The 107,901-nt window shown below is 41.7% G+C and carries 103 protein-coding genes, 2 tRNA genes and 2 pseudogenes; 50 read left to right on the top strand and 57 right to left on the bottom strand.

The window, feature by feature from the left end; genetic code table 11:
* Positions 1-234: 234 nt before the first annotated feature.
* Positions 235-1,131: a hypothetical protein gene (locus AC5JL8_RS02635; protein ID WP_495878216.1), complete on the top strand. Its 897-nt coding sequence runs from the start codon at positions 235-237 to the stop codon at positions 1,129-1,131.
* 148 nt (positions 1,132-1,279) lie between these two features.
* On the opposite strand, the gene AC5JL8_RS02630 is transcribed toward AC5JL8_RS02635, so the two are convergent.
* Together AC5JL8_RS02630 and nadA are read right to left on the bottom strand one after the other, a co-directional pair.
* A complete protein-coding gene (locus AC5JL8_RS02630) occupies positions 1,280-1,555 on the bottom strand; it encodes a GIY-YIG nuclease family protein (protein WP_495878215.1) in 276 nt (91 codons plus the stop codon).
* 307 nt (positions 1,556-1,862) lie between these two features.
* Positions 1,863-2,837 carry a quinolinate synthase NadA gene (gene nadA / locus AC5JL8_RS02625; protein WP_495878214.1) on the bottom strand — a complete coding sequence of 325 codons (975 nt, stop codon included), beginning with the start codon at positions 2,835-2,837 and terminating at the stop codon, positions 1,863-1,865.
* Between the two features lie 171 nt (positions 2,838-3,008).
* Between nadA and AC5JL8_RS02620 the strand changes: the two genes are divergently transcribed.
* Together AC5JL8_RS02620 and AC5JL8_RS02615 are read left to right on the top strand one after the other, a co-directional pair.
* The gene (locus tag AC5JL8_RS02620) at positions 3,009-3,938 is read left to right on the top strand and encodes a TIGR04168 family protein (protein WP_495878213.1); all 930 of its coding nucleotides are present in this window, start codon (positions 3,009-3,011) and stop codon (positions 3,936-3,938) included.
* Positions 3,939-4,027: 89 nt separating this feature from the next.
* Positions 4,028-4,112 (top strand) — tRNA-Ser (locus AC5JL8_RS02615).
* An 11-nt stretch (positions 4,113-4,123) separates the two neighbouring features.
* Here AC5JL8_RS02615 and AC5JL8_RS02610 read toward each other — a convergent pair.
* The 5 genes from AC5JL8_RS02610 to AC5JL8_RS02590 form a co-directional block, all read right to left on the bottom strand.
* Positions 4,124-5,149 carry a tRNA guanosine transglycosylase family protein gene (locus AC5JL8_RS02610; RefSeq protein WP_495878212.1) on the bottom strand — a complete coding sequence of 342 codons (1,026 nt, stop codon included), beginning with the start codon at positions 5,147-5,149 and terminating at the stop codon, positions 4,124-4,126.
* A gap of 5 nt (positions 5,150-5,154) precedes the next feature.
* Positions 5,155-6,648: an ATP-binding protein gene (locus AC5JL8_RS02605; protein WP_495878211.1), complete on the bottom strand. Its 1,494-nt coding sequence runs from the start codon at positions 6,646-6,648 to the stop codon at positions 5,155-5,157.
* 106 nt (positions 6,649-6,754) lie between these two features.
* Positions 6,755-7,570: an HNH endonuclease gene (locus AC5JL8_RS02600; protein WP_495878210.1), complete on the bottom strand. Its 816-nt coding sequence runs from the start codon at positions 7,568-7,570 to the stop codon at positions 6,755-6,757.
* Between the two features lie 27 nt (positions 7,571-7,597).
* Positions 7,598-9,097, bottom strand: a complete 1,500-nt coding sequence (locus AC5JL8_RS02595) for a DNA double-strand break repair nuclease NurA (protein ID WP_495878209.1) — start codon at positions 9,095-9,097, stop codon at positions 7,598-7,600.
* Positions 9,094-9,849 carry a DUF6884 domain-containing protein gene (locus tag AC5JL8_RS02590; protein WP_495878208.1) on the bottom strand — a complete coding sequence of 252 codons (756 nt, stop codon included), beginning with the start codon at positions 9,847-9,849 and terminating at the stop codon, positions 9,094-9,096. The genes AC5JL8_RS02595 and AC5JL8_RS02590 overlap by 4 nt, the downstream gene beginning before the upstream one ends.
* A gap of 171 nt (positions 9,850-10,020) precedes the next feature.
* Here AC5JL8_RS02590 and AC5JL8_RS02585 point away from each other — a divergent pair, with 171 nt between their 5' ends.
* Positions 10,021-10,182 (top strand): hypothetical protein, encoded by a 162-nt coding sequence (locus AC5JL8_RS02585; protein WP_495878207.1) that lies wholly within the window; start codon positions 10,021-10,023, stop codon positions 10,180-10,182.
* Between the two features lie 104 nt (positions 10,183-10,286).
* On the opposite strand, the gene AC5JL8_RS02580 is transcribed toward AC5JL8_RS02585, so the two are convergent.
* On the bottom strand, positions 10,287-10,499 hold the full coding sequence (locus tag AC5JL8_RS02580) for a helix-turn-helix domain-containing protein (RefSeq protein ID WP_045872408.1): 213 nt from the start codon (positions 10,497-10,499) through the stop codon (positions 10,287-10,289).
* Positions 10,500-10,696: 197 nt separating this feature from the next.
* Between AC5JL8_RS02580 and AC5JL8_RS02575 the strand changes: the two genes are divergently transcribed.
* The 4 genes from AC5JL8_RS02575 to AC5JL8_RS02560 all read left to right on the top strand — a co-directional run bounded on the left by AC5JL8_RS02575 (position 10,697) and on the right by AC5JL8_RS02560 (position 12,990).
* Entirely contained in the window at positions 10,697-11,185 is a 489-nt protein-coding gene (locus tag AC5JL8_RS02575) for a hypothetical protein (protein WP_495878206.1), read from the top strand.
* 80 nt (positions 11,186-11,265) lie between these two features.
* Positions 11,266-12,075, top strand: coding sequence for a pentapeptide repeat-containing protein (locus tag AC5JL8_RS02570; RefSeq protein WP_495878205.1), 810 nt, complete (start codon positions 11,266-11,268; stop codon positions 12,073-12,075).
* Between the two features lie 2 nt (positions 12,076-12,077).
* A complete protein-coding gene (locus AC5JL8_RS02565) occupies positions 12,078-12,707 on the top strand; it encodes a nucleotidyltransferase domain-containing protein (RefSeq protein ID WP_495878204.1) in 630 nt (209 codons plus the stop codon).
* Positions 12,700-12,990, top strand: a complete 291-nt coding sequence (locus AC5JL8_RS02560) for a hypothetical protein (protein ID WP_495878203.1) — start codon at positions 12,700-12,702, stop codon at positions 12,988-12,990. The genes AC5JL8_RS02565 and AC5JL8_RS02560 overlap by 8 nt, the downstream gene beginning before the upstream one ends.
* 194 nt (positions 12,991-13,184) lie before the next feature.
* On the opposite strand, the gene AC5JL8_RS02555 is transcribed toward AC5JL8_RS02560, so the two are convergent.
* On the bottom strand, positions 13,185-14,087 hold the full coding sequence (locus tag AC5JL8_RS02555) for a S1 RNA-binding domain-containing protein (RefSeq protein ID WP_495878202.1): 903 nt from the start codon (positions 14,085-14,087) through the stop codon (positions 13,185-13,187).
* 203 nt (positions 14,088-14,290) lie between these two features.
* On the bottom strand, positions 14,291-15,031 hold the full coding sequence (locus AC5JL8_RS02550; protein WP_495878201.1) for a dienelactone hydrolase family protein: 741 nt from the start codon (positions 15,029-15,031) through the stop codon (positions 14,291-14,293).
* Positions 15,032-15,230: 199 nt separating this feature from the next.
* On the opposite strand from AC5JL8_RS02550, the gene AC5JL8_RS02545 reads away from it, so the two are divergent.
* A complete protein-coding gene (locus AC5JL8_RS02545; RefSeq protein WP_495878200.1) occupies positions 15,231-16,214 on the top strand; it encodes a GntR family transcriptional regulator in 984 nt (327 codons plus the stop codon).
* Between the two features lie 42 nt (positions 16,215-16,256).
* Here AC5JL8_RS02545 and AC5JL8_RS02540 read toward each other — a convergent pair whose 3' ends face one another.
* The 5 genes from AC5JL8_RS02540 to tig form a co-directional block, all read right to left on the bottom strand.
* Positions 16,257-17,174: an alpha/beta fold hydrolase gene (locus AC5JL8_RS02540; RefSeq protein ID WP_495878199.1), complete on the bottom strand. Its 918-nt coding sequence runs from the start codon at positions 17,172-17,174 to the stop codon at positions 16,257-16,259.
* 79 nt (positions 17,175-17,253) lie between these two features.
* Positions 17,254-18,597 carry an ATP-dependent protease ATP-binding subunit ClpX gene (gene clpX, locus AC5JL8_RS02535; RefSeq protein ID WP_495878198.1) on the bottom strand — a complete coding sequence of 448 codons (1,344 nt, stop codon included), beginning with the start codon at positions 18,595-18,597 and terminating at the stop codon, positions 17,254-17,256.
* Positions 18,598-18,606: 9 nt separating this feature from the next.
* Entirely contained in the window at positions 18,607-19,305 is a 699-nt protein-coding gene (clpP, locus tag AC5JL8_RS02530; protein WP_495878197.1) for an ATP-dependent Clp endopeptidase proteolytic subunit ClpP, read from the bottom strand.
* 236 nt (positions 19,306-19,541) lie between these two features.
* Positions 19,542-19,697 (bottom strand): hypothetical protein, encoded by a 156-nt coding sequence (locus tag AC5JL8_RS02525; protein ID WP_495878196.1) that lies wholly within the window; start codon positions 19,695-19,697, stop codon positions 19,542-19,544.
* A gap of 128 nt (positions 19,698-19,825) precedes the next feature.
* Positions 19,826-21,268, bottom strand: a complete 1,443-nt coding sequence (gene tig / locus AC5JL8_RS02520; protein ID WP_495878195.1) for a trigger factor — start codon at positions 21,266-21,268, stop codon at positions 19,826-19,828.
* Between the two features lie 823 nt (positions 21,269-22,091).
* Between tig and AC5JL8_RS02515 the strand changes: the two genes are divergently transcribed.
* The 4 genes from AC5JL8_RS02515 (at position 22,092) to AC5JL8_RS02500 (ending at position 26,893) form a co-directional block, all read left to right on the top strand.
* Positions 22,092-23,144, top strand: a complete 1,053-nt coding sequence (locus tag AC5JL8_RS02515; protein ID WP_495878194.1) for an aspartate-semialdehyde dehydrogenase — start codon at positions 22,092-22,094, stop codon at positions 23,142-23,144.
* 150 nt (positions 23,145-23,294) lie between these two features.
* Positions 23,295-24,179 (top strand): 4-hydroxy-tetrahydrodipicolinate synthase, encoded by an 885-nt coding sequence (dapA, locus tag AC5JL8_RS02510; RefSeq protein WP_495878193.1) that lies wholly within the window; start codon positions 23,295-23,297, stop codon positions 24,177-24,179.
* A 289-nt stretch (positions 24,180-24,468) separates the two neighbouring features.
* Entirely contained in the window at positions 24,469-26,241 is a 1,773-nt protein-coding gene (locus tag AC5JL8_RS02505; RefSeq protein WP_495878192.1) for a ribonuclease J, read from the top strand.
* A 301-nt stretch (positions 26,242-26,542) separates the two neighbouring features.
* On the top strand, positions 26,543-26,893 hold the full coding sequence (locus AC5JL8_RS02500) for a hypothetical protein (RefSeq protein WP_495878191.1): 351 nt from the start codon (positions 26,543-26,545) through the stop codon (positions 26,891-26,893).
* Between the two features lie 230 nt (positions 26,894-27,123).
* On the opposite strand, the gene AC5JL8_RS02495 is transcribed toward AC5JL8_RS02500, so the two are convergent.
* Entirely contained in the window at positions 27,124-28,320 is a 1,197-nt protein-coding gene (locus AC5JL8_RS02495; protein ID WP_495878190.1) for an anion transporter, read from the bottom strand.
* A 498-nt stretch (positions 28,321-28,818) separates the two neighbouring features.
* Here AC5JL8_RS02495 and AC5JL8_RS02490 point away from each other — a divergent pair, with 498 nt between their 5' ends.
* Positions 28,819-29,196, top strand: a complete 378-nt coding sequence (locus AC5JL8_RS02490) for a Mo-dependent nitrogenase C-terminal domain-containing protein (protein ID WP_495878189.1) — start codon at positions 28,819-28,821, stop codon at positions 29,194-29,196.
* A gap of 90 nt (positions 29,197-29,286) precedes the next feature.
* On the opposite strand, the gene AC5JL8_RS02485 is transcribed toward AC5JL8_RS02490, so the two are convergent.
* Positions 29,287-31,281: a caspase family protein gene (locus AC5JL8_RS02485; RefSeq protein WP_495878188.1), complete on the bottom strand. Its 1,995-nt coding sequence runs from the start codon at positions 31,279-31,281 to the stop codon at positions 29,287-29,289.
* A gap of 186 nt (positions 31,282-31,467) precedes the next feature.
* Between AC5JL8_RS02485 and AC5JL8_RS02480 the strand changes: the two genes are divergently transcribed.
* Positions 31,468-31,947 (top strand): hypothetical protein, encoded by a 480-nt coding sequence (locus AC5JL8_RS02480; protein WP_495878187.1) that lies wholly within the window; start codon positions 31,468-31,470, stop codon positions 31,945-31,947.
* A gap of 86 nt (positions 31,948-32,033) precedes the next feature.
* Here the strand turns inward: AC5JL8_RS02480 and AC5JL8_RS02475 are convergent, their stop codons facing one another.
* Complete coding sequence (locus tag AC5JL8_RS02475; protein ID WP_495878186.1) at positions 32,034-32,324, bottom strand: hypothetical protein; 291 nt, start codon at positions 32,322-32,324, stop codon at positions 32,034-32,036.
* Here AC5JL8_RS02475 and rpmF point away from each other — a divergent pair.
* Complete coding sequence (gene rpmF / locus AC5JL8_RS02470) at positions 32,323-32,499, top strand: 50S ribosomal protein L32 (protein WP_495878185.1); 177 nt, start codon at positions 32,323-32,325, stop codon at positions 32,497-32,499. The genes AC5JL8_RS02475 and rpmF overlap by 2 nt on opposite strands.
* A gap of 326 nt (positions 32,500-32,825) precedes the next feature.
* Entirely contained in the window at positions 32,826-33,422 is a 597-nt protein-coding gene (locus AC5JL8_RS02465) for a sulfite oxidase-like oxidoreductase (protein ID WP_495878184.1), read from the top strand.
* A 65-nt stretch (positions 33,423-33,487) separates the two neighbouring features.
* Here the strand turns inward: AC5JL8_RS02465 and AC5JL8_RS02460 are convergent, their stop codons facing one another.
* From AC5JL8_RS02460 to AC5JL8_RS02450, 3 genes are all read right to left on the bottom strand, one after another.
* Positions 33,488-34,870, bottom strand: coding sequence for an aldehyde dehydrogenase (locus AC5JL8_RS02460; RefSeq protein WP_495878183.1), 1,383 nt, complete (start codon positions 34,868-34,870; stop codon positions 33,488-33,490).
* A gap of 138 nt (positions 34,871-35,008) precedes the next feature.
* Positions 35,009-36,151 carry a hybrid sensor histidine kinase/response regulator gene (locus AC5JL8_RS02455; protein ID WP_495878182.1) on the bottom strand — a complete coding sequence of 381 codons (1,143 nt, stop codon included), beginning with the start codon at positions 36,149-36,151 and terminating at the stop codon, positions 35,009-35,011.
* 372 nt (positions 36,152-36,523) lie between these two features.
* Positions 36,524-36,757, bottom strand: coding sequence for a hypothetical protein (locus AC5JL8_RS02450; RefSeq protein WP_495878181.1), 234 nt, complete (start codon positions 36,755-36,757; stop codon positions 36,524-36,526).
* Between AC5JL8_RS02450 and AC5JL8_RS02445 the strand changes: the two are divergent.
* A pseudogene (locus AC5JL8_RS02445) lies at positions 36,743-37,234 on the top strand (ISKra4 family transposase); the annotation flags it as partial. The gene AC5JL8_RS02450 and the pseudogene AC5JL8_RS02445 overlap by 15 nt on opposite strands.
* On the opposite strand, the gene AC5JL8_RS02440 reads toward AC5JL8_RS02445, so the two are convergent.
* The 3 genes from AC5JL8_RS02440 to ureC all read right to left on the bottom strand — a co-directional run bounded on the left by AC5JL8_RS02440 (position 37,218) and on the right by ureC (position 40,281).
* Positions 37,218-37,451: a RelB antitoxin-like protein gene (locus AC5JL8_RS02440; protein ID WP_495878180.1), complete on the bottom strand. Its 234-nt coding sequence runs from the start codon at positions 37,449-37,451 to the stop codon at positions 37,218-37,220. The pseudogene AC5JL8_RS02445 and the gene AC5JL8_RS02440 sit on opposite strands and share 17 nt — an antisense overlap.
* A gap of 145 nt (positions 37,452-37,596) precedes the next feature.
* Complete coding sequence (locus AC5JL8_RS02435) at positions 37,597-38,562, bottom strand: RpnC/YadD family protein (RefSeq protein WP_495878179.1); 966 nt, start codon at positions 38,560-38,562, stop codon at positions 37,597-37,599.
* Between the two features lie 3 nt (positions 38,563-38,565).
* Positions 38,566-40,281 (bottom strand): urease subunit alpha, encoded by a 1,716-nt coding sequence (gene ureC / locus AC5JL8_RS02430; protein WP_495878178.1) that lies wholly within the window; start codon positions 40,279-40,281, stop codon positions 38,566-38,568.
* Positions 40,282-40,360: 79 nt separating this feature from the next.
* On the opposite strand from ureC, the gene AC5JL8_RS02425 reads away from it, so the two are divergent.
* Both AC5JL8_RS02425 and AC5JL8_RS02420 read left to right on the top strand, forming a co-directional pair.
* The gene (locus tag AC5JL8_RS02425; RefSeq protein ID WP_495878224.1) at positions 40,361-40,738 is read left to right on the top strand and encodes a GxxExxY protein; all 378 of its coding nucleotides are present in this window, start codon (positions 40,361-40,363) and stop codon (positions 40,736-40,738) included.
* Between the two features lie 636 nt (positions 40,739-41,374).
* Entirely contained in the window at positions 41,375-41,587 is a 213-nt protein-coding gene (locus AC5JL8_RS02420; protein WP_495878177.1) for a hypothetical protein, read from the top strand.
* Between the two features lie 51 nt (positions 41,588-41,638).
* On the opposite strand, the gene AC5JL8_RS02415 is transcribed toward AC5JL8_RS02420, so the two are convergent.
* The 4 genes from AC5JL8_RS02415 to AC5JL8_RS02400 form a co-directional block, all read right to left on the bottom strand.
* Positions 41,639-41,944 (bottom strand): urease subunit beta, encoded by a 306-nt coding sequence (locus tag AC5JL8_RS02415; RefSeq protein ID WP_495878176.1) that lies wholly within the window; start codon positions 41,942-41,944, stop codon positions 41,639-41,641.
* Positions 41,945-41,962: 18 nt separating this feature from the next.
* The gene (gene ureA / locus AC5JL8_RS02410) at positions 41,963-42,265 is read right to left on the bottom strand and encodes an urease subunit gamma (RefSeq protein ID WP_495878175.1); all 303 of its coding nucleotides are present in this window, start codon (positions 42,263-42,265) and stop codon (positions 41,963-41,965) included.
* A 39-nt stretch (positions 42,266-42,304) separates the two neighbouring features.
* Complete coding sequence (locus AC5JL8_RS02405; RefSeq protein ID WP_495878174.1) at positions 42,305-43,144, bottom strand: urease accessory protein UreD; 840 nt, start codon at positions 43,142-43,144, stop codon at positions 42,305-42,307.
* 145 nt (positions 43,145-43,289) lie between these two features.
* Complete coding sequence (locus tag AC5JL8_RS02400; RefSeq protein ID WP_495878173.1) at positions 43,290-44,072, bottom strand: class I SAM-dependent methyltransferase; 783 nt, start codon at positions 44,070-44,072, stop codon at positions 43,290-43,292.
* 130 nt (positions 44,073-44,202) lie between these two features.
* Here AC5JL8_RS02400 and AC5JL8_RS02395 point away from each other — a divergent pair, with 130 nt between their 5' ends.
* Positions 44,203-44,379 (top strand): type II toxin-antitoxin system HicB family antitoxin, encoded by a 177-nt coding sequence (locus AC5JL8_RS02395; protein ID WP_495878172.1) that lies wholly within the window; start codon positions 44,203-44,205, stop codon positions 44,377-44,379.
* A gap of 27 nt (positions 44,380-44,406) precedes the next feature.
* Here AC5JL8_RS02395 and AC5JL8_RS02390 read toward each other — a convergent pair whose 3' ends face one another.
* The 5 genes from AC5JL8_RS02390 to groES form a co-directional block, all read right to left on the bottom strand.
* A complete protein-coding gene (locus AC5JL8_RS02390) occupies positions 44,407-44,541 on the bottom strand; it encodes a DUF4351 domain-containing protein (RefSeq protein ID WP_495878223.1) in 135 nt (44 codons plus the stop codon).
* A 181-nt stretch (positions 44,542-44,722) separates the two neighbouring features.
* On the bottom strand, positions 44,723-47,389 hold the full coding sequence (locus AC5JL8_RS02385) for a ParA family protein (RefSeq protein ID WP_495878171.1): 2,667 nt from the start codon (positions 47,387-47,389) through the stop codon (positions 44,723-44,725).
* Between the two features lie 12 nt (positions 47,390-47,401).
* A complete protein-coding gene (locus AC5JL8_RS02380; RefSeq protein WP_495878170.1) occupies positions 47,402-47,836 on the bottom strand; it encodes a hypothetical protein in 435 nt (144 codons plus the stop codon).
* A gap of 167 nt (positions 47,837-48,003) precedes the next feature.
* Complete coding sequence (groL, locus tag AC5JL8_RS02375) at positions 48,004-49,641, bottom strand: chaperonin GroEL (RefSeq protein ID WP_495878169.1); 1,638 nt, start codon at positions 49,639-49,641, stop codon at positions 48,004-48,006.
* A 114-nt stretch (positions 49,642-49,755) separates the two neighbouring features.
* Entirely contained in the window at positions 49,756-50,067 is a 312-nt protein-coding gene (gene groES, locus AC5JL8_RS02370) for a co-chaperone GroES (protein ID WP_495878168.1), read from the bottom strand.
* A gap of 333 nt (positions 50,068-50,400) precedes the next feature.
* On the opposite strand from groES, the gene AC5JL8_RS02365 reads away from it, so the two are divergent.
* Together AC5JL8_RS02365 and AC5JL8_RS02360 are read left to right on the top strand one after the other, a co-directional pair.
* A complete protein-coding gene (locus AC5JL8_RS02365) occupies positions 50,401-50,781 on the top strand; it encodes a (2Fe-2S) ferredoxin domain-containing protein (RefSeq protein ID WP_495878167.1) in 381 nt (126 codons plus the stop codon).
* 420 nt (positions 50,782-51,201) lie between these two features.
* The gene (locus tag AC5JL8_RS02360; RefSeq protein WP_012407592.1) at positions 51,202-51,879 is read left to right on the top strand and encodes a response regulator transcription factor; all 678 of its coding nucleotides are present in this window, start codon (positions 51,202-51,204) and stop codon (positions 51,877-51,879) included.
* 660 nt (positions 51,880-52,539) lie between these two features.
* Here AC5JL8_RS02360 and AC5JL8_RS02355 read toward each other — a convergent pair.
* The 8 genes from AC5JL8_RS02355 to AC5JL8_RS02320 all read right to left on the bottom strand — a co-directional run bounded on the left by AC5JL8_RS02355 (position 52,540) and on the right by AC5JL8_RS02320 (position 64,165).
* Positions 52,540-53,916: an ATP-binding protein gene (locus tag AC5JL8_RS02355; protein ID WP_495878166.1), complete on the bottom strand. Its 1,377-nt coding sequence runs from the start codon at positions 53,914-53,916 to the stop codon at positions 52,540-52,542.
* Between the two features lie 465 nt (positions 53,917-54,381).
* Positions 54,382-55,407, bottom strand: coding sequence for a chemotaxis response regulator protein-glutamate methylesterase (locus tag AC5JL8_RS02350; RefSeq protein ID WP_495878165.1), 1,026 nt, complete (start codon positions 55,405-55,407; stop codon positions 54,382-54,384).
* A gap of 3 nt (positions 55,408-55,410) precedes the next feature.
* Complete coding sequence (locus tag AC5JL8_RS02345; RefSeq protein ID WP_495878164.1) at positions 55,411-57,792, bottom strand: response regulator; 2,382 nt, start codon at positions 57,790-57,792, stop codon at positions 55,411-55,413.
* Positions 57,789-58,529, bottom strand: coding sequence for a chemotaxis protein CheW (locus tag AC5JL8_RS02340; protein WP_495878163.1), 741 nt, complete (start codon positions 58,527-58,529; stop codon positions 57,789-57,791). Before AC5JL8_RS02340 ends, AC5JL8_RS02345 begins: the two co-directional genes overlap by 4 nt.
* A 9-nt stretch (positions 58,530-58,538) precedes the next feature.
* Entirely contained in the window at positions 58,539-60,320 is a 1,782-nt protein-coding gene (locus tag AC5JL8_RS02335) for a methyl-accepting chemotaxis protein (RefSeq protein WP_495878162.1), read from the bottom strand.
* 72 nt (positions 60,321-60,392) lie between these two features.
* On the bottom strand, positions 60,393-62,069 hold the full coding sequence (locus tag AC5JL8_RS02330; RefSeq protein WP_495878161.1) for a methyl-accepting chemotaxis protein: 1,677 nt from the start codon (positions 62,067-62,069) through the stop codon (positions 60,393-60,395).
* A gap of 310 nt (positions 62,070-62,379) precedes the next feature.
* Complete coding sequence (locus tag AC5JL8_RS02325; RefSeq protein WP_495878160.1) at positions 62,380-63,618, bottom strand: CheR family methyltransferase; 1,239 nt, start codon at positions 63,616-63,618, stop codon at positions 62,380-62,382.
* A 55-nt stretch (positions 63,619-63,673) separates the two neighbouring features.
* Entirely contained in the window at positions 63,674-64,165 is a 492-nt protein-coding gene (locus AC5JL8_RS02320; RefSeq protein WP_495878159.1) for a chemotaxis protein CheW, read from the bottom strand.
* Between the two features lie 198 nt (positions 64,166-64,363).
* Between AC5JL8_RS02320 and AC5JL8_RS02315 the strand changes: the two genes are divergently transcribed.
* The gene (locus AC5JL8_RS02315; RefSeq protein WP_495878158.1) at positions 64,364-64,843 is read left to right on the top strand and encodes a hypothetical protein; all 480 of its coding nucleotides are present in this window, start codon (positions 64,364-64,366) and stop codon (positions 64,841-64,843) included.
* A gap of 97 nt (positions 64,844-64,940) precedes the next feature.
* On the opposite strand, the gene asnS is transcribed toward AC5JL8_RS02315, so the two are convergent.
* Together asnS and AC5JL8_RS02305 are read right to left on the bottom strand one after the other, a co-directional pair.
* A complete protein-coding gene (asnS, locus tag AC5JL8_RS02310; protein WP_495878157.1) occupies positions 64,941-66,332 on the bottom strand; it encodes an asparagine--tRNA ligase in 1,392 nt (463 codons plus the stop codon).
* 2 nt (positions 66,333-66,334) lie between these two features.
* Positions 66,335-66,697, bottom strand: a complete 363-nt coding sequence (locus AC5JL8_RS02305) for a sll0565 family protein (RefSeq protein WP_495878156.1) — start codon at positions 66,695-66,697, stop codon at positions 66,335-66,337.
* Positions 66,698-66,841: 144 nt separating this feature from the next.
* Here AC5JL8_RS02305 and AC5JL8_RS02300 point away from each other — a divergent pair, with 144 nt between their 5' ends.
* Complete coding sequence (locus AC5JL8_RS02300) at positions 66,842-67,138, top strand: DUF6439 family protein (protein WP_495878155.1); 297 nt, start codon at positions 66,842-66,844, stop codon at positions 67,136-67,138.
* 108 nt (positions 67,139-67,246) lie between these two features.
* Here the strand turns inward: AC5JL8_RS02300 and AC5JL8_RS02295 are convergent, their stop codons facing one another.
* The gene (locus AC5JL8_RS02295; RefSeq protein ID WP_495878154.1) at positions 67,247-67,720 is read right to left on the bottom strand and encodes an ATP-binding protein; all 474 of its coding nucleotides are present in this window, start codon (positions 67,718-67,720) and stop codon (positions 67,247-67,249) included.
* Positions 67,721-68,107: 387 nt separating this feature from the next.
* Positions 68,108-69,514: a 23S rRNA (uracil(1939)-C(5))-methyltransferase RlmD gene (gene rlmD, locus AC5JL8_RS02290; protein WP_495878153.1), complete on the bottom strand. Its 1,407-nt coding sequence runs from the start codon at positions 69,512-69,514 to the stop codon at positions 68,108-68,110.
* 137 nt (positions 69,515-69,651) lie between these two features.
* Here rlmD and AC5JL8_RS02285 point away from each other — a divergent pair, with 137 nt between their 5' ends.
* The 8 genes from AC5JL8_RS02285 to AC5JL8_RS02250 all read left to right on the top strand — a co-directional run bounded on the left by AC5JL8_RS02285 (position 69,652) and on the right by AC5JL8_RS02250 (position 78,218).
* On the top strand, positions 69,652-70,137 hold the full coding sequence (locus tag AC5JL8_RS02285) for an allophycocyanin (protein ID WP_495878152.1): 486 nt from the start codon (positions 69,652-69,654) through the stop codon (positions 70,135-70,137).
* An 811-nt stretch (positions 70,138-70,948) separates the two neighbouring features.
* Positions 70,949-71,605, top strand: a complete 657-nt coding sequence (locus AC5JL8_RS02280; protein WP_495878151.1) for a hypothetical protein — start codon at positions 70,949-70,951, stop codon at positions 71,603-71,605.
* A gap of 342 nt (positions 71,606-71,947) precedes the next feature.
* Positions 71,948-72,685 (top strand): chromophore lyase CpcT/CpeT, encoded by a 738-nt coding sequence (locus tag AC5JL8_RS02275; protein WP_495878150.1) that lies wholly within the window; start codon positions 71,948-71,950, stop codon positions 72,683-72,685.
* A 107-nt stretch (positions 72,686-72,792) separates the two neighbouring features.
* On the top strand, positions 72,793-73,104 hold the full coding sequence (locus AC5JL8_RS02270; protein ID WP_495878149.1) for a hypothetical protein: 312 nt from the start codon (positions 72,793-72,795) through the stop codon (positions 73,102-73,104).
* On the top strand, positions 73,091-73,483 hold the full coding sequence (locus AC5JL8_RS02265; protein WP_495878148.1) for a type II toxin-antitoxin system death-on-curing family toxin: 393 nt from the start codon (positions 73,091-73,093) through the stop codon (positions 73,481-73,483). Before AC5JL8_RS02270 ends, AC5JL8_RS02265 begins: the two co-directional genes overlap by 14 nt.
* Positions 73,484-73,524: 41 nt before the next feature.
* Positions 73,525-75,894 (top strand): phosphoribosylformylglycinamidine synthase subunit PurL, encoded by a 2,370-nt coding sequence (gene purL / locus AC5JL8_RS02260; protein ID WP_495878147.1) that lies wholly within the window; start codon positions 73,525-73,527, stop codon positions 75,892-75,894.
* A 150-nt stretch (positions 75,895-76,044) separates the two neighbouring features.
* Positions 76,045-77,544, top strand: a complete 1,500-nt coding sequence (purF, locus tag AC5JL8_RS02255; protein ID WP_495878146.1) for an amidophosphoribosyltransferase — start codon at positions 76,045-76,047, stop codon at positions 77,542-77,544.
* 107 nt (positions 77,545-77,651) lie between these two features.
* Positions 77,652-78,218, top strand: coding sequence for a Uma2 family endonuclease (locus AC5JL8_RS02250; RefSeq protein ID WP_495878145.1), 567 nt, complete (start codon positions 77,652-77,654; stop codon positions 78,216-78,218).
* Here the strand turns inward: AC5JL8_RS02250 and AC5JL8_RS02245 are convergent.
* From AC5JL8_RS02245 to AC5JL8_RS02235, 3 genes are all read right to left on the bottom strand, one after another.
* Positions 78,215-78,496, bottom strand: a complete 282-nt coding sequence (locus tag AC5JL8_RS02245; protein ID WP_495878144.1) for a hypothetical protein — start codon at positions 78,494-78,496, stop codon at positions 78,215-78,217. The genes AC5JL8_RS02250 and AC5JL8_RS02245 overlap by 4 nt on opposite strands.
* A gap of 205 nt (positions 78,497-78,701) precedes the next feature.
* Complete coding sequence (locus AC5JL8_RS02240) at positions 78,702-79,748, bottom strand: ABC transporter permease (protein ID WP_495878143.1); 1,047 nt, start codon at positions 79,746-79,748, stop codon at positions 78,702-78,704.
* Positions 79,749-79,804: 56 nt separating this feature from the next.
* Positions 79,805-80,323 carry an adenine phosphoribosyltransferase gene (locus tag AC5JL8_RS02235; RefSeq protein WP_495878222.1) on the bottom strand — a complete coding sequence of 173 codons (519 nt, stop codon included), beginning with the start codon at positions 80,321-80,323 and terminating at the stop codon, positions 79,805-79,807.
* 582 nt (positions 80,324-80,905) lie between these two features.
* Here AC5JL8_RS02235 and AC5JL8_RS02230 point away from each other — a divergent pair.
* Complete coding sequence (locus AC5JL8_RS02230; RefSeq protein ID WP_495878142.1) at positions 80,906-81,532, top strand: DUF3038 domain-containing protein; 627 nt, start codon at positions 80,906-80,908, stop codon at positions 81,530-81,532.
* Positions 81,529-83,013 carry a DUF4335 domain-containing protein gene (locus AC5JL8_RS02225; RefSeq protein WP_495878141.1) on the top strand — a complete coding sequence of 495 codons (1,485 nt, stop codon included), beginning with the start codon at positions 81,529-81,531 and terminating at the stop codon, positions 83,011-83,013. The genes AC5JL8_RS02230 and AC5JL8_RS02225 overlap by 4 nt, the downstream gene beginning before the upstream one ends.
* Positions 83,014-83,134: 121 nt before the next feature.
* Here AC5JL8_RS02225 and AC5JL8_RS02220 read toward each other — a convergent pair whose 3' ends face one another.
* Complete coding sequence (locus AC5JL8_RS02220; protein ID WP_495878140.1) at positions 83,135-85,402, bottom strand: transglycosylase domain-containing protein; 2,268 nt, start codon at positions 85,400-85,402, stop codon at positions 83,135-83,137.
* A 434-nt stretch (positions 85,403-85,836) separates the two neighbouring features.
* Here AC5JL8_RS02220 and AC5JL8_RS02215 point away from each other — a divergent pair, with 434 nt between their 5' ends.
* Positions 85,837-86,445 carry a hypothetical protein gene (locus AC5JL8_RS02215; protein WP_495878139.1) on the top strand — a complete coding sequence of 203 codons (609 nt, stop codon included), beginning with the start codon at positions 85,837-85,839 and terminating at the stop codon, positions 86,443-86,445.
* A gap of 352 nt (positions 86,446-86,797) precedes the next feature.
* Here AC5JL8_RS02215 and lspA read toward each other — a convergent pair whose 3' ends face one another.
* Positions 86,798-87,274, bottom strand: coding sequence for a signal peptidase II (gene lspA / locus AC5JL8_RS02210; protein WP_495878138.1), 477 nt, complete (start codon positions 87,272-87,274; stop codon positions 86,798-86,800).
* 98 nt (positions 87,275-87,372) lie between these two features.
* Positions 87,373-87,963 (bottom strand): biotin transporter BioY, encoded by a 591-nt coding sequence (locus tag AC5JL8_RS02205; protein ID WP_495878137.1) that lies wholly within the window; start codon positions 87,961-87,963, stop codon positions 87,373-87,375.
* Between the two features lie 674 nt (positions 87,964-88,637).
* On the opposite strand from AC5JL8_RS02205, the gene pstS reads away from it, so the two are divergent.
* From pstS to pepE, 5 genes are all read left to right on the top strand, one after another.
* Entirely contained in the window at positions 88,638-89,813 is a 1,176-nt protein-coding gene (gene pstS, locus AC5JL8_RS02200) for a phosphate ABC transporter substrate-binding protein PstS (RefSeq protein ID WP_495878136.1), read from the top strand.
* Between the two features lie 207 nt (positions 89,814-90,020).
* Complete coding sequence (gene pstC / locus AC5JL8_RS02195) at positions 90,021-90,971, top strand: phosphate ABC transporter permease subunit PstC (protein ID WP_495878135.1); 951 nt, start codon at positions 90,021-90,023, stop codon at positions 90,969-90,971.
* Between the two features lie 19 nt (positions 90,972-90,990).
* Positions 90,991-91,872 carry a phosphate ABC transporter permease PstA gene (gene pstA, locus AC5JL8_RS02190; RefSeq protein WP_495878134.1) on the top strand — a complete coding sequence of 294 codons (882 nt, stop codon included), beginning with the start codon at positions 90,991-90,993 and terminating at the stop codon, positions 91,870-91,872.
* Between the two features lie 55 nt (positions 91,873-91,927).
* A complete protein-coding gene (pstB, locus tag AC5JL8_RS02185; protein ID WP_495878133.1) occupies positions 91,928-92,734 on the top strand; it encodes a phosphate ABC transporter ATP-binding protein PstB in 807 nt (268 codons plus the stop codon).
* Positions 92,735-92,942: 208 nt separating this feature from the next.
* Positions 92,943-93,653 carry a dipeptidase PepE gene (pepE, locus tag AC5JL8_RS02180; RefSeq protein ID WP_495878132.1) on the top strand — a complete coding sequence of 237 codons (711 nt, stop codon included), beginning with the start codon at positions 92,943-92,945 and terminating at the stop codon, positions 93,651-93,653.
* A gap of 241 nt (positions 93,654-93,894) precedes the next feature.
* On the opposite strand, the gene AC5JL8_RS02175 is transcribed toward pepE, so the two are convergent.
* A tRNA-OTHER gene (locus AC5JL8_RS02175) sits at positions 93,895-94,004 on the bottom strand.
* Positions 94,005-94,712: 708 nt separating this feature from the next.
* Between AC5JL8_RS02175 and AC5JL8_RS02170 the strand changes: the two genes are divergently transcribed.
* On the top strand, positions 94,713-96,842 hold the full coding sequence (locus AC5JL8_RS02170; RefSeq protein WP_495878131.1) for an endonuclease: 2,130 nt from the start codon (positions 94,713-94,715) through the stop codon (positions 96,840-96,842).
* Between the two features lie 5 nt (positions 96,843-96,847).
* Positions 96,848-97,885 (top strand): DUF3616 domain-containing protein, encoded by a 1,038-nt coding sequence (locus tag AC5JL8_RS02165; protein ID WP_495878130.1) that lies wholly within the window; start codon positions 96,848-96,850, stop codon positions 97,883-97,885.
* Between the two features lie 667 nt (positions 97,886-98,552).
* Here AC5JL8_RS02165 and AC5JL8_RS02160 read toward each other — a convergent pair.
* Positions 98,553-98,729 carry a ribbon-helix-helix domain-containing protein gene (locus AC5JL8_RS02160; protein ID WP_495878129.1) on the bottom strand — a complete coding sequence of 59 codons (177 nt, stop codon included), beginning with the start codon at positions 98,727-98,729 and terminating at the stop codon, positions 98,553-98,555.
* Positions 98,730-98,901: 172 nt separating this feature from the next.
* Here AC5JL8_RS02160 and AC5JL8_RS02155 point away from each other — a divergent pair, with 172 nt between their 5' ends.
* From AC5JL8_RS02155 to AC5JL8_RS02135, 5 genes are all read left to right on the top strand, one after another.
* The gene (locus AC5JL8_RS02155) at positions 98,902-99,417 is read left to right on the top strand and encodes a hypothetical protein (RefSeq protein ID WP_495878128.1); all 516 of its coding nucleotides are present in this window, start codon (positions 98,902-98,904) and stop codon (positions 99,415-99,417) included.
* Positions 99,414-99,722, top strand: a complete 309-nt coding sequence (locus AC5JL8_RS02150; protein WP_495878127.1) for a helix-turn-helix domain-containing protein — start codon at positions 99,414-99,416, stop codon at positions 99,720-99,722. The genes AC5JL8_RS02155 and AC5JL8_RS02150 overlap by 4 nt, the downstream gene beginning before the upstream one ends.
* A gap of 104 nt (positions 99,723-99,826) precedes the next feature.
* The gene (locus AC5JL8_RS02145; protein ID WP_495878126.1) at positions 99,827-100,027 is read left to right on the top strand and encodes a hypothetical protein; all 201 of its coding nucleotides are present in this window, start codon (positions 99,827-99,829) and stop codon (positions 100,025-100,027) included.
* A gap of 33 nt (positions 100,028-100,060) precedes the next feature.
* Complete coding sequence (locus AC5JL8_RS02140; protein ID WP_495878125.1) at positions 100,061-100,681, top strand: hypothetical protein; 621 nt, start codon at positions 100,061-100,063, stop codon at positions 100,679-100,681.
* An 83-nt stretch (positions 100,682-100,764) separates the two neighbouring features.
* Positions 100,765-101,151, top strand: coding sequence for an HNH endonuclease (locus AC5JL8_RS02135; protein WP_495878124.1), 387 nt, complete (start codon positions 100,765-100,767; stop codon positions 101,149-101,151).
* Positions 101,152-101,351: 200 nt separating this feature from the next.
* On the opposite strand, the gene AC5JL8_RS02130 is transcribed toward AC5JL8_RS02135, so the two are convergent.
* The 4 genes and pseudogenes from AC5JL8_RS02130 to AC5JL8_RS02115 all read right to left on the bottom strand — a co-directional run bounded on the left by AC5JL8_RS02130 (position 101,352) and on the right by AC5JL8_RS02115 (position 104,150).
* The gene (locus AC5JL8_RS02130; protein WP_495878123.1) at positions 101,352-101,822 is read right to left on the bottom strand and encodes a HEAT repeat domain-containing protein; all 471 of its coding nucleotides are present in this window, start codon (positions 101,820-101,822) and stop codon (positions 101,352-101,354) included.
* Between the two features lie 43 nt (positions 101,823-101,865).
* Positions 101,866-102,660: pseudogene (locus AC5JL8_RS02125) on the bottom strand (IS5 family transposase).
* A 91-nt stretch (positions 102,661-102,751) separates the two neighbouring features.
* Entirely contained in the window at positions 102,752-103,015 is a 264-nt protein-coding gene (locus tag AC5JL8_RS02120; RefSeq protein ID WP_495878122.1) for a hypothetical protein, read from the bottom strand.
* 205 nt (positions 103,016-103,220) lie between these two features.
* Positions 103,221-104,150, bottom strand: a complete 930-nt coding sequence (locus AC5JL8_RS02115) for a caspase family protein (RefSeq protein WP_495878121.1) — start codon at positions 104,148-104,150, stop codon at positions 103,221-103,223.
* A gap of 52 nt (positions 104,151-104,202) precedes the next feature.
* Here AC5JL8_RS02115 and AC5JL8_RS02110 point away from each other — a divergent pair, with 52 nt between their 5' ends.
* Together AC5JL8_RS02110 and AC5JL8_RS02105 are read left to right on the top strand one after the other, a co-directional pair.
* Positions 104,203-105,663 carry a hypothetical protein gene (locus tag AC5JL8_RS02110; RefSeq protein ID WP_495878120.1) on the top strand — a complete coding sequence of 487 codons (1,461 nt, stop codon included), beginning with the start codon at positions 104,203-104,205 and terminating at the stop codon, positions 105,661-105,663.
* Positions 105,664-105,790: 127 nt separating this feature from the next.
* Positions 105,791-107,901, top strand: a 2,111-nt coding sequence (locus tag AC5JL8_RS02105) for an NB-ARC domain-containing protein (protein ID WP_495878119.1), incomplete at its 3' end; no start/stop codon positions are given.

Genomic DNA, 107,901 nt, shown 5'->3' with positions numbered 1-107,901 from the left:
CGATAGTTTAGGGGTAGCCCTACGCAAAAATAGCTCGATGCCAGGTTTGTTATTTATACAACAAAAGCCTCCTCTCGTTTATGAAAGGGGGCTTTTTTGTTGTAATTTTATTTGCTAACTTTGTATTTTTACTCATAAAATCGAAAATAAGGCAAAGTTTTATAGGACAGAAGCCTAAATAAATTAACTAGTCCGTTAAAGAATTAGGGTTGCAAAGCTATCACTAAAACACAAATGGCAGATCGGATAAACGATATCGCTTGGCAAGCTCACCAAGGTAGCGTTGCCGCAATTATTCAAGTGTTGAATGAAAAACTAGTCGAGTCTGGTGTCAGAACCAGAGCCATTTTTGCCGATGGCGTCTTACAACTTCTCTGTGAGGCGGCTACAGTAGAGCAACTTGAGCAATCTACTCTAGTACAAAAAATTCGGCAAATTCTCGAATCGATTACACCTCGTAACATTCGACGCGTTAACATCAACAGTCGAATTGTTCGGGAACAGCAATTGCTTTGGTTGACGGAAATTTATCGTGACCGCGAAAATCAATTACTATGGTCAGAGGAAATTACATTACCTAAAACGAATACTCTTAAGCAGCTAATTCAAGATTTTCAAGATTTCCAAGAGTCGAAAACGGAACTAGGACATACAAGCTTACCTAAGCCTAAATCGTCTCAGTATGTAATATTTACTAGAAAAAATAGGATTAATAGTAAAAACAAACACAAATATTCCTTCCAAGCAAGGATAATCAAAGCGTCTGGTCTATGCTTACCTTTACTATTGTTAAGTTGGGGTGTTTATACTTGGTTAGACGGTAAACAGGAAACCTCTACTTCACGAGAACTTTCTACATCTTTAGCTATTAAATCGCAAGCTTCACGCTCTACCGCATCTAAAGACCCATTTGCAGATGCAGTGCGTATTGCTAATCAAGCTTCTGCATCTGGTAAAACAGCCTCAACTTTAGATCAGTGGTCAGTGCTAGCTGCTAGGTGGCAACAGGCTTCAGATTTGATGAGTCAGGTACCACCAAACCATAGCCGCTATTTGGAAGCTCAAACTCGGATTCAACTATACAAAAAATTTAGTGAAGCGGCTCAAATACAAGCTAAGAAAAGTCCATGATGAAATTAGACACAAATGGGGAAATCTACCTCCCCATTTCTCAAAATCGAACCGCAGAGGGCACAGAGAAGCGGCATAACTTAAAATTAATTTAAGATTACTGTAGCGCGACAACCTATTAGAAAAAGATGGCGATCACGCTACGTATTTATTGATTGTACTCAGGTTGAATGATCTGTTTCCATTTCTCGGCTCGCTGGTTCATCAGTGATGGCTCATCCGCAGTCACTTCAATAATTCCAGAAATAAAAGCTTCTTCTCCAAGCTGCTGATAGTCATCAATGAACTGTTGGTGTTTATTACCAAATGAACCCCTTTGAAGTTCTCGCTTATTTGCCTCAAAACGGGATCCAATATCTGTACTATAGCCTATATATCTACATCCATTGATTTTGTTAGTCATTATATATACACCACTTTTCATGACTAATTCTTATATTTCTTTATAATCCTAAATATCGTCATTATAAGCGATGTAAAATATTTATCTCAACCCTAATTATCATCAAGTCCCTAAACAGATTGGTTTTTCGTTACTCTCTGCGTCTTTGCGCGGCAGTCGCTTCAAGTCGGGGAACTCGCCCAACGCGCTGCCTTGCCTTTGCGTAAGATTTAAAAATATATTTATTTACCAGACAATTCCTGTAAAAAAGTAAAATTCGACATCTCTAAACCAATAAAATTTTGTAGAGACGCGCAATTTTGCGTCTCCACAAATTATCAAAAACTACCTAAACACTCATTTCTAACATCCGTTGCATTGGACGCAAAGCTGCTAAGCGTATCTCCTCAGACATGGTGATTTCAGGAGTACGATTTTTCATCGCCCAATACACTTTTTCTAAGGTATTTAACCGCATAAATGGACATTCGTTGCAATTACAGTTATTAATTGGTGGCGCAGGAATAAACCGCTTTTGAGGAGCTAGTTTTTGCATTTGGTGAATGATGCCTGGCTCTGTAGCCACAATAAATTCCTGAGCAGAACTGTTTTGACAATATTTGAGTAAAGCTGCTGTAGAACCGATATAGTTAGCGTGGCGCAATATGCTAGTTTCGCATTCTGGGTGTGCGATCGCCTCTGCTTCTGGATGGGCAATTTTTAACTGGACAATTTTCTTCTCTGAAAAGGTTTCATGCACAATACAGCTACCGTCCCACAGCACCAAATCTCGTCCGGTTTGTTCCATGACGTAGCGCCCCAAATTGCGATCTGGAGCAAAAATAATTGGCTGGACTTTCGGTATTTGCTGCACAATCTTCACAGCATTGGAACTGGTGCAGATAATATCGCTCATGGCTTTAATATCGGCAGAGCAGTTGATATAAGAAACCACTAGATGATCTGGATGGGCTGCTTTAAAAGCTGCAAACGCCTCCGCTGGACAACTATCTGCTAAGGAACAACCAGCATTCAAATCTGGTAACAATACCAATTTGTCAGGATTGAGTATCTTTGCTGTCTCTGCCATGAAGTGAACACCAGCAAAGACGATCGCATCTGCATTCGTATTAGCTGCGGCTTTTGCTAGTTGTAATGAATCCCCAATAAAGTCTGCAATATCCTGGATATCTGGTTCTTGATAGTAATGCGCTAATATCACCGCGTTGAGTTCTTTTTTCAGGCTCTCAATAGCGGTAAATAAATCCAGTGGTAGTACACCCGGATGGGTGGTTTCTCGTTGAGCAAGTGCAGTGTTAAACACAGTTAGGGGTTGCTTAAAGTTGCAAATATTTGTCCTGTGGATTCAATTATAGTAGTTTTTACCAAAAAATATAGTGGTTTTTACCAAAAATCATAGAAGCTTGATGTTGCCAATTTGTGTCCAAATCCCCCTGAGTTGCCTATCCTAAAAGTAGACGGCAAGGACAGTGGCATGACCAGTGAGATAACACAATCAACAAACCTCAAAATAGCTGTAGTTGGCGATGTTCACGACCAATGGGAAGTAGAAGATGGTATAGCACTCAAGCATTTGGGTGTGGACTTAGTGCTGTTTGTGGGGGATTTTGGCAATGAGTCGGTGGAAGTGGTAAGAGCGATCGCTTCTGTTGATATTCCCAAAGCAGCCGTGATGGGCAACCACGATGCCTGGTATACTGCCACAGAATGGGGGCGGAAAAAGTGTCCCTACGACCGCACCAAGGAAGACTGGGTACAGGAACAGCTCGATTTATTGGGGCCAGCTCATGTCGGTTACAACAAGCTGGATTTTCCCCAGTGGAATTTAACTGTAGTTGGCGGTCGTCCTTTTAGTTGGGGTGGATCAGAGTGGAGATTTGCTGACATCTGCAAAGAACGTTACGGTGTAACAGATTTTGAAGAATCAGCAACCAAAATTATGGCTGCGGTCAAAACTGCTGCCTACGACACAATTATTTTTCTCGGTCACAATGGGCCTAGTGGATTAGGCGATCGCCCAGAAGATCCTTGTGGCAAAGACTGGCTCCCCATTGGCGGCGATTTTGGCGATCCAGATTTTGGCGAAGCGATTTCCCAGGCTCTCAACGCTGGTAAAACCATTCCTCTGGTGACGTTTGGACATATGCACCATAGCCTACGGCACACTAAGAAAGAGCTACGTAAGCCTGTGCTGAGAAGCCCAGAAGGGACAATTTACTTGAATGCGGCTAGCGTACCCAGGATAGTTGAAATTCAAGGCAACAAGCAGCGTAATTTTTCTCTAGTTTCCCTAGAGGCGGGTGTGGTGTCGCAAGTCTCCCTAGTTTGGGTAGGCAAAGATTACCAGCTAGTGTCAGAGGAAATTTTTTACGAGCGATCGCGTCCAGTAGTGCAATCTGCATAGATGATGAGATATAGTATTATCTGTCAGCTTTAGTGCTAACTTAGGAAAGCGTTTGCATAGCAGGTAGGCAAAAAGCTAGACAGTTTACTGGAGAGGTGGCAGAGTGGTCGATTGCGTCCGACTTGAAATCGGATGAGGCTAAAACCTCCGGGAGTTCGAATCTCCCCCTCTCCGTTTTCATTGACTCACAGCGATATTTTCACTAGTTGCTCAATTAGAGGACGATAGGTAGTATTGTCTAAGTGTCCCTTATACCAATCTTTATAAGTTTTTTTATTCAAGTGTTCTTTAATAAGTTCCGCTTCGTTTAATAGTATCCATAGATTATGGGTTGCTCGATTCCAAAAGCCAAAACTACCACTTGCTTTTAATCCATCTAAACCGTACTTATAGCAAGCTGGACAAGGACATTCCTTTAGGATTTCTTCTTCTTGTTGACTTACTCTGCGACCTCTCCATTTTCCCAAGTCAGCTATGATTCTTTCTCCTGTTCCAGGTAACTGAATCATGCCACGAGCAGCTCGATTTCGCCAACCGCTTGAATCTACCGAATCTATACCTAACAAAGCAGCTAAATGAATAGTTGCTGTACCGCCAATACCGAATATATGAAGTTTTTGGTGTTTAAATTCTTCACGGACATGATGGATGCTCTCTAGAATTTTTTTATAAGGCATTGCCTTGGTAGCACGTAACAAATTCGGTACAATACCACCCAAAGCAATATAAGGTTTTGCTAATAATGTTTCGTGTTTTTTTATTTCATCTACATAATCTTCTAAAAAATTACTCACATGAATAACTGGAATATAAGAGCCATATTGGTAATTTAGAGCCATTTCCATTGTGCGGAAAAAACACTTTTCTTGCTCTTCTCGTGACATTTTGGGTATGGGAATAAAGTCTTGAGGAATAGGAAACCAGTCAGGTTTAGCTTTTTCTACAAATTCCTCATAATTTTTAACTGGTGTTTCTCCCTCACGGCTGATGAAGTAAAAAGCACCATTATCAAGATATAACTTCACTTCTTTGGGAATACCTAAAGACTCATGTATTCCCTTTTCCATAGCCTCACGTCTACGTTTAGGGCTGGCATGAAAATCTGCATAGGAAACCATTATTGCCTGTAATTGGGGAAGATAATAATCAGAAGTTTTATCCCATATACATGGCTTTATACCCCTTAAACTTATGCCAGCAACAATTTTCAAAGAATTTATCTCCGTGTTTGTTTAGGAGTTTTCTTAGATATTTCAGCATATGCTTCCTCTAAATAATCAAAAGCATCCTTTTCTTCTCTCTCACCTTTTGATTCAGGTTCTTTTATTTTTACAAGAACAGGAAAGCTAGTGAGTTGTCCAGAAAGAATTGCTTCGCCAACTTCTAAATCAGGAAGCATTTTTGCTTCTTCTTCACCTAAACTTTCAATTACCTTTCGGACAAAATTTTGGTCAGCAGGGTTCACCATACGCATAATAATGTATGAGTTGCACATGGCAAGGGTTGTCTCATCAAGCCTTGAGGGACGCTGGCTAATTAAAATTAAACCAACACCAAACTTTCTTCCCTCCTGAGCAATTTGTCTGGTAACGTTAATAGCACGTTGCTGTGCTGGTGTATTTGCTTTACCTGGAGCGAAATTATGTGCTTCCTCAAGTAGTAGAAGAGCAGGCAATTTTAAGTCATCTCTTACCCTTGCTTCAAAAATGTTATCAGCGATAATGCTGTAAATTGTTGCTTGGAATTCTTCTGTATATCCAGCTAGAGACACAACACTAATTTGATTATATTTAACTAATTCTTTGCGGTCAGTCGGTAATGATTTAGCGCCACTGCGAGCAACTTTTTGATTTGTATGTTCCATACGTTGTAAAGCGGCGGCTGCTGCATTGGTACGTTTCTTGATTCCTTCAAGCGTTGCTATATCGCGCTTAGAATAACCAGTGAATCCATTCCAACCCCATTCTTCTAGTTGCTTTTTATCTTCTTCAGCATCACTATCACGCAGTACAGCTTCACCAGCCTCAGCCATCTGAGCAATTAACCACAGATTTGGTTGCACTCCAAATTTCTTCAAATCCGGTTTATTAATGCGTTGAGACAACCAATTTATTCGTTGATTCATCTCATCTGTTTTGTCTTTAATATAAAAAGACTTAGCAGCTTGAAATACATCAGCAAAACGGGTAAGCATAGTAGGTGTTAGTTCGTACCCTAGATTACTGACAATTTGAGCTACTGTTTCACTATCTTCTTCAAAAATAGGAAACTGAGCATAGTAGCGATTTACTCTTCCTTCTAAGGCTGGCACATCTGCTAAACCTGTATAATCTCCATGTGGATCAAAGATTACAATCGGATATTTTTTCTGTGCCAATTGCTCAATAACTCGTCGTGCTGTAACACTTTTACCAGCACCTGTCATGGCTAAAATAGCTAGATGACGAGTAACTATCGCATGACCATCTACTGTTACATTCACCTCTGGACGGTTAGAAAGAGTAGCAATATCTAAAGCACGGTTTTGCTTTTGTTGCAATTCGCCAAGGACAATACGGGCAATATCTGGTGAGTTAGGGCGGTATGCACTGGAAGCAGGCTGAGGCGGATAACGAAGTTTGTTGAGCTTTCCACCGCCGCTACCATCCAACGGTTCAGCACCTAATACTTGACACACCGCAGTTACCATTTCCCGACTGAGGGAAAGCACTGTAAGCTAATCGTCATTTAAATTGCACCATTTTCATGGTAATAAAAGCTGCAAACCCTCTCCCCTGCTCCCTGCCCCCTGCTCCCCTGCGGTCTCAATGTGCAAATTAAATGCTTAACAGCTTATCAAATGGATTAGTACGAGTAGCAGCTAGTTCATGCCCAGCTTCAGTTGGAAAAAGGGGATTGATTCGTTCAATACTTTGAACTTTAGCCCAAACACGGATTTTTTCTAAATTTGTCTTCTTTGCTGATTGCACTAGTTCAGCATCGACGGCAATAATATCTTGTTCTCGGATAGCTTCGGGTGTTACTGCTAATCTGAACTCGCGGCTGGTGCTTTCACCCACCAACGTACCAACATACTGTTTCATTTTGTAACGAATTTCCAATAATCCAAATGGTTCCAAATATTTTATTAGTTCAGGATCGTTACTTGCATATGCGCTCAAAAGCTTTTCTGCACTTTCTATAGGAAGTGTAATACTTACTTTTGTGCTACCTTCCTCGATAGAAGTTATTTGAACATTTTGTGGTGCAATTTTGAGCAATCCTGCGATTGCATGAGGTAAAAGTGTTTGCAACCTCTCATCAAAATCCGATAGTTTCAATTTGATGATTAATTCAATTTCGGTTACTGACTCAGACGTAATTTGTTCTTTGTCAAAACGTCGCATGACCCAAGGTTTCTGCTTGTACTCTCTTAAAGCTTTTTCTCCCCACTCTTCTTTATCTGCTCTTTCATGACAGTTAGCACACAAAAAAATTAAATCTTCTGCTTTATGTTCTCTCGATTTATGCCAAGGTATTATGTGCGCTCGCTCTAATGGACATCCTTCACCACAGACAGCACATCGATGACCACTTTCGATTAATATTTTCCTTTTAATATCAGTAGGTATTGCTGGTCTGCTTTCAGGCATTATTAATCACCATTATTCTTGATCTATTTAGTTAGAAGGACGAAATAGCCAATCTCGTTTGGTCATATAAATTGACTGAACTATAAGGCGACGCATCTGAGCATCACTAACCTGACCACTTTGCAAGCTAATACCCAAGTGATATTTGATTAGTTTGCTATAGGCATCAGTTAGCCAGCTTGGAATTTTAGCATACTTATCAGCAATATCTAATCCTACTGGAAAACCGTATCCAGGTAGTAAACTAGCGTATAAGTATGCTCGTCGTGCAGCTTCTATAATTTGGCTTTTACCTAATTTATCAAATACTTCTACTCTGAATGGTTCGGTAGTTTCTGAAACTTTGACATAACAACCAAGAACTTTTGGAAAACCAATTTTATTAGGTGGTTTTAGACAAGTCCAATCTACGTCACTTGTATAAGACTCTCCTGGTAGTGCAATCTTACCTTTAGTAAGTCCTGCATACTTATTTTTAATTTCCCAAGGTTCTGAAAACTGGCCTGGCTCTAATAACATAGATAGTAGAAGAGAGTCTGTATAACCGAGTTTGTCTAAAAGTGCTTTTGGTGATTTTATATCTTTACGTCCATATAATTCATTAAAGTAATTTTGATTTCCTTTTTGTCGTAAACTTTGAAATATTCTCTCTAGTAAAATAAATTCACTAAACTCTCGTAATTCACCACGTTCAACCACACCAGCAATAATAATATTTGGCTTTCTTTTCTGCGCTTCCTTAATTAATTGTCGATATAGAAAGGCAATCCATGATAATGGTTCAAACAGTCTCCTCTCTATCCATTCATCAGAACGATCAGGAGCTATTTTAGGGTAAATTTCAATTTCTGCTTCCCGTAAAAATTCTTCCTTTAACTGTTCCGCTAATCCAGGTTCTTCTGCATATTGATGGAGAAATATATCAATATCTTTTTCAGTAAAAGGAGTATGTCCTGCATAACCACTCATCATATAAACTAGGGGGCCATGAAACATAAGAACTCGTAAGTCAGGTGTTCGTTTTACTGCTGACAAACCACCCAAAAGCTCAGATGTAATTCGGATAATATCTGGAAAATCTTTACGTTCCTTACTGCCACCCTCCAAATCACCTAAAATAATAGGGTAATAACCAAAATGTTCCCGTTCTGTAACACTACGTTCTCCAGTCTTCACACGATAAGAACCAACACGCAGCAAGACAGGAACGGGACTAGACATTTGAACTTGGCCCAAACCGCCATCAATAAAAGTTACAACCTCACCCTGAACATCTTCCCAATTTAAGTCATTAATTGCTTGAACACTTAATATTTGATCTGGCCGCTCTCCCCGTGCAGCTTGGCGCATTGCTCCACGTAAGTGTGTAATAAATTTTGCTGTGTTCTTAAAATAGTTATCACGGAGACTGTCTGCAACGAGCAAAGCATTCTCAGACAGCTTGATCATGATGTGAGGCTGACGCTGTAAATCTTCTAGCAGTTTTTCCTCTGCTAAACTCTGATATTGATCATCTTGTGAATTCATAAACAACTAACCTCAACACCTAGCTGGACTAGCATTCGCCTAGCCTCACTTGAATGAAAAGAACTGACAGGTAATCCCGTCAGGTAGCTTACTAACCACTTAGGAGATACCCGTTGTCCATCAACTAGTAAATACCATGACTGATAAGAGGCTGGATTACCCTTTCCCTCTGTTAAAGCCTGACGAGCTGCATCAAGTACCTGTGCAGGTGTCATTTCAACTTCTACTCCTCTAAGACAAGCTTTGCCGCGAAGGGTATTGGTTGAATGATTTTGATTTAGCTCAGAAGGCTTGCCATATAGCCAGGTGTGCAGCTTAACGAGTTTTTTTCCTAAAGAACCTGTAGCAATTTGCACATTTGAGCTTGATTGAATAACTGTATCGTATCCTTCTAATGCTTTGAAATAATCACGGCCCACACATATGCAAATTTCTGGGTAAAGTCTGGCATTAAGAATATGCTGTAATTTATCAATTACCTCTGGCTGCAACTGTTGAGATCGCTGTTTTGTCATTCGGCGATCATAGTACGGAATAGGATAATCTTGAAAAATTAGTCCAAACTCGGCTGAGAGAATATATGTATCTGGCGGATTTGACGGTTTTTGTTGCAAAAAGCGACGTAGCAGATGAAAAATAGGCCCATCATACCGTGCGATCGCAGGCATTAATCCCTCATTTGAAAGCTTGCGCTGGGAGCAAGCAACAATAAGCAAATATCGACCTTCAGAATGCACCTTTTGAATATACACCAGTCCGCTTTTGGTTGTCAGATATAATACTTGCTTAAATCTACATAAACCGATTTTCTAAATAGTTATTAATATTTTGTGTCATCCAATTGATAGTTTGAGATCGCCTACTCTCTCCCCTCTTTAACATCGTGCTACAATCACCAATAAATTTTACTGGTAAGTCAACCTATGGCTACCCTTTATGATTTACATATACCTGATGAGTTGTATGCACAAATAGAGCAGTTAGCCAAAGCTAACAACATCCCAATTGAGGCTCAAATTATCGCTTTGTTGAAGGCAGAAGTGCAAAAATCTATTGGTTTAATTAGAGAAAATTCTCACAATTAACCATAATCTAACGATCATTCTGTGTCTCTTCAACTACAATGATCATTATCCTATGCAAAAATGCTGAGGAACTTTGCACCCTTGCTGAAAAAATCAACCTTCACCTATTCCTGCACAACCTCAACCAATTCCTCAATCATCACATCAAAAGTTCTGGCTAACTTCTGAATCGCGGTAAAATCTACAGTTGCTAGTCCAGGCGATCGCGCATAGGTTCTGAGAGTGCTATAGACAACACCAGAACGGTCAGATACCTCTTTTAGCGTCCAGCCTTTCTCCGCAGCAAATTCTCGAATCTTTAGCCTAACCATTCCCATAATTTGCTTGACAAATGACTTATATGAGTCGTTCAATAATTATATCCTATAATAAAAATCGCCCTCTGGCCTGGAAAACTAAAGGGCGATTTGCATTTGTTTTTCACACATATCTCGTTAAAGGAGATGTTGTCTCTTTCAACGGTAAGCATTCCATTTAAACGGAAGGCATTCCTTTTAAACAGAAATTTAACTTTATGTTATCACCACTCAAGCCAAAAGCGCTTGTCATCCGTGAATCGAAAATAGTTTACAAATCAGCAATCGTTCACCCACTGGCGCGATTTGTCACAGAAGAGGCAATCTGCTTAATATTCCAAATCACCTTTGAAGATATATATACTGTGGAATGCTGGCGTTACATGGTTTATGTCCACGGTAAAGGTGTGAGTAAATTTGTCAGTTATGCTGATTTTCCGCCAATTTTGGGTGTACAACCACCTAATAAGTCAGATTTTGTAAAATGGCGCAAGCGCTGGCGCAAGCAAAATGAACCTCATCAGAACAAGCAAGCACCCCAGTGGTGGGCAGAATTTTTCGCTTATAAATTCTTGCAAGCTCACTCTGATGATATGTTACATAGTTGGGAAGAACTAGTTGAGTTAATTCAATTTGCTTTTAATCCAGAAAAGTTAGAAGAACTCCGAAATAGCTATCATCAGGAACAATTGCTTTTGATTAGCTAAGATATTGAGGGCGTTTGCATATTAGGTCATCTAGAGGAGCCAGCGCTGCGTTATAACAATACTTAGTCAGAGAAACCCCAATGCTGTCTGATAGCAAAAGAGTTCACCAGGTAGATAAAAAGTTCGAGACTGACGTTTCTAATGAAAAGTTCGTAAACCAACTTTTCATTCGTCTTGTTGCATTGGACAAGCAGTTTACTAAAGTTGATTTCAAGTATTCAATCTTTGACACCTGTTATCTTCGGAAGTGCAAATTTGATTCGTGCGACTTCACTGGATGTCGTTTTGTCGGAACTAATTTATTCGAGGCGAAGTTTTCTAACTGTGAATTTAGATATGCCATTTTTGAGAAAACACTGATTGACAACTATATTTTGGAGCAAGAATGCCCTGAGGAAGAAAATCTCAAGATGAGATTTGCACGGTCACTCCGCATAAATTACCAGTCAATTGGAGATGCAGAATCTGCAAATAAAGCAATGAGTGTAGAACTTCAGGCTACTGAAGAACACTTATATAAGTCATGGAATGCTAATTCCACCTATTACAGGAACAAATATAAGGGATGGAATAGGTTGAAAGCATTTACGCAATGGGTTCAATTCAAATTGCTTGACTTTATTTGGGGTAACGGTGAAAGTGCTTGGAAGCTTTTACGAGCAGTCCTGATTATATTTGCGCTAATGACTTTAATTGATGTTTTGGCATTTAGAAATACTGAGAGTATTGATAGCTATATACAATCATTTTTTGATGCACCCCAAATTTTTCTAGGAACTCTTTCTCCATCAAATTATCCGAGTCCATATCTTACTGCGATCTTATTTATTAGGTTAGTTGCATTTGGATTTTTCATGTCAATTATCATCAAACGGTTTAATCGTCGTTAAATATGCATATTTACGCATTCGGTTCTATATGCCGTGGTGATATATCTCTAGGCTCAGACATTGATCTGCTAGCGATTGTGGAAAGTTACGAATCCCGTATCGACCCAGATAAATTCTCGATCTATTCTTACAAGAGAATTCAAGAAATTTGGCAGGAAGGTAATCCTTTTGCATGGCATCTATCGCTTGAGTCACGGCTTCTTTTTTCATCAGATAAACTTGACTATTTGAAAGTATTGGAAAGCCCAGAAAAATATAAAAACTGTGTTCAAGACTGTGAAAAGTTCTTTTTGCTGTTTCGTGAAGCTCACGCTTCAATAATTACAGGTAGCAATAGTAGAGTATTTGATTTGTCTACTGTGTTTCTAAGTATCAGAAATATCGCAACCTGCTTCTCTCTAGGTGTCATGGAGCAACCAGACTTCTCTAGGAACTCTGCACTTTGCTTGGGAGTTAATAGTATCCCAATTGCATTAGATTCATACTATGTCTTAGAAAGAGCCAGAATATTATGCACAAGAGGGTATGGAAAAACCATAACAGATGATGAAATTGTTACTACAATCCGAAGACTGAATGAAGTACACGAGTGGATGCATAAATTGGTAGAAAAGGCTAAAAAATATGAATAAGTTTAATAATCGCATCGCAGCTCAAAGGCAGATTCTTCAGATAGTGAACCGTAGGCAATGGGGTAAGGAAGAGCTATTAGGGCTTTCAAGAAAGGCAATTGAGAGGTGGGTTTCTGTAAACCAGATTAATCCTGAATCTCGTTTGGTAGAGCTTATTACTACTGCTTCTGCAAAACTTTTTTTTCTCGCTAACAAGAGCCAAGAGCAGATTTCTGAGGAATATAAGATGATTTCCAGAGACATCGCGGATATTTCCAGAAAAATTGAGATGGAAATGGGCTAACAAATTTTACAGAGGCGGAATTGATGAACACAATAGTAGGAAAATAAACAAATAATCGAATTCACGAAAGAATATGGCAAGTTGATTTCGCGTAACGGCTTATCTAATACAAAGACGCTTTCTTCCCGGCCAAAGGGTTGTAAGGAAAGCGTCTCATGAGTGAAAATTGATTGTGTCAGTAATAAAAGCGATCGCTATTCAGCAGATTTTTGACTAGCGCGATTAGCACGAGCCTCAGCAGAAGCCATCACCTCATCCATATTTTCTAGAACTTCTCCAGGGAAATTTTCCAAAACTCTTGTGGAAAGTGCAACCCGGCCTTTAGCTTCATCTAAGTCAATAATCACAGCTTTGATTGGCTGACCAATTTGAAATACTTTATCCAGAGACTCAATGAATTTTTGGCTTACTTGCTTAATGTGAAGCAAAGCACTCATCCCATCTAAATCTACAAATACACCAAAAGGTTTAATGCCAGTAACTTTACCTTCCACTAGTTGACCTAGTTCTAACAAGCTGAAGTTACTAGAACGAGTCGCCAAACGCTGGGAAAGTATAAGTTTATTGGTGTTGCGATTAACTTCTAAAAAGCCGACAGTCAGAGTCTGACCTTTAAGTGCTTCTAAGTTATCACGCTCAATCAAGTGCGATCGCGGAATGAATCCTCGCAAAGATTGAATTTCAACAGTGATACCACCTTTATTTACCCCTGTAACTCGCACTGGTACAGTCTGGGAATTTTCTTGCATTTGCGCCAGCCGTTCCCAGATGTGCTGGATTTCTAACTGCTTGCGAGAAAGAGTTACTTGACCCTCTGCATCCTGCTCTCGGATAATCAAAAACTCCAGTTCCTCTTGCATCGGTAGTACCTCTGACAAATCGGTAACTGCTCTCAAAGAAGCCTCATCACGGGGAATAAAAGCCGACGACTTACCACCAATATCGACATAAGCCCCATCATGGTCAAGTTGGAACACTTTGCCGTGTACGACCTGTCCTTTTTGAAACTGGTAGTCGTGTTTTTCCAGTGCTTTGGCAAAATCGTCCATTGTAAATGACGAATTGGCTGTTTGAGAACGTTTCGATTCGGAATTCATGACTTTTGAAGATAAATTGTTATTTGAGCTGATGCCACTGGAGTTTTGACAAGACTGCTCGTCTTATATCCCATTTTGTTCGTTTAGGCGGAGTCTAGGTAGGGTCAAGTGTCCGAAGTCCAGAGTAAATAATTTTGGCTCTTGACTCTTGACTTATAACTAAGGACAACCTTAACGAACAGTATGCAACCGCTGCGTAGGTTTCAGGCCAGTTGACCAAAAAGTTGTTTCACCTGCTCCCAAGCATCGGCTGCAACTTTAGGATTATAGCTGGCGCGACGGTCACAGAAAAATCCGTGGTCAGCTCCATCGTAGCGAAACACACGATGCGGAATTTTGTATTTTTCTAACTCTGCCTCAATTTCATCTACCTGTTCGGCAGGAATGCTTGCATCTTCCATCCCAAAGAACGCGTAAAGCGTACCTTTAATTTCGCTAGTCCCAGTAACAGTAGGATTACCGCCCCCTGGAGTGCGGGTAGTAATTCCAGCACCATAGAAGGAAGCAGTAGCTTTGATATCTGGTAAGGTGGCAGCAAGATATGCTATATGACCACCAAAGCAGAAGCCTATACAGCCGAAGCTATCTTTTTTGACATTGGGGAGGGTTTTCAGGTAATTAATTGCGGCTTGAATATCGCTCAATAATTCTGATGCTTTTGTTTGCATTGCATAGTTTCTGCCAATTTCGATATCTTCTGGAGTGTAACCAGTTTCAAAGCCAGGAGCTTGGCGTTGAAAAAGTGCAGGTGCGATCGCTACATAACCGAGCCTAGCAATCCGTTCTGTAACATCCCGAATATGCTCGTTGACACCAAAAATCTCTTGCAATACTACAATTGCTGGGTAAGAGCCTGATTCTTGTGGCTGTGCTAAGTAAGCTACGATTGAGAAATTATCTTGCGAAATTTCAACCATTTTGGTGTCGATTGCTCGCTCTGTCATAATTATTTTTACCAGTGGTGTGTGATTATTTGATATAACTATGCCAGTATCTCAAAGCTTATTCCGATCTAATTATCAATTAGCAAAAATGAGTACATTAGAAATTTCCCCTAGAGAAATTTTATGTATAAATAAAACATTTAACAGATAGCAGATGCAGCTGGTCACATGCCGCTACTAGCAATTAGGAGGTTTGGTGATGATTCAATTCCGCATTCAGCCAGACAGTGAGATTCCCGCATCCACCCAGCTGTTTAATCAAATCCGGTTTGCGATCGCTTCCCGCCAATATCCACCTGGGTACAAATTGCCGAGTACGCGGGCACTAGCAATGCAGACTGGGTTACACCGCAATACCATCAGCAAGGTTTACCGTCAGCTAGAAGAAGACGGATTTGTTGAAAGTCTTGCAGGTTCAGGTATTTATGTACGTGCCCAAGGTCATGAAGGGGGTAGCAAGCTACAATCGCCGACTCTCAAACAACATCCTGACGCTGACAAAACTGTTCAACAAGCACTTGATGATCTACTCGCCCAAGGATGTACGCTTTCTCAGGCGCGGGAGCTATTTTTAGCCGAAATTGATTGGCGCTTGCGTTGTAGCGCCCAGGTGCTGGTTGCAGTGCCTTCTTATGACATTGGTGCAGGCGAGTTGATGGTATATGAATTAGAACAAGCTCTGCAAATACCAATACAGTTGATACCAATGGAAGAATTAGCGGCTGTACTAGATAAAACTTCCTCAGCTACTGTCGTCACAAGTCGCTATTTCATTGGAGAAGTAGAAGCGATCGCAGCCCCGAAAGCTGTACGCGTGATTCCGCTTGATATCTACGACTACAGCAAAGAACTCAACCTGCTGAAAACTCTGCCAAAGGAGAACTGTGTTGGCATAGTCAGCCTCAGTTCTGGGATTGCCCGCGCCGCAGAAGTTATCCTCCACGGTTTGCGGGGGGATGAACTGTTGGTGATGACTACGCAACCAAAAGATGCCTACAAACTTCAGGCGATCGTCAAGCGCGCTGAGGTCATTATCAGCGATCAAGCCAGTTTTGCTGTGGTGCAAGCTGCGGTGCAGGCTGCGGTTGAAGATATTATTCGTCCACCCAAATTGATTAAGGTCGAAAATTACATCGGTACCAACTCTATTAATTTGCTAAAACGAGAATTGGGTTTGGGTTAATCCTTTTCACATCCAAAGCTATAGCGAATCTTTGCAAATTGATTAACCCACTTGTGGTTGTGGGGAAATTTGTAAAAATTCTCGCACCCGCCGTAGATAAGTTGGAGCATCTTCCAACATTGGAAAATGAGCTGTATTCGGAAGCATAACAAACTCCACTTTGTCATTCATGGCTGCGGCTTGACGCCCCATCTGGGCTGGAATAATCTTGTCATACTCCCCTGCTACAAGCAGAGTTGGCACTGTTAGCTTGGCAAACTCCTGGGGCATCACTTCAGATTGTGCTTTACTCACTGAAGTAAAAATTGTATTTAAGGCAGCATCATAATCAGCTTCTAGGAAATCCTGCAAAAAAGCTTGACGCTCGACTTTTGGTATAGGGCGATGTAGAAATCTCGCCATAAACATTCGGTCAACAAACGGTATTTTTCCTAACCACTTGGGACGAAATTTGACTACGTAGCCGCCGAATTTATGAAAAGCAGCAAAGGCTTTTTCGTCGTACTCAAAAACGCCACTACAAGTCAAAATTCCTCGTTCAACTTTTTGAGGATAGCGGTTGAGAAATAATGTCGCAATGGACGCGCCCATCGAATGAGCATTGATATAAACACCCTGAAGCTGCAACTCATCTAGCAATGCTGCTAAGTCATCAGCGTATTCTTCTAATTCATAAGTTAATTCTTGAATTGCTGCCAATTCTTCTTGGGGAGATTGTGATACGGCAACAGATTCACTGGCTTGGGCTATAGTTGGTTTGCCACGGGAGCGCCCAAACCCTCGCAAATCGTAGAGTAAACAATCGAATTCATCCGATAAAGCATTAGCTGTGCTTCGCCAGTACCTAGCCGAACCAGCCCAACCGTGGATGAAAACCATTACTGGTTTTGCCAAGGAATTAGATGGTTTTTTCACCCACTCGTAGTAATGCTCAACGCCACGAACATTAATATAAGCCATTTGTCATTTGTCCTTTGTCATCTGTCCTTCGTTATTTATTTTCTTTTATTAATGACTAATGACTAATGACTAATAACTACTAAGCTGATTCTGGCTTGGGTAATGAAGAAGGATGTACAAGCAGCTCGGCGGTTGAACGCTTCTCGACCATCTCACGCGTGACTGTGCAGCGAGTGACGTCCTTGCGAGATGGTAACTCGTACATTACATCCAACATTAGTTCTTCCACAATGCCCCGTAGCGCTCTCGCCCCAGTTTTGCGGCGGTAGGCTTCTTGAGCGATCGCCCGCAAAGCTTCTGGTTTAAAGTCTAATTGGACATTATCCATCTTCAGCAATTTCTGGTACTGCTTGACTAAGGCACTCCGCGGTTGAGTGAGAATTGCCATCAAAGCTTCTTCATCCAACGGATCTACCACGGCTACCATTGGTATCCGTCCAATAAATTCGGGAATCATGCCAAACTTCACCAAGTCATCTGGTTCTAGATAGCGGAGAGTATCTGCTGCCCGTTTCTCCTTCGTTTGTCCTTCTCCAGGTTGTACAAAGCCTATTGACTTTTTACCAACTCTCTGATCCACAACCTTCTCTAAGCCAACGAAGGCACCGCCACAGACAAACAGGATATTGCTGGTATCAATTTGGATACAGTCTTGATAGGGATGCTTGCGCCCTCCTTGGGGTGGTACATTAGCGATTGTCCCCTCCAACATTTTTAGCAAAGCTTGCTGTACACCTTCGCCAGAAACGTCGCGTGTAATCGAGGGGTTCTCACTCTTGCGCGCAATTTTGTCAATTTCATCAATGTAGATAATTCCCCGCTGTGCTTCCTCTACATCCAAATCTGCCACCTGCAAAAGCCGCAGCAAGATATTTTCCACATCTTCTCCCACATACCCAGCTTCCGTCAGAGTTGTAGCATCAGCGACGGCAAAGGGTACATCAAGGATTTTCGCTAGAGTTTGGGCTAATAAAGTTTTGCCACAGCCAGTTGGGCCAATTAACAGAATATTGGATTTTTGCAGTTCTACAACATCATCCGCTCCGGCTTTGCCATTGGCTTTAGACTGAAGTATTGCCAGCCGTTTGTAGTGATTGTAAACCGCGACTGACAGCACTTTCTTCGCTTCGTCTTGACCAATTACGTGTTCGTCTAGATATTTTTTAATCTCTCTGGGCTTGGGTATTTGATTAAAAGAGAGATTGGAAGAGCGGGTACGGCGTTTTTGAGGTGGTTCTGACCGTGGTGTTGGTTGCGACGCCGCTGCACCATTCGTGTCGAGTAACTCCTCATCTAGTATTTCATTACACAAGTCAACGCATTCATCGCAGATGTAGACTCCCGGCCCCGCGATTAATTTACGCACCTGCTCTTGAGACTTGCCACAAAAAGAACATTTTAAATGGGAGTCGTACTTAGACATACCAGCCTCTTATTTCAGAATGGTGACGTTTTCCCCTGCTGTGGGAATATTTTGCCTGGAAATTACCTGGTCGATCAAACCGTAATTCTTCGCCTCTTCTGCCGACATGAAAAAGTCGCGTTCCGTATCTGCTTCAATTCTTTCTAAGGGTTGACCAGTGTGCTGAGACAGTAACTGATTCAACTTAGCCTTAATATAAAGAATTTCTCTGGCTTGAATTTCTATATCGATGGCTTGACCTTGAGCACCACCAAGTGGTTGGTGAATCATGATCCGGGAGTCGGGTAGAGACATGCGCTTACCGGCAGCCCCTGCTGTTAACAAGAATGCCCCCATGCTCGCGGCTAGTCCAAAACAGATGGTAACAACATCGGGACGAATCTGCTGTATTGTATCATAGATTGCCATCCCTGCGTAGACTGAGCCACCAGGAGAATTAATGTACAGCTGAATGTCCTTTTCTGAGTCTTCCGCGTCTAGGAATAACAATTGGGCAACAATCGAATTGGCAACGGTGTCGTCTATTGGCGTTCCCAAAAAGATAATCCGCTCTCGCAGCAGGCGGGAGTAGATGTCGAATGCCCTTTCTCCCATCCCAGATTGTTCTACCACCATCGGCACGATGTTGTTTGGGCTGCTCAAGTGGGAGTTAATATTTGCTCGACTTAAACTGCTGATTGGGTAATTTCCCGACTGCGATACAAGCATAAAAAAACATTTGACAACTAAGTGGGACAGAGATTAAAGCAGCGATCGCTGCCTTTTGAACAAATTGAATTGCTATTTGACGTATGTGTTAACCATTATGCCTCATCTAAATTTTTCTCGTGTAACACACTATCTAGCCAAATCCGCAACAGATATTGTAATTTCTTTAACATCTCTTAACCATTGTACCCATTTTAGCGCTGAGTCCGCGCAGTGAGTTCAGCATTTTGGTAGAGTTAGCCCAACTCAGGTATCTGGCGTTGATCTACTCTCAAGGCGTTCCTGCACTGCGTACCAGAACCCTTAGGGTAAGATGCGCCCACAAGGGGATTGGCGGTTTTCACGCCACTTGCTACCCTGTGGGCATCTACAAGCTTGGCAACTGAACGCATGTGCTGAGTCTTGAGTGCTGAGTTCTAAGTAATAATTCCTCCCCTAGTCCCCAGCCCCCAGCCCCTCGCCCAAGCGTTTCTTTCTCATGCACGGTATGAAAATTTTTTCATTGGGACTGCGTATTCCATTACTCAGGATTAGTGGATTCCTCACTGGTGGTAGCTTCGCCAGTTTGTCCTTCGATGTCAGATACTACCTCTGACTCTACTGTTGTAGCTTCTGCTGCCTCTGGGGTACTCAAAGAGCCTTCGGGTACAAGTTCAACTGATGAGTGTGCTAACAGCCAATCGACGATTTTTTCGGTTGACAATTCGTTTTCCACAACTGAGTGCAGTCTTTCTTCGTCAATATCTTCTTGTGAGTACTGTTGCAACAGTTCTGTGACTCTAGCTTGAATTTCTTCAGGTGTCACCTGAATCGATTCACGTTTACTAATTTCCCGCAAAGCCAGAGAGCGCTTGAGGCGTTCAATTGCTTCATCACGCGATCGCGCCCGCAACTGCGGAATAATATCTTGAGTAAACAGCTTTTTGACATCAAGTCCTTGCTGAGAAAGCCGGATTGCTGTTTGTGTCAGCATCGCATCCACTTCTTGCTCAATTAAGGTTGCTGGCAAATCAACTTCCACGTGCTTGAGCAACTCAGCTAATAAAGCTTCCTGCTGATTTGCTTTGGTTTTGTCTAAAGCTTCTTTTTGATATCGCTGCTCTAAAGACGCACGCAACTCTTCTAAAGTATCGAAGTCGCTGACTTCCTGAGCAAAGTCATCATTTAACTCAGGTAGCTCTTTTTCCTTTAGTTCCTTGAGCGTCACAGTGAACACAGCTGGCTTGCCTGCTAACTCTTCATTAGCATAAGGGTCAGGGAACTGAGCCGAAATTTCTTTGGTTTCTCCCGGATTCATCCCGACTATCCCAGACACAAATCCTGGAATAAAGCGATCTTCGTATAACTCTACTTGAAAATCTGTCGCTTCTCCTCCGGGAATTGGTGTTGGTTCTGCGGTTTCGTCTTCACCCTCAGTTTTTGCCAGCACACCTTTAAAATCTAACACAGCGACATCGCCAATTTGAGCAGCACGCCCTTCTACAGGAATTAACGTCGCTAGTTCTTGGCGTTCCTTATCCAGGACTTCCTCTACGCGAGCTGGATCGTACTTGACTTCCTCAGCTTTGGCTTGCAAATCGGTGTACTGCGCTAGATGTATTTCTGGTTCTACATCAACAGCAGCAGAAAAAATCAGGGGTTGCCCTGGTTCATAATTATTAATTAATTCGTCAAAGGAGGAGCGCAACTGCGGTTGACCAATTGCTTGGATTGCTTCTTGTTTAACGGCTTTTTCGATCCCATCTTGAATGAGTTCTTCTAGGGCTGCTGCTTTGATGCGAGTAATGCCGAGGCGCTGGAGCAATATTTGCCGAGGCACCTTGCCTTTGCGAAACCCAGGAATATTTGCAGTACTAGCTAAGTTTTTAATTACCTGTTCGTAAGTTTGTTTGGTAATTTCCGGTGTAATCTCTATTTCCAGTCCAATTTGGCTGGCGGGAAGTTTTTCCTGGGTTACTTTCATGCTTCGTCTCTGTTTTCTGGTATTTTTGACTCCGAGTGCAGACAAGACGCGATTGTTCGCTTCTGTTCGTTGATGCTTTTTAGCTGGGATGGGAGATGTCCACAAGGCAGCATCAGCATCCGAAGGTGGATAAGTGCCTTTTAGCAGAGATCCAGTTTACTGCTAATGGCAAAGTACTTGACACTTTACCGCAATAACTTTCATCAGGCTGAATGCTACGTGGCAATCAATGCTTCGTAATTAAAAACCTGCTTAATCTTCTGCTGTTAAAGGTTTTTCGCTTAATACCTGGATGCTGGAAGTGGATTGGTGATGTGATCAGATGGGTGACACCGTGATATCCTGGTTTTCAACTAGGGATTTGGATTTCCAAGTTGTACCTCTGGATCTGACTGCCTTGCTGCATAGCTCGTTTTGTTATGTGCTGGTTTCATTTCATTTGGATCATAGTACATCCATAGTCTTGGCAACCCACCCTCAACAGACAAAATGTTTACTCTCTTGAGAAGTTAATACCCCTCAACAATGCCTAAGTGCAGATATATTCATTTTGTCGCTGGAGAATAGTTCGTTGTATAATAAACACGTTAATAAAAGTAACAAAAAATCACATAAAGCTGAAGGAAATTTAGGTAAAAATTTCTGGGTAAAGTAACATTACTTAACTTAATATGAGAAAAAAATATAATGTAATAAATTGAGATCAAGCAGTAAATTAAAAAAAAATTTATTAATGTTAATGTCTGCAACTCCTATTTAAATACGGATAATTTGTCAAAGAGTTCAATAAATTGCACATAACCTCTTAAAGGAGGAAGCTAGGTTGTCTAAATCCTATAGTGTAGCTATTTTGGGAGCAACTGGTGCGGTTGGCACAGAGTTGCTGGAATTACTGGAAAGTCGTAATTTTCCGGTATCTAATTTAAAACTGTTAGCCTCCCAGAGAAGTGTGGGGCGGACGCTGAGTTTTAAAGGAGAAAATTTACCAATAGAGGCAGTAAGCGATCGCGCCTTTGAAGGTGTAGATATAGTACTCGCTAGTGCAGGTGGTTCTACATCTAAAACTTGGGCAGCAACAGCGGTAGAAAAAGGCGCAGTGGTTATAGATAACTCCAGTGCCTTTCGGATGAAAAAGGAAGTTCCTTTGATAGTGCCAGAGGTAAATCCACAAGCCGCCGCTAATCATCAAGGCATTATTGCCAATCCCAACTGCACGACAATTTTAATGACAGTGGCACTATGGCCCTTGCATCAAGTCAAACCAGTGCAACGGATTGTGGCCGCCACCTACCAATCGGCAAGTGGGGCTGGAGCCAAAGCAATGGCAGAAGTAAAAACCCAAGCTAGCGCCATTTTACAAGGACAAACACCAGTTGCCGAAGTATTACCTTACCCGTTAGCGTTTAATTTATTTCCGCATAATTCCCCATTAAACGATGAGGGGTACTGTGAGGAAGAAATGAAAATGGTTAACGAAACACGGAAAATTTTTGGCACCGAACAAATAAGAATTACCGCTACCTGTGTGCGGGTTCCCGTACTCCGTGCCCACTCAGAAGCACTTAATATAGAATTTGAGACACCTTTTAGTCCAGATGAAGCTAGGGAAATTTTAAGTCGCTCTCCTGGTGTGAAATTGGTAGAAGATTGGAGAGCAAATTATTTTCCGATGCCAATTGAAGCAACTGGCCAAGATGAAGTTTTAGTGGGAAGAATTCGTCAGGATATTTCTCATCCATGTGGCTTAGAATTGTGGCTATGCGGTGACCAAATCCGTAAAGGTGCAGCTTTAAATGCAGTACAAATTGCTGAATTATTGGTAGAAAAAAATCTACTCAGACCAGCAATAGCATACGCTCCAAGTAAAAAAATCTAAAATGGTTGCGAACATTTGGTGAGCGAAAAGATACAGAAAAATTAAAGCAAATGTGCAGATTACGCTTGAAAGCAATTTGCAAATAGGTTATTAAAATAGAAAACCACCAAGACGCAAAAAACAAAAAGGGTAATCAGGAGTGAAAAGAGGGTGGGAGATTTTGGCAGAGTTTTAACCGCTATGATTACGCCGTTTAAAGAAGACGGCAGTGTCAACTATGATGTAGCGGCAGAACTAGCAGCACATCTAGCTAACAACGGTACAGATACACTGGTGGTGTGTGGTACAACAGGAGAATCCCCCACCCTGACTTGGGAGGAGGAATACCAGCTGTTTGTGGAAGTGTTGCAGACCGTAGCCGGAAAAGCCAAGGTGATAGCAGGCTGTGGTTCCAATTCTACAAAAGAAGCGATCACAGCTACCCAAAAGGCGGCTAAAATAGGAGTACACGGTTCTTTACAAGTTGTTCCTTATTACAATAAACCGCCGCAAGCAGGACTAGAAGCACACTTTCAGGCTATAGCACAAGCCTGTCCCGACCTACCGCTGTTGTTATACAATATTCCCGGTCGTACTGGTCAAAACCTTAGCTCACAAACAGTTGCCCGGTTAGCGGAGATTAACAATATTGTTGGGATAAAAGAAGCTAGTGGAAATTTAGACCAAGCGAGTGAAATTCGCCGCTTGACACCAAAAGAATTTCAGATTTACGCTGGAGATGATTCCTTAACCTTGCCCTTGCTAGCGATCGGAGCAAAAGGCGTGGTGAGTGTGGCTTCTCATCTGGTAGGAAATCAACTACAGCAGATGATCCAAGCTTTTAGTGTCGGTAAAACTCAAGTTGCCACTGAGATTCATCTTCAACTGTTCCCATTGTTTAAAGCTTTATTTTTAACTACAAATCCGATTCCAGTTAAAAAAGCGCTAAAACTTCAAGGTTGGGAGGTTGGTTCAACTCGTCCGCCGCTATGCGAAGCTGATTCAGAAGTCAGCCATAAGTTAGAGGTGGTTCTTAAAGAACTTAGTTTAATCTAAGCACCAAGTTTTCAGCGCTTGCAAGCTTTTAATAGCTAAAGATACATAAAAAAATGGGTATAATTTTTACCAGGTTGCACTTGAAATGGCTGTGCTACTACTGAATAGATATACTATAAATCCTTCAGCGTAAAGCCCATATTTCCCATATTTTTTATTGAACAAAAAATTGAACATTTAATTCAAACTTGGCTGCTTTCAGAGTTAATTCATAGACAGCTAATGTTGTCTTTAATACAAAAAAGCTAACTTTTAACTGATTAACCACAAACAACAATCTAAGGAGAAAATGGCTAAAAACGAAGCTAACTCCGCCCTAAAAATTATTCCGTTGGGCGGTTTACATGAAATTGGTAAAAATACCTGTGTTTTCGAGTACGAGGACGAAATTATCCTGTTAGATGCAGGTTTAGCTTTTCCTACACAGGGAATGCATGGTGTAAATATTGTCCTGCCCGATATGTCGTATCTACGGGAAAACCGCCATAAAATTAAAGGTATGGTCGTTACCCATGGGCACGAAGATCATATCGGTGGCATCGCTTTTCACCTTAAGCAATTAGAAATCCCCGTAATTTACGGCCCCAGGCTAGCAATGGCAATGCTAGAAGGGAAATTGGAAGAAGCAGGGGTACGCGATCGCACTGAATTAAGATCGGTCTTACCCCGCGATGTAGTCAGAATTGGTAAATCCTTCTTTGTTGAATACATTCGCAACACCCACTCTATCGCTGATAGCTTTACTGTTGCTATTCATACACCACTAGGAATAGTCATCCACACTGGAGATTTTAAAATTGACCACACGCCAGTCGATGGTGAGAAATTCGACTTACAACGCCTAGCGGAACACGGTGAAAAAGGCGTGCTTTGTCTGTTGAGTGATTCAACTAACTCAGAAGTACCCGGATTCACTCCTTCTGAACGCTCCGTGTATCCCAATCTTGACCGGGTATTCTCTCAAGCCACTGGACGGCTATTTGTCACCACTTTTGCTTCCAGCGTGCATCGCATCAACATGATTTTGGATCTGGCGCAGAAGCACAACCGCACAGTAACGGTTGTAGGGCGTTCGATGTTGAATTTGATTGCCCACGCCCGTAATTTGGGTTATATCAAGTGTCCAGATAATCTGCTGCAACCGTTGCACACTGTCCGCAATATGTCAGATGAGAAGGTGCTGATTCTCACTACTGGCTCTCAAGGGGAACCGATGTCAGCAATGACACGCATTGCTAATAAAGAGCATCCTCACATCAAAATCCGTGAAGGTGATACGGTTGTCTTCTCTGCAAATCCTATTCCCGGAAATACGATCGCCGTTGTAAATATCATAGATAAATTGATGCTCCAAGGGGCAAAAGTAATCTATGGTCGAGACAAAGGAATTCACGTCTCCGGTCACGGCTGTCAAGAAGACCAAAAACTGATGATTGCCTTAACTCGGCCTAAGTTTTTCGTGCCATTTCACGGCGAACATCGGATGTTGGTCAAGCACGCAGAAACGGCTCAGAGTATGGGCATTCCCGCAGAAAACATGATCGTTATCCAGAATGGCGATATCGTGGAATTGACAGAAGATTCCATCCGCGTCGGCGGTAAAGTCCCATCTGGTATTGAACTAGTAGATACAACTAGTTCTGGTATGGTCAGTGCCAAAGTCTTGCAAGAACGGCAACGCATGGCTTCCGAAGGTATTGTCACTATTGCCGCCGCCATCGATTGGAATGGTAAATTGTTGGCAAAGCCAGAAATTCATCTTCGTGGTGTAGTGACAAGCATCGAGCGATCGCTTCTGCAAAAATGGGTACAACAGCGAATTGAAGAAATACTGGGCGTGCGCTGGTCAGAATTTACCCAACCCAGTGAAGGCGAGCAATTAGAGGTAGATTGGGGTGGATTGCAAGAAACTTTAGAGCGAGAATTGCAACGCTCCATCCGTCGGGAATTACAATGTCAACCAACTGTGACATTGTTGATGCAAATTCCTGATGAGCCGCCTGTAAAAGTTGCCGATGGTAGAAGACGCCGCACTCGTACTGCTGCTCAGGTAGCATCGTAAGGAATTTCAGATAAATAATCTCGCGCAAAGACGCAAAGACGCAAAGTTTTTCTGAGCGTTTTTGCGTTTTGGAGTAAGTATTTAAAGAAAAATAGCGTTGCAGAGAAAGCGCGATGATTTATCTCACGCAGAGGCGCAAAGGCGCAGAGAGTATGAGGAGTTTTCAATCTCAACACATCAATTTTTTTATTCCTTGTTTGTGCCAACACCGAAAAATAAATTTCTCTTTTAATATTGCTATTAAGTAATTTTAGAAATATCTTAGTATTGTTAATGTTATATAATTTACACAGAGTTTTTAATGTCTAAACCTAATCCTAACTTTCATACTGTCAAACAAGATGGAACCATTAATTTGCACTCTAACCATTTAGGTGATGTTCTAGATGTTGGTATAGACCTAGCAAAACGCCGATTTTATGGTGTTAAACTAGATGGTTTTCGTATAGAAGATGACGGTGATTGTGGAAATGATATTGCTCAACCAGTAATGCTTTACAACATGAATTATCATTTTGAAACAAATACTTGGAGATTTAAATATCATCTTAGAGGCAAAAAGGAAGCTGACGGAAAAGAAGGTTTTAAAACAGCAAGAGAAGCATGGTTATATAGAGAAGCATTAATTGCTGGTGGTATAGCTGAAAGATAAAAATCCTAGTAGCTAATTCTTTATAATAAAAGCCCTAGTAGCTATAAACTGCTAGGGTCTTTTATTCTTATACGTTTATTAGACAACTAATTATTCTTTAATTGGCCTCTATATTTTCTAGCTAATTTAATTACAAAACCACTTCTTGCTATCAAACTTAAAATACTTGATGGTTCTGGTACTCCTTCAGAAGCTTGAGAGAAAGCTGTTGAGGCAGGAAAGAACTACTTTCAGTGAATGCACAGATAAGCTATAATTAAAGTACACAACGTAAGTGGCAACCCAAAACGCAAATGTTCCCAAAAGGTTAGCTTGTAACCTAAATCATTAGCGGCTTCTACAACTATTAGATTGGCGACTGAGCCAAATAAAGTCAGATTACCCGCAAGCGTTGATGCAGCGGCTAGCAACAGCCAAGGCTGGGTATCACCCTTAGAAATTAAGGGTTGCAGTAGTAGGACAGCCGGGACATTAGAAATCAGATTAGACAAGATAGCTGTCACTCCTAATAGACCAACAGAAGAGTTGACAGCATAAGTGAATGGCTGCAATAAATTCAACTTCTGCGTCACTTTAGTTAAAATAAACAGTCCAGAAAACATCACCAGCAAATTCCAATCAACTTTTTTAAGAATGCGCTGTGGTTTGATGCGTCGAGTAATCAATAACAAACTAGCAGCAACTAAAGCAGACTCCGCTAGAGGTAAGCCAAGAGCAAAGGCAATGAGTAATCCTGTGGTGATGACTAATGTTTTATTAAACAAAGGTTGGTAAATCCAATGATTTCCATCAACTTTCTGCTGACAAGGTTGGATGGAACGTACATCTGGATAAAGTAACCATAGCAATCCTAGCTGAATCACTAAACCAGTTAAGGCTACTGGGACAAGTGCGCGCAGAAAATCTAGGTAAGGAATGCCTGAAAAGGAACCAATTAAGATATTTTGGGGATTACCGCTGAGAGTGCAAACAGAGCCGATATTAGTTGCACCAGCGATCGCTAATAAATAAGGTACAGGATTCAAACCCAAAGCTTGAGTCAGACTCAATGTCAGGGGTGTGAAAATCAGCGCTATGGTGTCATTGAGAAAAAAGGCAGAAAGAATACCACTTCCAAAGGTTAAGGCAATCAACAAGCCTAGAGGACTGCTGGTAAAACTCAAAAGTATTGATAGCGATCGCCTGAAAAACCCGGCATAGGCTAAGTTAGCGTTAACCACCATCATGCTTAGTAAAAATATGATGGTGTTGACATCAATTGCCTGCCATGCCTCCTGCAAATTCACAGCACCCAAAGCAATTAAAAAGGCAGACCCAACTAGGGCAATGGTGGCACGGTTCATGCGTAAACCAGGAATGTAGCCGAATGCCAACCCCAGGTAAGTTATTCCTAACACGCCATAGATTGCCAGGTGGAGAACAATCACTTTAGTTACTGAGTCATTGATAGCAGTAATGTCTCATACTAATTCCCCATGCAAATTAAAAACACAACCGCTTATTACTTGTGTCCCCCTACCCAATAGCGCCATGCTACCTACCCGTTATCAGAGCGAAGTGTCAGGAGGCATAGGCTGCTTAGGGTGTAGAGTTTTAGCTCCTAAATACTTGTTCTCACCAAAAATGCTGGTAAGAATAGTAAATATTAAGTTTTGTAAATTATATCAAAAAATCTACCCAAAGGCGGATGTCTTCACTAGAATTTAAACTGTGTGAAGTTATGAACAAGATCGGATTATTACACTTCCGATTCCAGGGAAATTGCGTTTAACTTAACGTAGTTATAAATAAGTTCTGAATCAAGTGGCTACGGATAATCTCAGATGGCATTTTAGTCAGAACACTATTTTTCCGGGAAAGGTCGTTCCCAATATGTATATGTTCATCGACAAGGTGAATACCCTCAATTAAATCGAGGAGTAACCATGAAGGTATCTGATAATACCACAAAAAGAATTTTTCTTGCAAGCTGGGTTTCTATCAATCAAGCAGAAGCCAGTAACGCTCATGTAACCCAGCTACACGGTTCCGCTGCCAAAACTTACTATGACATTCTCCAACCCCTCCGGCAGCGAGTAGACGGAATTCAAGTGCGCGATCGCCAATTAGCTCATCGCTTGTGTAAAGTGATTCCTTCTCAGTGTCCCTTTGAGCGCGATGTTAAATTATTCGGCAAAACCGTATTTCACATTCCACCAATGTGTAAGCTCAACCCCTTGTATGAAGAAGTAGTGAGCTTACGTTTTCGAGCGCTATGCTATCTAGCTGATGAATGTGGAGAAGATGTATCCCAGTACTGCTAATAGAGAGTGCTGAGTTCTGAATTGTGAGTTTCAAGTCAAAAGTCCAGAGTTAAGAGCAACCGCCTTTGACTCTTGACTAATGACTAATAACTAATTTTTAATTCGTTTTACCTGCCATTTTTGGATTGCTTCTTGAGCATCTTCATAAGCAGATGTCATCTCTGGCACTAAAGCAGCCGTTTCAATTGCTGCATTGAGTTCTCCTTGTCCAGCACGGCTTTTTGCTAGATCTAAAATTTTTTCACTCCATTTATTAATTGATTTTTGTGCCATATCAAAGCCTGGTTGGCCTGGTGGAACTTTCTTAGCAACTTCGATCGCGCGATTGTAAGTAGATGCCTGTCTTGGCTGAATTAAAGCATTAGCCGCATCTAAAAGAGTTGTGTTGCTTACATACTGCTTGGCCTCTAGCCGCCACTGATTTATAAGTGCTTGTGCTTTGGCATAAAGTGGTTCTTCTTTGGTAATTAATTGAGCCGCAGCAACAGCATTTGCATACTGTCTTTGTTTAGCACGACCCTCTGCTAAATCTAAAATCATGCGGCTCCAAATCTTAATATCTTCTTGAGCTTGTTCGTAAAGCGGTTCACCTGGATTAATTTTGCGAGCAGTTGCGATCGCCAAGCTCAAATCGCTAGCTTGGGTTTCTCTTAGCGACATTTTCGCTAAGTCTAATACTGCTTGGTTCCGCTTTTGTGACTCAAAACTGACCTGAGTTTGCGAACTTGATGGTTTTGTTTGTTGAGTTGGTGCGGTGGAATTGGAGACGGAGCGAGGATTGGGTAAAGTCTTGAGTGTCCCATTAGGAGCAGTGTTAGGTGACGTCCTTAATACTTCCTGAACTCCAAATTTTGATTGATTGCGAAGAAAAACTAACGCAATTAAACCTGCTATTAATATGCAGCCTCCACCCCACCATAAAAACTGTTTCCACAATGGGATTTTTGTCTGAGTTGTTGGCGATCGCGAAATGTAAGGTTGGGAAGCATCAGGAATAAACCTTTCCTCTGTAGTCACTTCTGGGGAAGGTAAGAATCTTTGAGGTTGCTGTTGTAAGTTTTGATTTGGGGGAAGAAGCGGCTTGGAGGCTAGTTCAGAAGACGAGCCTGGGAATTGACCTTTGGAGTTATCGGCCTCTAGTAGCAAATTTGCAGCTTTCATCTGCTCTGAGTTAGGGCTGACGGTAGTTTCCACTCCTTGGGCTTCTCCCCGTGTGCCTGTTGTGTGCGACTTTGCTGAGGTGTCAGGGAAATTATTTTCCAGAGAGGGAGCTTTCCGTACCACAGCAAAGGATTCTTCTGGAAAAATAACGGCATCTTCTTCGTTATTCACCGAGATGCTATTGGTTTTTGCCTCTGGTGGTGGCAAGATGGCTTGCGGCTTAGATGGGATAACGGCGATCGGGTTTTGTATCGGTCGCCAATGATGTTGACATAATTCTGGGGTAAGAATGCTCAGGTAGCTCTCTAGCCTTGTTAAGCTACTGCCATAACCGGAACGCAAAGCTGCTAGCAACGCTGCTGTGAAGAATCCGTGGCCTAGTTCTCTGCTTTCATGGGAAAATTGTTCTGGTTGGCAGGAAAGAATTGTTGCAAATTGAAGTTCTTGAGCAAGTTCTAGTGTTTCTTGCCCAACGGGAGCATCCGCTTGGGTTCCAAAAGCGCGGTTGATATCGAACAGTAGCAATACATTTAAATTGGCAAATTGCAGACTTTGCATCAGCGATCGCACTTCTATGCCAGTCTCCTGCACAAGATCAGGATTACCTTCCACTGGCATTAAGTAATCTTGGCCTTTGTAGTTGATTCCATAACCGCTAAAGAATAACCACAGATGGTCTTGCGGTTGCCAACATCCTGCTGCCAAATCTTCTAGCAGCAGCAGAATATTTTCTTTAGTTGGATAAGTTGATCTACCTTCAATTGGTGGGGATGTATCTGTCATCAGCAGGCAGCGTTGAGGCATAAAACCTGCTTCTTTCACCAAAAAATCCTTTAGCGCCTCGGCATCTGCTTGGGCACAACCTAAAGGTTGAAATAAATGATATTGATTGATGCCAATAGTGATTGCCCAGTAATTTGCCATCCCGCTCTTTGTCGGTTGTTGTTTACTTGCCTAAAAATGCGGTTGGCTTTGCTGAAGAAACAAAGCTAACCTATGTCTTATAGTCTAGGAGATTCCTATTGACTTCAAATTTTATGTAATTTTTACTACATAAATTAACCGGAAAATACTTTCACTCAATTTTAATCAGTAAGGAGCTAGAAGGTCATGAGTAGAAGTGTTGCTCATCAACCATCATCGATCATTGTCTTTTCAGTTATTAGCCAACTTGCCACCAAAATCCGGATAATTCCTTTAGTAGTTTTGCTCTTTTCTGCTGTTCCTGTGTGGTTTACGTGTGAAGCGATCGCTCCCCAAGTTGTGCGAGCTTACACCGCTAGAGTTGATCTGGCAATCGACCGGATACCGGACGAAACCTACGAAACCATACTCCGCAGAGCAGAAGCGGCAGCAAGAGCAGCAGCTCAACGTAGCTTCGATCAAGATATCTTGGTAACAGATGTATCAGTGATGGTAACCGTACAAAGTCAGGGAGCGATCGCACCAGTCTTGACTTTAGACGTTAGCCGTCCGCAATGGCGTAATCGCCCAGATCCCCAACGTTGGGCAACTTACTTCAAAACAGCGCGATCGCTACTGTTGTTTGAAGCAAATCTCAATCCAGGTCAAGCAGGTACTACCAAGTAGCTCAAAGACCCTTTTTTTAGGGGCTGGAGATTAGGGACTAGGAACTGGGGACTGGGGACTGGGGATTGGGCGCTGGGGACTGGGGGCTAGGGACTGGGCAATTTACCTAATACCCAATACCTAATACCCCTTCGGGTATCTCCTTTGGAGACGCTGCGCGAACGCAGTCGCTCATGGGGCAGCCCTGCGGTGGACGGGTTCCCCGGCATAAAGCAACTGGCGTGGAAACCCCCAAGACCGCGCTGTCTCCCCAATCCCCAATCCCCAATCCCCAATCCCCAATCCCCAATACCCAATTTCCAATTCCCTATTGTTGCCAGTGTCAGTGGATGGCTTAGAATAAAAAGGTTGTCAAGAATTGCGATATCCGCTATCATGGCTGTTCCTAAGAAGAAAACATCTAAGTCCAAACGAGATAAACGCCGAGCTACCTGGAGACATAAAGCTGCCGTTGAAGCTCAAAAAGCTCTCTCACTAGGCAAGTCGATTTTGACTGGACGCTCTACATTTGTCTATCCAACTGCTGAAGACGAGGAAGAGGAAGAATCATAGTTTCTTAGTCAGAAAAAGCACGAACAGCGCTGCTATATAAGCGCTTCATCGCTGCTTTTCTGATTGCTTTATGAGTAAGTCAGTAGTCTTTAAAAGCTCATCCAACTGAGCAGAAATTGGCAATAGGTAATTGGGATCACCCAATTAACTATTACCGATAGGCGGTACTCAAATAACCTATAAAAAGTAAGATATCGAAATTTCCTAACTTTTTATTCAACATAATTGATTTTTTGTGTCCTCCTGAGGATAGCGTCGATGCTCACATCCTTAGATAATTATCCTTAGAGACCAATTATCTTGAAAAAAGTGATTTTTCTAAGATTATGTTAGGAAAATTTTTTCGCAAACCACAGGAGGAAGAAAGCGATCGCGTCCCTCCCGGACAATATTTGACAAAGGGGTTCCCTGTTTTAACTTATGGTGCAACTCCTCCAGTCAACATAGAAGAATGGGAGTTTCGGGTTTGGGGTTTGGCAAAACCTGCCACTTTTACCTGGTCAGACTTTATAGCACTACCTCAGCACGAGTTTACAGCAGATTTTCACTGTGTAACGCGCTGGTCTAAACTCGATGTCAAGTGGACTGGCATTAAGGTGACAGATTTTATGGGTTTGATTGAGGTAGATCCCGAAGCAGCCCATGTTATGGAACACTGCTACGGCGGCTACACCACTAACATCTCAATCGAAGATTTTGTGCGTGAAGAAAATTTCTTTGCTTTCAAAGTATTTGGTGAGCCGTTACCAGCAGAACACGGTGGGCCGATGCGGTTGGTTGTTCCTCATCTTTACGCTTGGAAAAGTGCCAAGTGGATCAATGGTTTAGAGTTTCTCAATCGTGAGGAACTAGGTTTTTGGGAGCGTAATGGCTACCACCGCCGTGGCGAACCTTGGGCGGAGGAGCGTTACAGCAGCATTTGAGAATTTTAATAGAATTGAACAATGGCTAAATAGCGCAATTAACTATTAATAATTCACCACAATAATTACCCAATAAGTCGCTTGAGAAAAGACAATTTGTCTTTATAGGGAGCGTACCGCCATTTTAAATCTAGCAAGAAGGAGTTGTGCAAGACACTTTTGCTATGGGAAAAGGTGTCGAAACTAGCTTTACCATGATAGCTGCCAATACCACTATCACCCACACCACCAAATGGTAACGATGAAACTCCACATTGCATAACTGTGTCATTAATACAAACTCCACCGGAAGAAGTTTCCTGCAAAACTCGCGTTTGCAGGTTTTTATTTTGCGTAAATAAGTACAAAGCTAAAGGTTTTGGTCGAGAGTTAATGAAGGCGATCGCTTCTGTGATATCCCTATATTCAATTATCGGCAGAATCGGGCCAAAAATTTCCTCTTGCATGATGGGATCATCTAAGGCGACGTTATCAATAACGGTGGGAGCAATATAACGCTCTGAAGAATTAGTATCTCCGCCTACCAAAATTTCCCCATTTTTAAGGAAATTGACTAATCTATCAAAGTGTTTTTGACTGATAATCCTGGCATAATCAGGACTGCTACCAGGATTATCACCATAGAATTCGTTGATGGTTTTTTTCAGACCATCTACTAAGTTTGTTTTGATTTTATTGTTTACTAAAATATAGTCAGGGGCAATACAAGTTTGCCCAGCATTAATAAATTTGCCCCAGGTAATTCGCTTGACGGTGTGTTCGAGATTAATTTCAGTATCTACAATACAAGGGCTTTTGCCACCTAATTCTAAAGTAACTGGTGTGAGGTGTTTTGCCGCCGCTTCCATGACAATTTTACCCACATTTGTACCACCAGTAAAAAAGATATAGTCATACTTCTCTACTAGTAGCTTTTGGCTTGTTTCTACGCCACCTTCTACCAGGACAATATATGCTGGATCAAAATATTTAGAAAATATCTCAGCCAGAAGGCTAGAAGTATGGGGCGCAAGTTCTGAAGGTTTAAGAATTGCACAGTTACCTGCGGCGATCGCACCTATTAATGGTGAGATAATTAGCTGAAATGGATAATTCCAAGCACCGATAATTAAAATAATCCCTAACGGTTCTGGATAAATACGTGCTGAATATTGAAGAAATTCAAGAGGAACTGCGGCTTTTTGGGGTTTAGTCCAAGATTTGATATTTTTGATGGCATAATCAATTTCCTTAATGACGAAAATTTCGGTAGCGTAAGCTTCAAATTCTGGTTTATTTAAATCTGCTTTTAATGCTTGGATAATTGCTTGTTCATTTTCCTGAATTGCCTGCTTGAGAGTTTTTAGTTGTGCAATCCGAAAAGCAACATCTTTAGTTTTACCAGTTTGAAAAAAATCACGCTGCTTACTATTAATATTAGCCACAGGCAACGATAATTCAGTAATCATATTTTTTACCTTTGTACAATTGCTGATTTTATGGCAATAAATTTTTTATGATTTTACTGCTTAGTATTTTTTACAGGAGGCTAGTTGCAAGTAAAGTCTGGTTGTCTGAAATTTAAGCAGTCTAAATACAGCATTTTTTCACGATTGAATAGGTAGCAGGACAATGAAGTTACTACCTTGACCGGACTGGGATTTGACAAAAATACTACCTTGATGTGCCTCGACAATTCGACGCGAAAGGTACAATCCTAAGCCACTACCAGAACTCTTGTGGCTTCCTTGGCGAAATCTTTCAAATAAAGTGGTTTGTTCTTCAGCAGGAATACCGGGGCCTGTGTCTGCTACCTCAATGATAATGGACTGACTGGAAGTAAGATTATTAGCATCAGAATAGTAGCTTTTGCCGCTCTCAAGTGTTGAAGTAAAGCGGATAGTTACTGAACCGGAGTCAGTAAATTTGATAGCATTACCTATGAGGTTAGTGAATAAGCGATGCAGTTCTAAGCGATCGCCCATAACTGTACTGCTGGTTAACTCTTCATTAACCTCCAAATTCATTGACAGTGCTTTGGCTTGAGCTAAAGGTGATAATTCACCCACTACCTCGTCTAGCAACTGACGGAGATTAACTGGTTGAAATGCCAAGGTTTTGCGCCCTGCTTCAAAGCGATAAACTTCTAATAAGGTGTTCACCATAGAAAGCAGGTTGGTATTGCTGCGAGCCATGATGGTGATCACCTCTTGCATTTGAGAGGATAACTCACCCAAAGCACCCTGCTGAAACAGCATCAGTACGCGATCGGCTGCTACTAAAGGCGTGCGTAAATCGTGGGTAAGGCGGGAGACAAAATCTTCGCGTTGACGGGCAATCTCATCACGTTCATCTATACTGTGTTTCAACCGTAAGAGCGATCGCACGCGTGCTAACAATTCATCTACCGTTACAGGCTTGCGAATAAAATCATCAGCACCCAAGTCTAATCCTTTAGCGACATTAGGCGCATCGTGGGCAGTAATTAGCAGTATCGGGATGTATTCCTGCATTGAAGTATTGTCACGGATACGCCTAGTAACTTCGTAACCATCCATTCCTGGCATCATCAGATCCAGCAATACCAAATCGCAAGGAGAAGCTTCTAGTTGTGCTAATGCCGAAGCACCATTTTCTGCTGTGCTAATTGTGTAGCCTTCTTCCTCCAAAATGGTTTTGATTAAAAACACGTTATCTGGAGAATCATCTACAACCAAAATTTTGTCAGAGCGAGAAGTTTGTGAATTCATGTAGCAATTGGGTATAGGTAAAATTTAATTTTTATAATCTTAGTTGTACATCAATTGCCTTTCTAATTTCTTGGCTTTACCTCCAATTCAAAAAAATTATTTAGGCAAAAATAGAAAGAAATTGTTAAATTTTTTCATATTTAATTTAGCTCATTTTTATTGCTCAAATAATTACTAACCAATTGAATCATGGTTGGTTAGCTTTTAGAACTCAATTATTCCATTCAATATGTTATAAGCAACAGGCAGTATTTCTGCTCTGCAAATGAATAGCAAGAGTAGGTGTCCTATTTTAAGGGTGATGCATGGACGCAGGTTTGGCGTACACCTCAGTGAAGCTGTTACGCCTGGTCATGCTCTCCCTCTTTGATACTAACCGCTAGTTTCTGAATTATTCTCTTGTGCTGACTCAGGTAGATATTTTAGAGGTGTTTTGACCAAAATCCAATCGAGATAGAGTAGGAGAACCTGCATTTTCAGCGATCGCTTGAGGCGTTGGAAGTTTTTATCTTTCAGCACCCAAGCCCAAAATTTTTCTAGCAATAGCCCAAGGATAATTTCCACAGACTTATTGAGAATGAGGGGAATTAGTGGGTCAACAATCAACCTCTAGATTCACCTGTCACTTGCTTGGGTGATGGACATGATGGTGTTTGGAAGATTATCAGCGAGATTGCCCCAAACTCTGAGCGGCGAGAAATTCTTGACTGGTATCATTTGATGGAAAATCTACATAAGGTGGGTGGGTCAGTTAAACGTTTGCGTCAAGCCCGAACGCAACTCTGGCATGGACTTGTCGATGCTGCGAGCGCATTGTTTACCGATCTCACTACCAAACCCGCTCAAAATTTTATCAATTACCTTAACAAGCATTGTCACCGCATCGTCAACTACCAGTACTATCAGGCAGAGCAGATTTGTTCGATTGGCTCCGGTTTTGTTGAATCTGCTGTTAAACAAATTGACCGACGCACCAAAATCTCCGGTGCTCAGTGGAATAAGGAAAATGTTCCTCAAGTTTTGGCTCACCGTTGTGCATATCTTAATGGATTGCTGACTATCTCATCTAAACCAAAAAGGTGACATGCTCCCACTCATCCCTCAATTGCTTTTGATAATCCAAAGGGTCTTGAGTTAGTTGAATGACACCCGCATATTTGTTTAAATTGAACTTTTCTTCTTGTTGTAATTGATAAGCCTCTAATATCTTTTCAATTTTCTCCCAGTCCTGATAATCAATTAAAACCGCTACCGGACGCATGGCTTCATCAGTCACAATTTTATTTTTAAAAGGTAGCATGAATCTATACATCAAATGCAATGTTTAGCTATTTGATCGTAACTCCAAAATCAAAAATATTTGCCGACAAGTATCTGTTTGCCTTAAAGCGTTTTATTTGGCGATAAGTTACTAGCCGCCGAAACTTCATCAATCAGAGTTACACTCATTCTCCAGAAGTGAGATTTTCTAATAGTTGTTGAAATTCGGCGATCGAAGCAATTGCGATCGCTCTTTTAAGAAGCGTTTTTAATACTGCTGGTTCTTCTATCCCATTGATAATTTCCACAATAGCGCTTGGCACTTCTCCAAACCGCGTCTCTAGAACTTCAATCACGCTTTCTCTGGCATTTTGGAGAATTCCTTCCTCAATACCTTCTTCTTTTGCTAATCGTTCAATACTAGTTACGTACCGCATTCTATTTGCCTCCTCGTAATTTCTCACTTCTGTTTTGAAACTACTTGCCAATTCTTTTGGTAAAACCATCACCCAGTCGATAAACCGGAATAGTTCTTGTATATCTTCCCGGCTATATCCGCTTTCAAATAGTCGTCTGACTAAGCTTAGTTTCCACTGTAGCCGACTTTCTGGGTTTCGTTGCGTGGCTTTAGTTTTGAGATGGGCCATCACTATTATCCCAAAGGGGTTGGTGGTTTGCTCTAGGGTTTCCCATGTTTGTTCATAGTCCAGTAACTTCGCTATGGGAAACTCTAAGCTGACGCGACATCCCCCCAGTTGATAGCTGTAGCTGGAGGGTCGCCAATTTACTTGTTCATCGGCTAAAACTGCCAAGCTGATGACTCGCTTTTTATGGCGGTCAAACAAGCGGTAATTGTAGGTGTACATCCGTTCAGCAAATTGGCTGTCATATTGTCCTTGGACTTCCACGTGAACCAATACCCAAGCTTCTTCGCCGTCAAGTAACCAAACTTTGGCAACTTTATCAACGAAACGCCGCCCAATTTCAGCATCCGGTTCTAGCTGTTGGAGTTCTGTGTCTAAAAATTCATAAGGTCGTGTCCAGTCAATCGCATCGTAAGCTAGGGTGAAAAAGAATTCCAGAAAGCGGGGAAAATAAAGCTCAATGATTTCTTTCCAAGGACTATCGTAATCGGTAGATTGCTCGGTCATGGATTAAAACAAAAAGTATCTTTGGGCCATAGGTAAAACTGTCGCTGGTTCACAAATCAACAATTCGCCATCGGCCCTGACTTCATACGTTTCTGGATCTACTTCAATATGAGGTAGTACATCATTCAGCTTCAAATCCCGCTTACTTAATTGGCGTGTCCCGGAAACTGCAACGGCTGATTTTCGCAAACCCAATTGGCTGGGAATCTCCGTTTCTAACGCGGCTTGGGAAACAAAGGTTAAGGATGTAGCGTGACGCGCACCACCAAAGCTGCCAAACATCGGTTGCATATGCACTGGTTGCGGTGTGGGAATACTGGCGTTAGCGTCACCCATTTGCGACCATGCAATCATCCCACCTTTAATGACTATCTCTGGCTTCACACCAAAAAACGCTGGACGCCACAAACACAAATCTGCAAGTTTCCCCTCTTCCACTGACCCTACATACTGGGCAATTCCGTGAGTAATGGCTGGGTTAATAGTGTACTTGGAAACATATCTTTTTGCCCGAAAATTGTCTGCTCTTTGCTCTTGGGCTTGTGGGTTAAGGATTCCCCGTTGCACCTTCATTTTGTGAGATGTCTGCCAGGTGCGAATTATTACTTCCCCAACCCGCCCCATTGCTTGGGAATCGGAAGCAATCATGCTAAACGCGCCTAAATCATGCAAAATATCTTCGGCGGCAATGGTTTCCCGGCGGATACGAGACTCAGCAAAGGCGACATCTTCGGCGATCGCTGGATCGAGATGATGGCATACCATCAGCATATCCAGGTGTTCGTCCAAGGTATTGAGGGTGTAAGGGCGTGTGGGGTTGGTGGAAGATGGGAGAACATTAGCCTCGCCACAAACTTTGATAATATCTGGTGCGTGTCCACCGCCTGCGCCTTCAGTGTGGTAGGTGTGGATGGCACGATTTTTAAAAGCTGCGATCGTATCTTCGACAAATCCGGCTTCGTTGAGGGTGTCGGTGTGAATTGCCACCTGCACATCATATTCATCAGCAACGCTGAGACAAGTATCAATAGCTGCGGGTGTTGTTCCCCAGTCTTCATGCAGCTTTAACCCCATTGCGCCAGCCGCTACTTGTTCTACAAGTCCTTGGGGTTGGCTGGCGTTACCTTTACCTAAAAATCCTAAGTTGACAGGAAACGCATCAGCGGCTTGCAACATCCGGTACATATTCCAAGGGCCTGGGGTGCAGGTGGTGGCGTTTGTACCTGTAGCTGGGCCAGTACCACCGCCAATCATCGTAGTAATACCAGAGGCGATCGCAACTTCAATTTGTTGGGGGCAAATAAAATGAATATGGCTGTCGATACCCCCAGCCGTGAGAATCATCCCTTCCCCAGCTAAGGCTTCGGTTCCAGGGCCAATAATAATATCTACATTATTTTGAATATAAGGATTGCCGGCTTTACCAATTTTAAAAATTTTACCGTCTTTAATACCGATATCGGCTTTGACTACACCCCACCAATCGAGAATCAAAGCATTAGTAATTACTAAATCTACTGCACCATCAGCGTTAGAAATGGGGGATTGTCCCATCCCATCTCTAATGACTTTACCGCCACCAAATTTAACTTCATCGCCATAGGTAGTAAAGTCTTGTTCAACTTCAATAAATAATTCTGTATCAGCAAGCCGGACGCGATCGCCTACTGTTGGGCCATAGGTTTCTGCATAAGCACGGCGATCCATTCTATAAGGCATAATACATTCCTGGTAAGTGAGAGTAGAATTGAGTTTAAACGCAAAGGGGCGCAGAGGTACGCGCAAAGGTTCGCAGAGGATGGATGAGAATGATTTGAGTGGGGCAATAATTGGTTGTGGTATGCGAGTACATACGGCGTTGGGGCCAGGGTTGTTGGAGTCAGCTTATGAGGAGTGTTTGTATTATGAATTGAAGAAGAGGGGATTTAATGTTGGTAAACAAGTTCCCGTACCGTTGGAATATGAAAAAGTGCAATTAGATTGTGTTTATCGATTAGATTTAATAGTAGAAAATAAAGTAATTATTGAAGTTAAATCTGTAGAATCTATCCACCCAATTCACTCCGTACAACTTTTAACTTATCTCAAACTAACTAATTGTAAACTCGGTCTTATTCTCAACTTTAACGTTCTCCACCTCAAAGAAGGCATCAAACGTGTAGCCAATAAACTCTAACTCCGCGTACCTCCGCGTTTACCTCAGCGTCCCTCTGCGCTAAAAAATAAATATACCGTAAATTTAGTGATGTCTGAACAAGAGAGCAAGAGTTATTTTGTAGTTAGAAGACTGTAATAAAAAGTAAAAAAAGGAGTAAAACTTGGCTAAGTACAAAGTCACTGTGCGTATCACAGGTTGAGATTACGAAGAAATACAGGGCTTATTTGGTATAATTACAAGAAAAGGCACAATGGCAGAAATCACCGTGGAAGCCAGCGATCCACAAACAGCTAAATCTAACGTAAGCCAAATACTCGGTGTGCTCCGTAATCGGTTCCCTCTTTTAGGGGCTACAAAACTATAATTCAGTTTGTATATTAATTTAACGAAAATAAACCTGATATAAAAATTTCCGCAAAAATGTAAAGGCGCAGAGTAATTCTCAGCGCCTTTACATTTTTGCGTGAAATTTGATATTTAAAATCAGCCACTTTCGTAGTGACTGTCTTAAAAGCTAAACGCTCGCATTTTCTCGACAACTCGAATAATTTGGGTTTGTGAAATTATGCAATTCTCTACGAGATAGTAAAGCCGAAACAGATTAGATAATTTGGGTTTATGCTATAAATGAGCGTTCTTGGAGGCTTAGACAGAATGACCCTAGCAGATTTAATTCCCATAGCTCGCAAGCTTTCTCCATCAGAAAAACTCAAGCTAATTCGCATCCTTGCCGAAGATTTAGATACAGTCGAGGATATTTCTCCGTTGGAACCATTCAAAACCTACGATTTACCTACTCCTTATAATAGCTTTGGGGCTGGTGCAGTCCTCATGGATGCACTCCAACAAAAGGATTCCAGTGATTAAGCTGTATGCGCTTCAAGAACCTTTTTAAACAGCAGAGTAACGCGGAGATATTTAGAGGTTTCCGTTAATTTTGGCGTTAAATCCGTAGACTTGACGAGTACCAACAAGAGGAACGAGAGTAATTTCCTTTTCATCGCCTGGTTCAAAACGGACTGCGGTTCCAGCGGGGATATCAAGGCGCATTCCTCGCGCTTGTTCTTTGTCAAAGTTTAAGGCGGAGTTAACTTCAAAAAAGTGAAAATGTGAACCAACTTGTATAGGGCGATCGCCTGTATTTGATACTTGTAATTTTATAGTTTGACGACCAGCATTAAGTTCAATTTCTCCTGCTGGTGTGATAATTTCCCCTGGAATCATACTTTGCTCCTTTGCAAATTAACGAATCGGATTATGCACAGTCACCAACTTTGTACCATCAGGAAAAGTTGCTTCCACCTGCACTTCATGCACCATTTCCGGCACACCTTCCATGACATCATCTCGTGTTAACAAAGTAGTGCCATAACTCATTAATTCGGCCACAGTTTGCCCATCTCTTGCACCTTCTAAAATCGCAGCAGAAATATAGGCAATTGCTTCTGGATAATTCAATTTTAAACCTCTTTCCTTACGTCTTTCTGCCAATAAAGCAGCAGTAAAAATCAACAACTTATCTTTTTCCTGCGGCGTAAGTTGCATTTCTTTCTCCTCTGTGTTCTCCGCGCCTCTGCGGTTTAATCAAACCTGCCAAACTCTAGGTACACAGCTACCACGACTTAAAAACTTAACTCGTAGCATCTGCCAAACAGCCGTAAACCAGTTTCGCACTTCAGATGTGGAAGCACCGCGATATCTACATAAAAGTCCATGTTGTAGTAGCGTTACTCCCGCCTGTCCTGCACCATGCCATAAATTGCGGGCTTTTTCCACAATTTCTGAGTCAACTGCATTCCCAACCCAAACTAGACTACCTACTATTGGTTGTCCAGCCAAGCCGTGGGGACTGTGAAAAACTTCTTCACTACCGAGTAAATATTGCCGATCAATCCATAAGGGAACACCTTGCTGCCAAATTTCGGTGTGCGATCGCCATTCTCCTTGCAAAAACTTTTCTCCTCTAGCAGTGCGCCCTAATCGCGTAATTTCCCAGCCTAACCAATTAGCTGTGGTTGCTAATTCTACCCGTAAATCTTGCCGATAAATCGCACTGTTAAACAAAATTGTTTCTTGGGGTAACCACTCCAAACAAGCGCCAGCATCAACTTTTATATCAATGATTTGTCTAGCTTGCTGTCCACTGCTGCGGTAGATTTTACTAGCGGCTGCTGTAGTGATTAATGCTTGTGCGTGGGGTTGGAGGTGGAAATCCAGAGAAAGGCGATCGCCTCCCACGACTCCCCCAGCCGTATGTAAAATGACGCTGTGACAAACTTTTTCGCCTTCAGGATAAAACGGACGCTGTACTTTTAGTGGTGCTTGCTGGTGATTATAAATTAACTGGGTGGCATTTTGGCGATCGGCATACACTAAGTTAAGTTTGCCATGCCAACCTGTTGCTTGATGTGGGTTGCAAGTCATTGATAAAGTAAATGTTAAATTTTAGGTGCATGATATTTACTGAATGCACCCTGCGATCGCATTACTAGCAATTTATCATTATTTTTCCGGTAACTTTACTTATAGATAATTGCCTGATGCAAAGATGAGAATAGTTGCGTAAGATTTAAATAATTGCTTCAGCAAGATGTACACTGGTGCGATAAACCATGTACACAAAACCACGCTCATTGCAAAAGCGTTGATATAATTCTTGTAAATTATAAATAAGTTGTTCGTATACTAAACCTTCATTAGGTAAGTAAGAAACACTCTTGGCACGACCAATAATTCCAGTTAAATCTAACTCTTGTCGATAAATAAACGTATATTCTCGGACGTTAGCAAAAAGAGGATTTACTAATAGTGGTTCCACCGACTGCATCCGTGATTCTGCTGGATGGTTGTTAGATGCTTCACGTACCAAGCGGCTATATTCGGACGTTAAAGCATCTTCGTTATCACGGTTATTCCACACCACAGCCAACCTTCCTGATGGTTTTAAAATTCGGTGGAACTCCGATAAAGTTGGTTGTGGATTAAACCAGTGAAAAGCTTGAAAACAAGTTACTAAATCAACAGATTTTTCTGGTAAATTGGTAATTTCTGCTGTTCCATCACGAAACTCTACTAATGGATGAGGTTCACTAGCTTCTCTCATTGCTGCATTTGGTTCTATAGCAATTACATTAACTCCGCGTTCAGCTAATAATCGAGAAGAAATTCCTGTACCTGCGCCAATATCAGCGGCTACAATTTGTGAATTTGTATTTAAGCCTTTGAGGATAATATCAATTGCATCTGCTGGGTAACTTGGTCGATATTTTACATAATCCTCTGCTCTATCGGAAAATCGATTTAGTGGATTGAGGGTGTGAAGGGGAGTTATATCGGTGTTAGTTTCGCTCATGGGGTTTCTTAGAGAAAGTAGTATTTATTAATGGTTCATACAGAGAAGGAAAAAGTAGCGCGATCGCTTGTATTTAGAAAAGCGATACAATAGAAATTAAAGTGAATAATAAATAATAAAGCTTACGAAAATGGAAAGATTGCTGAATATCCACATTGAAAAATTACCAGAAGGCGTTTATTTAGCAACATCTGATGAACTTCAAGGTTTAGTCGCTCAAGGACGGACAGTTGCAGAAACATTAGAAATTGCTCGTGATGTAGCACATAAGTTGCTAGAGGGCAATTTAAAGATGAGGACTTCCTGAATTGCGCTTACTTGATACTTTACAACTTTACTCACCCATATTATGCTGTTCTAACCAAACTACCAAATCAGCAATTTCACAAAAATCAAGCAACTCTTCTCCCAACTCTTCTAACTGTTCAGCAGATAAATTCCGAACTTGCTCTAGTAATGATGCATCGATATCACCAAAACTTCGTTTAAGAGACGGTTAATTAATTTAAACGCTTCCTTTTAAAGAATATTTTGATAAATTACAGACTCTTTCAAATATCCTACCGTAATAATTGATGAATCAAATCTTTTCTTAACTGCAAATCTACGAACACTTCTACACAAACAGGAATATAAATTTAAAAATATTCTTATACTGCACCTTGACGAATCATTCCAAATCCATATACATATATATCTGCAACCTTATAGCGTTTCTGTTTTTCGCGCAATTCAATAATTCCAATTTCACTTAAAAAAGAAGCGAATTCTTCAAAATCTGCTATATCATGTGCTGATTCTTGCCATATAGTATGTAATTCTTCTTGATCTAAAAATGCTGATTTTTGATTTAGAGATTCAAAAAAATTAGCCAAATCAGGATATTCCTCTTTTATTTCATCACAGCGTTTTTCTGATGCTTTCTTCAACCCTATTTCTAAAGATTTACTTCGCAGTAATCGGTCAGTGGGTGGTTGAATTGATGATTTTCCTTTATAGCTTAATTCTTGCTCTTTTGCTCCTTCTAATAATATGCTTAAACTTCGAGGATAAGTAGTACCACTTGAGTCTGTTAATCTTTCATAAACCCATCTAGATACATATTTAGCTTTGTCCCCTGTTCTGCGACGACTTCCCCAAAGTAATTCTAATGCTTTATCAATAACTTCTTCACTAGCTTGATCAATACTTTCAACAGCAATAGGAGAGAATCTATCAACCAAATTCTTGAAATTTTTAGATTGTATTACTTGGCGCAGTGCTAATCGTAAAAAATCAACTCTAGTCCACTGTAAGAGAATATCGCGCCCATTGAAATGACTTCTGTTGTCAAAAATTAAACGATTCCATATATCTTCTCTCAAGAAAATTTTAAACCTAATTGCTGTTAATCTGTTAGCATCACAAGACTGAATTAATTGAAATAATCCAGTGAGTGCTTGCTGTCTTACTTCTCCTACTTTACGAAAGTCTTCATCTAAATCATCATAAAGAAACCACAGCTTCTGAGATTTATTTTTGGCTTCTTGATTAATTATATCTATGACATCTTTGACTATAAGTAGCAGATGAGAGTGAGTAGATAATTGTAGTAAAGCTTGGGTACATTCATACTGCCATCTTTCATTAGGCAACTTATTGATAATTTCTTTCAGTTCACTAAACTTGTCACCTTTAGGAAACTTAAATAAGTCTTCTTGATGACACCTCAGCAGTAAATAAGCTCTCCAAAAAGCTTCCCATGAACCATTATTTTGCTGCAAACTTTGATGGATTATTTGGAATTCATCACGAGAGGGGCGGCTTTCCTTAAAGCTACCATGTGCTGACAAAAATACAGTATTGTCCAACCGCCCATGAGCTAGTTTTTGAGCAACACTTTTGTGTTTAAGAAAAAGCGAATACAGAGCAGTTTTACCTGTTCCTTTTCGTCCTCTTATCAAACAGGTTGTATCATCTAAAAATTTTTCAAAATCAGTGGTACGCTGAAATAGTAGACTCAAATGTTGTGTATCGGCAGCATTTACTTCAGGAAATTGCAGGCTTTCAATAATTGACCAGCGTTTCTCTAAATTAGCTAAAATATTTCTGCGTTGGAGTTCATCAGTTTCTTCATCAATTAAGTTGGCAATTTTATTATAGTAATCTAGTAAAGCTGGCACAGGATAGTTGTCAGCTAAAGCAATTGGCGGTAGGTAAGGAACTACTAAAGGTTCTTCTATTTCTGATTGATAATTATCTAGGTACTCCTCATCGTCACTTTCATTGGGTACTATTTTTATCGTTTCAAGCAAAGATTTACAAACTTTTTTTACTTTAGATAAACCAATTTTAGTAACATCAGGCACAGGAGAAAAAACAAAATTAATTGATAATTTTTTTATTCCTTGAAGTGATTGTAGTATCAGTTCTACTCCCTGTTTATTTTGTTCGTTAGGAAAAAGAAATACAATTGCTTCATCAGCTGCTTGAATTAATGATAAAGCTCCCCATTGATTGATTCCAGTTCTCGAATCAATTAAGATAATATCGGGTTTTAATTGTTCGTAAATTTCACGTTTAAAAACAGACCAAAGGCTTTGATCTCCATCAATAACAGTAGTAGCATGGAGATCGTCAACCTTGGAAACATAATCAAGATTAAGAGAACCAGCGGGAACAACAAATAATCTTCCTGTGGCGTTAGATATTCTCACTTCACCAAATATTTCAGCAATTGAAATACTTGGCTCTACTGCTTCTGGTAAGTAGGAACGCTCATAAAAATAGTCAACAATTCCATATTTGGGTTGGGGCTTGAGGTTGAATGCTGTACTCAACCCAGGTGCTTCTAAATCTAAATCAACAGCCACAACTTTACGTCCCCGCATTGCCAAAATCCAAGCAACATGAGTTAATGCAGTAGTCCGACCTACTCCTCCTTTAAAGGAATAAAAGGTCACTGTTCTGGGTAACCTGAGTTCACGCTGGGGTACTAGAAGTTGATTTTGCGGATTTGCTGCTTGAATTGCTAAATCTTGCCAAGTTTGTACTGAAGCTGTATTAAAAACCTGCGGTGCTGAAAGATTTAGTGAATCTGCTTCTTGAGGCGTATATAAGGAAATAAACCCAGGAGATAAATGAGGAACTTGTGATTTAAATAAGTTATAAATTTGTTCTTTGCGTTGAGAAATAGATAAATTAATAAAGCGATCGCTTACAATAGTCAAATTCAATAAACCTGATGTAGAAATATTTAAATCAACCCATTCTTGTGAATTATGCACATACTGGTTTGTAATTTCCTGCTTTAGCAAAAGCTGCCAATTTTCTTGCATTTGACCACCTCTTTAAAGTTGAGTAGTTTGCTTCTGTAACCACCCTTTAAGACTCCGATAGGCTTTTAACCAGCGTTTGTAACTTTCATCATCAGGCTCAAGGCCAGAATAACGCATATCTATAAAATTATGGCTATTTGGATTTTCCACTTCGTCAAGCCACTTTCGCACTTCAGGAAAATTAGCAATTCTAGATTTAAGTCGATTGTGCCGGTTTAATGCTTCTATGTAACTATGTCCCGGATTAGTAATAGTATGCCCAGGATTAGTAGAATCTGTCTTCCATTCCTGAGTTGCACCCTTTGGTAAGGTAGCAAAAATCATTGCTTTTAATAAACACTCAATGGCTACGCCTCCCAAGTGCATAGCTGCTACTTTCCTTCCAGATTGACATAGTATTTCAGTATCAAGGTGACGGTGCATAAAGGCGGCTTGGTAATCTTCCATACTTAGCAAACTTAGAGTTCAAATTTGATCGGTATATTATTAAGTGGCAATTCCCTTAACATTATTAATTCGTTATTTTCTCGTTTGAAAGACCTGAATCTTGACACAAAAAAACAGCCACCTCCACCAGGAAGCGGCTGTTTTCACAAATAGGGGATTAGATAATCTTAGTAATCGAAGTCGCCGCCACCCATGCCAGCACCACCAGCAGGAGCAGCATCTTTAGGTTCAGGCTTGTCAACAACGATACATTCGGTTGTCAACACCATACCAGCGATGGAAGCAGCGTTTTGTAGAGCAGAACGAGTCACTTTGGCAGGGTCAACAATACCAGCAGCAAACAAGTCAACAAACTCGTTGGTTGCAGCGTTGTAGCCAACGTTGAATTCTTTCTCTTTGACACGTTCAGCAATCACAGCACCGTTTTGACCTGCGTTTTCAGCAATTCTCTTCAGAGGTGCTGGTAAAGCACGAGCGACAATCAACGCACCAATCAACTCTTCACCGGAAAGGCTGCTGTTTGCCCACTCTTCCAATTGAGGAGCGAGGTGAGCCAGAGTTGTACCACCACCGGGAACGATACCTTCTTCCACAGCAGCTTTGGTAGCGTTAATAGCGTCTTCTAGGCGCAGCTTCTTGTCCTTCATTTCGGTTTCGGTGGCTGCACCGACTTTCACAACTGCTACACCACCAGCCAACTTAGCGAGGCGTTCTTGCAGCTTCTCTTTGTCGTAGGAAGATTCAGTTTCGTCAATCTGACGACGGATTTGTTCGATCCGAGCCTTAACTGCAACTTCGTTACCTTCGGCAACAATTGTGGTGTTGTCTTTGGTAATGGTGATGCGGCGAGCTTTACCTAAGCTATCGAGCTTGGTGTTGTCGAGCTTCAGACCAGCATCTTCAGTGATTAACTGACCACCAGTGAGGATAGCGATATCTTCTAGCATAGCTTTGCGGCGATCGCCAAAGCCAGGAGCCTTAACAGCAGCCACATTCAGCACACCGCGCAGGCGGTTGACTACCAGAGTTGCCAAAGCTTCTTTTTCAATATCTTCGGCAATAATCACCAGAGGACGACCAGCACGAGCTACTTGCTCAAGCACGGGCACAAGGTCTTGTACCAAAGCGATTTTCTTATCGGTCAACAGAAGGAAAGGCTCGTCGAAGACGGCTTCCATCCGTTCAGCGTCGGTAGCGAAGTAAGGGGAGATATAGCCTTTGTCAAAGCGCATACCTTCGGTGATTTCCAATTCGGTGGTCATAGATTTCCCTTCTTCTAGGGAAATTACGCCTTCCTTACCCACCTTGTCCATTGCTTGGGCAATCATCTGACCGACTTCTTCGTCGTTACCAGCTGAGATGGAACCAACTTGGGCAATAGCTTTGGAATCTTCTACGGGACGAGCGTGTTGGGCAATCTTATCAACTAGGAAGCTGGCGGCTTTATCAATACCACGCTTCAATAAAATTGCATTTGCACCAGCTGCAACGTTCCGCAAGCCTTCTTTTACAATCGCATGAGCCAAAACGGTGGCAGTGGTTGTACCATCGCCCGCAGCGTCGTTGGTTTTAGAAGCAGCTTGGCGAATCAAAGCTACGCCAGTATTTTCAACGTGATCTTCTAATTCGATTTCTTTGGCAATGGTGACGCCATCATTGACGATTTGCGGTGCGCCAAATTTCTTTTCTAGCACTACGTTACGGCCTTTGGGGCCAAGGGTAACTGCCACAGCTTCAGCTAGGATGTCCATGCCTCGCTCTAGGGCGCGACGGGCGTTCTCGTTATAGATAATGCGCTTTGCCATAGTTCCTGAATAGGTTTGAGTTTTAAGTTTTGAATTACTTTTGAATTTTGAGGTTTCAGCGCTGAGTTAGGGAAGAGTTTTCGACTCACAACTCATCACTCACAACTCATTACTCTATGCAACGACTGCTAAAATATCTTTTTCAGAAAGCAGGACGTATTCTTCTGTGCCGAGCTTGACATCAGTGCCAGCGTACTTGGAGTACAGCACCTTGTCTCCGACCTTAAGTTCTGGTTCCTGACGAGAACCGTCATCGTTACGCTTGCCAGGGCCAAGGGCTACTACTTCCCCTACCTGAGGCTTTTCCTTGGCGGTGTCGGGCAAATACAGACCACCTGCGGTCTTTTCTTCTGAGGCGCTCACTTTCACGAAAACGCGATCGCCTAGAGGTTTAACTGTAGAAACGCTTAAAGATACAGCTGCCATATATTTCTTCTCCAGAGTTAGCACTCTCAACTCCTGAGTGCTAATTTACCGAAGAGCGGCATGTAATGGCAACAATTGTTGGTGTACGGGTTCCCGAACTAGATTGGAAGGGGACAAGGTGACAGGGGGATTGGGGAGAATAGCATTTACTAACGCCTATTGCCCATTTTCAACCGTTATTGGTGTACGTCGTTTAAGTAGATATTTAAGTATAAATACTTATTTATGTCTTATTTTCGGATTCTGTTCCGTAAGGTACGAATATTTTTATATGGAGAACTTTATTTGCAAAGCGGGGAAATTGTTATAGAACTGTAATCAGGGAGGCGCTCGATGAGTAACAATACAGTGATCCAGTCCAGCCGTCAAATCCCCAAAACCACTAAATCTCTAGACAAAAAAGCCCTGCATAATTATGTAGAAACTATAGGAATTGCAAAAATTCACCGACACATTTTTATTTGTGCTGACCAGACAGTTGCTAACTGCTGCTCAAAACAAGCTAGTCTGGAATCCTGGGAATACTTAAAAAAGCGTCTTCAAGAGCCAAAACTCGGCCAGCCGCAAAATAGTCATCCCATTTGCATCCTTAGAACTAAAGCTAATTGCTTGCGAGTTTCTTGTTCTAGACCGATAATGGTGGCTTACCCGGATGGTGTCTGGTATCGTCAAGCAAACCCAGAAGTTATTGAGCGGATCTCAAAGAACACTTAATAGGCATAATGGTGGTTGAAGAATATGCATTTTTAACCCATCCTTTGCCAGAAACTTCTTTGATTGCTTGTGAACATCTGATCGAGGCTTAACATCCGTAAGATATCGTAATAAGTAGTAAACGCTCTGAAGCGGGGTTGGTTTTGAGCTAGGGTCATCTTAAGCCAATACTTAACTTGTGAATCGGAAGGATTATTATTTAATCAGCGTTTTTTTCACCCGCCGCTTTCAAAGCGATATATAATAACGCATTATAATTACTACTGCTCTACGTATCCTTACTGGACTATTGCCAATGAATTGGCAGTCTCCCAAAGGTGATAACTACCTATGAGACTTGCAACAAGCAAAGGCAAGTTAAGTGGGAAAGTAAAGACATCTCAAATAATCCACCATAGAGGATAACTATACAAGACCTTGATGGACCGAAGCGCGACAAGTGCCACTGCTATGAAAGAGCCCAGCATGAAAGATCACAAACGACTTCTACTGATTGATGATGACCCTAACCTCATCTTGCTGGTGAAGGATTACTTGGAATTCCGGGGATATGAAGTCATCACCGCCGAAAATGGACGAGAAGCTCTGGAAATTTTAGAGCAAGATGTTCCAGACATGATCATATGCGATGTGATGATGCCGGAAATGGACGGATATACCTTTGTAGAACAAGTCCGGCAAAATGAACGCACCAGCTGGATTCCTGTTCTTTTCCTTTCGGCTAAGGGACAAAGTGCAGACCGAGTTAAGGGTCTCAATAAAGGTGCTGACGTCTATATGGTCAAGCCTTTTGAACCAGAAGAACTCGTAGCGCAAGTAGAATCTTCGCTGAAGCAAACTATCCGTTGGAAAGAACACCAAGCAAAAGGAGGGGAAAACGGTTCTCGTATCCAGGTTCCCTTCGATGTGCAATTAACCCCAACCGAACTGAAAGTAGTACAGTTTGTAGCTAGGGGTTTAGCTAACCGGGAAATTGCCGAAGAATTGAATGTCAGTCAGCGCACTGTGGAAAGCCATGTGTCCAATATGTTGGGCAAAACCAATCTCCACAACCGTACTGAACTAGCACGGTGGGCGATTGAAAATCAAATGGCTTAAATAGCTATCAGCGTTCAGCTGTCAGCTTTTAACTGTTTAATTGACTGCTGATAGCTGATAGTTGAGTTATTAGCCATTCACTTTAAGGATGAATTGGTGAAAATCTTCTTAATCCCATCATAAAATCCTTACCTTCATTTGCGAAGCCAATAAATTATGAATTGTGAACTAAAGATTGAATTTCATAATTCATATCTCAGGATTCATAACTTGTAATAGAGTCTTGGCTCCCGTATTTTTGCAAATCAGCTGTTTTGCGGACTCCTCCGTTTCACCCGCCACTGCCGGGATAAATTTGGTGATTTTGCTTGTGAGCTATCATTGCTCTTCTATGCTTACAAGTAGGTGATTCTCTCCAAAAAATGGCTTCTGATGTTGTAAAAGCAGACAAGACCTCGAACTTGGGACATCAGCGTTAGCTTCATACTCTGCCTTAAAGTTGACGCTGATCAGTCCTAGCAATGCGTTCTTACTCGACCTTGCGCCAATCTCAGCATTCCTTACTTAGATTAGCATTGAGAGTGCCTTATTATCATCAGTACATCGCTTAGTTTATACCTAATCAGGGTAAGCATCTCCTCATCAAATTGCACCATGAAATTTAGCAAGCGAGTGTTTCTTTCATACTTAACAAAGACAGTATCGCCCTCGTAGGTTATGTTAATTAACTAATGCTATGGGGATTTCTATGGCAAATTCTGTCCCGTATTCAGACCGGGATGTTAAGTGGATATTGCCATGATGGTTCTCAATAATTTGATAGCTAATTGCTAAACCTAACCCTGTTCCTTTATTTACAGGTTTAGTTGTAAAAAAAGGATCAAATATTTTGCTTTGTATTTCTAAATCAATTCCAGGGCCATTATCTTTAATTGTGACTCTGACTTTGTTGGAATTAATTGTTTCAGTTTGAATCACAATTTGCTTTTGTGTTTGTGATTTTTGCTCTAGTAAAGCATCAATGGCATTACTAAGAATATTCATGAATACTTGGTTTAGTTGTGCTGGATAGCATTCAACTAATGGTAATTCGCCATAGTTTTTAATAATTTCAATACCCTGTTTAAGTCGATGGCTCAAAATTAATAAAGTACTGTCAATACCATCATGAATACTCACTGCTTTCTTTTCGGCTTGGTCAAGTCGTGAGAAGTTTCGCAATGACAACAGAATTTCACGGATACGATCCGTACCTATTTTCATTGAGGAAAGTATTTTTGGCAAATCCTCAATAATAAAATCCAGATTAATGTCTGTAATTTTTTCTTGAATTCCAGAAGTAGCATTTGGATATTCTTGTTGATATAGTTCAATTAAATTTAATAGACATTCAATATAACTACTAAGAGGATTAAAATTGCCTTGAATAAAGCTAATAGGGTTATTAATTTCGTGAGCTAAACCTGCAACCATCCGACCCAAACTTGACATTTTTTCGGTTTGAATTAGTTGGACTTGGGTTTTTTGTAATTGCTGTAAGGTGTTCTCTAACTGCTGTGCTTGCTGTTGAGCTTTGATAGTTGTATTAGTCAGCGTTTTGAGGTTATTGTATGCTCTGGAGTGGTAACGGATGCGAGCAATTAGCTCTACTGCATCAGGTAGTTTTATCAGGTAGTCATTTGCACCTTCAGTAAAGGCATCTGCTTTCAGTTTTGGCTCTTCTTTACTCGATAGCATGACAATAGGAATATCACGAGTTACTGGATGAGATCTAAACCACCGCAGTAGCATCAATCCATCTATTTCAGGCATTACCATATCTAGAAGAATAACCGTTGGCTCAATCGAAATAGCCTTTTGGATTGCTTGAGTTGGGTCGCTGACATAGTGGACAGAAATATCTGTTTCAGGAGCGAGAATTCGATGGACTGCTTCACCAATAATTATTTGATCGTCAATTAGCAGCAAGGTAACAGCGTCTGTATGGAGATTAATCCCAAATTTACTGGCAGCAGGATTTTTTAACTGGTTTAAATTAGGTAAGAAAGGTTGAATCTCTTTGACTATTTGTGCAATTGATTCGGTTTGCAACATCATATGCTTTCCACCACAATATTGATTATTAAAATATACAAAATCTACAAAGTCTACAAAAACTTTATTGAATATGTCGATTTTATCCTAAGCAATATTAGTAAATATATTTTGTATTAATTCGTAAAATTAAAGTAAGTATACTTATAAAATTTCTTATTTTAAATAAAATAAAATTAGGTAATTACAAGCATTCGATTTAGGAAAATATTTTTAAATAAAAATTAACTTCATGTACTGGATTAAGTGTTAAGCCATACATTTGGCTAGTAATTATTTAGAGATAAATAACAGTTAAACTTCACTGCTACCTAATCTTTTTCTGAATACAAAATAGGTTAACCGTAAGGCCAGATATAAAGTTTTTTCCGGTCGAGTTATTATAGCAGTGCTTATTTGAGTGAATTGCGATTTTGAAGAGATACGATCGCATCTATAGCAACTCAACAATTAAAGTAAATTGCAATATCACTGAATGGTTGACAGCTTTTTGATGCAGGCTAATGCGATCGCCTCAACTGGTAAAATCTCTACCGCAGCTTTGAGTTCAGCAGCCACTTTGGGCATACCATAGACAATGCAAGTTTTGGAGTCTTGGGCAATGGTGTGCCAACCTTCTTCCCGCAATAATTTTAAACCTTGAGCGCCATCACGACCCATACCTGTAAGCAGCACCCCAATTCCTTTTCCCATCCAATGATTAGCTACACTTTTAAAGAAAACATCGACAGATGGATGATAAGAACAATTTAGGGGTTCTCGTTCATAGCCAAGGGTGCGATCGCTACGCATTACCAGATGCTCATTTGTGCCAGCAATCAGAATTTTCCCAGGCTGTGGTAAAGCGCCAGGAGTAGCTAGCTGCACTGATAATGGAATTTGTTCATCCAACCAAGAGGCAAACCCTTGGGCAAACTGGGCATCTATATGCTGCACAATGACCACAGCTGCATTAAAATCACTGGGGAATTGAGAAAGAATAGTTGCTAATGCTTGTGGCCCTCCAGTAGAAGCCCCAATCGCAATCAGCGGTGAGAGTGGTTTTTGGTAGCGGTCAGGTTGGCGTGGTGTGCTGAGTTGCGATCGCTGTTGTGAAGGTTTCCCAATCAGTCTGGCAATAATGGCAATTTTATTAAGTAGCCCAGTGTTACCTTCTGCCTGTTGACCATAACCTAAAGCTGGCGTGTTAATAGCATCTAAAGCACCATAACCCATCGCTTCAAAAACTTTGGCTGCGTAACGACTCACGCTTGCAGTGACCATGAGAATTGCACAGGGAGATTGATTCATGATCCGCCGTGTAGCTTCTACTCCATCCATGCTAGGCATCAATACATCCATCAAAATCAAATCAGGAGTATCTGCTAAACACTTGGTTACAGCTTCCACACCATCGTAAGCAACCCATGCCAGTTTGTAATCTGGCACTTTTGCCACAACTCGTCGCAGCGCCTCTACTGCCATGACTGTATCGTTAACAATGGCAATTCTCACTGCTTAAGCTTCTCCAATCAAATCAATAACAGCTTTTAACAAGGTGCGATCGTGAAAACTACTCTTGGTGAGATAGTAATCTGCTCCGACTTCTAAGCCTTGCAGTCGGTCTTCTTCTCGGTCTTTATAAGAAACGATAATCACAGGTTTATGTTTCAATTTCGCATGAGTTTTGATTTGACTAGTCAGTTCAAAGCCATTCATGCGGGGCATATCAATATCTGTAATTACCAAATCGTAGTCACTACTGCGGATTGCATTCCACCCATCCATGCCATTAACTGCTACTTCAACTTTGTAACCGTTATTTTCCAGAAGTTTGCGTTCCATTTCTCTAACGGTTATCGAATCATCAACGACTAAAACGCGTTTGTAGTTTTTAGTAACAGCTTGATGCTTAGACTGATTTACCTGGCTAAGTTGCCCACTAGAGAGTACTTTAGCAATAGAACGTACTAAATCTTCAACATCGACAATCAACACCGTGGAACCATCATCCATCAAAGCCGCAGCGCTGATATTAGGGACTTTGCCTAAACGGGGATCTAGGGGCCTGACAACTAAACTGCATTCAGTGAGAAATTTATCTACAACTAAACCGTAACGGCTGAGGCGATCGCTAATGACGATCACACTCAGAAATTCTGGATTTACAGCACCCGTTGGTAAATCAAACACTTGATGTGCGGATATCAACCCAACTGGCTGATCGTTGAGCATAAAAAATGGCTGATTTTCCGAGACAGCAATTTCTGATTTGGGCAGCATCACCAACTGATCAATCCGCGCCAGCGCAAATGCATAAGGTTCCCCTGAGATTTCGACCAGTAGAGTCCGAATAACAGATAGAGTTAATGGTAATTGCAAGTAAAAAGTCATACCTTTCCCTGGACGGGAAACTGCTCGCAGAGTACCGCCAACTTCTCTGATTGTGCTGTGTGCTACATCTAGCCCCACGCCCCGACCAGAAATCTCAGTTACAGACTGTGCTGTTGAAAAACCGGGTAAAAACAGAAACTCCATCAACTCTGCTTCGGTGAGCTGTGCAGCCATTTCCGCATTGGTTAATTTTTTTCTGACAACCTCCTGACGCAGAAACTCTAATCCGATTCCCTGACCATCATCTGCAACAGTCATTGACAACATGCCGGCACGATGTATGACTTCAATGCGGATAGTTCCTTCTTCTGGTTTTCCGGCTGCCAAACGCTCTTGGGGCGATTCGATACCATGATCGATAGCATTTCGTAAAATATGGGTAAGAGGCGCTTCTAAACGTTCGAGAATGTCCCGATCTACTAAGGTAGACTTGCCAATAATTTCTAGCTTGACTCGTTTACCTAATTGTCTGCCCAAATCTCGCACCATGCGCGGAAAGCCTTGCCCGCCATCAGCAAATGGGCACATATGAGTGGCGATGACTTGCCGATAAAGACGATCTGCAAGGTTAGTGGAGCGTTGGCAAAACAGTTCTAGTTCATTATGGCGATCGCTCAATAGTCGGCGGCATTCGGTAGCTGTTTGACGTGCAATGCCCAACTGCTCTTCAATTTGCCGAGCTAAATGATGGTCTCCTAATAATTCATGTAACTTATCTAATAAGCTCGATAAGTTGTTTTGGCTGGCTTTTACTTTGAGTAAAGAGTCAGAAAATGTCTCTAACCATTTGGTTTCAACTAGTGACTCTCCTGCAAGCCCCATCAAGCGATTAAGATTTTCTGCACTCACCCGCACAGCTCGGTTTTGGATAATATCTGCTTTTTCGGAAGATTGCAAGACCTGAAGCGGGGTTGTGACAGTTTCTGAAGTTGGGGAGGGTGGCTGAGGTAGCGGGGGAGAAATGAACATTTGTCCGGGATCGCTCTTTCCCCAAGCTCCTAAATGTTCCTCTAGTTTCGGTGCGGTGGTTGGCTCCGTGATCAAGGTAGTTGCCACTTCAGCGGTTGCAATATTGCTGGATATGGCAGGAGTATTTTCGGGTTTTAGGAGATTGGCGATCGCACTCACCAGTGATTGTATGCTTCTATCTTCAGGTAAATGCGGTTCTGGATTGCCATCACAAGCTTTAGCTATATGCACAAGCATATCTACCCCTTGCAGCAAGACATCAATGTGAGCCGCGCTTAAGGTAATTATTCCCTCTTGAGCAGCAACAAAGCAATCTTCCATCACATGGGCAAGAGTAACCGCTGCATCGAGTTGGACAATTCTTGCTGCTCCTTTTATGGAGTGAGCCGCCCGCATCAAGGCTGCTAGTTCTTCTTTTGGCTGGGGTTTGGTTTCTAGGGCCAATAGGCAATCGTTCAATACGACAACCTGGGCTTTAACTTCCATGCTGAATAAATCTAGCAAGGAAAGATTGCTGAAATCTTGTTCTCTTGTCATTGCAACACCTTCTTACTGAGGGTGGTGAATAATAATTCATCATCCAGATAGCTCAGGCTGCGCGATCGCCAGTGGAAAAATCCTTTGGCGTAGGTTTGAGTTGCTGGTGTGAAGTTGTTCGGCGAATCTCGTAATTCATCCCGATGAAATCGGTGTACCCCGTAGAGTTCATCGACAGCAAAAACCCAAGTGCAGCCTGCTTTTTCCACCACTACTATGCGTGAATAAACCATCGGGCTTAGTGGTTGAGGTGGGGTATCAGTTGCTTCCAAATTCAGCAGGTTGCTCAATGAAATACACAATTGCAGCTCACCTCGGATATTCATCAATCCCCGAAGAATTTGGTTACTGCGATGGGGTAGGGTATGAATTGGGCTAGGTGAGGTTGTTTCTTTGAAGACTTGAGCAGAAAGTGCTAGCCATTCTCGTTGTAATCGAAAGATCACGACTGCCAGAGTTTCTGTGGCTGGTAAAACGTAAGACTGTACATGGGAATGTTCAGGAGACATGAGTAACTTACTCTCGGCTCCTGCTCTTTTCTGGGCGAGTAACTCTGTCCACTCATGTCGATAATTTTCCGGTATGGTGCGCTCTAGTAAATGGCGTCCAGCCGTCGAGTAAACAGGGCAGTTACGGCAGTGGGTGAAAGTGGATAATTCCGCGCAAGAGCGATCGCCTCCAATACCTATAGCATTCCAACAAGACTCATTATTTGATGGGATGGTGTAACTATTCATAGTTGCAGGTTACGCATTTTGGTAAATCAGGGCTGCGGATGAGAAATCCTCAGCCTTGACTTTGAAGCGGGTAGTCTCTTGACGCAAACCTTGAGCAACTTGATTAAGTTGGGCGATCGCATGATTAATTTCCCGCAACGAATCTGCTGTTTGTGAGGATGTACTACTAAGCTGCATCATTGCATCGCTAATTTGTATTGCTCCTTGAGATTGTGCTTCCATACCCTGATTGACGCTATCAAATCTTGGTGTCAAATCTTGTACTTGATTGATGATTTGCGTAATCTGAGTGCTAATACTGGCAACATCTTCCACACTCCGCCCTACTTCAGAAGCAAACTTATCCATTTCCATCACACCTGTGGATACTGACGATTGCATTTGCTTGACCATTTTTTCAATATCTAGGGTAGCAACCGCAGTTTGATCTGCTAGACGGCGAATTTCTCTGGCGACTACCGCAAAGCCCAAGCCATACTCTCCTGCTTTCTCCGCTTCGATTGCCGCATTTAATGACAGCAGATTGGTTTGGTCTGCAACCTTGGTGATGGTGATCACGATACTGTTAATGTTGTTAGCATTTTCACTAATGACTCCGAGTCTGGCAGCGATCGCATTTGTGGCTTGTGCCAGTTGGCGCATATTTGTTTCCATCCGCAACAAGTCTTTTTGGCTATTGTTAGCGGCTGAAGTTGTAGATTGCGACATATCCGCTACTTCTTCCATTGTTGTCATCAGTTCCCTGGAGGTAGTAGATATTTCTTTGACTGCTGCTGTCACCTCGTTGGTAGAGGCTAACTGCTCAGTTATGGTAGCCTCCAACTGCTTACCTGATGCTGCTATTTTTGTTGTTGAAGTTGTCACTTGTATGCTGGAGTGCTGTACCTGACGTATCAGGGTGTTCAGATTTTGATTCATGCTTTTAAAAGCAATCATCAGCTTGCCAATTTCATCTTTTTTGTTCGAGTCAGCATTAACTTCATTAGTCAAATTACCTTGAGAAATTTGTTCTGCAAAACCGACAACACGAATAACTTGAGTTGCAATTTGACGTGAAATAATACTTCCAAAAAATATTGCTATAACTGGGCCTAATAATATGCCAACAGAGATCCAAAAGGTGCTGAGATTCACATCAACTTCTGCTGTTTTACGAACATCTGATGCATATTCTTGATTATTTTGCAAAACAGCAACAATTGCTTCATCAGTTTTTCTAAATAGGTTCACTCCTTCATTAAGTAAATATCTATTTAAGTTTCTGTGTGCTGTTATTGCTGCTTTAACAGTTGCCATCTCAGGCGTATTACTTTTACCTTGGCTTACTAATTCAAGTTGGATTTTCCAGGGATTATTAATACCCATGCGAGTATATTCATGCTCCAAACTCATGAATTTTAGGTGGGATTGTTTCCAAGCATCCCATACTGGACGTAATTTTTGATAAAGTTCTTCTTCTTCCTTATTATTCTTAGGAGCAGATTCATATTGCTTAAACCCTTCATCAATTTGTTCCCAAGTTTTTTGCATATCAGCTAATGTAGCCTGCCTTTGCTCAGTAGTTATATCTAAAGTCAGCAAAAATCTTTGGAGTGCCTCAACTTTGCTCTGCCCCTCATTGACTTTCCATAGCCCATCAATACTTGGTAGGTTATTAGCTGTCAGAGTGTTAATGTGCTTTGATAGCCGAGAATTTCCATTCCATCCGACTAAACCAACAAATAAAACTAACAATCCCATCAATGAAAAGGAACTAATTAGCCGCCATTGAAAACTCATGTTTTTAAGCATATATACCTGGGATTGATTATTTTCGTAAATTTCGTAATAGAAGAACTAAATTGCTTTTTGGTTAATCAGAATTTAGAACTGAAGTGAGATGGATTCAGCAAAATTATGATTTGAGTTTTCTGCCTTGACCTTAAAGCGGGAAATCTCTTGACGCAAACCTTGGGCAACTTGATTGAGTTGAGCGATCGCATTATTGATTTCTCTTAAGGAAGCCGCCGTTTGTACTGATGTGCTACTCAACTGCGTCATTGCATCGCTAATTTGTTGCGCTCCTTGAGACTGGGTTTCCATCCCCTGATTAACAGCTTCAAATCGCGGTGTCAAATCTTGCACTTGCTCGATAATTTGTCCGACCTGAGTACTAATATTGGCAACATCTTCCACACTCCGCCCTACCTCTGTGGCAAACTTGTCCATCTCCATCACGCCTGTAGACACTGAAGATTGCATTTGTTTGACCATCTGCTCAATATCAAGGGTGGCGACAGCTGTTTGATCTGCCAAACGCCGAATTTCTCTAGCAACCACAGCAAAGCCTAAGCCATACTCTCCGGCTTTCTCTGCCTCAATTGCCGCATTTAACGACAGCAGATTTGTTTGGTCTGCCACTTTGGTAATCGTGACTACGATATTGTTAATATTGTTGGCTTTCTCACTAATCACCCCAAGTCTAGAGGCAATGGAATTGGTAGCCTCTGCCAGTTGGCGCATAGTAGATTCCATGCGTAGTAAGTCTTTTTGGCTATCGTTGGCTGCTGTTGTTGTGGTTTGTGACATTGCTGCCACTTCTTCCATAGTTTTGACTAGTTCTCTAGAGGTGGCAGTTATTTCTTTGGCTGCTGCTGTCACTTCGTTAGTAGAAGCTACCTGCTCAGTAATTGTTGCTTCTAGTTGCTTACCTGATGCTGCTATTTGGGTAGCTGAGGAAGTAGCTTGTATACCAGACTGCTGTACCTGACGGATCAGAGTATTTAAATTCTGAGTCATGCTCTGGAAAGCTTTGAGAAGCTGCCCAACCTCATCTTTACTGTTGGATGTTCCTTCAATCACAGTTTGTGTTAAATCACCAATAGAAATTTTTTCTGCTGCTTGTACAGCTCTAGAAATTCTAGCTCCTAAAAATTGGGCAATTAAAAACGTAGCAAGAGTAGCAATAAATAAAGATAATATTGAAGCAATAACCGCGGCTAAACTCAAGAAAGCTATAGAAGATTTTGTTGAAGCAATATTTTTTTCTAATATCTCTTTTTCTGTTGCGTCAAACTCTTTCCCAATTTCCTCAAAATCAAGAATTATAACATTTGTTTTCTGAAAAAAATCTTGTAGCGCATCTTTGTTATTGCTTATATCAAAATTTAAATTAACTATTTCTTCTTTAAGTGAGTTGTATGTTTCATAAAATTGTTGTATTTTTTTTAACTTTTCTTTTTGTCTTACATCTTCAGCTATATTAATTGCTTGTTCCAGCCCTTCCTGAAACTGTTGCTGATCTTTTAGATATAAATCTAGAGCATCCTTATTAAATCGAGGATCAATTACATAGCGACGAACTCGTCGATCCATATTCAGTATGCTAAGGTGCATACGGTTTTGTTCTGTAAGAGCTATCTGTGAAGCATTAACTTGTTTAAATGTCTGTCCTATTTGATTAGAATTCAAATAAACCATGCCACTAAAACTAATCATTAAAACTGTTGGTATAGAAAAGCCTAGTAAGGTTAAATCTTTAATTTTCCAGTTGGCAATCATGTTATTTTCCTCATTGTTGATTAAATTTATTCTTAAACCTAAGCTAAGTTTTTCGTTTTGGAAATAAATTATAGTAAGTAAAAAAAATAAATATGATAAATATCAGTCCAAGTAATGCCTGTATAAAAAGCTCTTGAACTGCAAACCAAATTATTGAAATTACCTGCCGCCAGCATGGATTGAGTACAAGGCAATAAAAATGCCTGTATGTGCAGAGTTCCCACGCTAGGTAAAAGACAAACAACCTGTAAATAAACAATAAAAAACTACAAGTTTCTTTACGGTTGGGTGAGTGCCTTTATACCTTAGTTCACAAATGATTTTGGAGCCTGTGGATACGCTGCCAGAGGAGATTGGCACCAGCTACATCTCCCTGATGTTCTTTCAGTAATGCTAAATGGGTAAGCGCTTCTTCTTGGGTAGGTTGCAAATAGATTGCTTTTTGGAAAGATTCTGCGGCTTGTTGATTCTGACCGATCGCTTGTTGTGCTTGACCAAGCAGGACATAGGCCTCAACACTAATTCGATTTTGGCTGAGATAGTCGTTGCACAGTTGAATCGCTTCATTTAAGCAGCCTTGATTAGCTAGCGCTTTGGCTTGTTCTAACAAGTCTGGTGTGGAATCTGGAAGGATCTGATTTGTATTAGTTTTGGCAACTGGCTGTTGTGTTTGGGATTTGGACAGTTGAGGAGGTCTTTTATCTGCGATTGCTTGTTTTCGGGGATCTGGATGCTTTTTGGCTGAATGACGAGAAATACTTACCTTTCTATAAGCAAATGCTAACGAGTGTGGAACTGCCACAAACTGCGAGTTGAATAGTACACCGGCTTCTGCATGTCCGACAAACAACAAACCAGTTTGGCTTAATAATTTTTCTATAACGCTAATGGTGCGTTCTTTGGTATCGCGGTCAAAGTAGATTAACAGGTTACGGCAGAAGATAACATCGTAAGGCGCTGTTCCAGCCAGAAAATCTGGATTGACTAAGTTTCCTTGGCTAAAATTCACCATATGTCTTACTTGTTCACTCAATTGATATCCGGCTGGAGTTGCCTGGAAATAGCGAGCTTGAAAGGAGGGTGAACAACCACGAAACGAGTATTGGTCATAAATTGCTCGTTGGGCAGTTGCAAGACACTTGTTGCTAATATCAACTGCATCAATGTGGATGTTTGCTACATTCAATCCTGACTCTAAGGCGGCGATCGCAATCGAATATGGTTCTTCACCGGTTGAACAAGGCACACTCAAAACCCGCAATACGCGCTGCGATTGATTTGGCAACCACTCAGAGATGGCATATTGCTGCAAAAATTTAAATGACTCTGGTTCTCGCAAGAACCAAGTTTCAGGAACAATCACACTGTCAATTAGTGCTTGCCATTCTTGACTAGATTCTTCTAAGTGCCTTAAGTAGCTTGCTATATCTGTTATTCCACAATCTGCCATCCGCCGATCAATAGCTCTAGCGATCGCACCAGAGCCAATTGAAGAGGCATCTAAACCAATCTTCCGTCTTAATAAAGCTTCGCCCTCAGAATATGTCATTTGTTCAGCGATGCTTGATTGCTTATGGTAAAGGCTGTAGCAGGAGTAAACAATGTCAAGAAATTGAGTTTCCCTGACTTTCGGGCAAGAAATAAACTTGCTCAGACTCTGATAACAAATACTCAGTGCGAAGGCACTGAATCATACCTTGGTTATCTACGATCATCTTACCCAAGTAGGGCACTGCACTCATCTGGACATTGACATCCACTAAATCAACATCAGCTTTATGTAAAGTTTCTACAACTCGTTCTGCCATCAATCCCAAAATATAAGAAGCTTGCTGTTCTGAGGCGGTATCGCGCTTATTACCCCAATAGTTGATGAGGATGATTCGAGTACTTAAATAATCACGACTGCTTTTACCGTGCATCAACTGGCATAAATCAATTACTGGTACAATCTGTCCCCGATAGTTAAAAATACCAGCAAAATAATCAGGTTTATGGGGAAGGGTTCTAAGGCTGACGAGGGGTATTACTTCTAGCACTTGATCGCTGGCTAGCGCGTAACGTTCATTCTCGATACAGAACAGCAACATTAACATCAATTTACCTCACCCAGGCTGCAAAAAAGTATTTTCCCTCTCAAGATAGCCCCATGATCCCGAAAGTGAGAACCCTATTTTCGTTAAGATGTCTGTCTCAATTAATGATTCTAAAAACTAGATGTTAATTCGCTCAGAGTTTTAGGGAACTTTATTATTAGAAATTTAGAGACTTATACCTCCAGGCATGAATATACTATGTTCTATAACCTATTTCGTGAGCCTAATCCCAAATCTCCAACTCCATTCGAGCGAGATATTGAGGCTTTAGTTCAAACCCTTAAAGAAAAAGTTACTGAGATTTATCAAAAAAATCCACCTGATTCTTGTATAGGAATGTGGATATATGGAACGAAACTTGAAATTCAAAATACTCTTGAAAACCAAGGAATGTTAATATTTAAAAATTCTGCTGATCTAATAGTCAAAAAGTATAGTCATAGCCTGAAAGAAGGAGAACCTAAGAATATTGATGAGGTCTCTGAATATCTCAAACAACAGGCAAATAATAACTATAGCAAATCTAAAAATCTTGCTGTTGAAGTGAATATATGGATTAATGATATTCAATTAGCTTCAAAAAGTGAGAATTTAGATGAGGTTTTGAGGGTAATTGAAAGTTTAGAAATTAGAGTTAGTGATTTTAAGAAGAAAAAAGCTCTAGATTATTTCCAATGAAATTAACCTGAAATTTAGTTAAATAGAAGAGTGCATTAAATAATTAATAATACAATAATCTCAATTAATGCACTCTTCTTTACGCCTTTGCGCGAAACTAAAACTCAGCATTCTGCGGTGTACGTGGGAAGGGAATAACATCCCTAATATTTCCCATACCTGTCATAAATTGCACCAAACGTTCAAAACCCAAGCCAAAACCAGCGTGGGGAACAGTACCGAAACGACGCAAATCAAGATACCACCACAAATCTTCTGGCTTCATACCTTGTGCCGCTACGCGGCGTTCTAGGACATCTAAGCGTTCTTCCCGCTGGGAACCGCCAATAATTTCACCGATTTTAGGTGCAAGGATATCCATTGCCCGGACAGTTTTTTCGTCGTCGTTCAAGCGCATATAAAACGCTTTAATTTGGGCTGGATAATCTGTAACGATTACAGGTTTCTTAAAGAGTTGTTCTGCCAAGTAGCGTTCGTGTTCTGATTGTAAATCTAAGCCCCAACTGACGGGATATTCAAATTTAAAATCAGCTTTTTCCAAAAGTGCGATCGCATCCGTGTAAGTTAGACGCTCAAATTGATTATTAATAATATTTTCGGCGGTTGCTAAAACAGTATTGTCAATACGTTGATTAAAAAATTCCATGTCTTCTGGGCATTTTTCCAACACATATTGAAAAATGTGTTTGAGAAACGCCTCAGCTAAATCCATATCGCCTTCTAGGTCGCAAAAAGCCATTTCCGGCTCAACCATCCAAAATTCTGCTAAGTGGCGCGAAGTGTTGGAATTTTCTGCACGGAAGGTAGGGCCAAAGGTATAGACGTTACTAAACGCCATCGCCATGACTTCCGCTTCTAACTGACCGCTAACTGTTAAATATGTGGGTTTACCAAAAAAGTCTTGGCTGTAATCTATTGCTTGGTTCTCTGTGCGGGGAATATTTTTTAGATCCAAGCTGGTGACGCTAAATAATTCTCCTGCACCTTCGCAATCGCTAGCAGTGATGATGGGTGTGTGTACCCACAAAAAGCCTCTTTCTTGGAAAAATTGGTGAATTGCGGTAGAACAAGCATTTCTGACGCGGAAAACTGCACCAAAGGAATTAGTACGTGATCGCAAATGTCCAATAGTTCGCAAAAATTCAAAGGAATGACGTTTCTTTTGCAGTGGGTATGTTTCGGGATCAGCTTCACCGTAGACTTTCAGGGTTTCTGCTTTCAGTTCAATGCGCTGTCCTTTACCTTGCGAAGCAACCAAAACTCCAGTAACTTCTATCGCCGCACCTGTATTTAAATTTTTCAATATAGCTTCGTAGTCTGGCAAATCCTGATTAATCACGACTTGCAAATTAGCTAGTGATGAGCCGTCATTGACTTCAATAAAAGCAAAACCTTTAGACTCGCGTTTTGTCCGCACCCAGCCTTGAACCAAGAGGGACTCATCAGGTTGACCACTTCGCAATATTTCTGCAATCCGTCGATTTACCATATTTACCCAGCACAGGACTTTAATATCCAGCCTATGATAACGCCCATTCCACCAAAGCGGACGGCTTGCCAGAAAGGTTTTTTGAGGCTACCCCAAGAAAATAACTGGCTTTCTAAGTTTATTTCTAGCATTTCTAACTGCTGTTTAATGTGCCGTAATTCTGCTTTGATTTCTGGCGTTGGATATTTATTTTGCTGCAATTCGCGGCGACGCTGTTGCCATTGTGCCTTTTGTTCGCGATCGCTTTGTATTTGGTTGTAGCGTTCTTTTAAAGATAAAAGCGATCGCTCTACTTCTTCTAATTCTTGTTCAAATTCTGGTTCGGGATTTCCTGCTGGCGGTTGTGGTTGTTTAGGCGGCTTCATTTACAAGTAGTAAACTAAGATTAAAAGCGAGTTTGCCACTTATATTTAGCTTTTTTGGCAGCTAATGGCAACGACGCCAGCCTTTTGATTTTACTAACGCGACAAAGCACTCTTTAGCTCACTCAGCACTCAGGACTTAGTATCATGTCTCAACCTACCGAGTTGCCTAAAACAACTCAACTGAATGAACTTAGCACTTTGGAACTAGCCCAAGCACTGATGGAGAGACTAAGCATTTCTCCTAACGATTGGCATCGCCTCAAGTCTAACCGCAATTCTCGTGCCAATGAACAAGCCGCCGCCGCTATTGTATTTCTCCTGAAGAATCAGCCACAGGAAGCTCTCGCCAGATTAGAACAGGCTGCTGGTTGGTTAGATCGCTCTATTTCTGCTCCCCCTTGTCCAACTCACGGTCATCAGGGAACAGGGGCTAGGGATTAGGGATTGGGGATCGGGGATTGGGAAGCAGAGGGGCAGGGAGCAGGGGAGGTAGCAACTCAGAACTCAGCACTTTGCTATACCCAGTCCCAATACCCAATATCTCATCCCTTACCGCCGCAGAGACAAGCGAGGCCGATTTTCTAATAATTTACAAAGCCTTAATTCTGTGCCTTTGCGGTTCCACTCTACCTGATCAAAGATTTGATGCAGAAGGCATAAACCGCGACCACTTTCCGCTTCATCTGGTGGGAGATAGTCTGTGGGATCAGTGGGATCACTGGGATCGGCATCACAAGTAGATTCAGACGAGGGCAGAAAGCCGCTGCCTTGGTCTGATATTACCCACCAATATTGATTATCTATTAACGAAAAACGCACTACAACTCTTTTACTAGGATCAAGATTATTGCCATGTTTCGCTGCATTGACTAAGGCTTCTTGAAGTCCTAGGCGCAGCTCTGCTTGCAATTTGGCTGGAATTTCTGCCAACAGAAGGTCTAATATCGGACATAAATAGAGAGTTGAGGCGAAACTGATCGTACCCCAATAACGTCCAACCGGACGGAGCGAAATGGTAATCACAAGAGAAACCCCATAGCTTTCAGTTAGCTAGACATCAGTTTGCTGTTACAGGCACCCTGATAAAAATTGAGGTGGTCATGCTGCCTTCAAACTTGCGTCTTTAAAACTAAATTTTGAAAATGCTGGGGAGCATTGACTCGGTTTATGAGCTTGGATAGCTTAATATTTAAAACGGCTGGCAAGAACTTTTTAAGCTAGTTAGCAACTTAAGAGAAACCTAGAATTTGAAACAGCATTATCATGTTCTGTGTGTTAGCCGATTTCTACTTTAAACAATCGCATTCATCTTTTTTGGAGCCTATGCAACTTCGATTTTTTAAATGAATTTAAATCTATTTTTAGCTTAATTCAATTTTAGCATTTTTACTATGCACTAGACTACAAATTTCAAATTTGAGTTTTTGTAAAGGACGCATTACCCCTATCTAACTGTGATAACACAAGGAATGCGGCTGCTTCCACATGAGCGGTTTGGGGAAAAAAATCAGCGGGTTGAACCCGTGTGAGATTATACAGCCCATCTTGACACAGTAATTTGAGGTCACGAGCAAGGGTGGCTACTTTACAGCTGACGTAAACAATCCGAGATGGTTTCACTTGCCGTAAAGTGTCAATGACAGTGCGATCGCATCCCTTGCGGGGCGGATCAAGTAAGACCACATTTGGTATAGTACCCATCTGTGGCAGCAAACTCTCAACGGCCCCTACTTGAAATGTGACATTTTTGATTCCATTGCGTTGGGCATTTAAAATTGCTTGTTGTACAGCCTCTGGTTGTACTTCTATTCCTGTCGCTTGCTTTACTTGTTTTGCTAAAGGCAAAGTTAAAGTGCCAATACCGCAATAGGCATCAACTAGTATTTCATGTCCTTGGAGATTGAGTTCTGACTGAATTACCTCTAACAGTGCTTCGGCGGTTTCAGTATAAACTTGGAAAAATGTATCTGGGCGGACTTGAAATTCCAATCCAGCAAATTTTTCATGTAAATAAGGCATTCCCGCAATACAACGAGTTTCGCTGCCAAAGATTGCATTTGTGCGATCGCGATTGCGATTTAACGACACACCCACCAACTGCGGATAGCGTTTTAACCACTCCTGCGCTTGATTTTCAATTCCTGATAAATTCCAGTCCTTGACGATTAAAGTCAGCAATATTTCTCCAGTACGTCTGCCAATGCGTAAACCGAGGTGACGAACTTGCCCTTGGTGGCGTTGTTCATCATAAATTTGCCAACCCCGCTTTTGGATATCCTGCTTAACTTCTGCAAGTATTGGATTTAATCTTGAGTCTTGCACTGGGCACTGATTCAAGTTAATTAATTGGTGGCTAGCTTTTTGGTAGTACCCAGTTTGTACTTGTCCTGTAGCAGATTTGCCTAGAGGATAGGTAGCTTTGTTGCGATATCCCAAAGGTGAGGCTGCTACAAGCACTGGGTCTACTGGCGGTTGGATAAAACCACCAATGCGTTCTAGAGCTTGCATAACTTGATTGCGCTTGGCTATTAACTGAAACTCATAGTCAATATGCTGCCACTGGCAACCACCACACTTATCAGCGACAATGCAACTCGGCCGACTCCGATGCGGCGATGGTTGCAATAATTCCTGAAGCTTGCCGTGGGCGTAGTTGGGTTTGACGTGTACCAAACGGACAATCACGCGATCGCCTGGTACAGTATCAGGAACAAATACTACGCGCTCATTTGAGCGTCCTACACCATCGCCCGTATCACTCAGGTCTGCGATCGTAACTTCAATTAATTCACCCTGCTGCCAAACTTTATTAGTCATTAGTCAATTGTCAGTTGTCAGTTGCTAGTTGTTATTCTGCTCATCCCCTCTACTCCCCTACTTCCCTCATATCCCTTTATTTGTGTACCTCAGACTCGTTAAACTAGCAAATAATATTTCACGTGATTACAATAATCATGACTGTAATTAGCCAAGTAATTCTCAAAGCCGACGACGAACTGCGTTACCCCAGCAGTGGCGAACTCAAAAGTATCCAAGCCTTTTTGAAGACCGGCGCACTACGGACGCGGATTGCCGCTACCTTAGCTGAGAACGAAAAGAAAATTGTTCAAGAAGCAACTAAGCAGCTATGGCAGAAGCGTCCTGACTTTATCTCCCCTGGTGGGAACGCTTACGGCGAACGTCAGCGTTCTTTATGTATCCGTGACTTTGGCTGGTATTTGCGTCTGATTACCTATGGCGTACTTGCTGGTGACAAAGGGCCAATTGAAAAAATTGGTTTGATTGGCGTGCGGGAAATGTACAATTCATTGGGCGTTCCCGTGCCTGGGATGGTAGAAGCTATCGCTTCCCTGAAAAAAGCCTCCCTTGACTTACTAAGTGCAGAAGACGCTGCTGAAGCAGCACCTTACTTTGATTACATTATTCAAGCGATGTCTTGATACAAAGTGTGTGCTGGTTGATTAGCGGTCTTTTTGTCTCCCAAAATGAGTGCCAACTATGAGCGCTCAAGATTCATAACATTTCTAATTTGATCATACCTTCCCCACACATGGTAGTGGCTCTGGCAAAATCTATGTCAAGTTACTAACCATCTGTGGGGAAATTTTATGGACATTGAAGGGTAAGCGAGGACAAGGGGATAAAGGGAATTATATTTTTCTTCTTGTTAACCAAAGGAAGGCATCGGAGCCACTGCGGTCTTGGGGTTTCCACAAGTAGAGCAAGTGACGTCGCAGAAGGCAGAAAGTTTAAAAATAAATCCTTCCTCTGCCACTTTCTTTTCAAGCCCCTAAATTTATGAGCAAAAGTAAAAAAATGTATTTTGAGACGCGCAGTGAGCCCAATCCTAAAGAAGAGTTTCCCTCCGTAGGGAACTGGCGCTCGCGCAGCGTACCCGTAGGATTCACCCGAAGGGCGCAAAAAATACAGCATTCTTGTTCACATAGCTGCCATCTGCCTTCTACTTAGAACTCAATAAAAACAAAAAGCCGACAGTCTTTTATCAAAGGCTGCCAGCAATTAGTATGTTCCCTATTAATGACTCGGCTAGAGTTCAGTTATACGTAATTATGGCAGTTTGCGAATTATCCAGAGAAGATCTTAATCAAGAGTAATAGTGATTTTCATCACTTGATCGTTAGAGCCAAATTAGATTTGCCTGACATAGGCAAAACCACATTATTACCCAAGGAACTGTAACCCACGTTACAAAGTCAAATTTTATATAAATACGAATTTGTCTAATTAAAAATGCATCTTCATCTTGTAAAACTTCTAGCTGGGACAATTCTGCTAGCAACATCCTTGGGTTGCGCCAAGCCACCCCAGAACCAATCATCCTCAGGCAATACTGTCACGGCTACACCTACTGCAATCGAGACCATTTCTCAGTCAACAACCACCAAACCAGCCACCAAAACTGCCTTTATTAGTATTGAAGGAGAAAAAACTCCCGTTACACTGAGACTTTATGATCAATCCAGGGATTTGTTTACTACCTACTTTCCCGAAAAAGATTTTCTGGCTGAAGGAGGTAGTTCTGGTGAAGGCACAGGAGCTAGATTTATTGCTAATTTTGGTGGCAAGAAAAATGAAAATGTATATGTCCACCTTGCCTTTCTGAATAATTTCAAAACTCTAGGACAGCTAAGAAGCTTTGTAAACGCTAAAAATGGTCTGATTGCATCTAATGGTTGGCGAATTGTCAGCCGTACTCAAACAGCCCCCTATCGTTGGGCAAAAGAAAAGATTGTTTTTAGTAAAGGAAAAAACATTGTAGGTAATCTATACCTGGGTCAACAAAATGGCAAATCTTTCTATGTAATTACCCATTATCCAGTAGAATACGGCGATGGATTTCCACCAAGAGCAGACTTAATTTTACAGAATCTGCAAGTTAATCGTTAAATAAATAATGCAGCAAAGTTGGTTTAACGACAAATGAGTGTATTAACACCCATTTGTTTCAAATTAAACAGAGGTGTTAAGTGCGATTGGTAGTGTTTGAAGAGGGTTCGCATATTAAATTTTGTAAAGTTTGTGCTAATGGTAGTTGAGAGCAATTACCAGAGTTGATTGCTAACAAATTAGATTTATCTAACATAATAACCAGACTCAGCGGTAATTATTTGAGAGTTTACTGATTGATAAATTTAACGCTAATCAGTAGATTTTAAATCCAGATGACCTTAATATAATTCTCATTTAATCCAAAACATTGGTGATGTTAGTTTAAGTTGGGAATTAATTATGAATCAACTAAAAGCTTACACCTTAGCGTTTTTATTGACTGGATTTGTTTTTACCCAACCGAGTCGTGCTGCTGAATTACCATCTCTTTCAGCACAGATTAAAGAAGTAGTACAGTGGTTTACTGGCAAATTTGATAATGTGAACCAAGTAGCGACTAATCCTTCAGTACCACTCATTACTATGACAAATTGTCAAGTGCAGCTAGATGGTAATAGTGGGACAGGTGAAACTCAAAATGTTTATTTGGAACAGCAAAGTCCAGTATTCAACCGGGTACGCTTTTATTCCTTCGGATTAGGCAGTGGTGCTATAGACTTAGGCATTCGTAGCTTTATCAATTCAAGCAGTTTGAGTGGACTTTGCGATCGCCCTGTATCGCAAAGAATTATTAGCCAAAATAATCTTGCTGCTGCTGTTTGTAGTCTGGATCTCATCTATGAGCAGAATCGCTATGTTGGGAATAATGCACCAACAGGTTGCCCAACCAGTACTGGCGGTAAGGTAGTATCCAGCGTCTCAATTCAAGCCAACAGTATCAATTCGTTAGACCAGATTTTTAGCAGCAGTGGTCAGTTGCTGGTAAATACCCCCATTGAATTTCGGCGGATACCAACAGTTCCTGAGTCTTCACCTTTAGCTGGATTAGTAATTGCAGGTGCTGGCTTGGCCTTTTTGCGACGGAGAAAGCAAGCGAGAGTGTTGATGATTAAATCAGTGAACAGTAGACAGTCATGACAAATGAAGGGGTTACCATGCACCCCTCATATTTTGGATATTTGATTGAATAAGATAATAGCGATCGCTATTAAGTATTTTGTAGGAATACTAGATTGGGAGTAACGATGCTAGGAGAACAAAAACACAATAATTATTTATCAGAAGCAGAAAGCCGTTTACGTCAACTTTCTCCTGAACGCTTGCGAGTAGCAGTAGCTTTTCTAGCTTATTTGCAAGAAACTACAGAAAATCATGTAAAGGAGGAACTAATGAGCATTCCTGGTTTTGCCGCATCTTTTCATAACACTGAAAAAAGCCAAGACAAGCTAGAGGAAACAGCCTCAAACCAATTTGCCGAGGATGCAGAAGTATGGCAGGCTTATTTAGCTTCTGAAAAAAAATGGGAAGAGGTATATCGCCGCCTTGCAGACTCCTAGATTTCTTTCTAATTCTCAGGTTATCAAGATTCACGAACGCCAAATTGAGATATTTGGCGGTACTGCTGGTATCAGAGACGAAGGCTTACTAGATTCAGCTTTAGCTCAACCTCAAACTACCTTTGGCGGCGAACTTCTTCATCCTACTATTCATGAGCAAGCAGCAGCTTACCTCTACCATCTGGCAATGAACCATCCCTTTATTGATGGCAATAAGCGCACTGCATTCGCTGTGATGGATACCTTTATCACCTTAAACGGCTATACTTTGAATTTGTCAGTAGAGGAAGCTTACAACTTGGTGATTCGAGTAGTGCAGCGGGAAATTTCCAAAGAAGAATTATCTACATTCCTTCAACTGCATCTACAGAGCAATTAAATCGATAGAATAATGCTCTGTCCTTTTGGTGCATTAGTTCCATGACCGCCAAATCTGCTCCCTTTTCCTCCCAAGAAATAGCCGCCGAAGGTATTAAGCCAGAAGAATATGAAGAAATTGTCCGACGGTTAGGGCGACATCCCAACAAAGCTGAATTGGGAATGTTTGGGGTGATGTGGTCAGAGCATTGCTGTTATAAAAATTCACGACCTTTACTCAAGCAGTTTCCCACAACGGGGCCCCGCATACTTGTAGGGCCTGGTGAAAATGCTGGTGTTGTAGATTTAGGCGACGGGTTGCAACTTGCTTTTAAGATTGAATCCCATAACCACCCTTCAGCTGTTGAACCATTCCAAGGAGCTGCAACAGGAGTAGGAGGTATCCTCAGAGATATCTTTACAATGGGGGCGCGTCCGATTGCTCTCTTAAATTCGCTGCGTTTCGGTTCTTTAGAAGATGGAAGAACACAAAGACTTTTCCAAGGTGTGGTAGCTGGTATAAGCCACTACGGTAATTGTGTAGGTGTACCAACTGTTGGCGGCGAAGTCTACTTTGACCCTGCTTATTCTGGCAATCCCCTGGTGAATGTCATGGCATTGGGATTGATGGAAACTTCAGAAATCGTCAAATCAGGAGCATCTGGTTTAGGCAACCCCGTGCTATATGTTGGTTCCACCACCGGACGTGATGGCATGGGAGGAGCGAGTTTTGCTAGCGCAGAATTGAGTGATGAATCAATAGATGACCGTCCAGCCGTGCAAGTTGGCGACCCCTTTTTAGAAAAGTCTCTAATTGAAGCTTGTTTGGAGGCGTTTAAAACCGGTGCGGTTGTCGCTGCACAGGATATGGGTGCTGCTGGGATCACCTGTTCAACATCGGAAATGGCAGCCAAAGGCGGTGTAGGCATTGAACTAGATTTAGATAAGATACCCGTGCGAGAAACAGGGATGGTTCCCTATGAGTACCTACTTTCAGAATCTCAAGAACGGATGCTGTTCGTTGCCCATAAGGGACGTGAGCAAGAGTTAATTGATATTTTTCACCGTTGGGGACTACAAGCTGTTGTCGCTGGGACAGTAATTGCTGACCCGATTGTGCGGATTCTCTTTCAAGGTGAAGTTGCAGCAGAAATTCCTGCTGATGCTTTGGCAGAGAATACCCCTTTATATCACCGAGAATTATTAGCTCAACCGCCAGAATATGCTCAAAAAGCTTGGGAATGGACTCCTGAGTCTTTACCACCCTGTACCGCTGCTGGCATCGAAATTCAAGGCAGGCTACAAAGTTGGAATGATATCCTATTAACTTTACTTGATACACCAACGATCGCATCTAAAAACTGGGTATATCGTCAGTATGACCATCAAGTACAAAACAATACTGTAGTACTACCTGGCGGTGCTGATGCCGCTGTGGTGCGTTTACGTCCGCTGGAAGAAATCCCCAATTTAAAATCCAAAATCGGAAATTTACAATCAGCTGTTGCAGCGACAGTAGATTGCAATCCTCGATACGTCTACCTTGATCCCTATGAAGGAGCTAAGGCAGTAGTAGCAGAAGCTGCCCGGAATCTTAGCTGTGTGGGCGCAGAACCGCTAGCGGTGACAGATAACCTCAATTTTGGTAGTCCAGAAAAACCGATTGGTTACTGGCAATTAGCAGAAGCTTGTCGCGGTTTGGCTGAAGGTTGCCGTGAATTGGCAACGCCTGTGACTGGAGGCAATGTTTCCCTTTATAATGAAACCCTCGATTCTCAAGGCAACCCACAACCCATTTATCCCACTCCTGTTGTCGGTATGGTGGGGTTGATTCCTGATGTTAGTCAAGTTTGTGGACAAGCTTGGCAAGGAGTTGGTGATGTAATTTATCTTCTTGGATGGTCTGTGTCATTCAAAAATACTTTAGGAGCATCTGAGTATTTAGCAACTGCCCACGGCGTAATTGCAGGCAAACCACCACGAGTTGATTTTGACTTAGAACGTCGTGTCCAGAAAGTTTGCCGTGAAGGAATTCGTGCAGGTTGGGTACGTTCAGCTCATGATTGTACTGAGGGAGGATTAACTATTGCTGTAGCAGAATGTTGTATTGCTGGCAACCTCGGCGCTCAAATCCAGTTGCAAACTTCTGTCAATCAATCACAACGCCTTGATGAAGTGCTATTTGGCGAAGGTGGTGGGCAAATCATCATTTCTGTGGCGTCTGAACACCAAGAGATTTGGGAATCATACTTAAAGGAACATTTAGGGCAACAATGGCAAAAACTAGGCACGGTTGCTAATTCTAATGTTGGTTTGGAAGTTTTAACTTCTGATAATCAATTCTTAATCAAGGTTAGCATTGAAGAGATTAGCGATCGCTATTCCCATGCGATCGCAAGGCGTCTAGACATTCAAACTACTACCCCTAGTTAAGTCGTAAAATCCCCCCTACCCGGATCATTAGCGTCAATTAGCATAATTACGGTACTGTTTTAATAGATGGTTAAAGTTTTATTAAGAGAACTGCAATTATCCATTAAATAATCCCAGTGACTTGACACCCCCACCAGGAGCAAAGTTAGCATGATTCCCTACCATTCCGTCACTTCGGATGACTACCCCGAAAAGACTAATAATTCAGTTAATAGTGATGAAAATCGTCCAGACAAGCCAGAAGAAGCCTGTGGTGTTTTTGGCGTCTATGCGCCAGGAGAAGACGTTGCAAAACTGACCTATTTTGGATTGTACGCACTCCAACACCGGGGTCAAGAATCAGCTGGCATTGCTACCTTTGAGGGTACACAAGTACATCTGCATAAAGATATGGGCTTGGTGTCTCAAGTCTTTAATGAGTCCAACTTGAATCATTTGCCTGGTAGTCTAGCCGTTGGGCACACTCGTTATTCCACTACGGGTTCTAGCCGCAAAGTGAATGCCCAGCCTGCTGTTGTCGAAAGCCGCTTAGGTTCATTAGCTCTTGCACATAATGGTAATTTAGTCAATACTGTGCAGTTGCGCGAAGAATTACTGAAGAGCGAATGTAACTTAGTGACAACAACCGACTCAGAAATGATTGCATTTGCGATCGCTGAAGAAGTGAATGCTGGTGTAGATTGGTTAGAAGGTTGTATTCGAGCATTTCGCCGCTGTCAAGGAGCCTTTAGTTTAGTAATAGGTACTCCTGAAGGCATTATGGGTGTGCGTGATCCCAATGGTATCCGCCCTTTAGTAATTGGTACTTTGGCTGGTAATCCTGAGCGTTACGTACTAGCTTCTGAAACTTGTGGCTTAGATATCATTGGAGCCGATTATGTACGGGATGTGAACCCAGGTGAGTTAGTTTGGATTACTGAAGCAGGTTTGACTTCTTACCAATGGCATCAACAGTCCCAGCGCAAGCTTTGTATTTTTGAGATGATTTACTTTGCCCGTCCTGATAGCATCATGCACAACGAGAGTTTGTACAGCTACCGGATGCGATTAGGACGACAACTAGCGGCAGAATCTGCTGTTGATGCTGATATGGTCTTTGGCGTTCCCGATTCTGGTATCCCAGCTGCCATCGGTTTTTCTCAAACTTCTGGCGTTCCTTACGCTGAAGGATTGATTAAAAACCGCTATGTTGGGCGCACCTTTATTCAGCCAACGCAAACTATGCGTGAGTCAGGTCTCCGCATGAAACTCAACCCCCTCAAAGATGTGCTAGTGGGTAAACGGGTAATTATCGTAGATGATTCGATTGTCCGAGGAACCACCAGCCGAAAATTAGTCAAAACTTTGCGTGATGCGGGTGCAGTAGAAGTACATATGCGAATTTCCTCCCCGCCAGTAACTCACCCCTGCTTTTATGGCATCGATACAGATAGCCAGGATCAGCTAATTGCGGCTACTAAATCAGTAGAAGAAATTGCCAAGCAGTTGGAAGTAGACACCCTCGCCTATCTCAGTTGGGAAGGAATGTTACAAGCGACCAGAGAAGACACCAACAGTTTCTGTTCTGCCTGCTTCACTGGAGATTACCCCGTTTCTATTCCTGAGCAAGTGAAGCGTTCTAAGTTGATATTAGAAAAGGTAGTGGTGTAGGAACTGGGGTCTGGGGATTGGATACTGGGAAATTTTCCTCATCCATTATCCCCTATCCCAATATCTGCTCAGGCTAGAATTGGTAAATTCCCTAACACAAATGGTTTATGAACCAGCCAATAAGTGAGAGAGTGCGCTGGACAACAACCGACTTAAAGTTGTTTCCAGATAACGGCAACCGTTATGAAATTATCGACGGGGAATTGTTTGTGACGAAAGCACCTCACTGGAAGCATCAAAAAACTTGTGTCAGAATTAGTGCTGCCTTAGATAGCTGGTCACAAACTACTGGTTTAGGAGAAGTTGTAATTGCTCCAGGCATAATTTTTGGTGATGCTGATAATGTAATTCCAGATGTTGTCTGGGCTAGCAATGAGAGACTAGCTGGACTGTTAGATGAGGCTGGGCATTTGACTGCTGCACCAGAATTGATAGTAGAGGTGCTATCTCCCGGTAGTGAGAATGAAAAACGGGACAGAGAACTCAAACTTAAGCTCTACTCGTCAAGGGGTGTCAGGGAATACTGGATTGTAGATTGGCGTCAGCAACAGGTGGAAGTTTATCGACGCGAACAAACAATTTTGAAGTTAATTGCTACCTTATTTAATGGTGATGAATTGAACTCACCACTATTACCTAATTTTAGTTGTGCGATCGCTCGCTTGTTTTCTTAACTGTGCTGTAAGAACTCAACTTTGGGTAATAGAGGATCACTAACAATGCCCATACCACTAAAACCCCAGCGTTTGAGCAAACTGCCTACTTGTGTACCAGGAATAGATTCCACAGCAAAGCGGTTTGCTACCTCTGCGGCATGGGTGTTGAGATAGCTTAAAGCATCAAAGCTTTCCCGAAACAATAACAGATAACCCGATGCTTCAGCGTTCGGACGAGCTGTGAGATAACGACCATCAGATTTTGAGCGCACCAAGTAATAGACTTCAGACAGCATGGAGTGAGGGAGTGGGGGAGTGCTGATAAATGTAAGTTTTTTAGATTTTGCGTTTTGAACAACGCCGGGACGCGGAAGGGGAGAAATTTCCGAACGAAAAAATAAGCTTTTTCCGACTGAATTTGAAAAAACTACACCTGTGAGGTGGGGGAGCAGGGAAGAAAGAATAACTAATGCCCAATGCCCAATGCCCCATGCCCAATGCCTAATTTAGATTTTCTAGGCGAATGCGTGGATCAGCAGCCTTCAACAACAAGTCAGCGGCTAAGTTGCCCACAATTAACAGTACTGCGCCCATGACCAAGCTTGCCATTAATAAATACAAATCTTGCGCTTGTAAAGCTTGTAAAGTCAACCTTCCTAAACCTGGCCAGTTGAAGAACTGTTCGGCAATGAACGCACCGTTTAATAAACCAGCCAACTCAAAACCCAATAAGGTAATTAACGGGTTGATAGCGTTACGCAGAGCATGAACGTAAATCACACGATTTTCTGGCAGTCCTTTGGCACGGGCTGTTTGGATGTAATCTTGGCGCATAACATCCAATAATTCACCACGAGTAATACGCTGCAAACCAGCAAAACTTGTGATTGAAAGGGCGATCGTTGGTAAAATCATATGCCAAGCGAGATCGAGAAATCTGCCAAACCACGATAGTTCCGAGTGGTTGATGCTAGTCATGCCACCCACCGGGAAAACAGGCGAGGTAACTTGGGCTAAGATGAGTAAAAATAGGGCAGTGATAAAACTGGGGAATCCTTGCCCAGCGTAGCTAATCACCTGTAAAATGCGGTCAGTCGACTTATTTTGCTTAACTGCGGCGATGATACCTAGAGGGATTGCGATCGCCCATGTGAAGATTAAAGAAGCGATCGCCAACAGCAAAGTCGCAGGTATCCGTTCCCATAACAGCGAAGCTACCGAGCGTTGATAAACAAAACTAGTGCCAAAATCTCCTTTTGTCAAGATTCGCCATAGCCACAGCCCTAATTGCTCTGGCCAAGACTTATCCAAACCAAACTGCCGCTTAATTTCCTCAATTCTCTCTGGAGAAATTTTTGGGTTTTGCCGTAGTGTGTCTACATAATCTCCTGGAGCAAGTTGAATAATGAAAAACGACAATGCAGACGCCAAAAATAAAGTCAACAGCGCCTGTAATAGCCTTTTCATTACATAAATAAAAGTCTCACTCGTGACTAGCCTAATTAACCAGTCCCGACTTGTCTCCATGGAAATTCTTGTAGATGTCATAGCAGTTTGTCAGTTATCAGTTGTCAGTTTGTCAAAACCACTAGCCATTGACCATACTAATATTCAATCAAGGAAATAATCGGCACATCTGGCAGATGTTTACGTCCTTGTAAATCTCGTAGTTCGATAATAAACCCAAAGCCCACTAATTCGCAGCCAATGTTTTGCACCAACTTTGCCGTTGCACTTGCTGTTCCACCTGTGGCAATCAAATCGTCCACAATCAAAACTCGGCTACCTGGAGACAAGGCATCCTGATGCACTTCCAAGGAATCTGTACCGTACTCTAAATCATATTCAATTGAGTGAACTGCTGCTGGTAACTTACCTTTTTTGCGGGCAGGAATAAAACCAGCTCCTAATTTATAAGCCAGAGGAGAGCCAAAAATAAATCCCCGCGATTCCATTCCCACGATATAATCCGCCTTTAATTCCATATCTGTGCATCTTTGTGCAAAAAAATCAATAGTATAACGTAATCCCTGAGGATCGCGTAGCAACGTAGTGATATCTCGAAATAAAATTCCGGGTTTAGGAAAATCTGGAATATCGCGTATTAGAGACTTCAAATCCATAAAATTGATATTAGGGATTGGTGAGACAGCGCTCTTGGTAGGGTTTCCAACGCCACTTGCAACAAGAGCGGCTCGCCGCCCAACGCAGTGGCTACTCCGCAGGTGAGTCAGCGTGGTCTTGGGGGTTTCCCCCATGAGCGACTACCCCGAAGGGGTTATCGAAGAGTACCCGCAAGGGTATTGGGTATAGGGTAGCGGGTATTGGGCATTTAGAAAACTCTTTTCTTGTTCCAGTGCTTATTTCCTGTTCCCTAGTACCCAGTCCCTAGACCCCAATTCCCGATACCTGACAAATCGTACACTATAATGTCATACGCTGGGGATCGAAGCGGAAGTTTCGCTAACCATTGACGACGACTTGAATCTAACTCAAGCTAGGGATGGAATTGCACTACCAAATGAGGCTGATACACTTATGTATTAAAAATTGAATTTTAATATAAGGAAACTTTTGAGTAGAAGAAAGAAGCAATGTACATATCACGCAATACTTCTACTGCTACAAGAGTAATGTTTTTGTTTGGCTACTTATCTTAAATTAGTTTTACCTAGTCTGTTGGAACCGCACAAGGTATCTATAGCATGAATGTCTCCGCAAGTTTAACGCCGTTCAACAGTCCAACCTCTCAGTCATTGCCGATGATTCTGGACACCTTACCTGATCCGGCGACTGAGGGACAAGGATGCCCCCGAAGAACTCGCGTACAAATCGATCTAATTTTACTGGCTATTGAAGCTTTGGAGCTTGGTGGTTCTGAAGCTATCCTGGCTTTTGCTGAAGAATTAGAGCTAAAAGGAATTATCAAAGATAGGGTAAATTTATGGCGGATGCGTAGCTCTAACCCACTACGAAGAGCGCATATGCGTCGCCCCTTAAGCATTATGGAGGCGAAAGCATTAGTCGTTATTGCTTGTTACATAGCGCGGCGTTTAACAGTTGTCATCCGACAATTATTGATGATCTATCAGCAAATGCATGACAAACAGCTCCCGCTAGAACAAAACTTGCGACTATCTAATTATCTAGAGCGGTTTAGAACGCATTTTAGGAGCAGAATGAGTGCCCGACGTTCTGGCGTACTAGCATTAAGTTCTGATGAAAAATTAGATGAACTGGCTATAAATTTATTGGGACAATTACTATTTTGTACAGGTACTGCTGGAATGCAGCGGTTCTGGATTAGTCTTTTTGACGGTGAAATAGAATGAATATTCAACGTAAGTATAGTCTACCTAATTGTACGTTGCTGTTAGAGGGTTTAAGTGATGCGAGTAGGGCTACACACTTTCAAGAGTTGCGCCCCGAACTGTCAATATTAGTAAATGCGGAATGCTATTTAACTAGCTATAATCAGCCCTTAGTCGGAGGAAGGGAGTTTTTTGAAAGTTTGGTAAGAGCAGTTAGTGCTTATGCTCAAGAATTTTTGAGTAATGTACCAAACCCACAAGCACACAATCAAGACTCAGAGCTAGTAGAGTTACAGAAAATAGATATCAATCGACACAGGTTGATTGTACATTCTGAGCCAGAAGCAGAAGGTTTCAATAACAACCCCAATAGAGAGCCTATTCAAATAGATTTGAATACGGTACAGTTATTTGATTTAGTGGAAGCGGTGGATCAGTTTTTTGCTGATAGCCAAACTTTACCAGAGTTATCACTGGAATTACAACCAGTTGCCAGACGTAGTGGTGTTGCCAGTCAAGCTCTACTCAAGCAGGCAGTACCAGCTGGTATTGGAGTTTCGAGTTTGGCGGTGGCAGCACTTGCCTTAAGCTTCATTCCATCCCCACAGGTACGTCCACCAGAGCCGAAGCCAGAAGACCAAACTAGCTCTACAGCGCCTAATGCTACACCAAGCGCTACTCCGGCTACTGCCCAGTCTCCAGATCCTACATCGGCTGTAACGCCCACTGTCACTCCGACGCCCACGTCTGCTGCAATTACAACACCAACTCCCACACCGACAACTATATCTACATCTACATCTACAGTTAAAGATTTAGAAGCACTTTTAAATACAGTCCCCGAAATTACTGATGCCTCTCAACTACGTGCATTGAATCGCCAAGTATATAACCAAATTAATCCAGCTTGGACTAATCGTTCACTATTCAAAGCGGATTTAGTCTATCGTGTGGGTGTGGCTACGGATGGTGCAATCATCGGTTATAAAGCAGTGAATCACAAGGCAAATGAAGAAGTGGAGAAAACTCCTCTGCCTAATCTACTTTATAATCCTGCTAACCGTAGCTTTGCTAACAACGAACCAATCGCCCAATTTAAAGTAGTCTTAACTAGAACAGGTGTGCTGGAAGTTAGCCCTTGGCGGGGTTACACTAAAACACCAGAAGTTATTGGCAAAAAAATTACTGATGCTAAAACAGTCAAAAATTTAAGCCAGAAGTTTTATACTACAGTTCGCCAAAACTGGGGTGGTACACCTAGCTTTGGAGAATCTTTGAAATATCGGGTCGCAGTCAACAAAAAAGGCGCGATCGCTGATTATGAACCACTCAACCAAGTTGCCTATGATTATTCTAGGGAAACTCCTCTGCCTAAGATGTTACAAGCAGCTTACGGTTCCAATCTAGTGGCTCCAAATAACAAAGAACCTCTTGCTCACTTTCAAGTAGTATTTCAGCCTAGCGGTAAATTAGAAATCACTCCTTGGCGGGGATACCGTTAACAATTCAAAATTCAAAATTCAAAATTCAAAACATTTTCAGTTGGGGATTTAAACCCCCGATTCAAAATAAGGTATGAAGCCTGAGGTTCTCAAAGATTTTTAGTCTTCTACCTTCTAGCTTCTACTTGGTAATTCTACGCATATAATTTCCCCATAACTGAGCTGCTTGAGCGCTACTGCCGGATGTGGGGGAATTATTATCGTTTCCTAGCCAAACGCCAGTAACAAGCCGCCGACTGGGAATAAAGCCGATGAACCACAAGTCAACGTTTTTATCCGTTGTACCAGTTTTACCAGCTTCCCCTAACGCAATAGCAGCACTGCGACCAGTACCTCTTGTAACTACCCCCCGCATCAAACTAGTCATTTCTTGGGCTACTCCAACGGGCAGCACTCGTTTGTTGGCGTCACGATCTTGGTTAAAGGAGTAAATGACACGGCAGGTCTTTAAATCTTTGCGATCGCGGCAATCACTGCTGTCTAAAATTCGGCTAATTGCATGGGGAGGATTCCACACACCGCGATTGGCAATTGCACCAAAAGCACCAGTCATCTCCAAAACATTGACCACACTTTGACCCAACACTAAGCCGGGAACTGGATCGAGCGCTGATTTTATCCCTAAACGTTGCGCCATTGCTACCACTTTATCCAGCCCGATTTCTCGCGCAACTCGCAGGGCGATCGGATTTTCTGAAAGAGCCAGTCCTGTGGCTATATCTAAACTAATATCAGCACCAGACCTACAGGGTTTGTAGGTAAAGCCTTGCCAAGTTAAAGGAGAACAAGAATAACTTTTAAATGCAGGAATTCCCTGCTGAAGAGCCGCAGTGTAAGCAAAAATTTTAAAAGTGGAACCTGGTTGCCTTTTGGCTTGTACGGCGCGATTGAATTGAGTTTTTTTGTAATCTGTGCCACCCACCATAGCCAGGATACCGCCAGTGCTGGAATCTAAGGTAACGATCGCCCCTTGCGAAAAACCAAAATTTGTACCAGCATTATTGACTGAATTCCGCAAAGCCGCTTCTGCTTGTGCCTGAATTGCTGGATCTAGCTGGGTTTCGATAATATAATTGCCTTCTTTTGCCGCTCCTTCTCCCAAAATAGATTCAAGTTCTTGAAAGACGTAACTATAAAAGTAAGGACTAATTGTTTTGGCTTGCTGTTCACAGACTTTAGGGCTAACTTGAACCGTTGATCGCCTGGCTCGATTCGCCTCCTCTGGCTTGATTTTGCCCATTTCCAGCATCCGCTTAATTACACGATTGCGATATTCAGCTGCTTCTAGCTTATTCGGGCCATCCCCACAAAAATCGAAGGAATTAGGGCCTGGTAAAATTCCCACCAAAGTTGCTGCTTCTGCCAACGTTAATTCTTTTGCAGATTTATCAAAGTAATAATGGGCAGCATCTTCAAAACCAGAGGTATCAGCTCCCAAAAAAACTCGATTCAAATAAGTCAGTAAAATTTCATCTTTGCTGTAAAACGTTTCTAGCTTTAAAGCAACAATTGCCTCACGCAATTTACGCCCTAGAGAATCCTGCCTGCCTACATACTCGCGGAATAAACTACGAGCGACTTGCTGGGTAACTGTGCTAGCACCTTGCTGCACATCTCCAGTACGGCTATTAATCACCACAGCTCGCAAAATTCCCAATGGATCAACCCCAAAGTGCCAGTAATAACGACTATCCTCTGAGGCTACTACTGCTGCTGCCAAATAAGGGCCAAAGTCCTCTAACCCCTTCATGTCTACGTGAGACGTGGTTCTTGGCTCACGCAGCGGGGTGGCTCCATCACGGGCGTAAACTATTACTGGAGCGCGAGTAGCTGTTGGTATTCTTACTGAAAATTTTAGCCATTCGACGCCAATCACTAAAGCTAACAAAGCACTGACACCACCAACGCCATAAGTTGTCCAAGTTGCCGCTTTAACATACCAAGCTGGTGGATCGACATATTGCAGGCGCACGGAAGCCGCAAGTTCTGGGGGGCCCAAGGTGAGAATATCGCCGTGACGTAATTCTAGAGAAGTTATCCGCCGTTTACCGCGATAGATGCCATTGGTCGAGTTTTCATCTTTAATGACGAAAACCGGGGTACGTTGTGTGGAATCCCGTGATAATGACAGGTGAATTTGGCTGACTACCGGGTTACGGATGACTATATCGCAGGATTTGGAACTGCGACCTAATATATAGCGATCGCCCAACAGTGGATATATCTCCGCCTTATCAGCCCCCGCATCCTGCACCCAGAGTTCCGGTACTTTAGCATTAGGCTTGAGCGCCAGTTTAGAAAAGTCAACCCTAGCTTGAATTGTATGTACTGCTTGAGTCAGTTGACCAAGTAAGGTTTGTGGCTTTTGTGGGGGTTGGGGGGAACTCATCGGATATTCACATCACAGTTATTAATAAACAGTCGGGCGAATTACAATCTTAATGCTGGTCTTACACCATTTTACTCATAAGCATAAGCAGAAATTGACTGTACGGATTTTTTTTGATTTTATATTACACCAATTTAATATTCAGTAAGCGGTTTATACGTTATTTGTAGTGATTACTTATTTACATAGTTAACTACTCTGCTTGCGGCTCTAAAGTGCTGATTTTATTACTATTACTAGTCTAAAAAGCACAAAAGAGCAAATTGTTTTTGTATTGCAAAGAACTATTAATCAAGAAATAAACAATGTAAAATTTATTGCTTTAACTTAACCACATATTTCTCAGCAAAAATATACATCCTCATTTAGGCAGATTTTCTAAATTCCGTTGTCTGATTTAATGGGCGGAGTGTTCCGTTGAGGTTAATTTCAGAATGAAGGGAAAATCTCTGAGCCTGATTGGTACAGCTCTAACTTTGGCGCTAACTGGTAATATAGCTGTTGCCGAATCAAGTAAATCCACTACTGTAGCCCAATCCAATAGCTCATCTGCTACTTCAGCAACGGAAATCAAGATGTCACCAGAAGGCATGAAAATTCTGTGTGAACGTTCTCCGATGAATTCACGCTGTGAGGGCGGCACACCACTCACGCCCCCAGCTCCAGGAAGCACAACTGAGCCAGGAAGCACAACTGAGCCAGGAAGCACTACCACCCCTGAGTCTGGCACTCCTGGTAGTTTAACTCCAGCACCAAACACCAATATCACTCCTGAGTCTAGCCCTTCTGGGACAACTCCAGCACCAGACACTACTACCACACCAGGGACTAGTCCTTCTGATACAACCCCAGCACCAGGCACCACTAATATCAATCCTGAGTCTGGCACTCCTGGTAGCGTAACTCCAGCACCAGGCAGCACCAATATCAACCCTGAGTCTGGCACTCCTGGCAGTGTAACTCCAACACCAGGAAGCACTACCAACCCTGAGTCTGGCACTCCTGGTAGCGTAACTCCAGCACCAGGTAGAACTAACCCATAGCATAGTAACAAAGTAACAAATAAAACACCATTTAACTAAGCATTAGTTCTCCTAGCCAAGTTTCGGATGGTGGTTTGCCAAAAGCTCTTGCTAGTAGTAGTTAAAAGCTGAGGCATATTTAAAAAAATTAATCGGCGGAAATTTTATCCCTTGAAAAGATAATAGGGATAGTAACCCGCCGATTTAGTCATTTAACACCCTTTCTCTAAAATCTGGCTACACATACACATAAATCTCCGCGTCTCCCCGCCTCCACGTTAGAGCGTCATCATCTGTTGCCTCTTTTTGAAGAATTGGTATAACTAATGGCCCTGAAGGGGGTGAATCCTACAGTTACCCTCATGAGTGAGACTTATCTTGATCTGTGAGTAGAAGTTGGTGTTTTTTGCCAGGAAGCAATTAGTAAACAAACAATGCCAATACTTATAAATGAATCAGCCATATTAAATACAGCAAAATTAATTAATCGAAAATCTAGAAAATCAACAACGTAGCCTAAAATAAACCGATCAATGCCATTGCCCATAGCTCCACCCAAAATCAAACCATAGCCTAACTGATCCCAAATATTTAACACTGGCCCAAATAATGCCAGCCCTATCAAAATCAAACTTACTCCTAAAGATAGCCAACGCAACCACTCTACTTTTCCACTTAAAAGACTAAAAGCTGCACCTGTGTTAGTAACATAGGTAAGGTGAAAGATTTCTGGTAAAAGTGGTAGTGTCTGTCCCAATTTGAAAGTTTGCACAACCCAGTATTTTGTGAGTTGGTCTATGAAAAAAGTTATGAAGGCAGCAATCCAGAACAGACGATTTTTTAAACGCATAGCTAATTGATGCTGAATGGGTAAGACAGGCAATCTGACAACTGAGCACTAAGTGTTATGAATTGCACATAATACTCAGGTCATTAATTAATCATTAACTAATAAAACATTAAGTGACGTAATATATATGCTATTACCGTGACGGCACAAACTACAGCAAATTGCCCTGGCAACGCTAACCAAGAGTATCTAAGAATTGCTTGCGTCATCAATGTCAAATTTTCTGTGCCTTTCCACTGAAAAAAATAGCTGATAATCAAATAAGTAATACCGCAGACGTGGATAGATAACAAGCCACAAAGACAACTAAACACGAGAGTTTCTAGTTTAGGTCTAGCTTTAAAGGCTAAAAAGCCACAAATCCAAGCTCCAGGAATAAAACCCAACAGATAACCAAAGTGAGAGAACTTGACATAACCAATTCCGCCACCCTGTGAAAAAACTGGTAACAATGTTAATCCCATAACTAAATAAGCGATTTGCGAGAGTGCACCAGCATTTTTTCCTCCTAAACAACCAACCAGTAGCACTGCGCCAATTTGATAGCTGACACCTAAAGAAAAAGTCTGAATTCCGTGCTTACTCCAACTCCAAGGTAAGGTGATGCCATAGGCTTCTAAAAAGGTGCCACCTATTGTTAGGAGTAAGCCAATCATGGACCATAGCAATTGATTGGAAGCGGCAAACATTTATATTAAGATAAAAGAAAAAAGGCAAGCAAGAAAATATACGGCAACCACTATAAGCATTAATATAAAGATAAAATTGGTACTGACACATTAAGAAGTAACATATTTTGTTTTGGCTTTTTAGTTATAATTCTTCGGTTGTTGCAATTTGAGTTTGATGCCTATAAACCTATAAGCAACTTAGTGTTGACCATTGTTGCTTTTTAGCTTACTGCCTGTAGTTCGCCCAACAGCATTTTTAGATATTTCTTTGACTTAGATTTAGGCGATCACTCCCCCTGCCTTTTAAAGTTGGGAAACTTATTTCAACTATCAGTTTTATATCCACTCACGCTGGAATAGGGAATTTATCATAACTCCCTGCCAAAAATTTTTAAGCGCTTAATTATACCAGATTTGATAAATTTTTAACATGTTTTTCTATTAATTGAGCAACCAAGCTACATTAACAAATCAATTTTGTAAATCTTTTGTACATAATCAACCAAGCATTATTTGTTACATCTTAAAAAATAAAAGTATAAAATTTATCAACAAATAAGTATCTAAATTTGAGAAATTCATCAAAAACAAACAAATATTTTTCACTTTGTTAACCTCTTGTTTACCTTAGAGTTTACCTTTTAGAGGTATCTTAGAAACGCTCACTTGGAATTTGACTAAAATTAAGCGCGATGTTCTCACACTTCAATACTATAAAAAATAACCGTTTAACAGCTTCTATTTCAGTGTTAGCGCTGACGATTAGCCTAGCTGCCTGCGGCGGACAGCAAACCTCAGATAGTACTGGCACTAAGGAACAAACTGGTACTGCTACAGATACTGCTGCCTCTAGCTCAACCAGAAAATTGGATCTAGGTGGTAACGTATCTTTAACAGGGGCAGGCGCATCTTTTCCAGCACCTCTGTACGCAAGTTGGTTCACTGACTTGAACAAAAAATATCCTAACTTGCAAGTTAACTATCAGTCAGTTGGTAGCGGTGCTGGAGTTGAACAGTTTCTCAAAGGTACTGTAGATTTTGGTGCCAGCGATGTTGCCATGAAAGATGAAGAAATCCAGAAAGTGCAAAGAGGCGTCATTTTACTACCTGTGGCTGCTGGTAGTATTGTACTAGCCTACAACTTGCCAGATGTTGCAGAACTCAAGCTGCCACGGGCAGTTTACACCGATATTTTACTAGGCAAAATCAAAACTTGGAACGATCCGAAAATTGCTGCCGCTAACCCAGGCGTGAATCTTCCTAACCAGCCAATCACGGTTGTGTACCGTTCTGATGGCAGTGGAACCACTGGTGTGTTCACAAAACACCTCAGCGCTATCAGCCCAGAATGGAAAAGTAAAGTTGGAGAAGGCAAAAGCGTAAATTGGCCTGTGGGAGTTGGTGGTAAAGGCAATGAAGGTGTTACTGCCCAAATCCAACAAACTCCAGGTTCTATTGGTTATATTGAGTACGGTTACGCCAAGCAAAACAATATTAAGTTTGCTGCTTTGGAAAACAAAAGCGGCAACATAGTCACAGCTAACGAGGAGTCGGCATCTAAAACCCTAGAAGCAGTAACTCTACCAGCAAATCTTCGTGCCTTTATTGCAGATCCAGAAGGTGCAGATTCTTATCCCATAGTTACGTATACTTGGATTATGGCTTACAAGCAGTATCCAGAAGCTGCCAAAGGCAAGGCAATGGAAGCCATGATCGAGTACGCTTTAACTGAGGGTCAAAAAATTGCTCCTGAACTAGGTTATGTTCCTTTACCTCAAAACGTAATTACAAAAGTGGCTGCTACTGCTGATCAAATTAGTCCAGACTATAAAATTGCTGTTGGCGGTGGTACCAGCGCTAGCAAGTAGTAATATTTATAGTCAAAAGTCAACAGCTACAGCATGGAGTATCTAGTCAGAACTTGATTGACTAAGTTACTAGACTTGTAACTTTCTCAACATTTCAAAAAAGTTGGAATCTTAATCTCTGGTTTAACAGATTCTCTGGCGGCAATTTTATTAAAGTCTGGTTCCCTCACACATTATTTTGTGATCTAATTGTTAAAATCGGTAGTCATGGCTACAAATACTCAGAATATGGCATCAGCGATTAAAAATCGCTCGGAAACAGAAAAGTCATTAGATCGGAGCTTTATTTGGCTGACTCGGATTTTTGCATTGGCGATCGCTGCCACATTATTGTGGATTACGTTACAAGTTGCTATAGGAGCTTGGCCTGCCATTCAAGAGTTTGGTGCTAGGTTTTTAGCTCAAAGTACTTGGAACCCTGTTAGTAATGACTATGGGGTGCTACCTCAAATTTATGGAACTCTAGTCAGTTCCTTTATTGGTTTATTGTTAGCTGTACCAATTGGTGTTGGCACCGCTATTTTGTTGAGTGAGAATTTTCTCCCAGCAACAGTGCGTATTATCTTGGTATTTTTGGTAGAACTTCTCGCCGCAATTCCTAGCGTTGTCTACGGAATATGGGGCATTTTCGTTTTGATACCAATCATAACTAACATGGGAAGATGGCTCAATAATCACTTGGGCTTTTTGCCAATTTTTAGCACTCCTCCTACAGGCCCAGGAATGTTGCCTGCGGGAGTTATTTTAGCGATTATGACTTTACCAATCATCACAGCCATATCTCGTGATGCATTGATTTCTGTTCCCTCTAGTTTACGCCAAGCATCTGTGGGATTAGGAGCAACTCGTTGGGAAACAATCTTTCAAGTTATTATTCCAACTGCCTTTTCAGGCATAGTTAGTGCTGTCATGCTGGCACTCGGCCGGGCAATGGGAGAAACAATGGCTGTAACAATGTTGATTGGCAATTCTAACAATATTAGTCTCTCTCTTTTAGCTCCAGCCAATACAATTTCTTCACTACTGGCAAATCAATTTTCTGAAGCTAGCGGTCTCCAAATTTCAGCTTTAATGTATGCTGCCTTAGTGTTGTTTATCTTAACGCTTATAGTCAATATTCTGGCCGAGTTGATTGTTCTGCGAATGAAGCGAATTTAGCGTTGTTGTGAGTTGAATTATGTCTTCGAGTTTCCCAGAAAGCAGCCTGACTCGCTCCCCCATGTCTAAAAGGACGCTGTTTAACACAGCGATGACCGTTATCAGCTTTATATGTGGGATGTTGGCGCTTCTGCCTTTGCTAGCAGTGCTTTCTTATGTCATTATTCAAGGCTTCAGCAGTCTTAGTCCCAGCGTTTTTACCGAACTGCCACCCGCACCACTCAGAAAGGGAGGTGGCTTTGGTAATGCCATTTTAGGAACACTGCTGATGGTAGGGATTGGAGCATTAATTAGCATTCCATTTGGTGTTTTAGCTGCAATTTATTTAACAGAATTTAGTTCTGGTAAAATAGCAAGGTGGATACGTTTTGCTACTAATATCCTCAGCGGAGTCCCCTCAATTATTGCTGGGGTATTTGCCTACGGAATTGTAGTTTTGACTTTGGTGAAGCTCAACTTAGGTTCCTACTCAGCTATAGGTGGCGGTTTTGCACTGGCAATTTTGATGTTGCCAATAATTGTGCGAACTACTGACGAAGCCTTGCAATTAGTATCGCAAGATTTACGACAAGCATCTGTAGGATTAGGCGCTACTAACTTCCAAACGGTGACACAAGTTGTATTGCCGGCTGCTTTACCAGCAATTGTCACTGGATCAACATTAGCGATCGCGCGGGCAGCAGGAGAAACTGCCCCTTTACTTTTTACTGCACTATTTTCCCCGTTTTGGCCTAATAGCTTATTTCAACCAACAGCATCTCTTGCTGTTTTGGTTTATAACTTCGCAACTACTCCCTTTAAAAATTTACAGTCACTAGCTTGGGCAGCGTCTCTAATTTTGGTGCTGATGGTGTTAATCACTAGTATCATCGCTCGGTGGGCAACTCGCCAGAAAGCTTAGTGAAACATTATTTCAAGGGCGCATTACTATCCCTCAAACTTACACTAGACTATTTATGGTTACGAACACTAGCACAGTTAATGGTACCGAAACAGTTTTACGTACAGAAAGCCTAAATGTTTACTACGGAAACTTTTTAGCTGTGCGGGATATTTGGCTAGATATCCCAAAAAATCAGGTTACAGCTTTTATCGGCCCTTCTGGTTGCGGTAAAAGTACGTTGCTGAGATGTTATAACCGTCTCAACGACTTAATTGAATCATTTCGGGCAGACGGTAAAGTTTATTATTACAATAAAAACTTGTACGCATCCGATATAGATCCTGTAGAGGTGCGTCGCCGGATTGGGATGGTATTTCAAAGACCGAACCCATTTCCGAAATCAATTTATGAAAATATTGCTTTTGGAGCCAGAATCAACGGTTACAAAGGCAATATGGATGAATTAGTAGAGCGGAGCCTCCGCCAGGCAGCTTTGTGGGATGAAGTAAAAGATAAACTGAAGCAAAGCGGCTTATCTTTATCTGGTGGACAACAACAGCGCTTATGCATTGCGCGGGCGATCGCGGTGCAACCTGAAATCATACTTATGGATGAACCTTGCTCTGCCCTTGACCCTATCTCTACACTGCGGATTGAAGAACTGATTCACGAACTTAAAGAGCAATACACCTTTGTCATAGTTACCCATAACATGCAACAAGCCGCACGGGTATCTGATAAGACAGCCTTTTTTAATGTTCAACAGACAGATAAAGGAGGCCGTAGCGGCTATTTAGTAGAATTTGACGCGACAGAAGTAATTTTTAACAATCCTAAACAGGAAGACACTAGGGATTATGTTAGTGGTAGATTTGGTTAAATATTGCACATTCTCAAGGTTACAATAGTGAAGTTTAGAAATATTAAAGGTTTTTTTGCTAAAATAATGTATTTTTAATGGCTGATAAAATCATTTACTATAGCAATTTCCTTCTAACTTACGCTAAAAAATTAAGATGTGGCTGTTATTAGTTAACAGTCACGCAATATTTACCCATTATTAAGTAACAATATAGTGGGATTTTTTTATGAAAAAAAGATTATTATTGCTGAGTAATTCCACAAATTTTAATGAAGATTACTTGTTTTATGCCCAACAAGAAATTCAAAAATTTTTAGGCAAATTTGTCAAAAGAATAGTATTTATTCCTTTTGCAGGTGTAACTACAACTTTTGATGAATACACCGCAAAAGTCACACAAGTATTTAAAAATATAGGTTATGACATTGATGCAATTCATTTAGCAGAAAATTATCACGAATTAGTCAAAAAAGCAGAAGCAATATTAATTGGAGGTGGAAACACTTTTCATCTTTTTCATTGGTTGCACAAAACTGGAATCATTGAAACTATAACAGAAAAAGTAAATGACGGGACTCCTTATATTGGGTGGAGTGCAGGTTCAAATGCAGCTTGTCCTACATTAAAAACAAGCAACGATATGCCCATCATTGAACCTGCAAGTTTTAGTGGATTAAATCTAGTACCTTTTCAAATAAATCCTCATTATACAGATGTAATTATTCCAAATCATCAAGGAGAAACAAGAGAGCAAAGGATACGGGAATTTTTAGCGGTAAATCGTGATGTGTTTGTTGTTGGATTAAAGGAGGGAACTATGTTGCATATTGAAGGTTCATCCATGAAATTAATTGGTGATAAACCCCTGCATCTGTTTAAGTTCGGCGAAGCAACGATCAAATACGATTCCCACGCTAACCTTGATTTCCTTCTTTAAGAATTAGGATTAAAATTTTCTGGAAAGGATACGCCTTCATAAATATCAGCTAGTCAACAAGAAAAATTCATGCTGGTTAACTGTAATTCTTAATTTACTCGATAGCTATAAAAAATCTTGGGTTAGCAGGCTTAATCTTTTCTCACTTGCAAATCCAGAGTTAGAACTTATCTAATCACTGAATCTATTCTTGAAAGCTAAAAACCCTGAAACACTTAGTTTCCAGGGTTTTCATTTTCTAAGCGGGCGGCGGGAATCGAACCCGCATTAATAGCTTGGAAGGCTATATAGAATCCTTATTATATAAGCATTTCAGCTTATTGGAATAATTTTTACACCCAAATTACGCCCAATTTGCTAAATGTTAAAGTCTCCTGACTTTTCAATTCTTATTGACCTCGATCATAAAAATAAGGCTACTTCAGGAGCAACCAGGACTCAATTGGGTATACTTCACTCATGCATAACTCATCTTTAGTAGGAACATCATCGATTGGACTTTGATATCCACAGCGATCGCGCTTGTAAATGTGCTGGCGTTTCTATTAACTAAACTGGAAAACTTGGGTGTCAGCGACGCTCTTTAAGTTGTAGATTGACCTTGGATAGCGGCGATAGGTGAGACATTATATATTGCTAGAACACCGATTCACTAATAAAATACGAGACTGAGAAACCCTGTTTTAACGTCTTATACAACCAAAGATTCCTTGTTACAGCATCAAAAAATCGGATTTTTAGTCATGATTCTGAATACTGAATCGGTGTTCTAGTGGCGGTTTTACCGGATAAGCGAGATTACTTTGAAGCAAGTTTATCTTGCTACTTCACTATTGTATGGAAACAAATGCTAAAGCCAAGCCTGGCATTAGCCTTCGCAATCATTGTAAATGAGCTTCTGCATCGCCTCAATTGTGAAAAATTTTTACAAAAGCTGATACCCTGCATAAAAGTAATACTTAGCTGTGAGTCATAGTTAGCACATCAGAACCATAGCTTATGTAGTTTGAAGGCAACACTGAGACAGCCACTTCCACTAGTAAAATTTCATCTCCATATATGGCTATTACCTATCAGTTAATCCAAGAAACCACAGCACGGTACAAACAGCGTCACCAAGAACGAGAAGAACACCTCAGGGAGTTAGAAACTGGGAATTTACTAACTGTAGATACTCCAGAGCGAGTCACAAAGAGACTGGAACGAATTGCTAACCATCCTCTGGCTGTCACAATGATCGCCGAAGAAAGTCAACCTGAACTTGCTGGAGTTAAAATCCTATCCCCAGAAAATTTCAATCGCTTGGTTCAGGAACGCATTCTTGGTCAGAGCGATCTAATGAGCGTGAGTTACCTAGAATATGGGTTAAGTGTCTCCCGTTCCATTGGTCGCATTCTTATCCGTAATAATAGCAACCGTCTCGTCGGCTATGGCACAGGCTTCATGGTTTCTCCTTGCCTCTTGCTGACTAACAACCATGTACTTTCAAATGCCCAGGAAGCAGGTTTTAGTTTGATAGAGTTTAATTACCAAAGTGGTGTAGGAGGGCAAATGCTCCAGTCTTACACCTATGAACTAAATCCTGACACCTTCTTTGTTACCGACAAGCATCTTGATTTTAGTTTAGTGGCGGTTAAAGATAGTTCTAATGGACAACCTCCTCTAGCGACTTTTGGCTGGAATCGCTTGATTGAAGAAGAGGGCAAAGCCATTTTAGGAGAGTATGTCAACATCATTCAACACCCATCTGGGCAGCCGAAGCAACTGGCATTGCGGGAAAATCAGCTAGTCGATTTATTCGATGATTTCCTTCACTACCAAACGGATACAGCCCCTGGCTCTTCTGGGTCTCCTGTCTTTAACGATCAGTGGGAAGTAGTCGGTCTACACCACTCAGGTGTTCCTCGAAAAGATGAGCAGGGCAATATTCTAGCAATTGATGGGCAAGTGTGGACTCCTCAAATAGGAGAAGATAGAATTGCCTGGGAAGCGAACGAAGGCATTCGCATCAGCCGCATCGTTAAGTATATCAAGCAGCAAAACCTCTCTCCAACACAGCGCCGACTGCGAGATGAGATGTTTGATCATCTCCCACCTTCACCAGAAGCAATCAAGGAACAAACACCTAAAATCTTTGCCAAGTCGGCCAATCTTGCTAGTGACGGCAGCATTACTTGGACAATTCCGCTTCAGGTGAGCGTGCGGCTAGGAGATCTAGCTATTTCCTCTGCTCGTGTACCTCAATCAGGTAACGTGTCATCTCAACCCCCAAATGACAGCCACCGAGACGATACTCAGCCAGATATTAAAACTGATCCTGAACTAGCTCAAGAACTGCAACTTTTAGAACGAGTCCGTCGGGGAACAATTCCTTATTACGATGAAGTCGGCGATCGCACTGAGCGAAATAATTATTATGGCAATCTAATTGATAGAGCTTCATCACTTAACTCAGGGGAGTTATTCAAAGAATTAAAGGATCTGCTCCGCACTACTCACACACAGCTGTTATCTTATAATCCGCGATCTAGGCTCTATCCTTGGGTAGACCTACAACCCGATCTGACAATTCGCAGTATCTATTCGCGGTTAAAATTCGAGCCTGAGCAAATTATTCGGGAAGATTTAGAAATCGAGCGTGAGCGATCTGCTCGCTTGCAAGAGCTAATACGCTCTGAATCTTTCGGCAATACCGTTCAACTGAGCGAGCAGATCGATCTGTTGGAATCAGAATTGCGCTACAACTGCGAACACGTCGTACCTCAATCTTGGTTTCAAAAGAAAGAACCTATGCGGGGAGATCTGCACCACTTATTTGCTTGTGAGTCTGTCTGTAACAGCTTCCGAGGTAACACCCCTTACTACGACTTTCCTGACTTTGAAGAAGCAATGCGTACCAACTGTGGCAAGTCTGAGGGGAAAAAATTTGAGCCAGGAAATGGCAAGGGAGAGGTAGCGCGAGCAACATTTTACTTCTTACTGCGCTATCCGGGGCAAATTGACAATAAAAGTAATGAATACGAAGCCCAACGCCTGGAAACCTTGCTGAAGTGGCATCAAAGTTTCCCTGTGACTGAACACGAAAAACATCGAAATATGGCTATTTATAAAAAGCAGGGCAATCGCAATCCCCTCATCGACTTTCCGGAATGGGCAGATAAAATTGACTTCCGCTTGGGGCTAGGATAGCTACTATGAAAATTTTACGAATCTTTCTTTTCATTAGCCTGGGATACTTTCTTTCTTCATTGCTATGGAGTGCCCAAGCTACCGCAATGCCCAGGACGCTAGGCGAATTTCCTGTTTGCGAACCCTCAGCAGTGACTCGGATTTCTTGCCCTAATTCTAATGGTCGTTGTCTGTTGATTGGGGATAATGAAAATCAAGAATCTCTTTTTGCTTATCCTATTAACTCAGGAAATCTAGAGGCTACTGTTCAAAAAAAACTCAGCTTAGAAGGAACAGAAATTAGTGATATCGAAGCTATTACTAGTTTAGGTGATAATCGGGTATTAATTTTTGGTTCTTACAGTCGTAATAGTAAGTGTGAGGTGAAGAAAAACCGTCAAAGGTTTTTACAGGCTCAAGTCTTAACCCAGAGCATCAAATCAACTAGCAACGCTATTCAAATCGACAAAATTAACTCGCAAACCTTGTTTGCTCCAGAAGTTCTCAAGAAGAATAAATTGCTTCAAGTTATTGCTGGAACGATTGATAAAGCCGAAAAGTCAGCCAATCTTGCTCAAGGCGATAAAGAAGCTTGTCAAAAGGCTAACGCTTTCAATGTAGAGGGGGCAGTAGCAATTCCTTCAGAATCTGAAGCACAAGTCTGGCTGGGACTACGCTCCCCACTCGCCTCGCTCGAAGATAAAACTTGGGCTATCCTTCTCAAGTTGGAAAATCTTAATGAATACCGATTTGAGCAAGCTGTGTTACTCGACTTACAGGGGCGAGGCATTAGAGAACTAACTAAAAATGGGAACTTAATTTGGGGGATTGCAGGTGGGCCAGAGGACGAAAAGAATAACTTTGTGCTTTGGAAATTACCCATTAAGAACTTAAAACCAAATGCAAAGGTTCGTCCTGAAATTGTTCAATCCCTACCAGCTTCATCGGAAGGATTAGCGATCATAGGAGATAAAGCTTACATTTTAATAGATGGAGATAGGGGTGACTCTGAGTCTAGTTGCCAAGTTCCTGGCCAGTTTATAGAAATCTCGGTTGCGCCGTAATAATTCGCTAAGTAGGATGAGTTTTAGGGGTTAATAATTGTTATTTATGAGCCAATACAGTTCAGTTAAGGCTAAAAGCTGAAGCTTGTCAAAGAAGAAAAAGTTCGTAGTCAGGACTTTAGTCCGCAATTTCAGCACTTTAGTGCTGACTACAAACTAGATTCCCTCATAAGCCAAGCTTGGCATCAGCCTTCGCAAAGCTTGTAAATGAAGCTGAGTTCGAGTTAAGCACGTTGTGATAAAAGCCAGTCTATCTGAGGACTGGATTTGTTTGGTTGATGAATATGATCCGTATCTGATGATCCAAGTGATCCGCAAAATTATGGTTAGTGGAGCGATCGCATGACTCACACAAATATATCTAGAGACTAGTTTACCGAGCAGCAATAAATAAGTAATTTAAGCCTCTAATTCGCCTGGCTTAGGTTCATAATTATCTGCCAGTCCATCCACTGGTTATGCCAGTTCTGCGATCGCGACTGCATTATGTTACTGCTGTGAAATCAACTCAGCGATCGCAATAGTATTTGTATGGTAGCTACTGGTGCATTGGGCACAGGATCGCTTTTAAACATTAGCTAGTCTGCTCAATAGGATATAACGAGGTTAAATACTTGAGCCAGAGTGCGATCGCTGGCGACAAGCTGCTACTTATCTATACTAAGCTTCATTTTCCTTCTCCCTGAGTCGGTGGTATTATTCCTTCCTCCCGTGCTTTTTTAATTGCTCGTTTCAGAATTAACACTGCCATTTGAGACAAAGAACGCTCTTCTGCATCCGCTAGTTGCTGTAGAGCTTCTTTGTCTTGTTCTTCCATGTAAATAGTTACAGTTACTTTTCCCATGTGACTATCATAAGCTTTCTTGTGTGTTTTTACGCTTTAAGCCTTATAACACATAAATTCACATTTAAAAACACAAAAATTGCGTATAATTACTTATAACGTCAAAAGCCAGCGTCGGCCCTAGGAAAGTTGAACGCTGGCTTTCGGCTCCCTTATACAGGAGACATATTCCATGTTAAAGCCTGTTTGCAATAAAACAGATGAATACAGAGGTTATCTACAAGCCTTAGATGACTTCGCGATCGCTGAACTATTGGCAAAACTTAGCGATTACTGTGAGCCGCCAGAACAAGAAACCTTAGCAGCGGTTCTGATTACTCAACTAGCCCAAAGCCTGAATTCTGAACTGATCGCTAATTATATGAGTGCGATAGCTCAAAAACAGCAGTATTCACTAGCAAAATTACTCCACCAGAAATTTTCTCCAGATTCTGCTGATTTACCTGAAGACTTCGCAAATACAGCAAAGACACCCCGCTTTTTATACGGGGATCGACTGCGTTGGCTCGGTTCTGACACTGACTGGGGAACTGTGATTGGCAGATTTTACAGCTTTGCTCCCCATCTTTGCTGCTGGAATTGGTGTTACCTGATCTGGTTGAGCAAAGATAGCCCTAGCGCCACTTGGACATCCGCTGACATGGCCTGGGAAGAAGATTTAGAGCCACTAGAAGGATCGCAGCTATGACTAATCCGCGTCCTTTACAAGCAAGAGAGCAAAATTTGATTGACCTCTATAGCAATTGTCAACTAGGAATGACACCCAATAATTTTTATGCCAAATGGGATGTCAATCATGAAGCGATCGCTCGGATTTGCTCTCGCTCACTTTCAACCGTCCGGCGTTGGTTCTCTAAAGGTCGCAATTACCGCAGTCCCATGTCCAGTGATTTACGCCATCTGGCCCTTATGGACTTCCTGCTAGAAAACTTCGAGGAAATTCCAGAAGAATTTCTGGAAATGCTTTGTGCCCTCAAACAAAGTCAGCATTAATTGAAAAGTCAATAAATTTCAATGTCGTCCTGACATTTTTTGATAAGCCACTCTCGCTGTAGGGTGGCTTTTATCTATGAAACAAGTATTTGTAGGAGGTTATTGTGACCTACGCTGAGAGATTAAGCCCTTGGTGTATCGTTCGCCATTTTCCGAATATGGAGTATCAAATTATCGGGCGTTTTCGCCGCCGCAGTGATGCAGAAGCTCATTTACAGGCACTCAGGCGGCTAATTCCAAATGGGACTTTAGCAATTATTTTCAATCCGCTAGTAGAGCAACAAGAGCAGTTGGCTTCCAATTAACTGCACGTCAAATTTACGCCGTTCATTTTAAACATGGCAAACATTCTTCAAGCCAAAGTCACCATTTTAGGAACTAGAACACTTGCCATACACCATTTTGGCATTGATGCTTTACCACTAGAAGCAACTGAGAAAGATGGTGTTGCTGGCAATAGCCCCAATGAGTGGAGAAAGACAGTTCTCATGGATGAAGAACGCCAGTTATTTTTACTTCCGACATACTTTTTCGGTTGTATCAAGTATGGAGGCAAAACTGTTAAGCGGGGTAAAAGTAACTTACTGACAGATATTGCCAGCACGTTACAAGTTATGGATGACCAGATTTACATCTGTAATAGTGACGGGCCAATTAAGTTGCCCGATCCACCGCAAGTGATTGAGGCAGGAACTATCAAAAATGAGAAATTGCCTGATAGCTACGTTGAAGTCATTGGCGTGCGTAACCCATCAACTAAAGCTAGGAATATCCGTTACCGCGTTGCTGTGAAACCTGGATGGCACTGTTCATTTACTATTCTTTGGGATTCAGTCGTGGTTGATAGAAAGTCCTTAGAGACCGCTATTATCAATGCTGGCACTTTAGTAGGTATTGGTGATGGTAGGCAAAGCATTGGTTATGGGCGTTTTGAACTGACTAATTTTGCCATTGTTTAATACATGTCGTCTTCTGTTGTGTCCAGTCCAGTAGCGTCTAGTTACGTTGAGTCACGTCATCTTAAGTCAGGTTGTGTCACGTCATGTCATCAATCACACTCTACCTGCAAATTAAGCAACGTCGTCAGCATCCAAACCTCCCAGTGTATTGGTGGCGGCGACAACCGCTAGAGCAATGGGAACTGACACGAAAATGTATTTACAAGCGCGATCGCGGGATTTGTCAAAGTCCAACAGATGCACCTCCAAAAATTCACGGCTTATGCATGGGTGAAGTCAATCTTAAGGTTGCTCACATTGATCACATTCTTCCTTTATCTTCTGGTGGTAGCAATCATGCATCTAATTTAAGAACCCTTTGCCCTGTATGCCATGCGCTACGTCTTGATCGAAAGCATGATGGTATGAGAAATAAACTTGTCAAGAAAGGTTTAATCCCTGTCAACTGGAAATCATTTGTTTGGGATTAAATTGTTGGCGATCGCATTCCGTCTACTATGGGCGATCGCCCTATCTATAGGCATTAATAATAGACTTTACCCATTGTTGGCAATTAATAACAGATGAGTAATTTAATTTTTAGTACATAGCTGGCATTACAGCATATTTTGGCTACATGAGGTACAAGCGTAAAATCCAAAACTATGTAGAGACGTTACATATAACGTCTCTACAGTATTTCACGAATATCGAAACTGCTGTAATTACTCAATGTGTGCTGTATGAAGGTAAATAGACGATTGCTATATGCAGTTATTGGTGAATATTTAATTGTCTCAGGGTAAACAGGAATGAAAGGTAATTTTTGCTTACTGAAACGAACAGCCAGCATTCTTGCTAAAGAAAAAATATCAGGCTCATAAATATCAATTTCAGGATTTTGTATTACTTTTGCCAAAATTTCTTGATTACCAATCTTGCCCAACGCCTGTGCTGCATAACTTCTCACGTGACTATCTAAGTCGTTGAGGGCAGAGATTAAAGCATCTACCGCTTGGGAATTGCCAATCTTACCCAACGCGAATGCTGCATAGCCTCTCACGTCACTATTTGAGTGGTTGAGGGCAGAGATTAAAGCATCTACCGCTTGGGAATTGCCAATTTTGCCCAACGCGAATGCTGATGCTGCTTTCCATTTCATCCAAAAATTAGAGTCGTTGAGAGATTATTTATAAAGTAAATCTTTAGGCTACAAGGCGACGCAACATAATCCGAGTCATGACAGCATATATAGCAGCTTCACTCATTTCAGGTAAACGCTCATAATCCTTGCGCTCGACGATGATATTGGTTAAACCACCCGAATGTTCTTTCAACTACCCAGCGTTTCGGTAAAACCTGAAATTCTGGCTCAGTACGCCGTATGACTTCAACATGAGCTTGGATCATCAACCAAACACAAAGAGCAAATTTATCACCGTCATAACCGGAATCAACCCATAAAACTTCAACTTTTTCGAGTAATTCAGGACGCTCCTCTAACAATTCCATCAAAGCATAGGCAGCAACTAATCGTTCTGGGACATTTGCTTCACTTACAACCACTTTCAACAATAATCCCAGGCTATCAACCAAAGTTTGCCGCTTCCGCCCTTTTATCTTTTTACCGCCATCAAAACCGTACACATCCCCCTTTTTTGGTCAGTTTTGATTGACTGACTGTCTGCGGCGATTGCTGTTGGTTGAGTTGATTTACCTAATTTCGAGCGAACTTGACCGCGCAGTGTATGGTTTAGCTTTTCCCAAACCCCTTTACGCTGCCATTTGCGGTAGTAGTTATATACCGTTGAGCTTGGAGGGAAGTCCCCCGGCAGCATATTCCATTGACATCCAGTTTTCAAATGATAATAGATGGCATTGCATATTTCACGCATGTCTGTTGTGCGAGGATGGCCTCCTTTTTTGGCTGGTGGAATCAACTTAGCCAGGATTTCCCACTCCATATCAGTTAAGTCTGTAGGGTAAGCCTTTCGCATCATGAGCAACTATGTAAATACACTGTGTATCAGGTATCTTATCCTTGTTGTAAATTCTTTCTTCTCAGTTTTAGATTTACTTTATAAATAGCCTCTAATACTCAGATTTCCCCTGGTTGACAGTTGAGAGTTGAGGAAATGATAAAACCCAAATAGTGTCTTCTTGACCAGTTTCTTCGCTAACTTTCCGTTTAATTTCAGCAAAATTACTTTGATTAATTTTTACCAAATTACCATTTAGCTCTACACCACTCAACACAGCCTCATTACTTGGAACTTTGGCATTATTCAAATCCACTAAAGCCATGAATTCTAACCATGCGTGGAGAATTGCTTCTACTTTGCTGGCTCTATTCAAAACTTCCTCCAGGTAGGTGTGAGTAATTGGCAGTAGTATATGGCACGAGATTACAAAGCAATTTTACTAATGCAAGTATATAAGTAAAACTTTATCATTTTTTTTCTAATGTCATTATTAAAAAATGATTGGATACAATTAGAGTGAATTTTTACTTTTCATTGGTACAGTTATAGTTGAATGACAGAAAGCCTGTTGATATTAATTAACCATCTCCTATTCGCAAGCCATTAGCTTGACCAATGTTAATGTTGTATTTTCCATTATGCTGATTTACATTCTGAATGATTTGGTTATTAGTACCTTGCTTATTAAAAGCCCCAGGCTCAGGTTCAATTTCTGGTTCACCGTCAAAGGGTAATCCTTTCGGCTCAGTTTCACCGCCTGCATAGTATGCCAGAATAAAGTTATCAGCTTGCTCAAAATTGAGAATGGGATGCTGCCGCTCGCGTGTTCTTCTCGGTACTACTTCACGCGCATACATAGCTAAATCTGCAACCCGCACATAACCATCTTTTTGCGAAGCTCCTTTACCTGCTAAGGCTTCAATTAATGCTAGTGTAAAAGCACTGTAGGGTCTGCCAGCCAGGGATTTTTCATCGGCTTGGGAGGAAGCGATCGCAACTCGTCCTTTCCCTTCATTAAACAAAGTTTGAGCCTCTGGCGGAAGGGGTGCTTTTTCAGCTTCATACCCTAACTTTGATGTATCTCCTAATCCACCAGCATGGCAACAGTCCAGTAATACCAACAGCTTTTTCGCGGAAATTGCCTGTAGCTTGGTGATAAATTCTGTACCACTAATCGCAGTTTTATGTAATTTGGCCTGGTCATAGCCAAAAGGCATTAGGTAATACGCTTCTCCGATGGGGCTATTGACCTGATAACCATGTCCAGAAAAATAGACAATTACCGTGGAATCAGGCGTAGTTGATTGAGCTAATTGGTCTAATGCTGCAAGGATTCCATCTCGGTTTGCCTGTTCTTTAGTCAATAAATGTACCTGTTCAGGTAAATAAGCGCAGCGTTCTGGGTCTTTGAGGATATTGGCAAAACCGACAGCATCATCTACGGTGTTGGGTAAATCACCACCAACCCCAACAATACAGGCATGACCTTGGCTAAAGAGTTTGTTCACTTTTGATTAGGTATCAGATAGTATGGCTATAATTTAGCATCTATCTTTAGGTATGAAAATTAGGCATTTTGATATTACAAAAATTTTATTTTTATCATTAGTTCTTTTGATGGAATTTCCAGCTTTGGCTCAAGCAGAGGTTGTAACTAACCCTAAAGCAATTACAGTCAACGCAACAAAGGGAGATAGTATCACCCGCACGATTACACTGCGGACTAACGAAAAAATAAATACTTTAAAAATAGTTACTTCTGATTTATTGAGTGCTGATAATAGCACTGTTTTACCAGCACGTGCAATTAAATTCACTTCACCAACTACTCAAATTACTCCTCAAGAACTCATTAGTTTACCAATCCAGTTTGATTTGCCTAATTCTTCCAGTGGAGAATTTACAGGTGAAATAGTATTGAGCTATGAAGCTGGAGAAAAAACCATTCCTGTGATTGTCAGGCTCAAAGATCCTTGGCCATTACCTCTGGCTGTATTAATGTTGGGAGTCATCATTGGTATGGCGGTTTCTGCCTATAGCAGTCAAGGTAAGTTAAGTGATGAGGTAACAGTTAACTTAGAGAATTTGCATACCCAAATTACTGCGGATAAGGTAGAGGCACGCTCATTCTGGTCACGCGCTGATATCTATCTTAATATTGCCAAACAAGCACGTGATGCTAAACAAATTGTTGAGGCTCAAGCAGCAGTTAATAATGCGAAGGAAGTTTGGCATAAATGGTTAAAGCAACGTCCTGATTGGCAGATTCTGTTCCGCTATTATGATAAACTCCGTGAACGCCTTAACCGAGAGGACTTAAAAGAAGATACATTGGCTCTCTATATTCAAGTTATAGATCGAGATTTAGAACAAGCTTTACAAAATGCTCCTGTTTTCTCAACAGCGAATGAATTGCAGCAAGTTCTAGATAAAATATCTCAACAAATTAATACTTATATTCAGCTAAAAACGCAGCTAGAAAAACTAAAAAACTTAATAGCAGGGTTAGAAGATATTAACCAACGCTATGACTGGGAAGATAAAGCATCTGAATTAACGCAGAGATTACATATGATCATGCCTGCTCAAGAAGCGGAAATACAAAATTTACAATCGGAAATAAATACAGGTATAGAAAAAGTTAAGGCGTTAGAGATTCAGATTTTAGATGTAGAAAAAGGTATTGATGGTGGTTCTGAAGTGGGTATGGTTATTCAAGCTCCGTCAGTATCAGAAAAAGAGCCTTATAAAGTTCCATTTTATACTAAAACAGGAAAGGCGATCACCAGCTTATGGCGAACTGCTAATGGGCGGTTGAAATTGTTTTATCTCTCCAGTTATCTGGTTTCCTTTACTGTGCTTGCTGGTAGTGGTTTTAACCATTTATATTGGACTAAGCCCACCTTTGGAGGTAATGGTTGGGGTGATTATTTTGCTTTATTAGCATTGGGTTTTGGTGCAGAAGCTACTCGGAACGTGGTCACACAAGTAGCCCGCAAAGCTGATGAATCAAGCTCATAGTATCATCAGCAGCAATTCACAGTATCAGCAATTTATAAGTAAATTTTTGTCTTTTAGCGCAAATTAGCTACCAAAGACGAAAAAGCCTAAAATATTTTTAACTCAGTAATTAAGAATAGGAATTAGTGTGACTAATCACAATCATCTCAGTGAAATTCTTGAGCGCATCCTGAAGGGTAATCAGACTGAGGCAGATATTGAAGAACTGCGGCGATCGCTAAAAATAGCTGACGGTGTAGTACAGTCAGTATCCCAAACGGGCAAGTTCAACACCAATATTGGGCAGATAACTGGGGGAGATGTTCATATAGGCGATCGTATTTACCAAGGTACAGATGCTGAAACACTGAGGCAAGTTTTACGAGAAGTTTTACCACAGCCAGATGAGAAGCCTCCCACTAACCTTACGGGTGCGGATGGGTTGGGTGAGTTGAGTGCTACCGTACCACAGCGACCACTCAGCTTTTTACCTCGTCCAGAGGAAATTAACTCATTAAAAAAATTAGTGGTGGGTGAATCAAACCAGATCGTCGCACTGACAAGTACTAGGCGGATGGTTGGTTTGCAGGGGATGGGTGGGCTGGGTAAATCCACGTTAGCCGCAGAACTAGCACGGGATGAAGAAGTAAGGCGACGATTTTGTCATGGTATTGTTTGGGTAACACTTGGTCAAACACCTATTTTGATCAATCTACAAGCTTCGATTGTAGGGGCGTTAACAGGAGAGCCAACACAATTTAAAGATGTTCAGGAAGGCAAGATTTTCTTGGGTAATTTGTTGAAAGGCAAAGCTTGCTTGTTGATTTTGGATGATATTTGGGATCTGAAACACGCTGAGGCTTTTACAGGTTTAGGTGAAACCAGCCATATACTTATTACTACTCGTAATGCCGAAATCATTCAAAAGCTGGGTTCACAAGAGTATCCGTTGGGCTTGTTGAGTAATGAGCAAGCACTAGAATTATTAGCACAAGCTTCAGAGCAAGCAGTAAAAACTCTTCCGAGTGAGGCTAAGGCGGTAGTAGAGGAGTGTAAAAATTTACCATTGGCTCTGGCAATGGTGGGAGCAATGGCTAAAGGTAAACCCAATCTCTGGGGAGGGTTGCTAAAACGATTAAAAAATGCTGACTTAGAAAAAATTAAGCAGCAGTTCCCAGAGTATCCTTATCCAGACTTGCTGCGGGCAATTCAGGTAAGCGTCGATGCCCTAGAGCCAGAGATAAAAGAACGATACCTAAATTTTGCTGTATTTCCCGAAGATACTCCCATTCCGGTAGGAGTTTTACAGACATTCTGGGAACCGGAAGGATTGGATGAATTAGATGTAGATGAAATTGTTACAACACTGGTGAATCGTTCACTGGCGCAGAAAGATCAATCAGGTCGCCTGAGTCTCCATGACCTCCAACTTGATTATGTGCGAAAGCAAGCCAATAACTTACCAGCGTTACACGGACAACTACTGCAAGCTTACGAAAGTAAATGTGCCGATGGCTGGGCAACAGGCCCCAAAGATGGGTACTTTTTTGAGCAATTGGGCTACCATCTGCTGCAAGCCAACCGCCGAGAAGAATTTCGGCAACTATTGCTGGAATTTAACTGGTTGCAAGCCAAACTGGAAGCCACTAATGCCAGTTCTTTAATTGCAGATTTTTATACATTTCCAGAAGATGAAGAATTACGTTTAGTGCAGCAGGCAATTTTACTGAGTCTTCAAGCCATAGCAAAAGACCCCAAACAACTGTGGAGCCAATTATATGGTCGGTTGATGAGTCAGGAAATGCCAGGGATTAAAACCATGCTGGAGCATCCCCCGCAAACTAGCTGGTTACGTCCATTGACTCCGAGTTTGCATCAGGCTGGTGGACTTTTACGTTGTACCCTAGAGGGGCATGAGGATTCGGTCAATGCCGTAGCCATCACCCCAGACAGGCGCAGTGCTGTTTCCGCATCCGATGACAATACCCTGAGAGTGTGGGATTTAAACTCTGGGCTTTGCCTGCACACCCTAGAGGGGCATGAGGATTCGGTCTTTGCCCTAGCCATCAACCCAGACAGGTGCAGTGCTGTTTCCGCATCGGCTGACAATACCCTGAGAGTGTGGGATTTAAACTCTGGGCTTTGCCTGCACACCCTAGAGGGGCATGAGGATTCGGTCTTTGCCCTAGCCATCAACCCAGACAGGTGCAGTGCTGTTTCCGCATCGGCTGACAATACCCTGAGAGTGTGGGATTTAAA

The sequence above is a fragment of the Mojavia sp. genome, assembly GCF_059505145.1.
This window is presented reverse-complemented; position numbering and strand designations above follow the sequence as displayed.

Bases quoted from the DNA above. Each gene is read 5' to 3' on its own strand.
- AC5JL8_RS02635 (WP_495878216.1), top strand. From the start codon at position 235: ATGGCAGATCGGATAAACGATATCGCTTGGCAAGCTCACCAAGGTAGC.
- AC5JL8_RS02630 (WP_495878215.1), bottom strand. From the start codon at position 1,555: ATGAAAAGTGGTGTATATATAATGACTAACAAAATCAATGGATGTAGA.
- AC5JL8_RS02620 (WP_495878213.1), top strand. From the start codon at position 3,009: ATGACCAGTGAGATAACACAATCAACAAACCTCAAAATAGCTGTAGTT.
- AC5JL8_RS02600 (WP_495878210.1), bottom strand. From the start codon at position 7,570: ATGCCTGAAAGCAGACCAGCAATACCTACTGATATTAAAAGGAAAATA.
- AC5JL8_RS02595 (WP_495878209.1), bottom strand. From the start codon at position 9,097: ATGAATTCACAAGATGATCAATATCAGAGTTTAGCAGAGGAAAAACTG.
- AC5JL8_RS02585 (WP_495878207.1), top strand. From the start codon at position 10,021: ATGGCTACCCTTTATGATTTACATATACCTGATGAGTTGTATGCACAA.
- AC5JL8_RS02580 (WP_045872408.1), bottom strand. From the start codon at position 10,499: ATGGGAATGGTTAGGCTAAAGATTCGAGAATTTGCTGCGGAGAAAGGC.
- AC5JL8_RS02575 (WP_495878206.1), top strand. From the start codon at position 10,697: ATGTTATCACCACTCAAGCCAAAAGCGCTTGTCATCCGTGAATCGAAA.
- AC5JL8_RS02570 (WP_495878205.1), top strand. From the start codon at position 11,266: ATGCTGTCTGATAGCAAAAGAGTTCACCAGGTAGATAAAAAGTTCGAG.
- AC5JL8_RS02565 (WP_495878204.1), top strand. From the start codon at position 12,078: ATGCATATTTACGCATTCGGTTCTATATGCCGTGGTGATATATCTCTA.
- AC5JL8_RS02560 (WP_495878203.1), top strand. From the start codon at position 12,700: ATGAATAAGTTTAATAATCGCATCGCAGCTCAAAGGCAGATTCTTCAG.
- AC5JL8_RS02555 (WP_495878202.1), bottom strand. From the start codon at position 14,087: ATGAATTCCGAATCGAAACGTTCTCAAACAGCCAATTCGTCATTTACA.
- AC5JL8_RS02550 (WP_495878201.1), bottom strand. From the start codon at position 15,031: ATGACAGAGCGAGCAATCGACACCAAAATGGTTGAAATTTCGCAAGAT.
- AC5JL8_RS02545 (WP_495878200.1), top strand. From the start codon at position 15,231: ATGATTCAATTCCGCATTCAGCCAGACAGTGAGATTCCCGCATCCACC.
- AC5JL8_RS02540 (WP_495878199.1), bottom strand. From the start codon at position 17,174: ATGGCTTATATTAATGTTCGTGGCGTTGAGCATTACTACGAGTGGGTG.
- clpX (WP_495878198.1), bottom strand. From the start codon at position 18,597: ATGTCTAAGTACGACTCCCATTTAAAATGTTCTTTTTGTGGCAAGTCT.
- clpP (WP_495878197.1), bottom strand. From the start codon at position 19,305: ATGCTTGTATCGCAGTCGGGAAATTACCCAATCAGCAGTTTAAGTCGA.
- AC5JL8_RS02525 (WP_495878196.1), bottom strand. From the start codon at position 19,697: ATGCGTTCAGTTGCCAAGCTTGTAGATGCCCACAGGGTAGCAAGTGGC.
- tig (WP_495878195.1), bottom strand. From the start codon at position 21,268: ATGAAAGTAACCCAGGAAAAACTTCCCGCCAGCCAAATTGGACTGGAA.
- AC5JL8_RS02505 (WP_495878192.1), top strand. From the start codon at position 24,469: ATGGCTAAAAACGAAGCTAACTCCGCCCTAAAAATTATTCCGTTGGGC.
- AC5JL8_RS02500 (WP_495878191.1), top strand. From the start codon at position 26,543: ATGTCTAAACCTAATCCTAACTTTCATACTGTCAAACAAGATGGAACC.
- AC5JL8_RS02490 (WP_495878189.1), top strand. From the start codon at position 28,819: ATGAAGGTATCTGATAATACCACAAAAAGAATTTTTCTTGCAAGCTGG.
- AC5JL8_RS02485 (WP_495878188.1), bottom strand. From the start codon at position 31,281: ATGGCAAATTACTGGGCAATCACTATTGGCATCAATCAATATCATTTA.
- AC5JL8_RS02480 (WP_495878187.1), top strand. From the start codon at position 31,468: ATGAGTAGAAGTGTTGCTCATCAACCATCATCGATCATTGTCTTTTCA.
- rpmF (WP_495878185.1), top strand. From the start codon at position 32,323: ATGGCTGTTCCTAAGAAGAAAACATCTAAGTCCAAACGAGATAAACGC.
- AC5JL8_RS02475 (WP_495878186.1), bottom strand. From the start codon at position 32,324: ATGATAGCGGATATCGCAATTCTTGACAACCTTTTTATTCTAAGCCAT.
- AC5JL8_RS02465 (WP_495878184.1), top strand. From the start codon at position 32,826: ATGTTAGGAAAATTTTTTCGCAAACCACAGGAGGAAGAAAGCGATCGC.
- AC5JL8_RS02460 (WP_495878183.1), bottom strand. From the start codon at position 34,870: ATGATTACTGAATTATCGTTGCCTGTGGCTAATATTAATAGTAAGCAG.
- AC5JL8_RS02455 (WP_495878182.1), bottom strand. From the start codon at position 36,151: ATGAATTCACAAACTTCTCGCTCTGACAAAATTTTGGTTGTAGATGAT.
- AC5JL8_RS02440 (WP_495878180.1), bottom strand. From the start codon at position 37,451: ATGCTACCTTTTAAAAATAAAATTGTGACTGATGAAGCCATGCGTCCG.
- AC5JL8_RS02435 (WP_495878179.1), bottom strand. From the start codon at position 38,562: ATGACCGAGCAATCTACCGATTACGATAGTCCTTGGAAAGAAATCATT.
- ureC (WP_495878178.1), bottom strand. From the start codon at position 40,281: ATGCCTTATAGAATGGATCGCCGTGCTTATGCAGAAACCTATGGCCCA.
- AC5JL8_RS02425 (WP_495878224.1), top strand. From the start codon at position 40,361: ATGGATGAGAATGATTTGAGTGGGGCAATAATTGGTTGTGGTATGCGA.
- AC5JL8_RS02420 (WP_495878177.1), top strand. From the start codon at position 41,375: ATGACCCTAGCAGATTTAATTCCCATAGCTCGCAAGCTTTCTCCATCA.
- AC5JL8_RS02415 (WP_495878176.1), bottom strand. From the start codon at position 41,944: ATGATTCCAGGGGAAATTATCACACCAGCAGGAGAAATTGAACTTAAT.
- ureA (WP_495878175.1), bottom strand. From the start codon at position 42,265: ATGCAACTTACGCCGCAGGAAAAAGATAAGTTGTTGATTTTTACTGCT.
- AC5JL8_RS02405 (WP_495878174.1), bottom strand. From the start codon at position 43,144: ATGACTTGCAACCCACATCAAGCAACAGGTTGGCATGGCAAACTTAAC.
- AC5JL8_RS02400 (WP_495878173.1), bottom strand. From the start codon at position 44,072: ATGAGCGAAACTAACACCGATATAACTCCCCTTCACACCCTCAATCCA.
- AC5JL8_RS02395 (WP_495878172.1), top strand. From the start codon at position 44,203: ATGGAAAGATTGCTGAATATCCACATTGAAAAATTACCAGAAGGCGTT.
- AC5JL8_RS02385 (WP_495878171.1), bottom strand. From the start codon at position 47,389: ATGCAAGAAAATTGGCAGCTTTTGCTAAAGCAGGAAATTACAAACCAG.
- AC5JL8_RS02380 (WP_495878170.1), bottom strand. From the start codon at position 47,836: ATGGAAGATTACCAAGCCGCCTTTATGCACCGTCACCTTGATACTGAA.
- groL (WP_495878169.1), bottom strand. From the start codon at position 49,641: ATGGCAAAGCGCATTATCTATAACGAGAACGCCCGTCGCGCCCTAGAG.
- groES (WP_495878168.1), bottom strand. From the start codon at position 50,067: ATGGCAGCTGTATCTTTAAGCGTTTCTACAGTTAAACCTCTAGGCGAT.
- AC5JL8_RS02365 (WP_495878167.1), top strand. From the start codon at position 50,401: ATGAGTAACAATACAGTGATCCAGTCCAGCCGTCAAATCCCCAAAACC.
- AC5JL8_RS02360 (WP_012407592.1), top strand. From the start codon at position 51,202: ATGGACCGAAGCGCGACAAGTGCCACTGCTATGAAAGAGCCCAGCATG.
- AC5JL8_RS02355 (WP_495878166.1), bottom strand. From the start codon at position 53,916: ATGATGTTGCAAACCGAATCAATTGCACAAATAGTCAAAGAGATTCAA.
- AC5JL8_RS02345 (WP_495878164.1), bottom strand. From the start codon at position 57,792: ATGACAAGAGAACAAGATTTCAGCAATCTTTCCTTGCTAGATTTATTC.
- AC5JL8_RS02340 (WP_495878163.1), bottom strand. From the start codon at position 58,529: ATGAATAGTTACACCATCCCATCAAATAATGAGTCTTGTTGGAATGCT.
- AC5JL8_RS02335 (WP_495878162.1), bottom strand. From the start codon at position 60,320: ATGCTTAAAAACATGAGTTTTCAATGGCGGCTAATTAGTTCCTTTTCA.
- AC5JL8_RS02330 (WP_495878161.1), bottom strand. From the start codon at position 62,069: ATGATTGCCAACTGGAAAATTAAAGATTTAACCTTACTAGGCTTTTCT.
- AC5JL8_RS02325 (WP_495878160.1), bottom strand. From the start codon at position 63,618: ATGACATATTCTGAGGGCGAAGCTTTATTAAGACGGAAGATTGGTTTA.
- AC5JL8_RS02320 (WP_495878159.1), bottom strand. From the start codon at position 64,165: ATGTTAATGTTGCTGTTCTGTATCGAGAATGAACGTTACGCGCTAGCC.
- AC5JL8_RS02315 (WP_495878158.1), top strand. From the start codon at position 64,364: ATGTTCTATAACCTATTTCGTGAGCCTAATCCCAAATCTCCAACTCCA.
- asnS (WP_495878157.1), bottom strand. From the start codon at position 66,332: ATGGTAAATCGACGGATTGCAGAAATATTGCGAAGTGGTCAACCTGAT.
- AC5JL8_RS02305 (WP_495878156.1), bottom strand. From the start codon at position 66,697: ATGAAGCCGCCTAAACAACCACAACCGCCAGCAGGAAATCCCGAACCA.
- AC5JL8_RS02300 (WP_495878155.1), top strand. From the start codon at position 66,842: ATGTCTCAACCTACCGAGTTGCCTAAAACAACTCAACTGAATGAACTT.
- rlmD (WP_495878153.1), bottom strand. From the start codon at position 69,514: ATGACTAATAAAGTTTGGCAGCAGGGTGAATTAATTGAAGTTACGATC.
- AC5JL8_RS02285 (WP_495878152.1), top strand. From the start codon at position 69,652: ATGACTGTAATTAGCCAAGTAATTCTCAAAGCCGACGACGAACTGCGT.
- AC5JL8_RS02280 (WP_495878151.1), top strand. From the start codon at position 70,949: ATGCATCTTCATCTTGTAAAACTTCTAGCTGGGACAATTCTGCTAGCA.
- AC5JL8_RS02275 (WP_495878150.1), top strand. From the start codon at position 71,948: ATGAATCAACTAAAAGCTTACACCTTAGCGTTTTTATTGACTGGATTT.
- AC5JL8_RS02270 (WP_495878149.1), top strand. From the start codon at position 72,793: ATGCTAGGAGAACAAAAACACAATAATTATTTATCAGAAGCAGAAAGC.
- purL (WP_495878147.1), top strand. From the start codon at position 73,525: ATGACCGCCAAATCTGCTCCCTTTTCCTCCCAAGAAATAGCCGCCGAA.
- purF (WP_495878146.1), top strand. From the start codon at position 76,045: ATGATTCCCTACCATTCCGTCACTTCGGATGACTACCCCGAAAAGACT.
- AC5JL8_RS02250 (WP_495878145.1), top strand. From the start codon at position 77,652: ATGAACCAGCCAATAAGTGAGAGAGTGCGCTGGACAACAACCGACTTA.
- AC5JL8_RS02245 (WP_495878144.1), bottom strand. From the start codon at position 78,496: ATGCTGTCTGAAGTCTATTACTTGGTGCGCTCAAAATCTGATGGTCGT.
- AC5JL8_RS02240 (WP_495878143.1), bottom strand. From the start codon at position 79,748: ATGACATCTACAAGAATTTCCATGGAGACAAGTCGGGACTGGTTAATT.
- AC5JL8_RS02235 (WP_495878222.1), bottom strand. From the start codon at position 80,323: ATGGATTTGAAGTCTCTAATACGCGATATTCCAGATTTTCCTAAACCC.
- AC5JL8_RS02230 (WP_495878142.1), top strand. From the start codon at position 80,906: ATGAATGTCTCCGCAAGTTTAACGCCGTTCAACAGTCCAACCTCTCAG.
- AC5JL8_RS02225 (WP_495878141.1), top strand. From the start codon at position 81,529: ATGAATATTCAACGTAAGTATAGTCTACCTAATTGTACGTTGCTGTTA.
- AC5JL8_RS02220 (WP_495878140.1), bottom strand. From the start codon at position 85,402: ATGAGTTCCCCCCAACCCCCACAAAAGCCACAAACCTTACTTGGTCAA.
- AC5JL8_RS02215 (WP_495878139.1), top strand. From the start codon at position 85,837: ATGAAGGGAAAATCTCTGAGCCTGATTGGTACAGCTCTAACTTTGGCG.
- lspA (WP_495878138.1), bottom strand. From the start codon at position 87,274: ATGCGTTTAAAAAATCGTCTGTTCTGGATTGCTGCCTTCATAACTTTT.
- AC5JL8_RS02205 (WP_495878137.1), bottom strand. From the start codon at position 87,963: ATGTTTGCCGCTTCCAATCAATTGCTATGGTCCATGATTGGCTTACTC.
- pstS (WP_495878136.1), top strand. From the start codon at position 88,638: ATGTTCTCACACTTCAATACTATAAAAAATAACCGTTTAACAGCTTCT.
- pstC (WP_495878135.1), top strand. From the start codon at position 90,021: ATGGCTACAAATACTCAGAATATGGCATCAGCGATTAAAAATCGCTCG.
- pstA (WP_495878134.1), top strand. From the start codon at position 90,991: ATGTCTTCGAGTTTCCCAGAAAGCAGCCTGACTCGCTCCCCCATGTCT.
- pstB (WP_495878133.1), top strand. From the start codon at position 91,928: ATGGTTACGAACACTAGCACAGTTAATGGTACCGAAACAGTTTTACGT.
- pepE (WP_495878132.1), top strand. From the start codon at position 92,943: ATGAAAAAAAGATTATTATTGCTGAGTAATTCCACAAATTTTAATGAA.
- AC5JL8_RS02170 (WP_495878131.1), top strand. From the start codon at position 94,713: ATGGCTATTACCTATCAGTTAATCCAAGAAACCACAGCACGGTACAAA.
- AC5JL8_RS02165 (WP_495878130.1), top strand. From the start codon at position 96,848: ATGAAAATTTTACGAATCTTTCTTTTCATTAGCCTGGGATACTTTCTT.
- AC5JL8_RS02160 (WP_495878129.1), bottom strand. From the start codon at position 98,729: ATGGGAAAAGTAACTGTAACTATTTACATGGAAGAACAAGACAAAGAA.
- AC5JL8_RS02155 (WP_495878128.1), top strand. From the start codon at position 98,902: ATGTTAAAGCCTGTTTGCAATAAAACAGATGAATACAGAGGTTATCTA.
- AC5JL8_RS02150 (WP_495878127.1), top strand. From the start codon at position 99,414: ATGACTAATCCGCGTCCTTTACAAGCAAGAGAGCAAAATTTGATTGAC.
- AC5JL8_RS02140 (WP_495878125.1), top strand. From the start codon at position 100,061: ATGGCAAACATTCTTCAAGCCAAAGTCACCATTTTAGGAACTAGAACA.
- AC5JL8_RS02135 (WP_495878124.1), top strand. From the start codon at position 100,765: ATGTCATCAATCACACTCTACCTGCAAATTAAGCAACGTCGTCAGCAT.
- AC5JL8_RS02130 (WP_495878123.1), bottom strand. From the start codon at position 101,822: ATGAAATGGAAAGCAGCATCAGCATTCGCGTTGGGCAAAATTGGCAAT.
- AC5JL8_RS02110 (WP_495878120.1), top strand. From the start codon at position 104,203: ATGAAAATTAGGCATTTTGATATTACAAAAATTTTATTTTTATCATTA.